This is a genomic window from Novosphingobium sp. PASSN1 (genome assembly GCF_002278815.1).
In genome coordinates this window covers 1-115,343 of the sequence record NZ_NKIS01000008.1, presented here as the reverse complement: position 1 = coordinate 115,343, position 115,343 = coordinate 1, and the positions used below count along the sequence as shown (strand labels likewise).

Genomic DNA, 115,343 nt, shown 5'->3' with positions numbered 1-115,343 from the left:
CCCCTCGGTTCGTTTGCCGCCAAGCCCTTGCGAAGGCTGGATCAGGAAATGTCCCTATCACACGATGGTAAAGATTCGAAGTCGATATGGGCGCGACTGGATCAGCACGCCTGCATCATTGGGCCATCGGCGCGGCGCAGGGACGCAGCGGCACGGTCATCAGGGCATCGAACTGGCGCACCAGCGCAGCCTGCACGGTATAGGCGCGGGCGGCTTCGGCCTGATAAGCGCGGGCTTCTGCGGCGATGGCATTGAGGACTGCGGTGTCGCGGCCAAGCTGGCCCCGGTCGTAGGTCTGCTGGAGTTGGCGCAAGTAGGCGATAGCGGCCTCGTTGTTGCGCGTGGCGACTTCGACCGCCGGGCGATAGGTATTGTTGTGGAACAAGTTGCGCGCATCATTGCTGCAGAACGAGCCGGGCAAGGCAACATCGGGCACCGGCAGCAGCAGCGGCCGGGCGGACGCATAGTTTGCGCCCGGATTGGCGGCTGAATTGGCAACTGGCGCGGGGGCATAAGCAGGCTGGATTTGGGCGGGCTGGCTCAGGCCGGGCGCGGTGGCGGCCAGCGGCTGGACTGGTTGCACCGGCGTGACGAGCGGAGCGGCATCAGGCGCGGGCGCGACGGCGGTGCCTTGCGCGGCAGGGTCGCCTGAGCTGCGCAGCTGCGCGAGCAGGCGGGCGAGCGGCGAGGGGGCTGCTTCGGCCAGGGCAGGCTGCTGGAGGTTGGCCGGGGCTGAGGTCGGTGCGGCAGATGGTGCGCTGGCGACAGCCGCCGGGATCGGTGCGAGCGGCGCGGCGGATTGCGGCAGGGTGAGCACGGCAGGCACCGAGATCGGGGCGGGGGCTGCAATGGGTTCTGGCGCAGGCGCTGCGGCAGGCTGAACGGCTGCGGCGCGCTGGATCGCGGCGATCCGGGCGCGGGCCAGCCCGCTGAACGTGCCATCGGGATAGCGCGCGAGATAGGCTTCGTAGCTGGCGGGATCCTCGCTGCCGGTGACCGATTGCCAGAACGTGAGTTCGAAGGCTGAGCCGACTCCGTTGGGTGCGGCGGCCTGCGCTGCGCCAGCGGCTGTCTGCGCGGCGGCGGGCGGCGCGGCCAAGGCGGCCAGCGCCGCAAGCAGGACGGGCGTGGCAGCAAGGCCAAGGCGTTTCATGCGCATCGTGTGCTCCTCATGCTGCTGGCAGCCTGATTGATCGGTTCCCTGTGCGGCAGTTTCACCTGCGAGTGGTGGACGAGTGCCAAAGGCTTGCGGTTAACTCCAAACTCACCGTGTTTTGTGAGGGGGGCGGGTCAGTTCTCCGCCGCACAGGCCATTTCATCGAGTTTGGGGCGGGCGATCAGCGTTTCGGCGACTTGCGCGAGGAGGCGCACGTCGGGCACTTTGGCCAGCTCGCCCGCGACCTGATCGAGGGTCTGGCACGTGGCGAAGCTGGTTGCGCCGCCGCCGTAGCTGTTGCCCAGGATCGTGGCATAGCGATCGAAGCCGCCACTGTGCGGATCGATCCCGTCGCCGCCAAGGAAATGGCGCAGGCGCGTGGCGGCCTGGCCGAACGGGGCCTGATGCGCCGTGACCATGCCTTCATAGGTGCCGCGCATATCATAGCCGATGCGATTGCAGCGCAGCGACACCACCATCATCATCGTTTCGAACTGGTGGATGCGCGCAGCGGTGGCGGTCTGGCGATCGATGCAGGCGGCCTGTGCGGGCGCGGCCATAACGAGGCTGAAAAGGGCGAGCGTTGCGATGGCGCGGGAGAGGCGGCGGCTCATTGGCTGGCTCCACATGTGGTGACGGGTGCGGTCATGATGTCTTCGAACTGGCCGGACAGCTCTTCCTGAATGGAGCCGGCGGCGTTGGCGGTGCGCGCAAAATCCTTGGCTTCGGCGGCGATGGCGGCCTGCGCGCGGGTATCGCCGCTCAGCTGGTAGTTGTCGTAGAGCGTGCGCAGCTTGCGCACATAAGCGGCGGCAACTTCGCCGTTGTGGCGGGCGATGGCCATGGCGGGCTGATAGATCCCTTCCATGAAAGCTCCGCGCTGCTGCGGTGAGCAGAAGCCCTGCGGCACCGCGACTTCGGGCATCGACATCAGGCGCGGGCGGGTGGGCATCGCCATTTCCTCGGCGAGGCCATACTGGCTGCCGGGGGTTTCCTGCGAAGTGACGAGCTGGCCCAGCATGATCCCGAGCGGCGAGATCTGGCGGCCGACATCGGGCATTTCGACCGAGACGGCGGCGGTGGAGACGACCGCGCGCATGAAGCGGGCGTTGCCGGATGGGACGGCTGAGCGGCGGCGGCGCGGCGGGACATACGTGGCGGCGGCATAGAGCGCGCGGGGGGGCGCTGATGCTGCCGGGGCCGCAGCGTAGACCGGTGCAGGCGGGAGGATAGGTGTGGTCTGGGCGGCGACGGCAGCTTCGAGTGCGGCGGCAGAAGGCAGGCTGACCGGAGCCGCGCCGAGGGTGGCCAGCAGGGTGGGCGCGGCGAGCGGGGCTAGGGGCGCGGGGGTCGGAGGTGGAGCTTCTGAGGCACGCTCTGCGCTCAGCGAGGCGAGCAGCTTTGCGCTGCCAACGGGCATGGCCGCGCCGTTGCCGAGGAGTTCACTCGGGGCTTCCTGGGGCGCTACCGGCGCTGCGTCCTGAGCGGGGGCGGCGGCGAATGTGAGCACCGGCGGCGCGGTCGGCGCGGGCGGTGCATGAAGCTCGGCGGGGGCGGCTGGCACGGCTGCAACAGCCGCTTCTGCGGCTTCGGCAGCAGCTTTGGCGGCGCGGACCGCGCGCAACACGCTTGTGGCATCTGGTGCGGCTTCTTGCGCGCTGGCTAATGGTGCCGCGATGCCGCAGGCGGCGCTGCATGCGCCGAGCAGCGCGGCTTTCGCCAGCAATGCCTTGAACATTCGGTTTCGCGCCACGTTGCTGCTCCCGTTTCGCCTGGGTTGCAGCCGCTTCGTGGGGGGAAGCGGCCATGGCGGACGGTATGGCCGAGCAAGGTGGAAATCGGTTCAAGCAGCGGCTGCGTATCTATCCCTACACATCGCGCATAATTGACTGAATTATGACGAAAATCAGGCTCCGGGATGGTAAAAGTCATAGACCGCCTGCGCGACGGCGCCGCTGACCCCGGGCGCGCGCTGGAGGTCTTCCAGACTGGCGGCGCGGACTTTGCCGGCAGTGCCGAAATGCAGCAGCAGCGCGCGTTTGCGGGCCGGGCCGATGCCGGGCACTTCATCGAGCGGGCTGGCGGTGATCGCGCGGCTGCGCTTGGCGCGGTGCGCGCCGATGGCGAAGCGGTGGACCTCGTCGCGCAGGCGCTGGAGGTGGAACAGCACGGGCGAGTTCACGGGCAGCATCTTCTCGCGCCCATCCATGAAGTGGAACACCTCGCGCCCCTCGCGCCCATGGTGCGGGCCTTTGGCGATGCCGATGAGGGTGACGTCCTCGATGCCCATGGCCTCCAGCGTCTCACGCGCGGCGGAGAGCTGGCCCTTGCCGCCGTCGATCAGCACCAAATCAGGCCACATGCCCGCCTCGCGGTCCGGATCCTCGTCCTGTGCTTTGGCGAAGCGGCGCTGGAACACTTCGCGCATCATGCCGAAATCGTCGTTGGTCTGCGCGGTCTTGATGTTCCACTTGCGGTACTGGCCGGTCATGAAGCCCTCCGGACCCGCCACAATCATCGCGCCCAAGGCATGCGCGCCCTGAACATGGGAGTTGTCGTAGACTTCGACGCGGCTCGGCGTTTCGCCGAGTTCCAGAAACTCCGCCATTTCGCGCCAGGTCCGCGCCTTGGTGCCGCTTTCGGCCATGCGGCGTTCCAGCGCCTCGACCGCATTGCGCTGGGCTTGTTCCATCAGGCGGCGGCGATCCCCGCGCTGGGGGACCGACACTTCGACCTTGCCGCCCGCCGCGCCGTGCAGCGCTTCGGCGAGGAGGTCGGCTTCGGGGAGTTCCCGGTCGACGAGGATCAGGCGCGGCGGGGGGACTTCCTCGTAGAACTGGGCGAGGAAGCTGGTCATCACTTCGTGCTCCTCCAGCCCTTCGGTATGGCCGGGGAAGAAGGCGCGGTGGCCCCAGTTCTGCCCGCCGCGGATGAAGAAGGCCTGGATGCTGATCTGGCCGCCCTTGTTGGCCATTGCGAACACGTCCGCATCGCCAACGCCTTCGGCGTTCACCGCCTGGCTGCCCTGAATGAACGTGGCGGCGCGCAGCCGATCCCGCAGCATCGCCGCGCGCTCGTAATCGAGCGCTTCGGCGGCCTCGGTCATCTGCGCTTCGATTTCCTTTTGCACCGCGCCCGATTTGCCGCCGAGGAAGTCCTTCGCCTGCCGCACGAGTTCGGCGTAGTCGCCCTCGCTGATGCGATCGACGCAAGGGGCCGAGCAGCGCTTGATCTGGTAGAGCAGGCAGGGCCGATCCCGGCGCGACATGAAGCCATCGTTGCAACTGCGCAGGAGGAACAGCTTCTGCAGCGCGTTGATCGTGGTGTTGACAGAACCGGCACTGGCGAAGGGGCCGTAATAGTTGCCTTTGGCACGGCGCGCACCGCGATGCTTGGAGATGCGCGGGAAGGCGTGATCGCCGCGCAAGAGGATGAATGGGAACGATTTATCATCGCGCAGCAGCACGTTGTAGGGCGGGCGGTAGCGCTTGATCAGCTGCGCTTCGAGCAGCAGCGCCTCGGCTTCCGAATTGGTCGTGACGATGGTCATCGAGCGCGTCTGGCTGACCATGCGCTTGAGGCGCTGGGGCAGGCGATCGACCTGGGTGTAGTTCGCCACGCGGTTTTTCAGCGCGCGCGCCTTGCCGACATAGAGCACATCGCCGCGCGCATCGTGCATGCGGTAGACGCCGGGCTTGGGCTTCAACGTGGCGACGACTTCGCGGATGGCGGCGACCCCGCGCTCGATATCCGGCTGTTCGGCTCCGCGAACGGTGTAGGTCGCCTTGTCTTCGTTAAAGCGCTCCGAAGCCTGCGGGAGGAGAGGTTCGGGCACTTGCGGGCCGGAATGCGTATCGGACGCAGGAGGGGTGTCGCGGCGGGCCATGGCGCGTTCGAGATAGTCGCCCTGTGGCGGTTTGGGGAGGGGCAGCGGGCAGATATCCCCGCGCAGCGGACGGCCTCTAGGGGAATCCTGCTAGGGGCTTGGCGAGTGCCGGTTAACTGGTGCTGGCGCATGGCTGCGCGTGATGAGCAACATATCCGCCCTCCCAGTGTTTCCCGGGCAGCAACTGACTGGACGCCGGGCGATGCCGCGCGTCCGTCTATGCATTCCGGCCAAAGTGCAGATGCTGCATGGGTTGGAGAATACCTTGCTCGACGATCTTTCGCAGACGGGGGCACGCGTGACGCTGGCGGGGCGGCTGCCCGGCGCGGGCGCGGGCGTGGTGGTGAAGGCTGCGGGTCTGGACGTGTTCGGCAACGTGGTGTGGGCGAAAGGTGCCCGCTTTGGCATCGTGTTCGAAGAGCCGCTGCCGCTGCACGACGTTGTCAACGTCCGCCATCTTGCCGATGCCTATGCCGAGCATGAGGCCGAGCAGATGCGGCGCAATGCGCGCATGTTCGTGCAGGGCGGTCCCCGACTGCGCCGGCCCGGCTGAGTATCAGACCGGCTGACGGTCAGAACTGCTTGCGCAGTTCGATGGAAAATACGCGGCCTTCGGGATTGAGGTAGCCGCGCTGGTAGCGCAGCGGGGTCGCACCGGTCTGGTCGGTCACTTTCTGCACCCCGTCGAGCAAGTTGTTGACCCCGAACGCGAGCCGCGTGCCCTTGAAGAACGGCGCGCGCTGGGTGAGCTTGGCCATGCGGCCGAGATCGACGAAGCCGCGCACGTTGAACGTGGCAAGATCACCGAACCGGAGCGTGCTCGCGCCCGGCAGGCCGGAGCCATCGACGCGGGTTCCTGCGGCATATGTCCCGGACAGGCGCAGGCCGAAGCCGCGATAGAACCCGCCGCCCTCCAGCGTGGCGCTGCGCCGCGCGATGCCTGCGCCTGAAAGCGCATCGCCATCAAGCAGATCGAGCACGCGGCCGCCCGGGACAAGGCGCGCGGTTTCGTCCAGCTCCTGTGTAAAGGCGAGGCTGAGGTTCCAGTGCCCGCGACCATCGGCGCTGGGGCCGCGCCCGCGTCCACCCCCGCTGCCGCCTGCCCCACTGCCAGCTGCGCCATTTGGCCTGCCGCCACCGCGCATGCCCGCAAAGGCACCGCGCCGCGCAGCCGGATCGGGCTTGCCGAAAGCGCCGCCGAAATTGAGGCTGGCGCGCAGGCGCGAACCGGTGGTTTCGGCAAAGGTCACCGCGCGCTGGTCCACGCTCACGATGCGGCCCGCGTTATCGCGCGTGACCCGGCCGGGAAAGGCCGCTTCGACATCGGGGGTGAGCAGCGGAAAGGCGTTCGTGGTATCCAGCGAGCGGTTGCGGAAATATTCGACGAGCAAGCCGGTTTCCTTGCCGATGGGCAGATCCCAGTTGGCGGAGAGCTTGATATCGCGCTGGCGTTCCTTTTTGAGCGCCGGGTTGCCGCCGGTGATGACGGCGGCGAGCACACTTTCCCCCCGCGTGAAATCATAGAGCGCGACGCCGGTGGTGACGGTGGCCGGCGCGCCGAGATCGGCAAGGCCCGGTGCCTTTTCACTGGCGATATAGTTGGCGGCAAAGGTCAGCTTGGGCGTGACGCCCCAGGTGATGCCCGCACCCCACGCAGAGAGGCTGCCGAAATCGGAGACGTTGTGCGCCTCGGCGTTGAGGTTGAGCGAAATATCGCCGAGCGCAGCGCCGAAGCCTTCGCGGCGGCTGGTGATGGGCAGATCGAGGCTGAGCCCGGCCTGCGCATCGCCGCGCCGCAGGCGGGCAGGGGCGGCAAGCTGGCGCGAATCTTCCGAACGCAGGGCGGACCAGGCGAACCCGGCCTTCACCGTCAGCGCGGCCTGCCCGCCCGGCAGGCGTAGCGGGGAGCCGGTGAAAGTGGCAAGCGTGGTCGCGCTATCAGACCTGCTGCGCGCGATCCCGGCGGGAAGCGGCAGGATCGCGGCGGCAGGCAGGGCGGCGGTGGGAGACAGCGCGCCCTGATCGACCAGCGTTTGCAGCCCGGCAAGGTCTGCGCGCGAATCGATCGTGGTGGTGGTGGAGACACGGCTGCCGTCTGCCGTCCACGCGAGCTGCCATGCGCCGAGCGGGAGATTGAGCGTGGCCCCGCCAGAGACGGTATCGGCGACGGTGCGGCTGGCGAGCGGTGCGGGGAGCAAGGTGGTGCGCTGGGTCAGGCTGCCGTCGGGACCGGTGAAGATAACGCTGTTGAGGCCGTTGAGGCTGTGGTTGTCATTGCGCTGGACCAGGCCATTGAGCGCGATCGACGCGCCGGTGCCGAGTGACTTGGCCCAGGTGCCGTTGAGCACCGCGCTGCGCGCATCGGCCAGCAGCGTGCGAAAATCGCCTTGCTTTGGATCAGTGGAGATCGTGGCCACGCCAGCGGTTGCAGGCTGGATGATCCCGCGCTCCGCCTCGGTCAGCGGCGAGCGGCGTTCCAGCGTGCCGGTGAGGTTGAGGCGGCTGCCCTTTTCGATGCGGGTGAGGGTCATCTCCTCGCTGAGATTGGTGAAGCCGCCTGCGCCGGGCAGTTCTGCTTCGGTTTCCGTGCCAAAGCTGCGGAAGCTGTCCTTGAGGATGAAGTTGACCACGCGTTGATCGGGCCGGAAGCCGTATTTGAGAGCGACTTCTTCTGGCAGGACTTCGACGCGGCGGATGGCCTCGGGCGGGATCGAGCGGATTTCGCGGAAGCTGGCGATGCGAAGGCCGTTGAGCAGGACCGACGGCGCGCCCCCGCCGCGCCCGCGCCCGGTGCCCGTTTGCGGGGCGAGCGCGGCGAGCAGCGATTGCAGCGAACCTGCGCCATAGGCGGCGATGTCTTCCTCGCCCAGCGTGACGATGGGCGGGACGGCGGTTTCAACCTGCCCCCGCACGCGCGTGGCCACGACGACGATATCGCCATCGGGATCGGGATCGGGTTCGGGATCACCGGCTGAAGCCGACGTATCAGGCAGGATGGGGGCCTCCGCCCCGGATGCAGCGAACGCTGGCAATGGCAGCAGTGCAAGCGCCGCAGCCGCAGCGCGATATGGCAGGACCATCGCTCAGTATCCCATCGGCGGGCCGGGCGGGAACGCTCGGCGCAAGGTTTCTGCCCCCGGTTTTTTCCTAGGGCGGGCCATTGCCGCGCGACAATGACCCTTTCGTATCATTTTGTCGCAGCGCAGCAATTGGCTTCCCACTTTCCTTTTTGCGCCGAGGCGGCTATGCGCCCCCGCGAAAGGGCGCTGGACGCGCCAGCAATGCGTGCCCGGCACGCGCAGCGAAAAGGCAGACGACCCCGCCTATGGCGAAAGAAGAACTCCTCGAAATGCGCGGCCAGGTGGTCGAGCTGTTGCCCAACGCGATGTTCCGCGTGAAGCTCGAGAACGACCACGAGATCCTTGGCCACACCGCTGGCAAGATGCGCAAGAACCGCATCCGCGTGCTGGTGGGCGACGAGGTTCTGGTCGAGCTGACGCCGTATGACCTGACCAAGGGCCGCATCACCTACCGCTTCATGCCCGGTCGTTCAGGGCCCGGCCAGTCCTGAAGCCCGGCTCAGATGGGGGCAGCCTGATGCACGGCGATCAGGCAGCGCCCGCGCTGGTTCTGGCTTCTGCCAGTCCGCGCCGCCGCGAACTGCTGGCGCGGCTGGGGATTGCATCCCCGCAGGTCATCGCCACCGATATCGACGAAAGCCCGGTGCGCGCCGAATTGCCGCGCGCACATGCCGTGCGGCTGGCCGCTGCCAAGGCGCGGGCGGCAGCGGAACTTGCGCCCGGCGCGCTGATCCTTGCGGGCGATACCGTGGTCGGCGTGGGGCGGCGCATCCTGCCCAAGGCAGAGGATGAAGCGACCGCACGGCGCTGCCTTGCGCTGCTTTCGGGTCGCCGCCACCGCGTGTTCTCCGCCATCGCCGTGCTCTCCCCCGATGGCACGCTGCGTGAGGCGCTGAGCGAGACGATCGTGCGGTTCAAGCTGCTCGAACCAGCGGAGATCGAGGCGTACATTGCCGGGGGCGAATGGCACGGCAAGGCGGGCGGCTATGCCATCCAGGGCAGCGCCGAAGGTTTTTGCGCCTGGCTGGCGGGGAGCCATTCGGGCGTTGTCGGCTTGCCGCTGTTCGAAACGCGGCGCTTGCTGCGCGCGGCGGGGCTGGCGATTGCCTGAGTGGCTGGTCGAGCAGGGAATCGGCGAAGAGCGCGCGGTCCTTATCGATCAAGGCGAGATCGCGGCCGCGCGGGTGATATGGGACGAGCCGTGGCGCGCGGGCGCAGTGGCCGAAGCGCGGCTTCTTTCCCGCATTCCCGGCACGCGCCGCGCCGCGGTGCGCCTGCCCGATGGCAGCGAGGCGCTGGGCGAGGGCTTCGATCCGGGCCTGACCGAAGGGCGCGCGGTTATGGTGCGCATAACGCGCGCCGCGATTGCCGAGAAGGGCCGCGCCAAGCTGCCGCAAGTGCGCCCTGCCGCGCCCGGGGAGGCCCCGCGCGCCGCGCCTGCGCTGCTGGAAGAACTCGCCGCCGGGCCGTACCCGGTGCGGCAGGTGCCAGTGCCGGGCCGCGCCTTTGCCGATGTCGGGTGGGATGATCTGGTGGCCGAGGCGCTGACGGGCGAGGTGGCGTTCGCAGGCGGGAATCTGATCGTCAGCCCCACACCGGCGATGACCCTGATCGATATCGATGGACCGCCGCCGCTGCCCGCGCTGGCGCTGGCGGCAGTGCCCGCGATTGCCGCTGCGCTGATGCGCCTGGATGTGGGCGGATCGGTGGGGATCGATTTCCCCTCGCTGCCGGAAAAGGTGCAGCGCCGCGCAGTGGACGAGGCGCTGGCGGCTGCGTTGGCCGATGCCGGCTGGCAGGGCGAGCGGACGGGGATGAACGGCTTCGGGTTCGTGCAACTCGTCTCCCGGCTGGAGCGGCCCTCGCTGGCGGCGCGGTTTGCGCGCGCGCCTGCGGCCGCAGCCGCGCGCCGCCTGCTGCGGACGGCCGAGCGCGTGGCCGAGCCCGGTGCGCTGCTGCTGACGGCGCACCCCGCCGTGCGCCGCGCCATGCGGACGGAGTGGGAGGCCGAACTTGCGCGCCGCACCGGCCGGGTGCTGCGCTGGCAGGAAGACGCAGGGCTTGCGCTTTCCGCCGCTTTTGCGCAGGCGATTGCGGCATGACCATGCCCGCAACGCCTATTCGCCGCTGCCCGATCTGCCGCAAGCCGCGCGTGGCAGAGCACGCGCCGTTCTGCTCCACCCGCTGCCGCGACCGCGATCTCGTCAACTGGCTGGAGGAGGGCTACACCCTGCCCGGCCCGGCGCATGATCCCGAAGGCGATCCGGATGGCGCGATTTAGTCATGTAGGGGCTGGACAAGGGGCCAAGCCTTCGCCATAGGCGCGCTTCCAACGCGCGGAAGAGCCTTGACGGCCCGCCGTGACGGCAATGCCCGGGTAGCTCAGTTGGTAGAGCACGTGACTGAAAATCACGGTGTCGGCGGTTCGACTCCGTCCCCGGGCACCATTGTCCCCTTCCCAAGCTTCCACATGGCTCCGTAAGCATCCACGAAATGGCGGAATTCCGCCATTTTTCTGCGGCCCAGTTCCGTGTTCAGCCGGGGGCATCCGGTTGCAGCCGGGAGCTTTATTGATAGACTTGATGGTATCAGCCCCAAACCAACAGGCCGGTACCATCATGCCCCTCACTTTCACAGCAATTAACGCAGCAAAACCAAAAGCTAAGCCCTATAAACTGACCGACGAACGCGGCCTTTACCTGATGATTATGCCCACGGGTGGCCGCCTGTGGCGAATGAATTATCGCTATGATAATAAACAGAAAACACTCTCGTTCGGAAAATTTCCCGATCTGTCTCTCGCAAAGGCCCGCGAGGTCCGTGATATCGCCCGCGAAGCACTCGCGCTTGGGCTGGATCCGGCAGAGGAACGGAAGGCGAGAGAGCGCGAAGCCAGAGCCAAACGATCCGAGACTTTAAAGATCATCAGCGAAGAATGGCTGGATCGCCTGACGCTTGAAGGCCGGGCTACCAAAACGCTGGCCAAGCTGCGCTGGATGGTCGACATCGCAATTCCTGTGCTGGGTGATCGGCCTATCGCAGACATAACTGTACCTGAGCTGCTGCACGTTCTGAGATCGGTCGAGGCACGAGGCCGTTACGAAACTGCGACTCGCCTGAGGAGCACATTCGGGACCATCTTCCGCTACGCTATCGCAACCGGGCGAGCGCAGCGGGATATCTCCGCTGACTTGCGCGGGGCGTTGATCACCCCAAAGGTAAAGCACCGTGCAGCCATACTCGAGCCTGCGGCGCTCGGCGGACTACTGCGCGCGATTGACGCCTATGACGGGCAGCCGACCGTCAGAATAGCGTTGCAACTGGCACCGCACCTTTTTGTGCGTCCGGGTGAGCTGCGTATGGCAGAGTGGACCGAGTTCGATCTCGCTGCGCGCCTTTGGGTGATACCAGCGGCAAAGACCAAAATGCGGCGCCCCCACAAGGTCTATCTGACCGACGAGGTTCTCGCTCTGCTGAAGAAGTTGCAAAGCATTTCGGGGGACGGCCACTACCTCTTTCCGAGTGTACGGACCCCTAAGCGACCCATCACTGACAATACTCTGAACGCCGCACTGCGCCGCCTTGGTTACTCCTCCGAAGAAATGACTGCGCATGGCTTTAGAGCGACCGCCAGCACCCTCCTCAATGAATCGCGCAAATGGCATCCGGATGCGATCGAACGCCAATTGGCGCATGTCGATGGCAACAAGATCCGCCGAGCATACGCGCGTGGCGAGCACTGGGACGAACGCATAAAAATGATGCAGTACTGGTCGCGATACCTCGTCGGGCTCAAGAAGAAGAGCACCGCAAGTGGATGAGGCTGTGGATTTGCAGGTGTGCGCAACCGCCTAGGCGTGGTAGCTAGTTGCGACCTGATCTGCGCGGCGAATCCTGGGACAAAAGCCGCCGTTCCTTGCTTCCCGATTGGATGACGGCTTTCGGCAAGAGCAGACGCTCCAACCATGCACGGACGGCAACGTGGACTAGCTGAAGTTGGGCCGATTGCGGACTGGAAGGCGGATTGAATTCGCAGCAGTGCTTTAGGACTTGCGGGTCTTATCCCCGCAGGCTGCGAGCCTCCTCGATCAACTGCGCTCGGATGCGCCGCTTGTCGATTTTGCCGTACTGCGTCAGCGGCAGCTCTGAAACAAGGTGCACGGTCTTGGGTACCTTGTAGGCCGATACCCGGCTGCGCGACGAGCTTACGCTGATCGTCGCCAACCGCGACAAGGTTGAACTGGGCATTGGCCGCAATTCCGGTGACAAGACTTCGGCCTTGGAGGTCACCGAGCGGCTTGGTGCTGCCGCCGCTAAAGGGCAGTCGGCCGGAAAAGTGCCAGCGCCCGAGCCAAAGGGAAGAGAGCCGCCCGAGCTTGAGCGCGCGATCACAAAGGTGGTGCCGTTTGAGATGGGGATTTGACGGTGATCTGCGGATCAGCACTTTCGCGCCGAGCAAACTTACCTATCGACTAAAGTCCGGCAAGAAGCGTTTGGCTTCGCATTGACGACCGGCAGTGCTACAAGCAGTCCGTTCGTCGCCATAAAGCACCATCTGGACGCAAATTGGAATCGAACCGGGTATAAATTGTAGTCTGATGGTATTTTTGATGAATTTCGATACCATCAAGATCAGAACTAAAGACAATTTTTCAATACTTTGAATCCTAATGGTGACTCCGTCCCCGACCATCGCCTTATCCGCCAAATCTTGAAAAAACCGCAGAAATCCGCCATATTCTATGTCGGCTTGAACGCTGACGGTTGCCTTTGAACGCCACTAAGCGGGCGATTCCGGGGGCCACTATGGGGGCCACTTTGAAACTGGCGATAGGCGTGGCCCCCAATGACACCGACAGACACCGCGATCCGCAACGCGAAGCCCCAAGCAAAGCCCTACAAGCTGGCCGACGAGAAGGGCCTGTTCTTGCTGGTGCAGCCGTCCGGCGGAAAGCTTTGGCGATTCAAATTCCGCGTCGATGGCCGCGACGAGAGCGGCCAGCCCAAGCGCGTCGAGAAGAAGGTGGCTTTCGGGGCTTATCCCGACGTCAACCTGAAGGACGCACGGCGACTGCGCGATGAAGCGCGCACAACGCTGGTGGCCGAGCGAGCAACGTTGGTTCGGACCATCGGGCAACACCATTGGCCTGCGCGTGCCCAGAGCGTGATTGCGCCGGCCACGATGGCGCACGCGCAACCCTCCCCCGCAGCTCGCGCAACCGCTGCCGCAGCGCGCCGTCATCCGGCCGTGTCGGCTCGTAACGGATCACCCTGCGGCTCACACCAACCAATGCACACGCCCGACGCTCGCTCACCCCGTGATGCTCCCGGGCATGGGCGACGGCTTCCCGCTTGGCGCCGGGCGTTACCATTTTTTTGATGCCGGATCCTTCAGCAAGGCATTGTCGAGCATCGCCTCGGCCAAGAGCTTCTTCAGCCGGGAGTTCTCCTCCTCGAGCGTTCGCAACCACCGGGCCTCGGATACCTCCAGCCCGCCGAACTTCGACTTCCACTTGTAGAACGTCGCCGAGCTGATCCCGTGGCGGCGGCAAACCTCCACCGTCGGCATGCCGCCCTCCTGCTCCTTCAAGATCGCTATGATCTGCTCTTCGTTGAACCTGCTTCGCTTCATATCGTCCGACTCCTTGGCGTCGGACTCTACCTAAATACGGTCACAATTCAGGGGAGCACATCGACAAGCACAGCGCGGCCAGGACCAGAAGACCGGCCGAACTGCGACGTCGCAGGAAAAAACACGCAAGGAATGCATCTTATCGATAGTTAAAAGCGGGCCTGACAGTTGTAATCAATAGTTATGCTTATCTTGCTTGCATCGTCCCCCGTGTCCCATTTGGAAACACCCCAGCTGGCGACTCTTCAAGAATATGCAGCCAATCGCACGATTGCTTGAGAGCCCCAGCGTCGACCGGTTGTGTGTGATGCTCACACGCGCGGCGATCGAATCGCCGAGAATCTGCGGCATACGGGCTACTCGGCATGCAGTCCGAGACCCTCGCTCACGCGGGATGCGGGTATGGCTTGAGATGATCCCGGGCAAGAGGCGTGGCCTGCGGGTTTCCCATACCCCCCAAATGAAGGGGGTCCGCTCTTAGATTACCGATTAGTCACGAAAGGGCAAAGTGCTGTCCAAGCGGGGTTCTCCGTTCGGCGCAATGGCGCGTTCGGTGAGCGTGGCCGTGATGAACGAATCGGCAAAATCGGGGGAAAGAAATGACTACCAATATCTGGGGTTCGGACGCACAGGCGCCGCTCATTCTTGCGTCGGGCCTCCCCCCCGCTGGTCAGGCCTTGTTCGATGCGGCAGACAGCGGCGGCGCTCAAGTCGGCGTGGTCACCTACAAGAGCGGACTGGCCTCGGTCTCGTTCTTCGATCACATGGGCGTGCCGACGGCTGCCCGTCCGACCGCGGTGCTGGCGACGGGCGGAGCGGCGCTGTCCGAAGTGGCGATCACGGCTTCGGGTATCCTCGGCTATGGTGCGGGCTGGATCGAAGCCGGCACGAACGTCATCAAGGCGCAGTATTTCGGCGCGGCCGGAGCCTATGGCACGCCGCTCACCCTGGGAACGGGCCACGGGCTCGACATGGCGGGCTATGCGATCAACGATGCAGCGGGCAAGAAGCCTGCCGTTGATGGTTTCGTGGCAACGTGGATCGGCACGGACGGCAACGCCTATTTCCAGCGCGCCGGCGTACATCTGAACAGCAAGGTTGATTCCATCGGCAATCTCGCGGCGGGCGGCCTCGATGGGATTCCGGCAACCAGGCCGATCGGTGCCACGGCTGGCCCGAACACCGATACGGATGTTGCGATCAAGCTCACCACCACTGGTCTTGCCGCGGAAACCTCGGTCTCTGTCACGCATAGCGGCGAAATCATCCTCGCCTGGACCGAGCACGGCCAGACGGGCGACGCGCTGAGCTTCAAGGTCCTGAACGTCGATGGGACGGAGAATTTCACGGCAACCTTGCCGACGACCCTGCCTGCCGGTGCCCATGTCGATACGGCGTGGCTTGCAGGCGGTGGCTTCGTCATCTCGTGGAACACGGCGGATTCCATTCAAGGCATCGTGTTCAACACGCTTGGCGGCGCAGTCCCGGGCTTCGGCGCGGTGTTCACCTCGACCGGCACGACGACGCTGCAGAGCTTTGCGCCCGGCACCTTCCATGGCGATTTCTCGCTGGGCAACATGATCGACACGATCGGTGGCTTCACGCTGTCATTCACCGATGGCTCTTCGCTCAAGGAGCAGAGCTTCAACAGTCTTGGCGGCTTGCTCGATCCCGCGCAGACCCAGCCTGTCGTGCTGGGTACGGTCGATCCGGCTTCCTCGCTCGCGTCTGCCGCCTTGGCCGGGGACCGGGTGATGGTGCTGTCCGAGGCGATTGGCGGCACGGTCGAGGCCACGATTGTCGATCCGCGCGCCCAGCCGATCGGCACGGCGATCGTGCTCAACGGCCCTGGTCTCACGATCGACGGGCTCGACACCCGGCCCGACGTACTGGTTGGCACCATTGGCAACGACACGATCAATGGCGGCGCGGGCAACGACATCATGGCCGGCGCGCTGGGCCATGACCGGATCATTGCCGGCGTCGGCAACGACACGATCGACGGCGGCGGTGGGACCGATACGCTCGTCCTGTCCGGGCAGCAGTCTGACTACACCATCGTGAACCTTGGCGGCACGCTGTTCCAGATAACCGATCATCGCACGATCGCGAACAACGACGGCGTTGATATCGTGAGCAACGTCGAGGCGTTCGAGTTCTCGGGGCCGACGATTTTCGCTCCGAAGGTGACGGTTGCCGCTGCGTCATTTGGCGGCCTCATGAGCAACATCAACCCCACGGCCTGGGGTCTTAGCAACGCCGACATCGATGCGCTGCCTTCAACCACCCGTACCCCCGATGTCGATGGTTTCATCGTCAACGACGGGGCCAATCGGCCCGGTGTGCAGACTGCGCCGGTCGTCTCTGACAGCATCGGCGAATTCGTCTCGATCCTGTGGGAAGACCATTCCGGTGGCGGCTCGACCATCCGCGGCAACTTCTATGATGTTGAGGGCACGCCCGACAAGATCACCCCGCTGCCCGGCACTTTCGCTATCGGTGACGGCGTTGGCTATGAATTCAACGCCCGCGTCGCGTCGGGCGCAGCCAACTCGGGCTGGGGCGTGGTCTATTCGGAAAAGGTCAATGCGACCACCGAAACGCTCAAGACCAACTTCTTCGGCCTGAACCTGACCGGCAACGAGCAGGCGGTTGATGCCAGCGGCCTGCACCAGCATTCTGCGTCGGTTTTCGGGTCTTATCTCGACCACCGCCTGAACCCGGCGACGGGTCAGATCGACGGCCCTGCGATCATCCTGCCGGCCGGCATGAACGATGGCTACAACGTGGTCTATGTCGAGGGCGGTCAGGTCGGCGACACTTATGGTGCGATCCGCCTGCAGCGCTTCGAAGTGAACCTCGATGCCTTGGGCCAGCCCGGTGCGGCGCGCGCTGCCGGGCTCGACGGTCTGGCCGGTGTCGGCAGCGATTCCGCTGTTACGCTGGCGGCATCCGGCCGTGATCCCGCGATCACCGGGCTGCACACGTTCGAGACGATTGCGGTCTGGATCCAGAAGGATGCCAATGGGGTCGAGCATGTCGTCGGCACGGCGCTGGACGATCTGGCCCAGCCTATCGCCATCGACCTGAGCAACATTTCCGGCACCGATGTGATCGCCGCAGGATCGAAGGTGATGATCGCACAGGCGCAGGCAGTGAACGCGGCGGTGGTCTGGGTTGCCGATGTCGGCACCAATGGCAACCACGTCTATGAACTGCACGCCACCATGCTGTCTTCGCCCGGTGCGGGCCTCGATGGGCAGGGCTTTGCGCTGGTGAAGCCGGCTGCCTCGTTCAACCTGATGACCCTGCCTGCGGGCGTGGACCTCGCCTCGATCCAGGTTTCCGGCATCAGCGGTGAAGGCAGTGCCGATATCGTCGTGCAGTGGGATGGCAGCACGGCAGGCGACAATAATGTTTACGCCCGCCATTTCGGCACCATTCTCGATCCGGCCACCGGCGTCGCGCTGGCCATCGGGCCGGTCGGCAACACGATCCAGGTCAATGCCAACAGCCAGGGCGATCAATCGCACAATGGCGTGGCGGGTCTGCTCGGCGACCGTTTCATCTCGGTCTGGCAGGACAGCAACGCGGCCGTAACCGGCGGCAATGGTACCGATATCGTCGCGCAGATCTATGATACCCGCGCACCGGGGCAGCGCATCGTCGGTGATTTCGTGGCGCCGAACGGCCGGGTTCAGCCGCGGCCCGATATCCTGATCGGCACGAATGGCAACGACTTCATCAAGGGCGATATCAGCGACACCGACGGTCGCCCCGACTGGATCTTCGCCGGCATGGGCGATGACACGATGCAGGGCGGCCCGAGCGATATCGTCGGAGCCGTTCGCAGCGAGATCCTGGACGGCGGCCTCGGCGTTGATACCTCGGTCTACACCGGCAATTTCGCCGATTACGAGGTCACGGCGATTTTCGACAACGTTCGGGGTGCCGGCTTCCAGATCACCGATCTGCGCCCGACCCAGGATGCCAACAACAACCCGCTGCAGAACGACGGGACGGACCTTGTCTACAACGTCGAGAAGCTCGCCTTTGCGGATCAGGTCATCGATGTCGCGGCTGACATCTACAACCCGCCCCTGCCGCTCCCGCAGGCCGGGTGGAATGGCACCCCCAACGCCTGGTCGCTGACCGACGAGACGCAGTACAAGCTGCAGACGCTCGCCACCGGCGTTGCTGCGCAGAGCCAGATCGCGGTGACCAACCTGCAGGACGATTCGGCGATGGTCTGGATCGAAGGGACGGCAGGCGCGCCTGCCCATTCGGTAATGGCCGCGCGGTATCTGGTGACCGGCTTGATCGACCCGCTTTGGCAGGGACCGGGCGCTGCCGCTGCCGGACCGATCGAAATGACCGACGGACATTTCGCGACCAACGCCGTGACGAACCCGGTCGTGGCGAGCGCGGGCCTGCTTGGCGTGCTTGCGGCATGGGAATCCACCACGGTGGGCGGCCAGTCCAGCATTCACATGCGCCTTGGCACTGGCAACAGCGCCACGCCGTTCAATGCGGGCGGCGGTTTCCCGGCCTACGGCTTCGTTGGCGCCGAACTCGTGGTGCCCGGCTCGGCAGGTGGGCAGTCACCCGCAATCCACGGGTATGAGATCGTCAACGCGGCGAATGATACAGTCGAAGTCGGCTTCCATGTCGCGTTCGTCGATGCCACCGGCCATGTCCGTCTGGGCCGCTACGAAATCCCGGTGTTCGATATCGATCCGCTGACGGGAGCCTTGGGTGAGCCGACGCTGCCAGCCAACTTCGGCATCGGTGCACAAACGCAGCCGATCCTGATCGGCGCGGACGGTCTGCGCGATCACGATCCGGTCACCAGCGCCTTGATCGATGATCCGGCCGGTGCGATCACGCTCGAACAGGGCACTACGCCTTCACTCACTTCGCTGCACAATGGCGAGCTGGTGGTGGGCTATATCAACGCCACCGGGCACTATGCCGTCACGCGTTTCGATGTGGTCCATACGGCCGAAAGCCGCGATGCGACGACCTTTGTTTCAGACAAGATCACCTACGAGCCGGGGCCGACCGACACGCTGGGAGCGAACGTCCTCTGGGGGCAGGTGGTCAACCAGCTCAACGGTTCCTACGGTGCCTTCTGGACGGAATCCGATGGCGTGGGCGGCGTGGTCCTGAAGGGCGATGTCTACAGCGCTGGCGGTACGACTTGGCATCCGAGCGGTCCGCTTGTTCTGCAAGCTGGCCTTCCTGCCGGTGTCGACGTAACGGTCGTTTCGAGCGGACTTGATCCGAACCTCGTGGAAGACGGCTTCGTCGCGCTGTGGCAGACCGGTGGCCATATCTCGGGTCAGCGCTTCGACATGGCCGGCGCGAAGGTTGGTCAGGTCTTCCAGGTCGATGACCCGAACGGTGTGGCGCACGGCGGCCTTTCGGCGGCTGGCGTCGACAACGGCCTGATCATCATCGGCCACGAACTCGCCGCGAACAACGGCGATGTCGGCTACAGCTATCTCGACACGCGTCAGCCGGGCGCTTCAGTGCTTGGTACCGGGGCTCTGCGCAGCATCGCCGTCGGCACCGTTGGCGATGACGCGATGGATGGCCGCGATGGTAACGACCAGCTCTTCGGCGGACTGGGCAATGACGTCATCACGCTGGGCGGAGGTTCAGACCTTGGTGATGGCGGCGCGGGCAATGACATCATCCTGGGCGGGCCTGGTCAGGACCAGCTTCTTGGTGGCAGCGGCAACGATCTGCTGATCGTTGGAAGCAGCGGCCCGGCTGATCCGCTCAAGGACGCGGCGCTTCTGGCGGGCCTTACCGCCGCTGGCGTGGGCGCAGGCATCATCGCCAGCGAAACCGGGGCCGATATCGTCTCGGGCGGTCTTGGCGTCGATACCCTGTCGTTCCGTCAGGAAGCAGGTTCGGTGCGCGTGGATCTTGCCAGCGGGCTGGTCTATCGGCCGACCGCAGCCGGGGCCACGGTCAACTTCACCGACAATGGCACGACGGCGAGCTATGCGCTGACGGCGGCTATCGGCGAGATCGTGCCGGATGCAGCCGGCGTGCCGACTTTCCAGTTCACCTCGGATATCGAGCGCGTCGAAGGCGGCAAGGGGGCGGATGTTCTGCTCGGCACTGCCGGCAACAACGTGATCTACGGCGGCGGCGGCAACGATTTCATCGATGGCCGGGGCGGTACGCAGGATATCGGCGTGTTCGCCGGTGCCGCCTCGGGCTATACCGTGGCGCGTTCGCCGACGGGCATTTCGGTGACCCACACCATCCCGGCAACGGCAACCAGCCTTGCTCGGACCGAGACCGTTGCCCTCAACAATGTCGAGTTCGTGCAGTTCGGCGATCGCCGGATCGCAGCGGCCGATGTGCAGCCGGGCGCTGCTGTCTCCGCGGCCTCGCTGACCAACCGCAACCCGGGGCCGACGCTGACCAACGACACCGCGACCCTGGCCGAAGACACGGCGGTCAAGATCAACGTGACCGCCAACGACGCGGCAAACGAGTTCGCCCCGCAGGCTGTGTTCGTCACGGCGATCAATGGTCAGGCCGTCACGGCTGGTGGCCCGGCGGTTTCCGTCGCCAATGGCAGCGTGGCTCTGGGGCTTGATGGCCAACTGAGCTTCACCCCGGCGGCGAACTACTTCGGAACGACCAGCTTCACCTACTCGGCGCAAGATGGCGGCGGGGTGAGCGCAACGGCGACGGTGCAGCTGAACATCACGCCGGTGGCCGATACGCCGACCGCCGTGGCTGATACTTACGACGTGTTCCTGGGGCAGGCCACACAGCTCAACGTGCTGGCAAACGACATCAATCCGGATGCTCCGTTGACCACGCTCGGCATCGGTGCTCTGAACACCACGGGGCTCGCGGGTACGGCGACCAGCAACGGCAGTGCGATCACGTTCACCGGCAATGCGCTGGGAACAACCACACTGACTTATACAGCGACCAATGGCCTCGAGAGCACGCCGGTCACCGTAACGATCAGGGTTCTGGTCCAGAACAACACCCCAACACTTACAGGCGACCTCAACGCGACGGTCGTGGAAGGAGCGCGCGTCACCCTGACGGCTGCCGACATCGGCTACACCGACCTCGATGCAGCCGACATTCTGGTGATGACCGCATCCGGCGCGGTGAATGGCAAGCTGCAGGTCAATGGCGTCGACTCCAACAGCTTCACCATGTTCGATGTGACCGCAGGGCGCGTGTCGTTCGTGCACGATGGGTCTGAAACTCAGGCGGCCAGCTTCTCGCTGGTCGTGACGGACGGCAAAGTCGTGACTGCGCCGGTTACGGTCAACCTTGCCGTGACTGCGGTCAACGATGCCCCGGTCCTGACCGGTTCAGTGGCCACGGCAACCTATGTGGAGAATGCAGCCGCACTTGCCATCGCTCCGGCTCTGCTGATCACGGACGTGGACAGCACGAGGCTGACCGGTGCGACGGTGACGATCTCGGGAGCTCTTCCGGAAGATGTGCTGACCTTCACCGCGCGGGCGGGCATCACGGGGACCTACTCTGCCGGAACCTTGACGCTGAGCGGCTCGGCCACCCTTGCTGCCTATCAGGCTATCCTGCGCTCGGTTGCCTACAGCAACAGCTCGGACCGGCCCGATACCGCACCCCGGACGGTGACCTTCACGGTCAATGATGGTGGTGCGGTCAATCCGACGGCATCGGCGTCAACGACGATTGCGGTCCAGTCGGTCAACGATCTGGCGACCGGAACCATTGCGATTGGTTCCGCCGCCGCGGCAGGTGCGGGCGTGATCCTCACCGCCACTGGCACCCTGCAGGATGTCGACCTCGTCAACCCGGCGGTGGTGCCGACGTATGTCTGGCAATCCAGCGCCACCTTGGCCGGGGTTTACACCAATGTGGCCGCCAGCGCGACGGCAGTCCTGACGGCGACGACCGCTACCGTGACTCCCGCTGCGATAACCTACTACCAGACCCGCGCGACCTACACCGATCCCTTCGGCGTCAATACGGTCACTTCGGTGGATCGGGCGGTCGTGGGCACGGCGGCCGCCAACACCATCTCGACGGCAGGGGTGAAGTTCCTCTCGGCGCTGGGTGGCAATGACACCATCACCTATGCTGCGGGATCGCTGGCCGGACTGATCATCGATGGCGGGGCGGGGACCGACACGGTCAACATCGCTGCAGGCAATGCCACATTCGGCCCGGCTGGCAATCCCACGCTGGTCGGTGTCGAAGCGGTCAGCGCCGCGGCCTTGCTCACCGCGATTGACCTGAACCTGTCCAGCCAGACCGAGGCGCTGACGATCACCGGCGGCGCCGGTAACGATACGATCCGGGGCGGTAGCGGCGTGGATGCGATCAATGGTGGCGGCGGCAATGATCTGATCATTGCGGCCAACGGCGATGGCAATGACACCGTCAACGGCGGTGCCGGTGTCGATACGCTCGACTACTCGGCCAGCACGGGAACGCTGACCATCAATCTGGCGCTCGCCACCGGCCAGGTCACCGGCACCCTGACCGGGACCGATACCGTCACGGCGGTTGAAAACTTTGTCGCGACGGCAGCGGACAATGCCATCACCGGCGATGCGGCAGCCAACCGTCTTGATGGCTTTACCGGGAATGACACCATCCGAGGCGGCGCTGGCAACGATGTGCTGTTGGGCGGACTCGGCAACGACTCTCTCTTCGGCAATGCCGGAACCGACACGCTCACCGGCGGTGCCGGCGCGGACCGGTTTGTCTTCGATGCGGCTGTTACGGCCAGCGTGGATACGATCACTGATTTCGAAGTCGGGACAGTGGGCGGCAGGGTCGATCAGATCGCGATCTCCCAGTCTGCCTTCCTGATCGGGGCCGGGACCGTTGCCACGGGGGCCTGGCTCTCGCTCACCGGAACCTTCACCACGGCCAACCAGAGGATCTCCTACAATCCGACGACGGGATCGCTCGATTACGACAGCAACGGCAGCGCCGGCGGCGGCACCCGCTTCCAGATCGGCATTGTCGACATCAATAACAGCACCACACAGCATCCGACGCTGGCCTTGGATCATTTCATCCTGATCTGACGGCAGGATGAAAACAGACGCCTGCGCAGGCTTCCGCTGGCGCAGGCGTCTGACTTGTCGGTTGGGGTGTGCCGATCGCCTGCGGGCCAGCGCGGCTGGCCTGTTAATCATGCAGAATGCCGGACTTTAGCTGCCAATCTGGCACCAAAGTCAATTATTAACTATTCAAATTAATTCCATTTTTCGTCCGATGATGCGAATAAAATCTCGTGAACAATTGATCTGTTTCAATAATTATTAAAATAATGATCAATAATACCGTCGCCGTAAGTTAAAATAAGATTGAAAATTAGACGAGGTTGGCCGTGGCAAACTTTCTGAATTTGAGCATCAACGATATCAACTTCATAAAGTTGCAGCTCAATTTGCCGGGCAATGTTCCCCTGACTCCGGTAGACAACACTGGCATCAGAGATGTTCAGGGTGTTGGGAACAACGTTTTCAATCCCACCTGGGGTAGCGCGGACCAACTGTTTCCGCGCCTTACCCTGGCGAGTTACGTCGATGCGATGGGCACGTTCAGCTTTGCGCAGAACGGCTCGATCATCATCACGCCCGCCACCATCGACGCGCCGGTTTCCTACGCCACGCGCGGCATCAACCTGGTCGATGCCGCTCCGCGCATCATCAGCAATCTTGTTTCGAGCCAGAGCGGGCTGACGCCGCTGCAGATCCAGGACAATCCGTTCAATCCGAACGGCGCGCGCGTTTCGCCCGTCACCGGCTCGATCAATCCGCTTCCGGCCAGCGGATTCATGACGCTGTTCGGCCAGTTCTTCGACCACGGCCTCGATCTGGTTCACAAAGGCGCCGATGGCATGGTGCTTGTGCCGCTCATGCCGGATGATCCGCTCTACAGCACCGCGCCCGGTGCCTTCAATTTCATGGTCGTCTCCCGCACCAACACGGCAAATGGCGAGAGCACGAACACCATCTCGCCGTACATCGACCTCAGCCAATCATACGGCTCTGCTCCCAGCCACACCGTTTTCCTGCGCGAATACGATGCAGGCGGGCAGGTGACCGGGCGGTTGCTCAGCGGCGGCGGCGATGCCGTCAGCCCGCTCAGCGGTACTTTGGACGGCATGGCGACATGGTTTGACGTCAAGGCGAATGCTGGTCGTATCGGCATCACGCTGCATGACATTGACGTCAACGACATTCCCAAGGTTCGGATGAACGCAGACGGGAGCACCTTCTTCGACGCCAGCGGCAAGGCGTGGCTTGTTGCCCATGATGCATCGGGCGTGACCTACTTCGTCCAGAATACGCACATCGCTTCAAACACGACCATCCTGCAACTGGACCAGGAGACTGGCACCACGATCCAGATGACGGCGGCCGGCACCGCAGACTATGCTGCGGTGCGGTCCGGTCTGACGCTCGACACGATCGGGCATGCCTTTCTGGACGATATGGCGCACGGCATCGCGCCGAAACTGTCCGGTCCTTCCGGTCCGGGTAACGTCGATCAGTTCGGTGATCTGCTGCATGCCGCCATCACGATCTACAACCAGGATGGTTCGATCAAGTTCCAGGGTTTCAAGGACGATCTGCTCGATCACCACTTTGTTGCCGGTGACGGGCGCGCGAACGAGAACATCGGTCTGACGGCCATCCATGATGTGTTTCATGCGGAGCACAACAACACCCTTGCCGATATCAAGGCCATGATCCTTGGCGGAACCGATAGCCATGGCACCACCTGGACCGCCCGAGCCGATGCGGCCCAGTGGACCAGCGAGCAGTTCTTCCAGGCAGCCAAGCTCGTCACCGAAATGGAATACCAGCATCTGGTGTTCGGCGAATTCGTCCGGAAGCTCAGCCCCAACGTCAATGCCTTTGCCGGATATGACGTCACCATAGATCCGGCCATCACGGCCGAGTTTGCGCACGCCGTTTATCGCTTCGGGCACTCGATGCTGACCGAAACCGTCGACATGACGGCATTCGGCGCAAACGGGATCTCGACCGGGCAAGACGCCGACATGCAGCTGTTCGATGCCTTCCTCAATCCGACAGCCTACAACACGGCGACCGGCGGGAAGATCGCGATCGGCATGTCGAACCAGGTGAGCAACGGGATCGACGAGTGGGTTACGGGTGCGCTTCGCAACAATCTCGTAGGCCTTCCCCTGGATCTTGCCGCCATCAACATCGTGCGCGGCCGCGATACGGGCATCCCGTCGTTGAACGAGACGCGCGCCCAGCTGTTTGCGCAGACCGGCATGTCCACGCTGAAGCCTTACCAGAGCTGGGATGAATTCGGGATGAGCCTGCTCCACCCGGAATCGCTCAAGAACTTCATCATGGCCTATTCGCGCGATGCCCTGCTCAGCGGCTTCCAGGGCCATGATCTGGCCTATTGGAATGCGCTGCAGGTATCGACCGCGCCGGCTGACCTTGCAGCCTATGCCGCCGCCTTGAGAGCTGCGGCAGACTTGGCCATGAACGATGCGGCCTTCATGACCGGCGGCGACAACGGCTACGACCGGGTGGACTTGTGGCTTGGCGGTCTGGCCGAAGAAAAGGTTGCCGGCGGCATGCTGGGTTCGACCTTCGACTTCATCTTCGCGCACCAGATGATCGAACTGCAGGCAGGCGACCGCTTCTACTATCTCGATCGGCTTGCCGGAACCAACCTGCTCGGCCAGATCGAAGGGCAGCTGTTTTCCGATATCGTGATGCGCAACACGGGCGTGCAGCATCTCTATTCCGACATCTTTTCGGTGCCGGACGCGAATGTGGAAATCAGCGCCACGAGCACGACCTTTGCCACCGCCTCGGCCTTGCGCAGCGCGAATGCACCCGGTTGGTACCTGGGCACCTTCTACGGCAACATGGGCAACTACACCGATGCCCGCGGCGTTGTGAACCCGAACGGTGTCGGCAATGCCAGCGAGATGATCGGCGGCACTGACAACGCCGAAAAGATCAACGGTCTGGGCGGGAACGACACCATCTGGGGGGATGGCGGCAACGATACGCTGGAGGGCGGGAACGGAAACGATTTTCTGCACGGCGGTGCCGGGGCGGACAGCCTTGCCGACACCCAGGGTGATGACCTCATGTGGGGTGATGGCGGCAACGATGTCGTCAATGGTGGCACGGGCGTCGACCAGGTTTTCGGCGGCGGCGGGGACGATACCCTCTACGGCGGTCAGGGCGCGGACATTGTCGACGGCGATGATGGCAACGACACCATCTTCGGCGACAGCGGCGTCATTGCAAATGGTTCGATGGACCCGAATGGCGGCTCCGATGTCATCGCGGGCGGCGGCGGCAACGACCAGATCTTTGGTGGCGGCGGCGCTGATGTCATCGACGGGGGCGATGGCGACGACATTGTCGAGGGCGGCAGCGGCAACGACAGCCTGATCGGCTGGGACGGCAACGACACTTTCATCATGGATGAAGGCGATACGGGCTTCAACAATACCATCGATGGCGGGCTCGGCATCGACACGGTGGACTATTCCGCGAGCAAGGGCGGGGGGACTGCCCCCAACGGGCGCGTGCGCGGCATCAATATCAACCTCAGCAACGCCGGCGCGGCGGTGCTCCCGGCAGGTGTTGCTGCGCCGGACAGTTTTCTTGCGGTCGAGAAGGCCATCGGCTCCGCGTTCGATGATCTCATGGTCGGAGGTACCGCACAGGTTACCGATCAGGCTGGCGCGCTTGTTTTTCGCACCGATCCGGTTACCGGCTTGCCCTTGCCGCAGCTTGATGCGCTTGGCGCTCCGGTCACCGACCCGGTCACCGGACAGCTGGTTTTCCAGACCATTCCGATCGATTTCACCATCGATGGCGGGGCGGGCAATGATGTCATCGCTGGCGGTCAGGGCAATGACACCCTGATCGGCGGCGCAGACAGCGATATCGTATCCTATGCCGCCGCAACCGGCCCGGTTGCGATCAATCTGTCCGTCGCGGCCGCACAGGCCACGGGCGCGGGTAGCGATACGCTGAGCGGTTTCGAGGGCATCATCGGGTCCGCATTCGCCGACACCCTGACCGGCAGCGCGGCGAACGACATCATCGATGGCGGCGCCAGTCTTGCCAACGACACGCTGACCGGCGGCGCGGGCATCGATACCGTCTCTTTTGGCAGCGCCGGCGCGGGCGTTACGGTCAATCTCGGCACTACTGGTGCCCAGAACACCGCAGGCGCGGGCACGGATACCATCACGCAGTTTGAGAACATCGTCGGTTCGGCTTTCAACGATACCTTGACCGGTGATGCCAATGCCAACGTCATCGAAGGCGGCCTCGGCAATGATGCCATCAACGGCGGCGCGGGGACCGATACGGCCAGCTATGAAGGCGCCAGTGCCGCCGTTACTGTCAATCTCGGCCTGACAACCGCGCAAAACACGATCAGTGCCGGGTCCGATACCCTTGCTGCGATCGAAAACCTCACAGGTTCGGGCTTTGCTGACACGCTGACCGGGAGCGCCGCCAACAATGTGATCGACGGCGGTTTCGGCAATGACGTGATCCTGGCGGGTTCGGGCAATGATACGGTGATCGGCGGTGCCGGAAATGACACGATCGACGGCGGAGCGGGCACTGACATCGCGGCCTTTACCGGCAACCGCGCGGACTACAGCATCGTCACGGCGCGCACTGGCACGCGGACCAGTATCATCATCACCGGCAAGGATGGTGTCGATACCCTGACCGGCGTGGAGCAGTTGCAGTTCGCCGATGGCCTGTTGGCCGTGCCCACGGTCCTCACCACGGGCAATGACACTTATACCGGAACGGCCAGCAATGATCTGGTTCAGGGCCTTGCCGGCGATGATATCCTCAATGGTGCGGCGGGCAATGATCTGCTCGATGGCGGCTTGGGTATCGATACGCTTAACGGTGATGCCGGGGACGATACCCTGATCGGGGGAGGTGGCAACGATCTGCTGAACGGCGGTGTCGGCCTGGATACAGCCGAGTTCGGTGCTTCTCGCGCCAACTACGTGATCTTCACCAACCAGACCACCGGTGTCACCACCGTGACGGACCTGCGCAGCGGCGGCGATGGGGTGGATGTCCTCAACAGCGTCGAAACGCTGCGCTTTTCCGATCAGAACGTGGTTCTGCCAACCTACCTGACGGCCGGGAATGACATCTACACCGGGACCGCCGCCGACGAGACCATCTTCGGGCTCGACGGCAGCGACACGATCAACGGCGCGGCCGGGGTCGATACCCTTTATGGCGGCCTTGGCAACGATACGCTCGATGGCGGTGCCGGAATTGACTTGCTCGTGGGCGGGCAGGGCAATGATATCTACACCGTCGACGCTGCGGGAGACGTCGTCACCGAACTTGCAGGCGAAGGTACCGATCTGGTGCAGGCGTCGGTCAGCTATACGCTCTTGTCCAACGTCGAGAACCTGACACTGACCGGTGCGGCAGCGGCGGATGGAACCGGCAATGCGCTGGCTAACACGCTGACCGGTAACAGCGCCAACAACGTTCTGAATGGCGGCGCGGGCAACGATCGGATTGTCGGCGGCCTGGGTATCGATACCGCAGTGTTCAGCGGCAACGCTGCCAGCTATGCGGTGAGTGTCGATCTGGTCAACAACGCGGTCGTCGTCACGGGCAGTGACGGGACCGATGCCCTCGTCGGGGTCGAGCAGCTTCAGTTCGCCGATCAGCTCATGGCTGCGCCGGTGATCCTGACCACGGGCAACGATACCTATTCCGGCACGCTCAATGGTGACATCATCTTTGGTCTGGCGGGCAACGACACCATCAATGGCCTCGCCGGAAATGATATCCTCGATGGCGGCGACGGTGCCAACTTGTTGAACGGTGGCGACGGTGATGACACCTTGATCGCGGGCAGCGGCAACGATGTGCTAACTGGCGGCATCGGGGTGGATACCGTTTCCTACGCTTCGGCAACCGTTGCGGTAACGGTGAACCTGGCGACGACCACGCAGCAGAACACCGGCGGAGGTGGCCGTGACACGATTACCGGTGCCGAGAATGTCATCGGTTCGGCGTTTAACGATTCGCTGACGGGGACTGCTGCAAACAACACGCTTTCCGGGGCGGCTGGTTCCGACACCCTGAATGGCGCGGCTGGAAATGATACGCTTGCGGGCGGTCTGGGCAACGACACGCTGACTGGCGGTGTCGGTAAGGATACCATCGTGTTTGATACGGCGCTCGGCACGACCAACCGCGATACGATCTCGGGGTTTGTGACGATCGACGACACGATCCAGCTCGATGATGCGGTATTCAACGCGGTGGGCAGTGTCGGCAATCTGAGCGTAGGCGCGTTCAATTTCGGGAGCGCTGCTACGGAAGCCGACGATCGGATTATCTACAATGCGGCCAACGGGGCCCTGTCGTATGATGCCGACGGTGTGGGCGGCGCAGCCGCGATCCAGATCGCCACGATCACGGGCCTGACCGGTACGCTGAGTGCAGCAGATTTCGTCGTCATCTAGAGCTTTTTCCGGCCAATCAACGTGGGCCAGATTGGTCGGATCAAGCTCCAGAGCAGCGTTGCTGCGAGGGGATCCTCACGCTGTATTTCAGCCAATTCGATGCGAAATGCCGGAGGTCCTGCGACTGGTGCTCTCCAGCTGGCCGGATTCTGATTAATTGTCAAATATATCCAATGGCTTAAATTTGACTTTGGCACTTAAGTAAGGTGCTAACGGGCGTTTTGGATCCCGCCCTTAAATCTCTTCAGCATCATTATCGCAGCCTTTCTTGTCAAAGCAAGGCAGGGCCTGCGTCAAGGGTGCATCGGGCTATGAAAAATATAAAGTCGAATCACTTTTTGAATGGGGAATTCGCTTCTGAAGAAATTTATGAAGCAGAGGGTGTATCTGCGTTATCTAAATATAGAGACGTAAACAATATTGGACCTTTTTTCTCCCACGAGAGTCTTTTGTCGAATATTTCATTGCCATCTATTGTAACTGATTGCAACAGAATTTATTATGGTGCAAATCAGGTCGTAAAAGATTTTAATGATATTTTTAATGTTGTTGAAAATAAGGTTGTTTTTAAGAACCGAAAATTAAGAGAGAGATTTTTTGATTTCTCAAAAAGGGTTTTTGAAATAAATCCTAAAATATTTAATCTCCGAGAGACATTTTCGATTTTTGACTATGGGCTGTTCAAGTTCGCTGTAAGTTTAAAGTCGGTCAATGATATGTATGATCGTAGCAAGATCATCATTTCAATACTTAATTTTGACAGTGATCGTGTCATTGATCATGCCATTTTTGGAGAGCTGTTTGGGTTGACTCCCGCCGAAAATCGGCTTGCGGCGATGTTGGTAAATGGCAAGTCGGTCATAGAATGCGCCGAAGAACTGGGCGTCAGAATATCCACGGTCCGCGAGCAGCTAAGCAACATCTTTGCCAAGACCAGAACATCGCGGCAGCCAGAACTGGTTTCAATGCTAAGTAAGCTTGATCTGCTCGTTTGAAGGCGGAGTGCTTACTGCCTGGTTCGCAGGCGGGGTATGGGGTGCGCGCTGAGTTGAAGAAAGCACGTGGTGCGGGAATGCATCCGGTTGCTGGCTTCCTTGGCGCGCATGTCGTTTGTGCTGACTGAACCCTGCCTTCTGTCTTGGCAGGGGGCAAGTGCGCGCCGCGCAGGGCTCAGTTCGTCGGCGCGATCAGATTTCGATCGAAAACTTGAAGCAGCCTGAAACTTTGCCAAGCCGCACGGCGTCGGCTGTCGTATTGACGCCAAGCCGGCGGAAGCAGTTTATCCGGTGCACTTCGACAGTGCGGTGGCTGAGGTTTAGCGCTTCGGCAATCTGGCGGCTGGTCTTTCCGATCATCACCCCGCCAAGCACTTCCCTCTCGCGGGGTGAGAGAGCCTCAACGCGCTCGCGTGCGGATGTGCCTTCTTTTTCAGCCGAGCCGAAACTCGACAGGCCTGTTCTGGCCGTCAGCAAGGCATCTGAAAGATCGTGCTGCTGCCAGGGCCAGTCCATCAATTCATTCACGCCCCGCCTGACCAGTTCGGCCGCCCGTTTTGCTTTCAGGCTATCGGAATAGACCACGCAGGAGATGGGGCGCTGGTTACGCCAATCGAGCACGCGGTCCACCACGTCTCCATCGTCGTTTATCATCGCGATCACTGCGCGCCCATACGCCTCCGGAAACCGATCAGTCGGATCCAGCGGCAGGGCCGGATATCCCATTGCGCTGAGCTGGCTGGTCACCAGGCTGCGGCGTCCCGCGAGGGAATCAATGACCCAGATTTCCATCCCGACCTGCGCCATTCTTATGATAATCCGACATCGCCCCGACGGAGCACCTCAATCACCTTTCCGTTTGGTAACCTTGGTGCCGTCCAACATGAACATTTGGTCACGTTTGGCTGCGCGGGCCGCGATCGCAAAAAGCAATCGGCGCAGTTTTGCGCGGAAAGCCCCTCATTCGTTGCCATTTTGGCTTGGATTTATCGGTGGCTGCTTCCCTTTGGTGAGGGGGGGGCGGGCTGGGCGGTGGCTAGCGTTGACACGGATTTTAATGGATGGTGGCAAATAACTGCGGTTAACTGAAATTAAGTGAAAAATTTTTCGGCAGAAAATGAATCAAAATTGCAAAAAAATATAAATTATATTTAATAATATACATGTAAAATCCACGACATGTATGAATCAATTCTGAAAATTTATCGACAATGTCGATCAATGGAGTGGGTTAATTCGGAATTTTTGCACGAATATAATTGAAAATTAGATATTATTTCAGTCAGTTTCGCAAGTCAATGCATTTGGCTGGGTCAGCGCGTCGGTGCCGGTAGTTTCGGAATGGGACATCGGATCGGCTGCCGCTGTGAGGGCGCCCTTCATTTGGGGGGTGTTCGGTGAGGCCGTGTGCCGCAGATCAAGATGGCAAGGCAGCAACAATACGAAACAAACCGGCCGAGTCTGCCTGCTCTGCCCTTGCCGCAAGCTGTTGCTGCAAGGTGGGGTAGTCATCGGCAGGGTGGGGCGGTTAAGTCGTGTTTGTCGCGAATAAAGAGATAAAAAATTTCCCAAATGGGTAAATATGCGAATCTAAAAATCAAGATTTATGCAGTTAATTGGGTGGTAATGAGCAATTTCTGAAGGGGATATGTCCAGGAATTTTCTTGGAGTATCGTAAATTTTGTAGTTTTGTTCGATCATCTGAAAAATTAGCATTTCTAAATTATGTGAATTTGAAATGCTTTCATCCTTTAATGCGGGGATTGAGATTGTGAAAAGGCGTAGTTTTCTAAAAGCTGGTGCACTGGGTGCGGCCACAGCCACGGCCGCGGCCTTGCCTGTCAGCCAGCTCTCGGCGGCAACAACGTCGAACTATTTTGCGCTGACGATCGCACCGGCGAATGCCCAGATGATCGATGGCGTCATGGTTTACGTTCTCGCGTATTTCCGCGATTCAACGCTCGCCAGCGCCGAGCTGCGGGTGCGTGAAGGGCAGGTCATCACGATCGACGTCATCAACAATGACGTGGCGCCGCATGGCTTCGACATCCCCGGGATCCCCGGCGCGACGATCCCGCAGATTGCGGCCGGCGCCACCGCCAGGGTTTCGTTCGTGGCTCCTCCGGCGGGCAGCTTCCTTTATGTCGATCCCTACAAGGCGCCGCTCAACCGGATCCTTGGCCTCCACGGTCCGTTCATTGTCGAGCCGGCCAACGGGCTCACCACTACCGGTTCGCCGACCCCCTTTTCGCAGGCGAAGCTGACGCCGCAGGTTGCGGCCGTGTTCAACGCGCTGGGCGGTGGCAGCCCGCGCTTCCCGGGCAACAAGTGGGATCCCGTCGATCCGACGCGTGAGAAGCTCTGGCTGTTTTCGCAGACCGATCCGCTGGTCAATGCTGCCGTTGCCGCGAAGCAGACGGTCGATCCGGCCAAAGTCGTTTCAACGTTCCTGCCGCGCTACTTCACGATCAACGGCCTGTCGGGCTTTGATACGGCGGTCCATGGCACGCATGCGAGCCCGCAGGCCGAGCGCATCATGGCATCAGGCCGGCAGGGCCAGCCCACGCTGGTGCGGACGATGAACGCCGGGCTGGCGACCCATTCGGTCCACATCCACGGCAATCACTGCATGATCCTCACGGACAGCGACGCTACCGGGGTCCACCACCTTGAGAGCAACGTCTACGAGCGTGACGTCTGGATGCTCAAGCCGATGCACCGCATCGACGTCCTGCTGCCGTTCGAGCGTCCGCCAGACATTCCGAAGGCGGCTTGGCCGATGAAGGAAGAGCCGTGGCCGCTGCGCTACGTCATGCATTGCCACTGCGAAATGTCGCAGACGGCAGGCGGGGGCAACTACCCGATGGGCGCTGTCACCCACTGGGAAATGACCGGCCCGCTCTGAGGCTTCGTTCAATAGGAATTCAACATGGCTGTAGATCTGAGCGGAACCGCGTTTACCGTGCCGCTGACCTATGACACATTCGGCTGCAAAGTGTATTCAGCTGGTCCGGCCACGCCGGACAAGCTGACGCCGGACGTGGTGATCAATATCCAAGGCGTTGTCGGCAAGACGCTGACGACCCCTGATGGTAAGAAGATTGATACCTGGGGTTTCACTGATCCGACCGGGAAAGTCGCAACGCCGACGTACCTTGGCCCCACGATCCGGGTGAAGCAGGGGCAGCTTGTCCACACGATCCTAAAGACCGCCAAGGGGCCGCATACGATCCATCACCACGGGATCGAGCCGACCACCGCCAACGACGGCGTCGGCCACGTCTCATTCGAGGTGAATGGTCAGTACACCTATCAGTGGCAGCCGCAGCACGCGGGCACGTTCTTCTACCACTGCCACCGCAACACCGTGTTCCATTTCGAAATGGGGCTGATGGGTCTGCTGATCGTCGATCCGCCCGAAGGGCCGGGCAAGCTTTATCAGAACGGCCCGGCCTACGACGTCGAGAAGCTCTGGGTGCTCGACGACATGGATCCGCGCTGGCACGCGATCGGTTCGCACGACGCGGGCCTGTGCGGTCAGGATGTCGGGTTCAACCGCTTCGAGCCCAAGTACTTCCTGATGACAGGCGTGTTCAGCAACAAGACGCTGACCGATCCGACCACCTCGATCACGGCCCCGCTCGGCAAGAAGATCCTCATCCGCATGCTGAACGGCAGCTATTCGGTACTGCGGGTCACGCTTCCGGTCGATGCGACGTGTTCGGGTATGGACGGGCACGGCCTTGGCAAGGAGCCTTGGTGTCAGCCTTATGTGATTCCGGCCAACACGCCCTTCGAAGTCTGCACTGCCCAGCGTTTTGACCTGATCCTTGCGCCGACAAAGAAGGGTGTCTTCACGGCCAAGGTGGAGTTCCTGCACTGGATCACCGGTCAGGTTCAGAACAACGGCGCAGGCGTCATCCAGACAAGGATCACCGTGACATGAGACATTCAGCTATCTTTGTGTCTGACTCTTATGCTGTTTCGGCGGATTACCGCGCGAAACTGGCCAAGGCAGACACGGTCTATGGCCATACTGCGGTCCATCCGGACGAGCTGGGCGGCCACTTTGATTTTGCCGACTGGCGCGGAAACAAGATCAGCAAGGCGAATTTCCTGGGTCGCTGGACGTTCCTCTATTTCGGATACGCCCGCTGCCACGGGTCCTGCCAGGCGGCAGCGCCCGAGCTTGCCGAAGCGGCACGCACCTTGCGTGATCGCGGCTTCGCTGCAAAGGCCGCGTTTGTCGATATCGAGGCCCCGATGCTTGGCGGGATCCAGCGGATCGATCTCGACGATTACGAGATGAACCACGGTAGCAACTGGTCCAAGCGTTATGCCATGGGCTGGATGGCGCTGCGGCATGGCATCGACATCGAAGTGCTGTCGGGAAGCCGCCTGCAACTCTCGCAGGCGACGGCCGCTTATCATGTCATGCGTGAACATGTGCCGCCGCGTAAGTCTGAAGATGGGATGAGCATCAACCACAGCTCGTCGATCTATCTGATCGGTCCGGATACGCTGGTGGCCGGGTATGGCTATCACGACATGGGTGCCGACGCGATGGTCGAGATGGTCGAGACGCTGAGCAAGGCTGAGCGCAATCCGATCGATCTGACGGCGATCAAGCGTCGGTATATCACAGGCATCTGCGGCGAGTGATCCGCTGAGGATTTGCTGCGGCAACGATGTACAATCCGGACCGGTGATGACCGGTCCATCACATTCAGGCCCAAGGTTGCCCGACAAGGCGCAACCTTGGGCCTTGTTGTGTTTTCGGCGCCGTTCATCCCGACCATCCGCTTGATCGAGGAAGCTTGGCCCCGTGACTAGAGCACTTTCCGACCAATCTGGCTCACTGCGACGGAGCCGATTTTGGCCGAGTGCAAGGAGAGAGGAGGGAGCAATGCTGAAGCATTGTGACCGACGATCGACGCGGCAATCGGCCAAAAGGGGCCCGCCCCGGAGGGGTTGCCGCAGGAAGCCCCTCGGACAGCGTCACCTTGCTTGGACGGGCTACCAGCCCGCCCGGCGCAAGGTTCCTTGCCGAGAGGCTTCCTGCGGCAATCGCGGTGAACCAGATTGGTCGGAAAGTGCTCTCGCGTGCCAAAAAGAGACTTGTCCTCGCGATTGTTCGGCAATTTTCGGGATCTTACCCCCCATGTGAAGGGTGTGTCTGGCCAAACGCAGCACTATCCGATGGTCGTTTAAGTGGCTTGAAATATTTAGTTTTTATTAACCAACATAAAAGAGCGAATGTGTTCGGGTCCGGATTTCGCTTTTAATGGAGTGTCCGAATGTCTGATATTCACAAATTCATCATCGATGGCGATACGATCAACTGGTTCGAGCAGGATGACAATGGCACGTTTGTGCCAGAAGACCTCAAGCTCAACCAGGCACTATCGTTTGATCAGGCAACGGGCGATGTCACGCTGACGTCCACGTATGCGAATTATATCCGCGTTCAGGTCTTCCACCAGACGGCCAGCGCCATCGACGATGCGTCGCTCTACAACAAGCCGGAAACCAGCTTCACCACGCTCGACGGCACGCCGATCACTGGCGGTTCGGGCGGCGGAAGCGGCGGCGGTCACGGCGGCGATGATGGCAGCCTCGACATCCCGGAACTACACCAGCACGGCGGCGCAGATGATCTGGATGATGACGGCAGCGATGACGACAGCGTTGATGGCAGCGGTGGCGATGATGCCGTGAGCGGCGGTTTCGGCGACGACGCGATCCGCGGCGGCGGCGGCAACGACGACCTGTCGGGCGACAACGGCGACGATGCGTTGTCCGGCGATCTTGGCGACGACACGCTGTCGGGCGGATCGGGCTTCGATAACATTCATGGTGGCAGCGGCCACGATGATATCAGCGGCGATGACAACGACGACAGGCTCTCGGGCGACGATGGCGATGACAGCGTGCGGGGCGGCACTGGCAACGATGATGCATCGGGCGGCGTCGGCGATGACAGTGTCAGCGGCGGTATCGGCGACGATAGCGTCAGGGGCGACGACGGCTCGGACACGGTTTCGGGCGACGACGGCTCGGACACGGTTTCGGGCGACGACGGCATGGATATCGTTTCGGGCGGCGCTGGCGATGACAGCGTGAGCGGCGGTCTCGGTGATGACAGCGTCAACGGCGACGACGGCAAGGACAAGGTCTCGGGCGGCGACGGCATCGACGATGTTTCGGGCGGCACTGGCGATGACACCGTGAGCGGCGGCACTGGCGATGACAGCGTCAAGGGTGATGATGGCAATGACACGGTGTCCGGCGGCGCGGGTGATGATACCATTTCCGGTGGCGCGGGCAGGGACCAGTTGATCGGCGGCCTTGGCAGCGATCATTTCGTGTTCGTGGATGGCGATCTTGCAAGTGCGCCCGGCGGCGTCGACCGCATTCGTGATTTTCACCATGATCAGGCGGACGTGATCGACCTCTCGGGGATCGACGCGAACACCGGCGCTGGCGGTGATCAGGGCTTCTCCTTCATCGGGACCGATGCCTTCAGCAACACGGCGGGGGAACTGCGTCTCTCGGTCGGCACCACGGCCATGCTGCTCTCTGGCGACACCAATGGCGACGGCGCGGCCGATTTTGCGATCCGGATCGACGGGACCACCCCGATCGAGCTGGCTGACCTCGTGCTCTGATTCCCTTAACGCACTAAGGCAATGGCGGCTCCGGTGCCTCGGCGGCACCGGAGCCGCTGCTGCTTCATGCGGGCGGCTTAAGTGTCTTGTAGCAAGTCAGTTAAACCGTGCGCCGCTATCCCCGAACACGCGCTGGGCGGCTTTCCCGGGCAAACCGGGACCGGCTGCCTCGATCCAGCGAATGACCATGAACGAATCTGCCGACCTCGTGTTCAGTTCTCCCGCGAGGTGTCAGGCATGGGCGGCTCCAGTTCCCCCTCGGCATAGGAGCCGCCCTCACCCCCCACTGGATTGCAAGCGTGAACGGATCTCTGACCGCCCAGGCCAGCGGCCATTGTCTGTCCGGCTGGGAGAACCCGGATGCCGGTGATCGGCAACTGCCCTCGCGCCTCGCCCACTTAAGTACCGGGTAGCGGATCAGTTAAACCACGATCGCGTAAGTCCGAACTCGCGCTTGGCGGCAAACCGGTTTCGCGCGGACGTTTCAGTATGTGGCTTGTTCGGCGTCCCCACAGGTCAGCCTGGGCCAAGTCAATGGCTCATGTCTTTAAGAAATAGGGATATTATCGTGCTTCGTCGGAATCTTTATTGCATCTTCCCGGCCGTGGTCGCGGCGTTGGCTGCCCTGCCGGCGAAAGCCCAGGCCGCCATCGATCCGGAAGGCTCCGGGGTCATCATCGGTGCAGTCAACTGGCTGCAAGGCACGCTGATGGGCACAGTGGCAACGGTGTCCGCGGTCATCGCGGTGGCGGCAGTCGGCTTCATGATGCTGACCGGCCGCATCAACTGGCGTCACGGGGCCGTGGTCGTGCTGGGCTGCTTCATCCTGTTCGGTGCGGCCAGCATCGTCGCGGGTATCCGCAGCGCTTCTGGCGGCTAGGGCGCACCTGCTGTGGCACTTCCCCTTGATCGATCCACTGTCTTCGTGGCGCTCACGCGTCCGCAGATGTTTGCCGGCGTCACGTACAACTTCTTCATCGTGAACGGCATTCTTGCAGCCGAGTTGTTCCTCGTCTTCAAGAGTTTCTGGGCGATCGGCGGGGCGTTGATCGCGCATCTCGTCGGGGCCGCGCTGTGTTTGCGCGAACCGCGTTTCTTTGATCTCTGGATCGCTCGGGTCAGTCGCTGTCCGCGGGTGAAGAACTATGGGCTGTGGGGATGCAATTCATACAGGCCCTGAGCCGAGACGCGCGGGTCGTTGCCCGTGAGACACCCGCCGGTGCGCACCTGCCCTATGCACGCCATGTCGATGATGTGACCATCGAAACGCGTGATGGCATGCTCATGCAGACCATTCGCCTGGGCGGTCTCATGTTCGAGACGGCGGACACCGAGGAATTGAACTACCGCGCGGAATTGCGCGATGCGATGCTTCGCGCAATCGGTACCTCGCGCTTCGCGATCTATCATCACATTGTCCGCCGCAAGGCCGACGCAATGCTTGATGCAGAATTTCCGGACACATTCTCGGGCGCGATCGACAAGCGCTGGCGCGAGCGGCTGGCCGGCCGGCAAATGTACGTCAACGAGCTGTTTCTGACGATTGTTCGCCGACCGATGCAGGGCCGGGGCGGCTTGATCGACCGCGCGCTCGGACTGGTGTCACGCACCGCCAACGACAGGAAAGCTGCTTTCGCATCGGAAAAGCGCTCGCTCGATGCGGCGACCGAAGCGTTGGTCGCCTCTCTCGGCAATTATTCGCCACGCGTCCTGACGGTCTACGATACGCCGCATGGCACCCGCTCGGAACCGCTCGAGTTCCTTTCATGTCTTTACAACGCCGACATGCGCCCGGTCGCCCTCCCGCATGGTGACCTTGGCCATCACCTCCCTTTCCGCCGCGTCAGCTTTGGCCATGAAGCGTTCGAACTGGCTCCTTCGGGCGGCCTGCAGCGCAAGTTTGGTGCCGTAATTTCGATCAAGGACTATCCGGGCCAGACCTTGCCGGGCATGTTCGACGAACTCTATCGCATGCCCTTCGAGATGGTTGTCAGCCAGTCGTTCGCCTTTGTCGAACGCGGCGAAGCGCTGGGCCGGATGAACTTGGCCCTGCGCCGCATGAAATCGACCGAGGACGAGGCCTTGTCGCTGCGCGATGAATTGTCGCGGGCCAAGGACGACGTCGCTGCGGCGCGAGCGGGCTACGGCGAGCACCATACCACGATCACGATCAAGGCGGAGAGCCTCGACGCGCTCGATGCGCAGGTCGCCGAAGTGACGGCAGTGCTGGCGGACCTGGGTATTGTGGCGGTCCGGGAGGATATTGGCCTGGAACCCGCCTTTTGGGCGCAGTTTCCCGGAAACTTCAAATACATCGCGCGGCGTGCGTTGATCTCCACGCGCAATTTTTCCGGCTTTGCCAGCCTCCACAATTTTCCGGTGGGCTTGCCGCAGGGCAATCATTGGGGACCCGCGGTGACCCTGTTGGAAACGACAGCGGCAGGGCCGTACTTCTTCAATTTCCACAACAACGACCTCGGCAATTTCACGGTGATCGGGCCTTCTGGCTCGGGCAAGACGGTCGTCCTCAATTTCCTGCTCGCGCAGGCGCGCAAATTTTCGCCGCGGATCATCTTCTTCGACAAGGATCGCGGTGCCGAGCTGTTTATCCGCGCCGTTGGCGGCCAGTACGACCGGCTTCGTCCCGATGCGTCATCGGGGCTCAACCCGCTGCAGCTGGACGATACGCCGGGTAATCGCCTCTTCCTCATCGAATGGCTCACGCTGCTCGCGGGAGGCGTGGATGCAAACGAAGCCGAATTGATCAGGGATGCGGTAAGCGCCAATTTCGCGCAGGTGCGCGAGCACCGCAGGCTGTGCTTTCTGGTCGAATTGTTTCGCGGACATGCCAGGCCCCAGGTCGGGGATCTCTATGCGCGCATGCGACCGTGGTGGGGGGAAGGCGAACGGGCCTGGCTCTTCGACAACGCCGTCGATCTCACCGACCTGTCCGCCGAAACCGTTGGCTTTGATATGACCGCGATCCTCGACGATCCTGCCGCGCGGACCCCGGCGCTGCTGTACTTCTTCCACCGCGTGGAAGAGCGCCTTGACGGCACCCCGGCGATCATCGTGGTCGATGAAGGCTGGAAAGCCCTCGATGATGATGTCTTCGTTCGCCGCATCAAGGATTGGGAAAAGACGATCCGCAAACGCAACGGCATCGTCGGCTTTGCCACGCAAAGCGCGCAGGATGCCCTCGAGAGCCGCATCGCCAGTGCCATCGTCGAGCAGGCTGCCACACAGATATTCATGATCAACCCGAAGGCGCGCGAGGAAGACTATGTCGGTGGCTTCGGGCTTACACAGCATGAATACGAACTTATTCGCAGCCTGCCCGACAGTTCGCACTGCTTCCTGATCAAGCATGGCAACGACAGCGTCGTCGCGAGGCTGAACCTCTCGGGTGAGAAGGACATTCTCACCATCCTCTCCGGCCGCGAGGCCAGTGTCCGCATCTTCGACGAGCTGGCCGAGGAGCTGGGGACCGCACCGGAGGCGTGGATGGCGCCGCTGCTGGCGAAGGTATGAGCATGGCCTGCCCATCGGTCTCGACAGGCAAAGGCTTCCTCGCGGGTGCCTTGCAGCACATCGATTGCCAGGCACAGGCGATCGGCCAGTATGGCTATGGTGCACTGGCAGACCCGGCGTCGATGGTTTCGCTGGCCCTGACCGGGCTGCTGACTGTGTTCGTGGCCATCTACGGTCTGCGCCTGACCTATGGCCATGCGTCTGCCGGGCGTGATCTGATCGGAGATATCGTCCGCGTTGCGATTGTTCTGACACTGGCCACAAGTTGGCCTGCCTGGCGTGTGATCGGCTACGATGTGGTCATTCACGGCCCCCAGGAAATCACCGATGTCATCAGCCACGCGGCCAGGCTTCCGGGATCGAGCGGGGACTTGTCGAGCCGCCTGCAGCGAGTCGATGATGCGATGGCGGCGCTCAATGAAAAAGGCGCTGGCAGACCCGGTGTTGCCAATGGCGACTGGTTCCAGCTCGGATTTGCGCGGGTGGCATTCCTCATGGGGACTCTGGGGCCGCTCGGACTGGTGCGGTTTGCGGCCGGCTTCCTGCTGGCCATCGCGCCCCTCGTTGCGGGGACGCTGCTGTTCGGGGTGACGCGCTCCGTCTTTGCCGGCTGGGCGAAGGGACTGGCATCCACTTTTCTTGCGGCGGTGGCGCTGTCGCTGGTCCTGTCTGCCGAACTGGCGATGCTCGAACCGTGGCTGCGCGAGGTGATCAGGCTGCGGATCGCAAACGAGCAGACACTGAATGCGCCGATCGAAGTTCTGATCATGACCCTTGCTTTCGCGCTGATCGCGTTCGGCATGATCGTGCTGGCCGCGCGGATCGGATTTCATGCTCCGACCTGGATCCCTGCGCTTGCAGTTCGGGCTGGCGACGACCGTGCCGCCGTGCCGGCAGGGCAGGGCCAGCCAGCGGCTTCTGCGCCCCCGGTTCAGCAACCCGATCGTACGCGGGATCTCGCGGCATCGGTTGGCAACTCGATCCGGCGGCAGGAACGGATTTCACAGCGCGCGGGCCATGCGCCCCGGATCGTCTCCCCTGCCGAGGCCGGAGTCGGCGCATCTTCCGGACGAGCCGAACTCGCGCTCGCATCGGACGCGCTGGGCAGCAGCTTTCGCCGCACCAGTCTACGAGTTTCCTCTGCGGGCGCGCGCAGGGATATAGCGGGATGAACGAGATGAGTGAGAGTCCTCGAGCCGATTATTATCGTGATGCCGAAAGCTGGTCGGTTGACCGCGAACGCGCCAGCGCGTCTGCCCGCAGGGTCGCGTGGCTGGTCGCCGGTGTTGCTGCGTGTGTCGCGCTGTTCGAAGCGATTGCGCTGATCGTGCTGCTGCCGCTCAAGACGGTCGTTCCCTATACGCTGCTGGTCGACAAGCAGACGGGCTTTGTCCAGGAACTCAAGCCGCTCGATGGTCAGGTCGTGACGCCCGATCAGGCCTTGATCAAGTCGTTCCTGGCCCAATACGTGCTGGCCCGCGAAGGCTTCGATATCGATTCCCTTCAGGAAAACTATCGCAAGGTCGCGCTGTGGTCCGGCGGCGATGCGCGTCGGCATTACATTTCCGGCATCCAGGCGTCCAATCCGCTCAGCCCGCTCGCCACATTGCCGCGCCGGGCCTTGCTCGAAGCCGAAATCCGCAGCATTTCCCTGATCAACAATGGGACCGCGATGATCCGCTTCGCCGTCGTGCGGACCGATCCCGGCGCGCAGCGACAGGAGGCCCAGAACTGGGTTTCCTTCGTCAAGTTCCGCTTCTCGGGCGAAGCCATGAGCGCGGCCGACCGCATGGTGAACCCGCTGGGCTTCCAGGTCATGAGCTACCGCCGCGATGCAGAGACCCTTCCGGTTGCAGCAGCGCCTGCCGCCGCGGCCGCCCCTGCGCCCATCGCTAGCGGTATCGTGCCATGAGGTATCTTGCGGCCCTGCTGCTAGCGGCAACCCCGGCATTTGCCGGGGAACTGCCAGCCATCGATCGTGAGGACAGGCGCTTTCAGGCCGTCGGCTATCTGGTGGGCGAACGCTTCAGCCTGCCCACGGCCGATCAGATCGTCCAGACGGTCCTGTTCGAATCCGGCGAACGGATAGAGTCTGTGAAGGTCAGCGATCCCGGCGCTTATGCCATCAGCATCCTCGATTCCGGCGAAGCCCTGACCGTGCAGCCGAAGGTGCTGGCGGCTACGACCATGCTGAGCGTGCGAACCACCCGGCACAGCTATGAATTCGATCTCGCTCCGGCGCAGGATCAGGAGGTGCCGCTTGTCGTGAGGGTTTCCTCCAGCGCCAGCGATGCCGGTGCAGACCAGAACCTCGGGCAGGCTGCGCGCAATCAGGGGGCTTATCGCATGTCGGGCGACACTTCGGTGCGGCCGTCCTCGATCTCCGACGATGGGGTCCGGACCTTCATCGCCTTTGGCGAGGATCAGGCGATCCCCGCCGTCTTCGCCATTGGCCCGTCGGGCAAGGAGGAGATGGTCGATGGGTACATACGCGGCGGCGTCTACACCCTCGACCGCGTCTACAACGATCTCGTCTTCCGGATCGACGAGGATGCGGCAAAGGCGCGGCGCGTGATCAAGCGAGAAGGCAGATGACCGGCTTTGAACCCGATAGCGGTGCAGAGGCCTTCCCGCGTCCCCAGGTGGCCGTCGCACGGAAAAGTCGTGCGCCGTTGATCTTTGGCATGGTTCTGGCGGCTTCGGCGACCGGCCTGTTTTCCGCGCTTGAGGCGAGGCGGACAGATCTGTCCAGCCCGGCGATTGCCGTGCCATCGGACGGCGCTGGCAGCAGGCTTTCGTCTCCGCCTGCCTTGGCGATTCCGCAAGGGTACGCTGCCGATCTTGGCTTCGGTGATGGGAGAGCGCTAGCGCAGCCGGACGGCCTTTCGGATTCCGAGATTGCCCTGCTGCGCAGGGCGGGCCCGGACGTGCAACCAATGTCAGGAAACTATGGGATGGCGCGCGACAATGCGCCCTATCCCTATCCCCCGCCGCCGCCCGCTCAGGTCATCCAGGCCACGCCGACAGTCCTGCTGCGCCCGCAAGCTCCTCCGGTGTATCAGCCGCAGGCCGAGCCCGATCCCGATCGCGCCGTGGCGAGCCGGTTTGCCAATTCCTCATCGACCGTACCGAAGGGGACCGTAATTCACGCGGTGCTGGAAACGGCCTTCGATTCCACCCGCGCCGGCTTTGCCCGGGCCATTATCTCGCGTGACGTCAGGAGTTTTGACGGTGGCCGGATCCTGGTGCCCAAGGGCAGCAAGCTGCTCGGCGAGTATCAGGCGGATCTCAATCACGGTCAGGATCGTGCCTTGATCCAGTGGCACAGGCTGATGCTGCCCGACGGAGTGCTGATCGATGTCGACTCTCCGTCGGTGGACGCGCTTGGCCGGGCCGGGGTCAAGGGCAAGGTCAATTCGCATTTCTTCTCGCGCTTCGGTGGGGCGATCCTTCAGTCGGTGCTCGACGTCGGCGTGCAGGTTGCGACCCGCAAGGCCGCCGGAGACACGTTCATTGTGGGCCTGCCGATCAGCAACCAGGAAAAAATCGCGCCGCAGACAGACGTCAAACCGACCCTCACGATCAGGCAGGGCAGCAGCGTTGCCGTGCTCGTCGCACGCGATCTCGATTTCACGAATGTCCTGCCATGAACGCGCATTCTCAGAACATCTATCTCGGGAGCTATCTTGCGCCCTTGATCCCATATCTGGACCGCGCCGATATCACGGATATCTTCGTCAACCAGCCCGGTGAGCTATGGTTTGAAACGACCGGGGGCGAAATCGAACGTCGCGAGGTGCCGGCACTGACCAGCATCGTGCTTGATCGCCTTGCCCGCCAGATCGCCGCAAACAGCGCGCAAGGGATAAGCCGGGAGCATCCGCTCTTGGCAGCAAACCTGCCGGATGGATCGCGCGTTCAGATTGTCCTGCCGCCAGCGACCCGGGGCCACATTGCCTTTGCGATCCGAAAACATGTCGCGGTAGGCATGAGCCTGGCCGAATTTGCGCAGGCAGGAGCCTTCAGTGCGACCTCGTTCGGGCGCTCGGATGAGCCGCTTTCCGGCAGGCGCAATGCCGCTCTTGATGCGCATGTGGGTGATGTTGGTGCGCTGCTGAGAACCGCGGTCCAGCAACGCAAGAACATCTTGATTTCGGGCGGGACTTCGAGCGGGAAGACAACGCTGCTGAATGCCTTGCTGCGTGAAATTCCAAGCAGGGAGCGGCTCATCCTGATTGAGGATACCCCGGAGTTGCAGCTCCATCACGGCAATGCAGTTGGCCTCGTTGCTGCTCGAAGCGCGCTGGGCGAAGCCGATATCGGTGTCGAGGACTTGCTGATCGCATCGCTGCGGATGCGGCCCGACCGCATCATCCTGGGCGAACTGCGAGGGCAGGAGGTGACGACCTTTCTGCGGGCGGTGAATACCGGCCACCCCGGTTCCTTGAGCACCATCCATGCCGATTCACCCGAGCGGGCGATTGATCAGATGGCCCTTCTGATACTTCAATCGGGAGAAAATATGACTTGGGATAATGCGATTAGCTACGTAAAATCTTCAATTGACGTGGTTATTCAAATGACGAGAAGTGAATTTGGCCGTCAAGCCGCAAGGATAATTTTGATTTAGGTTCCAGTTTATTTTTATTAAATTTCAAATATATTTTACTTATAAATATATGATATTTAAATCGGATTTTTTTGCTATCAATTTGAGCGGATCAATCTATTATTTTGTGATGTTTTTAATTGATATTAATTAATTATAGTGTAATTAAGTTCTAAACAATTTCGTTCAATTGAAATTAGATGTTGTGCATAATGTGAAAAATAAAAGGGTGATAAATTGCCTGTCGAATTTGCGATTTGTTCAAGAACATTGCCAAGCAAAACGCGGTCTGCGAATGAGATCCTATCGCCAAAGGCCTCATCCAGCGCCAAGACATAGGCAGGCCACATTTTTGCGCGCATTGACGTGACCCCCAGCTTTCCTCCAGCCGGGATTAGAGCCGAGCCATTTTTTGAGGGTCCCCCGGTTTCGTGTCCAGGTATCGTGTGAGCCTCCGGCCTTCATCTGCCGGGGTTAACCCCGGCAGATGAAGCAAATTAGGCTGGCGTAAGCCAGCCTAGGGACGTGTGAGGACGGCACTCGTTATAGTCCCGTCGCCACGCGTCGATCTTGCTCCTGGCGTCGGCGAGAGACAAGAACCAATGGGTGTTCTGGCATTCGTCGCTGAACCGGCCATTGAACGATTCCACAAATGCGCTGTCTGTCGGCTTACCAGGCCGCGAGAAGTCCAGCGCAACCCCGTTTTCGTAGGCCCAGCGATCCAGCGCCTTCGAGATGAACTCAGGGCGATTGTCCACGCGTATGGCACGCGGGGCACCACGGATCGATGCGATCCGGTCCATGGCCTCGACGACCTGTTCCCCCTTGATGCCTTGGTCGACATCGATGGCTAGGGCCTCTCGGGTGTATGCGTTGACAACGGTCAGAGCACGCAAGCGCCGACCATCGAACAAGGCATCCGAGACGAAGTCCATCGACCACATCTCGTTAGGGGCCAGCGCTGCCGGCTGCCGATCCCGCCGAGCCGTACTGACATGCCGGCGCGGCCGTTTGTGCCGCAAACTCAAGCCGTCTTCCCGGTAAAGCCGGTAAACCCGTTTGTGGTTCACGACCCAGCCTTCACGGCGAAGCAGGATGTAAATCCTGAAGTAGCCGTATCGCATCCGGGTCTGCGCGATGTCCCGGATGCGCATGATCAGAGGCGTCTGATCGGCTCGAACCGACCGATATCTTACACTCCGTCGATCAAAGGTCAGCACCGCGCAACTGCGCCGTTCGCTGACCGCATGGCTCGACTGACCATACCGGACGATCTCGCGCTGCCGAGCAGGCCTCAGACTTTTTTTGACAGCACGTCCTGCAGAATGTGCTTGTCCAGGCTGAGGTCTGCCACCAGCTGCTTGAGCTTCCGGTTCTCGTCCTCAAGCTGCTTCAGCCGGCGTAGCTCGCCCACGCCAAGCCCGCCATACAGCTTCTTCCAGCGGTTAAACGTCTGCTCGGAAATCCCCATCCGGCGGATAACTTCCGCAACCGGCGTGCCCGTCTCTGCCTGCTTCAATGCGTAGGCGATCTGCTCTTCGGTCTATCGACTCTTCTTCACGGCATGCTCCTTCAGCACGAGGATCACATTACCGGAAAGCACTCATTCAAGCCGGAGGAAGAAATCGGGGGGACGTCAGCAATAGGCGAGCGTATCGACAGCGGTGCCGTCCGCTGAGCTCGCCCACTCGCCTCTTCTAGCGAAGGCATCGAATACTTACCGGGTAACCTGCATTGGCTTCATGCCCGCGTTCTTCGTGCTGGAGCAGGCTGAAGGTTTGCGCTATCCTCAAGTTTGTCGGGGGATAGGGGACGATCTTGGCGGCATTGGCATGCGATGATCATCCGCTGGTGCGGTCCGCACTGGCATTGGTGCTGGAGGATATTGTCAGCGGGCCAGTGCTCACCGCACAGGACTATGCCGGAGCATGGGCCCATGCCGAGGCGCGGGACGATATCGAAATCGCGGTGGTCGATCTGCATATGCCTGGCATTGGCGGGCTCGAGGGCCTCGCTGGCTTGCGCGAGCGCGCGCCCTATACCCGGATCGTGGTGCTGACCGGATCGGACAGCGACGACGATCTGCTGGCCGTGCTGGCGCTGGGCGTCGAAGGGTTTGTGCCCAAGTCGGTGGAACCCGGCGTGGTCGAGGCAGCGATCCGGCTGGTCATGGCCGGTGGGCGCTATCTGCCTGCACGGGTGGCCGAGCTGGCTGCACAGAGCCCTGCTGCAGCCCCGGCCAGCGCCCCGCGCGCCGCAACCGCACCGCCGATCGAGGCACCGCTCGGGCGGCTCAGCAGCCGCCAGCGCGATGTGCTGGACCAGATGGCACGCGGCCGGGCGAACAAGGAAATCGCGCAGTTGCTCGGGCTTTCCCCTGCCACGGTAAAAACGCACGTTGCGCATATCATCGCGGTGGTGGGCGCCAGCAACCGCACCGAAGCGGCGACCCGCGCGCGCGAACTGGGACTGGTCTAGCGCCTGTGCTGCCCGCGTGGGCCTCTTGCCTCTAGCCCCCGGTGTTCGCCCAGACCGCGCGGAGGCCGCCGATGTTCATGGCGAAGTATTCGCCCGGCACCGATTCAAAGCCCCAGCTGCTGAAATTGGTGAAGGCAGAGACGCTGACTTCGAAGAAGATCATCGACCAATCGGCAGCATAGGCCGCCGGAATTCCGACGAGCTCGGTCAGCGCGCGGGCGGCGAAGCGGGTCGCCCACTGTGCGCTCCCCTTGCCGGGCACGCCCGTAGCGGGCCGGTGCAGGTAGGTGAACGAGCAGCCCGCGTAGGCCGGCATTCTCAGCAGCTTGGCCTGAAGCGCCGGCGGGGCAGCGGCGAAATCCGCCGGGCATGTCGGGGTGGCCGGTCCTGTCGGGCCTGACGGGGTGGCAGCCACGGCATTGACCGCGCGCATGAACTCGGTGCGCTGCGCGGCAGTGGCCATCGGCGCATCGAGGCCGAACGCAAGCAGCGCCGTGTATTTCGCCGAGGACAGGCCGCGCAGGCCCGCATTCGAGCGGCGCGCCATGAATACGCCGCCCTTGCGCGCATGGAGATCGATGATCCGGCCCCCATCGAGGACAGCGATGGTCTCGATCGCGGGCTGGCCATTGAGGCGCACTGTGGCTGCGCGGAAAATGCCGGTCTCGCCGCGCGCCATGGCCCCGGCGATGGCATTGCCGGGCACGGCGCGGTTGGCGGTGGCGGGGAGCGCAGCCGCTTGTGCCGGGGTAACCACCGTCATCGGCCGGGGCGCGGCGGCATCGGCGCCGGAGCCGATCGCGGAGGTGAGGACAAGCGCGGCAGCAGCGGCAAGCGTGAAAGGAACGTGCGGCTTCATGGTGTGGGCTCCTTCGTGTGAAATCAGGGACGGCTCGACGTGCCGAGTTGCGGAGGAACGATCGGTGCAGGGGGCGAGCGAGCGGGCAGCGTGAACAGCACCGTTTGCGCGTAAGGCGCGGCGAAAACCCCCGCTCCCTGCGCCTGCGGGGCGATCGACAAGGCAAAGCGTGCACCGACGCAGCCGGCAATTTCAGTCGCTGTCAGCGTGAGAGTGCCGACCGGGGCGGTCACAGTTGCCGTGCCGCTGGCAGCGGTGAAGCAGGTGTCCGGTGCACCTAGGCTGATCGGTTGGATGCGCCAGGCAATGGCCTCTCCTCCCGCGCGCAGGGCAGCGAGGAAATCGAACCGGACATCGATCCGCGAAGTGAGGCGGGCACCGCTGAAGGGTAGGCCCTGAATGGTGCGGATGCCGTTGCGGGGATCCGAACGCAGCACCAGCGAAAGGCGGCCGGTACCCGGCACGGGGCTGCTCAGCGTGATCGTGCGCTCGCCGACGAAGGTCGCGGCGGTCTCGCGCGTCATTGTGATGACCTGGACTTGCGCATCGGGCAAAGGCAGCGGCGCCGGGCCGATCAAGCCGCTGGTCGTGCCGGTATAGCGCGGCGGCAGCACGGTGCGGTTGAAGCCGGGGTAACGATAGTCCGCGCCACCCTGGAAGCCGCCGACATCGCCGCGTGCCGCGGTGCCGGTGACTTCGAAGATGGCGGGGCGGACAAGGCAGGCCAGTTCATTGGCGCCGCGTGCGCGGGGCAGAACCAGCGTAAGCGTGGGCCGGGCGACCGAATTGCCGCCACTGAACGCGGCGCTGCCGCCGAAATCATCGATGCATTCACCAATACCGGAGGGATAGTCCGGCGTGCGGGTGAGCGCTGTGGTGCCGGAACTGCCGAAGGATGTGGCACCGCCGCCGCCTGGGGGGCAATTGACCGGCCCGCAGCCGGTGCCCCCGTTCGTGATGATCAGCAGACTTGCCGGGGCTGACCCGCCGCTGCCGGTTCCGGCGGGAGCCGAGGCGCGACGCATGGTGGCATCGCTCCAAGTATCGCCGCTGATCGAGGCGTTGACGATGCGCAACGGGAAGGTTTCCGCGCCGATGGCAAGGCTGCCGCTCGCGGCGGGCACGCTCGGCTGCGTCACGATCCGAAGGACCACCGAACCGATTGCGCCGCAGCCGCGCACGGCATTTTCAGGGCCCGAAATCTTGCGCGAGATGGTGGCGGTGAGGCCGGGCAGTCCAGTTGCCGCGACCGACGGGCTGAGATCGATGCCTTGCCCATAGATCTCGATCTCGTTCGAGAAGCCCGCCGGAACTTCGAACGGGCGACTATCTGTGGCGCGCAGATCGGGATTGCGGGTGTGCGGCCCCGCGCATTGCCCGCCTGGCGGGACAGCGGCACCGTTGGCTGTTTCCCAGCGAGCCAGCGCCGGGGTGCTGAACGCGGTTGTGCAAAGCAGGGCGGTGCATGCGAGGACAGCAAGCGGGGAATGGTTCATGGCGATGCTCCCGTGAAAGGCAGAGAGGGAAGGCTGGCGGGTTACGTGGCTACTCCGGTGGGCGCTGCGGCCGGCGGCGCGATCAGGTGAGCGGCAAGGATGCGAAAGAGGGGCATGGCTAGTTCCTTGTCGTCAGTGTCCGCCAGGGCCGAGGAGATCACCGAGCATGCGTTCGTCGATCTTGCCCGGATCAGGCCATGACAGCGGGGAATCCCCCGGAGCCATGCGGGTAAACAGGCGCATGTGCGAAAGCCGCGCGGAGGCATCGACCCCGTTCGAGCTGGGATCGATGACCTGCGTCCACAGCTTGACAAGCCGCTCCACCGCCTCGGCCCGCGCCCAGGGGCGGCCGGGCAGCGCCGCCGGGCGCGCCGGTGTGACGAGGATCAGCACTGAATCGCGGTGCGAGGTCTTGGCGCGCTCGTTGAACAGCGATCCCGCCAGCGGCAGGTCGCCGAGCACGGGGGTCTTGGAGAAGGTCGCATCGTCGACGCTTTCGGAGAGGCCCGACAGCACGAGCGTCTCCCCGAAGCGGATTTCGGCGGTAGCCGCCACGCGCTGGCGGAAGGTGGTGAGCGCTTCGTTGAAGGTCCCGGCGGCATCGGACGTGAGGAACGAGCGCCCGGTCTCGATACGGACGCGTGCGCCTTCCGGCGTGATCTCGATGGGCGTGACCTTCAGTTCGATGCCGATGTCGATCTGTTCGAGCTGGGCTGCGTTGACCCCGTTCACCGCGACCTTGAGCGTGCGGCCGACGAAGAACTCGCTGATCTCGCCGCGATAAGCCGTCAGGCTGGGGCGGGCGACGACCTGGTAGTACTGGCCGCCGCGATTGAACAAGTTGATGTTGTAGGTGAGCTGCGGGATCGAGATCGTCTCGGTGATCACCCGCTGGTTGTTGTCGGTGCGGATCTCGCCGGTGAAGATATTGCGCGTGTCGCTGCGCGCGGTGCCGTATTGCAGGCGCAAGCCGTCGAGCAGGTTCATGCCGATGCGTTCGCGCGACGAATTCTGCGCCAGCACGATGGCGACATCGACCGAGATTTGCGAGGGCGCGGGCTCAGCAGATGGTTCCGCCATGGCCGGGGCCTGATCGACCGCGGTGGTCTGTATCAGTTGCTGCATCCGGGGCGAGACTTGGGCAGCGCTGGCGGGATCGAGTGCGGCCAGCGCAGCAAGTGCCTGCGCGCCCCGTCCTGCCTCGCCCGCCCCGGCTTCGGCTAGTGCGGCAAGGCGCAGGGCGGCGGCCTTGCCTGCGGGATCGGAGGCAAGTTCGGCGGCACGGGCGGCGGCAGCGGCGGCGAGCGGCGCATCGCCGCTGCGATAGGCAGAAGTGGCGAGCGCGAGAATGGCCTCGGGATGATCGGGCCTAACCATCACGGCTTGGGCGAAGCGCCGCGTCGCTTCGCCGAAGCGCCCGCGATCGAACGCCGCACGCCCGGCCAGCGCGGCGGCCCAGAAACTGCTCGGTTCTGCCTTGAGCGCGAGATCATATCCGGCAAGCGCCAGTTCGGTCGCTTCGGGATCGGTGCTGCCAGCGCGCTGGTAGGCGAGCGCGAGCAGCGTCTGGCTTGCAGGATCGCGCGGCGCACGGGCAGTGAGTTCGGAGAAGGCGGCAATCGCCGGGCGAAGTTCGCCAGCGGCGAGCGCGGCAAGGCCGCGGCTGCGCAAGGTCGGCTCATCGAGCGGGGCGACCGGCGGGGGCACGGCCTCGACCCGCGCACCCGCTGCGCCGCAGCTGCCAAGCAGCATGGCGCAGCCGATCATGAAGGGGAAGCGGCGGTTCATGTTCGCGCGCCTTCCGTCCGGACGCAGACATCGGCACTGCGCGTGCTGTCGACGCGGTAAATCGCGCGCGGATCGGCGCACATGGTGGGGAGGAACCCCGGTGCGCGCGGCTGTCCCCGGTTGTCCAGCGGCGCACCGCAAACATCCCGGCCGGGCTGGACGATCAGGCGATCATGGCTCGGTTCTGAGCAGATCGGAGCCACCAACAGCGCGGCGACGAGGGTGAGGTGGTGCATGGCAGCGGTTCCCGGCTGATCATGTGCGGTTGGCATTCGCGTGATACGGTCCAGCCCGCGCTTGATCCGGACTTGAGGTGAAGCTGCCTGTGCGGCGCGCGCATGGCTTCGCCCAAATGGCCTAGCCGCATGGGCGAGCCAGATGAGCGCTTGGCAAGAAGCGAGCCGCCCGCAATGATCGCGCTGGTGAGCAGCTCCAACGATTCTGCCGAACATGTACGTGTCCGCGCGGCGGAGTCGCGGATCGAGTTCGCTGTCGCCGGCGCCTTTACGATTCTGATCGCCGGAACGCTGGCCTATGTTCACCTGCTGCTTGCCGACATCATGCCGCCTGCGCGGCTGTGGACCTGGACCGGCCTGTTCATTGCCGCGATCGTGGCAATGGTGCTGGTGCCGCTGGCGGTGCTGGTTCGCCGACCGGACGACGCCGAGATCATGGCGATCTGGTCGCCGGCGGGCAAAGTGGTCGCGATCCTGTTCGATGTGGCGGTCGCGGCAAGCGTCTGGCTGCTGTTGCCCTATGCCTCGGAGCCGCTGCGGCTGCTGATGGTGGTGTTCTATGCCGCCTGCGTTTCGGGACAGGTTATCTCGACCGCGGAATCGCTCGGCACGATCACGTTTGGTGTGGTCTCGATCTTCGGCTCGGCGGCGTTCTTCTTCATGATGGCACCCGGACCCTATTCGGCGGGGCTCGCCGTATTTCTTGTCGCGTTCGGGGCGCTGATGATCGGGGTCGCGGCGACGCTCAAGGTCGCGATCCGGTCGGCGATTGCGGCGCGCCTCTCGGCAGAGGCGATTTCAGGCGATCTTGCCGCTGCGCTCGCCGCAGCGACGGAAGCGCGGCAGGCCAAGACGCGCTTCATTGCGGCGGCAACACACGATCTGCGCCAGCCGCTCCAGGCGGCAGCGCTGTTTTTCAACCGCATTGCCGCGCGCCAGTCTGCCACGGGCGATGCCACGGTGGTCAACGCTCGGCTCGCCTTTGCCGAAGCAGCGGCGCTGCTCGACCAGTTGCTCGAGCACTTGCGGCTCGACGGCGGCATGATCCGGCCCGAGGTGCGGTCCACGCCGCTTGATACGATCATCCCGCGCGTCTGCACCGAAGTGGCCGAGATCGCCGCAGTGAGCGAGTTCCGCATCGCGCAGGCGAGCAGCAGCCTGGTGGTTTCTGCCGATCCGGCGCTTCTCATGCGCATCATTCGCAACCTTCTCCACAATGCGATGCGCCATTCGCGTGGCAGCCGCATCCTGGTGGGGGGACGGCGGCGGGGCGGGCAGGTGCGCATCTATGTTGTGGACGATGGCCGGGGGGTATCGAACGCGATGGCTGCGACCCTGTTCGAGGAAGTGAAGCCGGACAGCGCAGATCCGGTCGGCCAGAGCGGCGTGGGGCTCGGCCTGCCCTCTTCACGACGCATGGCCGAGCTCATGGGAGGCAGCGTGGGGCTCGATCCAGCCTGGCGGCACGGCGCTGCGTTCTATTGCGAGCTGCCGTTGGTGCAGACTGACAGCTCCGATCAGCCCCACATCAGCAGTTAAAGCAATTCCTGAAGTACCTGAGAACACCGCTCACGAGCTTTGTCCAAGTTGCCAATTCGAGTTGGCTCCATTCGGCGCTAAAAAGGTACTGGCTAAGCGTTGATTGGGAGCGAACCTGGTCTGCATTGCAGCCGGGTGGTATTTTGGATGGAGATCGATACCATCAAAATTTTATTTATATATTTCAAGTATTAATTTGCAATTTATGACTCCGTCCCCGGCATCATTGCCTTATTCGCCAAGCCCTACAAGCTGGCTGACGAAGAGAGCCTGTTTCTGCTGAAGCAGCCATCCGAGGGCAAGCTCTGACGCTTGAAGTTCCTCGTCGATGGTCGTGATGAAGCGGGCCAGCCCCAGCGGGTTGAGAAGAAAGTGGCGTTCGGAGCCTAAGTGTCGGCCGCGAAAGCTCCATACGTCCCCTTGAGGAACAGGAGCGGGCCGGCGGCACGTTCCACTGCCAGAGCCTCGACCAAGCCTAGCACGATGGTGTGGTCTCCGGCGTCGATCTCGTCGGCGATGGCGCATTCGATATGCGCCACCACACCGCCCAGCAGCGGTATCCCGCGCCGCGAAAGCCGGTATGGAATGCCTTCGAATTTGTCGCCCCCGCGCGCAGCAAAGCGGCGGCACAGATCGATCTGGTCATCCGCCAGCACATTGACGCAGAAATAGCCGCTGCCGCGCAGGCGGGGCCAGCTGCTGGATGAACGATCCGGAAAGAACGCCACAAGCGGCGGATCGAGCGAAACCGATGTGAAGCTGCCAACCACCAGTCCCGCAGCCGTGCCATCCTCGTCCGCACCCGTGATCACGCAGACCCCGGTCGGGTAATGGCCAAGGACCGACCGGAAGTGCCCCGGTTCGATCACGGTCTGGATGTCGGTTTCGGTCATGTCGCTCGCCTTTTTGCGATCATGTCAACGCCTCCCCGAAGTGACGCCTAGGAAACCAGCTGCATGGGTGTTTCGATCAGATTGCGCAGCGCCGCCATGAATTGCGCTGCAATCGCGCCGTCGATAACGCGGTGATCAAAGCTGGCGGTTGCCGCCATGATGGTCGCCAGCGCGATCTCGCTGCCGACCTTCCAAGGCTGCTCGATGCCGGCGCCGACACCGAGGATCAAGGCTTGCGGCGGGTTGATCACGGGGATCATCTCGTCGATCCCGAACATGCCGAGGTTCGAGATCGAGGCCGTCCCGCCCTGATAGTCCGCAGGCATCAGCTTCCCGGCGCGAGCCTTTGCTGCCAGGTCCTTGCTCTGCCGCGCAATTGCAGAGAGCGACAAGGCGCCTGCGTCACGGATGACGGGGGTGACCAATCCGCCCTCGATGGCAACCGCCATCGCAATGTCCACGCGCGAGAAGCGATGCAGATGCTCCCCGCCGAACTGGACGTTGGTATCCGGAACCAGTTCCATCGCGCGGGCCATGGCCTTGATCAGCAGGTCGTTCACCGACAGTTTGACGCCGTGATCCGAAAGGCTTGCATTGATATCCTGCCGCAGCTTCAGAAGCGCGTCGATGTTGCACCGCACTGTCAGGTAGAAATGCGGGATCGTCTGCTTCGATTGGGTGAGGCGGCGCGCAATGGTCTTGCGCATGCCCGGCAGTTTCATCGTCTCGACCGGAACATCTGCAGGAGGCGGCATAACGGGAGCAGGCCGCTCGAGGCTCGACTGGTCTGCCGGAGTGGCGGCAGGGGCACCTGAGATCGGCTTCAGGCCAAGGTCGGCCTTCACGATCTTCCCGCGCGGGCCAGTTCCTTTTATGCCGCTCAAGTCGAGCGTGGTCGCATCGGCGATACGACGCGCCAGCGGAGTTGCGTCTGCTGCGGACGGCGCGGCTGTGGCAGGAGTGGCCGTGGCTGGCTCTGCGGGCACTGCGACATCTGGTACCGCGCGCACCGCCATTGCTGGCGTGGCTTCGACCGTTTCTCGCTTGGGCTGCGGCGTTGGCGCGGCAACATCCGCTGCCTCTCCAAGCACGGCGATGACGGCACCAACCGCCACGTTCTCGCTCCCCTCGGGAACGCGGATTTCGGTGACGTGGCCTTCATCCGCCGCCTCGAATTCCATCGTCGCCTTGTCGGTCTCGATCTCGGCGAGGATGTCGCCCGGCTTGACGAGATCGCCCACGCTCACCAACCATTTGGCCAGGCTGCCGCTTTCCATCGTGGGGGAAAGCGCAGGCATTTTGAGCTCGAGTGCCACTTTCAGTCTCCCAAACGTCTTCGCGCCGCGGCATAGGGAGCCGCTGCTGCATGGTTAGATGATCGGTGATCCGCCAGTGCGGCGGCGCGGGCCCAGCCTCAGGATGTGCGGCACCGGAGTGCAGAACCCCGGATGCTCAGGGGCTCTGCACCTCGTTCACACCAGCGCCTGCGGGCAAGCAGGCTGCGGGAAATCGAACCTACCCGGCCACGCCTACTTCGTAGTCGATGTGGCTGATATGGCCGTTGAAGGACGCCGCCACTTCGCGCACGCGTTCGCGCATCGCGCGGCGTTCTGCCGATGCCAGCATGGTCTCGAGCGCCGCAAGATCGGCAAACTCGACGATGATCTGGCAATAGATTGCCGGCGGACCATCTTCGAGGCGGCGCGGCCAGAGCGCCCTTGCGCTGCTGACGCCCGGCAGCTTCCCGAGCGCCGGCACCAGTTCCGCATTGATCGCCTTATCGAACACCTCGGGTTCCACAGGTTCGCCAGTCCAGAAGGCAGAACGGATCCACATAGCTTCAACTCCAACTTGCACGGGCAAACCGCCCTTCGATCGCAGGCTATGCGGCGACGCGGTTTTCGATCGCGCCGATACCTTCGACCTCGCAGCGCACGACATCTCCGGGCTGGAGGAATACCTGCGGGTCCATCGCAACGCCGACGCCTTCCGGCGTACCCGTCGCGATGAGGTCGCCCGGCTCGAGCGTGAACGCGGTGGAGAGGTAGGAAATCTGCTCCCAGAGATTGGCGATCAGGTGGCGCGTGTTGCTGGACTGACGCTGCTCGCCGTTGACGAAGCACTTGATCTCGAGGGTATGGGGATCGGGGATTTCATCCCGCGTGACGATCCACGGACCGATCGGGCCGTGCGTATCGAACGATTTGCCCATCGTGAATGTCGGCGAATGGAACTGCCAGTCGCGCGCGGATACGTCGTTGGCAACGAAGTAGCCAAAGACGTGATTGTGCGCGTCTCCGGCAGACACCATCTTGGCGGCCTTGCCAATGACGAGGCCCAGTTCGACTTCATAATCGAGCTTCTCGGTCACGCCGGTCACGATTTCATCGAATGGGCCGGTCAGGCACGTGGTCTGCTTGTTGAACCAGACCTGATATTTCGACCGGGTGACGCCGAGCTTGTCCGCTTCCTCGAGGTGCTTCTGATAGTTCATGCCGATGGCGAGGTATTTGCCCGGCTTCTCGATGGGGCAGAGCAGCAGCGAACGGTCGAAAGGAACGAGCTGGCTGCGCCGTTCCAGCGCCGCATGGGCCGCGTCCAGCCCTTGCTGACCCGCCGCAATCAGCTCCAGCATGGTCGCAAAGGGCAAGCCCGAAGTGGTCAGGTCGATGATGAAATCGCCTTCCACTGCACCGATGTGGACCTCATTGCCGTTGTGGAAACGGATTAGCTTCATGCTGAAATACCTCTCTTGAAACGTCACTCGGGGGATGCGGCAAGACCATGATCAGGCCGGGCATGGCAGGCGATACGTGGGCAGGCGATGCGCAAACCGGCTGCGCATCACCGCTTCCTTGCCCGGTCAGACCAGCGCCGTGACATCGCCCTCGATGCCCAGCAGGGCCTTGCCATAGACTTCCGCGCTGATCGACGGAGAGATAACGGCATGGCGTCCAGCCGTTTCGCAATCGCGCCAGAGGCGTTGCATCAGGCTGCCTTCCGCAAACGAACCGGCACCATGGATCGAGATCAGCGTATCGATCGCTTCGCGGGCAAGGGTGACTGCCTTGCCGACGTCCATCCGCACGCGGGCGCGTTCGAGATAGGACAGCCAACGGCCTTCCGACGCCGCGTTGTCGATATCTTCGGCCGCGCGGTAGGCCACGAGGTGCGCCATATCGAGCAGCGAGGCCGCTTCCGCCAGGCCCAGCTGGAAGCTCGGCGAATCCATCTGGCGATCATAGAAGGAATACGAAACGCCTCGCGTCTTTGCCTTCTCGCGCACATATTCCATGGCGCGCGTGGCAAGCCCGAGCTGCGGGCCGACAAGGCCGAGGGCCGCCACAGGGATGAACGAGGAGCGATAGAGCTTCTCGTCGGCGAACGGTGTGGCCGTGCGCCCTTCGATCAGCGCTGGCACGCTGACGATACGGTGGCTGGGCACGAACACATCGTTGGCAACGATGGTGTTGCTGCCGGTGCCCTGCATCCCCACGACATACCAGGTATCCTCGATCGTCACGTCGCGCATCGGGAGAACCGCGAAGCCCTGATCGATCTGGTTGCCTTCGGCATCAACCACCGGCACGCCGACCAGCGCCCAATCGGAATGGAGGCAGCCGCTGGCCCAGGCCCACTTGCCGGTAACCCTCAGCCCGCCTTCGACCGCAACGCTGGTGGACGAAGGCGCGAACACGCCGGCGATGCGCGAATCGGGGTTCACGCCCCAGATGTCATCCTGCAGTTCCTTGCTGCCGAAGCCCGCAAACCACGAGCAGATGTTCATCAGCGTGGTCACCCAGGCGGTCGAGCCGCAGCCCATGCCCAGTTCGCGCGAAACGTCGAGGAAGGTGCGCATATCGGTCTCGAGCCCGCCATAGCGCTTGGGCACGGTGATCCGCATGAGGCCCGCCGCGCGGATCGCCTCGATGTTCTCCTCGACCACGCGGCGATCGGTCTGCGTCTGCTGCGCATTGCGATCGAGCAGCGGGCGCAGCGTGCTGGCCCGGCGCACCAGTTCCTTGCGCAGGGCCACCGGATCGAGGCCATCCAGATCGCTCACGTCGATATTGCCGCTCTGGATCGAGGGGGTGAGGAGGCGCAGCGGCGGCGGGGCGGCCGCCGTCACAGAGGACCCCTTGCGGGCATAAGGCATCGCGCTATCGGTCACGGTCTTGGGCTGTACGGTCGCCATGGTTTTCTCCTCTCAATTTCTGTTTCTTGCTGGAATTAGGCACGCTCGCAGACGTGTTCAGGCGTAGGCCCGGTAGACGTTCATGCGATTGGCAAAGCGCTTGCGCCATTCGCCGTAGGGTTCGAACCCTTCCTGCTCGCGGCTGAACTTTTCGGTCGCCGCGCGGATTTCCGCGTCGGTCATGGTGAAGTCGATCGGCACGAGGAACGGCTGGGGGAAGTACCAGTCGGTATCGACAAAGAACTCCAGATTGTTGCCCTCGGGATCGTGGGCATAGATCGACCACGCGATGCCGTGGTTCGCCGGGAAGATGCTGGCGACGTTCTCGGCCAGGAAGATCTCATGGATCTTGCGCAGTTCCTCGAGCGAGCTGACCTTGAACGAGATCTGGTTGATCACGCTGCCGAACTGGGGATTGTGCGGGTGGGCCGGGATGCCCTGCGGCTTGCCCGATGCCAGCACGACCTGGTGATGATCGTCCGGATCGCGCGAGAGAAAGATCAGGTCCATCCCTTCGACATGGCCGCGATCCGTGACGGTGAAATCGAGCACCCGAGTATAAAAATCACGCATAAATTCAATATCATGCACGGCAAAGCCGAAATGGCTGAACTTGAGATTGGGGTGGTGCTGCGTCTTGCCTTCGCTCGTCATCGTCACATCCTCTCGCATCGCGGGCTGCCTTTGGGCCTCGGATCATTCCGGCAGTTCGAATCTGCCTCATGCGTGATAGTATCGTCAGGATGACAGAAATGTCTATATGAAAATTTGGCGCCGTGCTGACCGTGCCTCGGCGGGGCAGGTGCATTGTCCCGAACACCCTCCTGCACTTTTCATATGGACGACATTGTCGGCATGACATATGTGTCACTTCGCAACTCCGCACGATAAGCGGTGGGCTCCGGGATGAGGCAGGCGCGAATCGGCATTCGCCTCTTTTTCGGAAAACGGATTTCGGGCCGGCGCATTGCGTCGGGGAGAGGGAGCACGGGATGAACTTCAGGACTTCATGGTATCTGCGCACGAGCGCGGCCGGTCTGGCACTTGGGCTCGCAGCCCCGGCGTGGGCGCAGCAAGAGACTCCGGCGCAGCCAAACGGCCAGCCGGCTGCCGAAACCGCAGGCATCGGCGACATCGTCGTGACCGCGCAGAAGCGTTCGGAATCGGTGCAGCGCATTCCGGTGACCGTGCAGGCACTGAGCGGCGAAACGCTTGCTCGCACCGGCTCGAAGGATCTGCTTCAGGCGGTCAAGTCGGTTCCCGGCGTCATCTTCAGCCGCGCGCCGGATGATGGCCTTGCACTGACCTTCCGCGGGCTCGGCACGATTGCCCGCTCGCAGGCCTTCGATCTGGCACAGGCCCTGTTCGTCGACGGCGTGTTCATGGGCAAAGGGCGGCTCTACACGACGTCGTTCTTCGACGTGAACCGGATGGAATTCATCAAAGGTACCCAGTCCACCCTGCTTGGCAAGAATGCCAGCCTCGGCGCGATCAGCGTGATCACCAAGCAGCCCGGCGACAGCTTCGCATTCGAAGGCCGCGCCGGTGCCGAAGTGGCCGATGGCGGCTATTCCCTCGATGCCGCAACCGATCTGCCGCTCTCGGACCAGACCTCGCTGCGCCTTGCAGGCCACTACAACGACCTCAATGGCTGGGTGCGCAACACCGCCAACAACCACAAGGGGCCGGAACAGCGCGATCTCGGGCTGCGCGGCATTCTGCGCAGCCGGTTGAGCGAAGACCTCACGGTAACCGGCTCTTATCAGTACGCCCGCAACGAACAGCGCGGCGCAAGCTATTCGATCATCAGCCCCACTCTGCCCGCCGAGTTCGGCTCAGGCGTGCTGGGCGGCGAGGTCAATCAGCGCATGACGGCGTCCCCCACCGGCGATACCTATCATGATACCAAGTCCCACGTGGGCAGCGTGAAGGCAGAACTCGCGCTTGGCGAACACACCCTCGTCGCGCAGAGTTCCTACGTTTCCTACAAGCTGCGCATGTTCGACGATTTCGACTTCAGCAAGGACGATACGGTCGATTTCATCCGGCGCGAAAAGTACCATCACTTTCAACAGGAAGTGCGGCTGCAATCGCCGGGCGGGCGGCCGCTCGAATACATGGCTGGCGTGTTTTACCTTTCCAGCCATTGGGAATCGATCGAAGACCAGAACTTCCGCGTTCCTGCCTTCCCGCCGCCGCCGAACCCCGTTTCGGGCCAGCTGTTCAACGGTACGTTCCGCAACAACTTCAACCAGGACACCAAGAACATCTCGGTGTTCGCTTCGGGTGCCTACAAGATCACGCCCGGCCTGCGCCTTGCTGGCGGTATCCGCTGGACGCACGAAAAGAAGGACGTGATCTTCGGCCGTATCGTCACCAGTGCGCCAACGATCTGGAACACGATCGCCAACCCTCCGTTCGATCCCACACCGCTGGCGCTCTCGAACAACTTCCTCGATGGCAACGTCAGCCTGCAATACGACGTCACGCCGGACGTGATGGCCTTTGCCTCGTTCGGGCACGGCAGCAAGTCGGGCGGTTTTGCCGAGACCAACACGATCGCCATCCCGCCGCCGCTGCTGGTGGGCGGCAAGGTGCCCGCGGCGCTCGTCCGCGCTGGCTCGCAGATCGATAACGAATATGCCAAGACCTACGAAGTCGGCATCAAGTCGACGCTGTTCAACCGGCGTCTGCGCTTCAACCTGACCGGCTTCTGGACCGACGTGGCCGGGTTCCAGGATACCGTGTTCACCGGCGGGCCGCTTGGCTTCATCACCGCCAACGGACCGGCGCGGAGCAAGGGCTTCGAAGTGGAATCGAACTTCCAGGTGACCCCGGAGTTCCAGTTCGGCGGCAGCTTTACTTATTCCGACGCGGTGGGCACGATCCAGCCCATCGATGCCGCCACCAGCGCACCGAAGGTGGATGCGCAGGGCGCGCCGGTCTATCAGGCGTTCCGGCGCACGCAGGCTCCGAAGGTCATTCTCAATCTCAATGCGAGCTACGAGCGCGACCTGAGCGACGCCCTCAGCATCCACGCCAATGCCGCCCTGCGGCATCGCAGTTCGATGTTCAATCAGCGCCAGGAGCAGTTCCTGTCACGGGAACTGACCACGGTTGACCTGTCGGCGGGCTTCTCGGGCCGCAATGACCGTTGGGGCATCGATCTTCTGGTCAAGAACGCGTTCGACAAGATCAGCGAGGACTTCGCGAGCCCGACGATCGATCCGCGCTTCGCTGCGTTCTATGGTGCCTACATGGCCAGCCCCACGCAGCACCGCACGATCATGGTCTCGGTCCACTTCAAGTACTGAGCCGCTGACCACCACACAAAAAAATCGCCGGCAGCCCTAAGCTGCCGGCGATTTTTTGTGTCCGCCTTCAAGTCCGGCGTCAGGTGGCGATCTTGCGCGCCGAAGGCTTCTTGCGCGGCGGTTTCACGGCGATCTCAGGATCAGCCTTTCCCCGCTCCCACCAGTTGGCCCGGGCGCCATGCGCGCTGAGGTATTGGTCGCCCCACGCCATGACCCGCGATACCTCGTCTTCGGCCACACCGAGCGAGCGCAGAACGAAGCGCACTGCCTCGTGGCAATAGAGTTCGATATCCTCGTCCGGACGGACCATCAGGCCGCGGATGCCGGTAAGGTTCATGCCCATGAGGAACTCTGCCGCCCATTGCACGTTGGCGATCCGGAAGTACCCGGCCTCGAGACCGGTCTTCATGTCCTGGCGGATATATTCGATCACCCGCGAATTGTGGATCGTCAGATCGGCGCGCAGAATGAACGAGGCCCACTCTGGGTCATGAACCGCCCGGCCGAGCACCAGAAAAGTGCCGACGCAGGCACGCTGGAGGGGATCGGTCAGCGTGTCGTAGATCGAGACGATGGCATCGGCCAATTCGTTCATCAGTTCGACGCCGACAGCCTCGATGACTTCCGGCGAGGAACTGAAATAGCGATAGAACGCGCCGCGAGAGATTTCCGCCGTCTGGATGATCTCGTCAATGGTCGGGATGACGGTGGGATTTGCCGAGCACACCTTCATCGTTGCGGCCATGATCCGCGCACGCATTGTCTCACGCCGACGGCGCGCCACTTCGATGCGATGATCGGGTTTCGCGTCTGGGATCGGTGTGGCCGGGCTCGCGCTGGTCATTCCGGCAGCCCTGTCTTGTAGCAAGTCATCCAATCGTCCTGTGCGTGTTCGGTCATCTTGCGGGAATGCCCTGTCCTGCCCGAATAATATGCATTTCGACGAAATGTCGATAGGAGTTCCTAGTCAACAATCCCAAATGTCAAAAGTGTCATTATGGGACGACGCGTGCAAATCATCCAGCCTGCCGCGCGGCAGATCCGGTTTTGCATTGTCGATCCGCCGTTTGGGTCAATGGGAGCTCCAGATCCCGCCCATGCCGCTCGTTCCAGCGAATACCTCGCCCACCGCTCGCAAGGCGCACTGCCGATCTGTGCATCGCGAGCGCGCGATCGGCAGCTTGCGCCATAGCAGGCGTCCGCGGTGGCTGATACGAGAGGGCGGGTGTGGGGCGCCAGGTGCCTAGGAGTAGCCTGCTCATCGGGTGCCGAAGCATGCTACTGGCGGCCATTCCCGATTGGGGCAGCCAGGTGACAAAAGCTTCTGTGTTCAGCCAGGCAGCGGCCGCAAGACTTCGAGCAGCCGGTCGATCTTTACTGTGGCAATGGTCGAGAACGTATCGGAAATGGCATAAGGCATCACGATGCGGCCGCCAAACTTCATCGCCCCGCAGGAATAGACCACGTTGGGCACATAGCCTTCGCGTTCGGACTTTGCGGGCTGCACCAGTGGCACCTCAGCCCGGCTGATCACGCGCGACGGGTCGTGCTTGTCGAGCAGCACCGCGCCGATCGAATAGCGGCGGATCGGCCCCACGCCGTGAGTGAACAGCAGCCAGCCCTCGTCGAGCTCGATCGGCGATCCGCAATTGCCGATCTGCACGAACTCCCATGGGTATTTCGGGCCAAGGATCGGCACCCCGTGGTTCCATTCGAGCAGATCGTCCGAATAGACCAGATGCAAGCTTTCATTGTCGTAGCGCGCGATCATCGCATAGCGCCCGCCAATCTTGCGCGGAAACAGCGCCATGCCCTTGTTGACCGCCGCCGCGCCCCTGAGCGGCATCAGCCGGAACGACTGGAAATCGCGGGTCTCGATCAGTTCGGAGCGGATCGCACGCCCGCTATAAGCGGTATAGGTCGCGTAATAAGTCGTCCGCCCTTGATCCTTGAACGCGACAAAGCGCGCGTCCTCGATGCCGTTGGCCTGTGCCTCGGTGATCGGGAAGATCACGCGCTGCGAGATATTGCTGCCTTCCGCAAAGGAAAGGTCGATCTTGTCCCCCACCCGGCGCGCGATGTGCGGCAGGCAGGCGAGCCGGACGGGCGGCTCGATGCTTATCTCGCCTTCGCCGCTGATCGTGCCGCGCCGGAATGTCAGCGACGAGATATGCCCTTCACCCACTGCGCGCAGCGAGAGGATGAAGCGCAAGCTGCCCGGCTCCACTCCGCTCTGGTCGGGGTGGGGCACGATGCTGGGGTTGAACAGCGCGGCGGCCTCGAAGCTGTATTCGTGCAGGAAGTACGCGCCGACAAGGCTGCGCTGGATCGGCGTGAAGGCGGCATGCCCGGCAAAGACCTGATCCATCTCGGCCGCGCGCTCCTCGAATATTTCCAGCAGGTTGCGCTGCGGATCGTCGAAGTTTTCGAGCACGCCGTCGAGCACGCTCTGCGCCTCGGTTTCGTCCATCGCCAGGACCCGGTCGACGATGTGGTTGGCGCGCGACGTATCGATCGGATTGTAGTCGCGCGGCTCGACCGAGGGGCGGAAGGCGCGGACGATGACGCGGGAGGGATCGGGCCGCAGGTAGTGGGGATGGCGGTTGAAGAATGGGCTCTGGTTCATGTCCCGCAACCGCTGCCGATGGCATGGGGCGGGTCGATCGGCACTTCGACTTTGCGCGCAACTGTGCGGGCCGGGATCTCCACTGCCGGTCTCTCGCCGAAGCGGTCCATGTCGGTCAGCGCCATCAGGTAGGACAGCAGCGATTCCGCCCCCCGGTTCTCGTTGGCGCGGTTGCGGTGAAGCCCGTCGCGGCAGCTGCCAGTGCCCGCATCGACCAGCGCGGTGCCCAGATCGTTCGCGCCGGAGAACCAGGCAAAGGCGCGCGCTGCCTCGGTCTGCCAGTACGGATCGCCATCGACCGTACTGGCGGCAAGGCAGGCGGCAACCGTGGCGCAGGCTTCCAGCGGCTGCTGGTCGAACTGCTGCGGCTCACGCGAGGCGAGGAGGAAGCCTTCCGATCCGACCGGCCGGAAATGGCCGCCCGGTGCGGTCTGGCGGGCGATGAGCCAGCGCAAGGGCGAAAGCCCCGCATCGGCGATGTGCGGCAGGCCCGCGTCGCGTCCGGTGACGATCAGTGCTTCGCACAGGCGCGCATTGTCATAGGTCAGACGGTTTTCGAACCACGTCCAGTCGTCGCGGCTGCAGGTCAGCAGCAGTTCCTGCAGCCGCTCGGCAAGGACAAGCCCGATATGGCTGGCCTTGCGGTCAAACGGTCGCCTTGCCGAGTAGCCGTGCAGGCCCAGCAGAGTGAAGGCCCATGCGCGCGGCGAGGTGAAACCCTCCACTGTCTCGAGCGCCCATGCAAACAGGTTGGCCGCCCATTGCGCCAGATCCGTGTCCGGGCTTTCGGCTGCGGTCATGCCCAGCGCCCACAAGGTGCGGCCATGGCTGTCTTCCGAACCGACCTCTTCCAGCCAGCGGCGGTCAAATCCCATGAAGTTGCGGAAGCGCCGACGATCCGGGTTCCAGCCATGCTGGATGAAGGCGGCAAACCGCAGCGGCTGGATGGTGGGCAGATCGGCCAGCCGCGCGCTGCCAAGCGCGTGCGTAAGCAGCAGCGCGCGCGCATTGTCGTCGATGCAATAGCCGTGCTGGCGATCCGGAATGCCGCCGACGGCGTGCTGGAGCAGGCCGGTATCGTCGCACATCGCGGCAAAGTGGGCGAGCGGCAACGCCCCCGGCTTCGGTTCCGTTTCTGCGCAGGCCGTCTGGAAGGCCGCGCGGTAGGCGAGCGCGGTCCTTGTCCAGGTGACGAGCCGGCCCGCCCGGCTGGCGGCGCGTCCCATCGCAAGGCGCGCCGCTTCGTCGGTGAGGAGGCTGGCCACCGCTGCACCGAGGCGGACGGGATCGCGGAAAGGAACCAGCACGCCCGACCCGTCGCCCAGCAGTTCGGCGGCGTGCCAGTAGGGCGTCGAGACCACTGGCCGGCCAAGGCCATGCGAATAGGCCAGCGTGCCCGAGGTCATCTGCGCCTCAAAGAGGTAGGGCGTCACATAGACATCGCACATCGCGATGTAGTCGAGCAGTTCCGGCTGATCGACGAAGCGGTTGATGAACACCACGTGGCCATCGAGGCCCAGCGCGTGGACGCGCGCGAGCAGGCTCTCGCGGTAGGCCTCGCCCTCGGCGCGCAGCAAGGCAGGGTGCGTCGCGCCCATCACCACATAGACCGCATCGGGCGCGGCCGCGAGCACCATGGGCATGGCCTCGATCATCACCTCGATGCCCTTGTTCGGGCTGAGCAGGCCGAAAGTGAGGATCACCTGCCGGTCGGCGAACCCGAGCCGATGCCTGGCATCCTGCGGGTCGGCCAGCGGCAGATCGGGAATGCCATGCGGAATGACCGCAATGCGCGCGGGATCGGCGCCGTAGCGTTCGATGAGGATAGTGCGGGCCCTGCGCGCCATGACGACAACCCGCGCCGAGGCGGCCAGCAGGGCCATCATCACCGCGTGCTGCGCCTCGCTCGGCTGGTCGAGCACGGTATGCAGCGTGGTCACGAGCGGAACGCGCAGCGCGGCGATCAGCCCGAGGAGATAGTTTCCCGCCTCGCCGCCGAAGATGCCGAACTCGTGCTGGAGCGAAACCACATCGAAGCCCGCCGCATTGATATACTCCGCCGCCGCGAGATAGGCGCCGGGCTCGTCCTGCGCGATTTCCAGCCGCACCGGCTCGGCATAGGCGCAGGCGGTGCCGTGATCGCGCATGGCCACGCTCGCGGTCTCGCCCGTTTCGTCCTGATGGCGCATGGCCAGCTCGAGATCGGTGGTGAACGTGGCGATGCCGCAGCGCCGGGGCAGGGCATTGCCGATGAACACGATACGCATCGCCTGTGCAGCGCTGGAAGACCAGGCCTGGCCTGCCGGAAGGAAGTCTGCGGCGGCCTGAGGCCTGATGAACGAGACAGTCTGATCGGCCACGATGGCGGTGTCCTTCTTGGGAGAGCGTGCGTCCAAGTGGCCGGTCGGCGGCGCGGCGTCTGCCCTCGGAAACTACGCTGACGGACCTTGGCCCCGCGCCGCGCGGCTGGCGCGGCGCAGCGGGGCGGCTTGGGTAGTTTCCGATCCTGTTGCCGATCCCGCGCAAGCCTAGGGTTGCCAGGCCCCATGTGGCGTCAGGTCGTTGCGGCCTGCTTTTGTCTTCCCGTCGTCTTTTGCTCGTCTCTGAAGGAAACCACCCGATGCGAATGGTCATTATGGGCCTCGTCGCCACAAGCCTCCTTGCCGGATGCGCTGGTTATGGCGGAACTGAAGCCATGAACTCGCAGTGGCGCAACTACGACTACGCCCGCCCCGATCCGAGCTACGGCGGCTACGAAGCCGAGCGCTATTACCGCGAGGATACCGCCCGCTATCGGGAACGGCGCATGAGCAACAACGAGCGGCTCTATCGCGGCAACGACGGGCGCTACTATTGCCGCCGGTCGGATGGGACCACCGGCCTCGTCGTCGGCGCGGTTGCGGGGGGCGTGCTCGGCAACGTGATTGCACCGGGCGGATCGAAAGTCCTTGGCACCGTGCTCGGCGGTGCCGTTGGCGGTGTCGCCGGCCGCCAGATCGACCGCAGCCGGACCGTGCGTTGCCGCTGAGCCGGCGCTCCGCCCCGCTTCATTCCGCGCATCAGGGAAGGATCTGTCCATTGCGCTGTGTCATCACTATCGCGGCACTCGCCGCCGCCACCCTGCCGCTTGCCCCGGCCGCCGCGCAGAGCATCCACGGCTATGCCGCCAGTGCAGCGCGGATCCATACCGGGCCGCTGCGCGAATATCCCGGTCTGCGCACGGTGCGCCGCGGGGCGATGATCGATGTCCATGGTTGCCTGCGAGACTGGAGCTGGTGTGATGTTACATCCGGCAGCGATCGCGGGTGGATCGCGGGCAACGCCCTGCGCGTGGTTCACAAGGGGCGGCGCCGCGCGATTGGTGCCGGGATGGGTGTCGGCGTCACCACGTTCTCGTTCGGCTCCTACTGGGACAATCACTACACGGGGCGGCGGTTCTACGGCGAACGCCAGCGCTGGCAGTCGCAATCTGACCGCGCCTATCGCCCCGCGTGGGGCGAGCGGGAGCAGCGCAAAGACAAGGACCTTCCCAGCAAGAGCCCCGAGATGGAGGAACTGCACCGCCTTTACGGAGAACGGGGCGAGCGCACCGGCGAACCGGTGATCCAGCAGTATATGGGGGCGCCCTATCGCTTTCCCGATCATGCCACCGCTGACGAGCAGTCCGATCACCTGCGCTTCGTGCCGGGCACTGAAACGGCGACCAGCAACCCACAGAACGCAGGAACCGCGCCAGCCCCTGATTGAGCCGTGGCCTCAGGGCCTCCTCACCACTGACCGCGTCATGGCCCGATCATGTCTTCCCTCCCGCACGATCGGGCCAAGACAAACGGGACCGTACCGGAACCTCAGCTGCGGCGAAGTTCCGGTACGGTCTTGCCGTACCAAACCGGTCCCGATCGACGGGGCTTCAGCAAGAGTATCGCCTCATGTCGCTTATCAATCTCATCATCGTTCTGATCGTGGTCGGGGTCCTGCTCTGGCTGATCAACACGTACCTGCCGATGGACGGCAAGATCAAATCCATCCTCAACGCGGTGGTCGTGATCGCGGTCGTGCTCTGGCTGCTCCAGGTGCTGGGCCTGCTGTCCTCGCTCAATGCCATCCGTATCGGCAACTGATCGCTGCCGCCGCGCTTTGCTGCGGAGGAGTCTAGTCAAACAGTATGAGGCCCATGCTCACGAAGTGTGTTAGGCGTACCTATCGAAAGAGGTATTCCATGACCCGCAGACTTCCGGCCTGGCCCCTCGGGCGCAGGAGGTTCCCCACCTCAACCGCGCGGTGGTAAGCCCACCACGCGAAACAAGTCCCACATCCCCGAGGAACGACGTCCCGCCAAGGCCGGTGCTGCCGATCATCGCGATCGGGGCTTCGGCGGGCGGGCTTGAGGCGATCTCGCGCTTGTTCGATGCGCTGCCGGGCACCACAGGCTGCGCGTTCATAGTCGTTCAGCACCTCGATCCGCAGCACGAAAGCCTCATGGCGCCGCTGTTGGGCGAGCATACCGCGATGCCCGTGGTCGAGGCCGTGCACGGTTGCCCGCTTGCGGCGAACCATGTCTATGTCATTCCTCCGGGGCGCTTTCTTTCGGTGCGTGCGGGCACCTTGCGGCTCTCCGCGCCTGAGGCGGGGCACGGCGCCCGGCTGCCGTTCGATTGGCTGCTCCGCTCGCTGGCAGCCTCCTGCGGGCGGCAAAGCGCGGCGGTGATCCTCTCGGGCACCGGCGGCGATGGCAGTCAGGGGCTTGCCGCGCTCCACGATGCCGGCGGCTTGATCCTCGCCCAGTCCATCAGCGAGGCTGAACATCCCGGCATGCCGCAGGCCGCGCTCGATACCGCGCTGGTTGATGCGGCCCTCCCGCTGGCGGATATGCCCGAGGCGATCCTCGCTTTTGCCGCGCGCGTCACGCTTCCGGGGTTTGCCGCAGTCCCGGCCACACCAGCCGGCAGCGCCGAAGGCTTCGCCGCCATTCTCGCCGCTCTCCGGCACACTACCGGGCAGGATTTCAGCCACTACAAGCCCGGCACGATCACCCGCCGCATCGCGCGTCGCATGGCGCTGCACGGCATGTCCGCGGGCGACATGCTCACTTATGCCGAACGACTGCGCGGTGATTCTGCCGAATGTGCCCTGCTGGCGAGCGAGCTGCTCATCAACGTCACCAGCTTCTTCCGCGATCCCAAGGTTTTCGAGACGCTGGAAACCGCAATCCTGCCCGAACTGCTTGACCGGCTGGTCGCGGGTCAGGCCCTGCGCATCTGGGTGGCGGGCTGCAGTACCGGCGAGGAGGCCTATTCGATCGCGATGGCCTGCCATGACGCGCTGGCCAAGGCGCGGCGCGACATCAAGTTGCAGATCTTCGCCTCGGATCTCGATCCCGATGCCATCGCAACGGCGCGCGAAGGGCTCTATCCGCATGATAGCGCCGCCATGATCCCGCCCGAGCGGCTGGCACGCTATTTCACCCAGGAAGAGACTGGCTACCGGGTTGTTCCCGCCTTGCGCGGGCATGTCGTGTTTTCGGTTCAGGATGTGCTGACCGACCCGCCGTTCTCGCGGCTTCACATGATTTCCTGCCGCAATCTGCTGATCTATCTCGATAGCGCTGCCCAGGCACGGGTGATCGCGCTGTTCCACTTTGCGCTGCGCGCAGCCGGCGTCCTGATGCTCGGTACGACCGAGACGATCGGCAAGCCCGATGGCCGGTTCGAGCCCATTGCGCGGGCCGATTGCTTCTACCGTCATGTCGCGCGGACACGGCCGGGAGAAGCGGGCTTCCCCTTCAGCTTCGATGGCAAGCTGCCTATCGTCACGGGTGCGGCGCGCGAAATGCCCGCCGCGCGGCGCGATTTCGGGGAAATCTGCGAGCGGGCGGTGCTGGCGAGCCACGCGCCCGCTGCCGTGCTGATCAACCGGCACAACGATTGCCTGTTCTCGATGGGGCCGACGCACCGGTTCCTCCAGATCATGCCCGGCTATCCCACGCAGGACCTGCTCGCGATGGCCTCGCCGGCGCTGCGCACCCGCCTGCGCCACGCGATCAACCGTACCAGTGCGGAAACGCCTTTCGTCGATGGCGGCCTTGCGCGGGTGATGATCGGCGGCGCGCAGGCGCATGTCCGCATCACGGTGGAACGCCTTGTCGAAGCGGAGGAGGAACTCCTGCTGGTCTGCTTTGCGCAGCAGCAGGCAGGCAGTCCTGTGGTGCCGGACAATCCCTCCCCGGAACAGGCCAGCCGGATCACCGAACTGGAGCGTGAACTTGCGGAAGCCGATGCCGAACTGCAAGCCTCTATCCGTGACCGCGAGGTGGCCATCCAGGAGCAGAAGGCGATCAACGAGGAAGCCTTGTCGATCAACGAGGAGTTCCAGTCCACCAACGAGGAACTGCTGACCTCGAAAGAAGAGCTGCAATCGCTCAATGAGGAACTCACCGCGCTCAACAGCCAGCTGCAGGAAACGCTCGATCGCCAGCGACTGGCTTCCGACGATCTCCAGAACGTGCTGTTCAGCACCAACGTCGGCACGATGTTTCTCGATGCGGCGCTGCGGATCCGCTTCTTCACCCCGGCGATCACTCCGCTCTACAATGTCATTGCCGGCGATATCGGCCGCCCGCTGGCCGATCTCAGGCTCATCGCCGAAGACCCCGAGCTGCTGGCCGATGCGCAGCGCGTGCTGGGCAATGAGGCAACGATCGAGCGCGAGGTCCGCGCGCCGGGCGACACCTGGTTCGTTCGCCGCATCTTCCCCTATCGTGCGCATGACAGCCGTATCGAAGGCGTGGTCATCACTTTCGCCGATATCACCGACCGCAAGCATGTCACCTCAGCGTTGGAGGAGGCCAAGCTGGAGGCCGAGCGCGCCAATGCGGCGAAATCGCGCTTCCTGGCCGCGGCCAGCCACGATCTGCGCCAGCCGCTGCAGGCGCTCGCCCTGCTCAAGGATTTCCTTGCGCCGAACGTGACCGGCGAACGTGCCGCCGAACTCATGGCGCGCTTCGACAAGACGCTCGGCGCGCTTTCGGGGATGCTCGATGTGCTGCTCAACATCAGCCAGATCGAGGCCGGTGCGGTGCAGCCAGAGCCAGTGGTCTTCCCCGTGGGCGAGATGCTGGAACGCCTGCACAGCGAGTTTCTGGCTGTCACCGAAGCGCGCGATCTCTCGCTGCGGTTCATGCCGAGCACGGCCTGGGTCGAAAGCGATCCGCGCCTGCTTGAGCAGATGGTCCGCAACCTCCTCGGCAATGCGGTCAAGTACACGCGCACCGGGCGAATCCTGATGGGCTGCAGGCGGCGCGGCCCAACCTTGCGCATCGAGGTGTGGGACACCGGCATCGGCATCGAGGCCTCGCAGCTCGAAAGCATCTTCGAAGAGTTCCACCAGGTCGATAACCCGGCGCGCGAAAGTGGGCTGGGCCTTGGTCTCGGGCTGTCGATCGTCCGGCGGCTGGGCCGGCTGCTGCGCCATCCCGTCAATGTACGCTCCGAGCCGGGACGCGGATCGGTCTTCGCGATCACAGTTCCCCTGCGCAAGGGTGTAACACACTTGCCTCCGCCGCCCCCGCGCGATCCGTCGCCCGAAACCGCGCCCAAACCCATCGCGCGCCCTTCGGCAATCATGGTCGTCGAGGACGATCCCGATCTGCTCGAGCTCGTCGCCCAGATGCTGCGCGATAATGGCCACATGGTAAGCTGCGCCCCTGATGCGGCCGAAGCGCTGCGCCTCATCGGGGCCGGGGCAATCCGTCCTGACATCCTGCTGACCGACTACAACCTGCCGGCGGGGCAGAGCGGCGTTGACCTGCTCATGGCGCTGAGGGTGCGGATGCAGCGTCCGCTGCCCGCCATCGTGCTCACCGGTGATATCTCCCACACCGCGAAGGCCGCAATTGCCGAGGCGGACTGCATCCATCTCAAGAAGCCGGTAAACCCCGCTGCGCTGCTGCGCGCAGTGGAATCGCTGTGTCCGCCGGCGCCGAACCCGGTCGTCGCCTTGCCGCCGGGCCACACCCCGCAAGTCGTGCCGGTGACGTATGTGATCGACGACGAACCGCATGTCTGCGAAGCGATCCGCAATCTGCTCACCGCGCATGGCCGCGAGGTGGAAGACTTCCTCAATGCCGAAGACTTTCTCGCGGCCTATCAAAAGGGCCGGCCGGGTTGCCTGCTGGTGGATGCACACCTGCCCGGGCTCAGTGGCATCGGCCTCCTCGGCAAGCTGCGCGCGAGCGGCGATCACCTGCCGGTGATCCTGATCACCGGGGACGAGGATATCGGCCTTGCGGTCGCGGCCATGCGCGCGGGGGCCTGCGATTTCATCACCAAGCCGGTGGGGCGCGATGCGCTGATGGACAGCATTGACCGCGCGACCGAGCAATCGCTGGGCACCACCATCGCCGATGTCGCGCAGGCCGAGGCGGCGATATGCTTCGCCGCGCTCACCGCCCGGCAAAAGCAGGTGATGGACATGGTCCTCGCCGGCCATCCCAGCAAGAACATCGCCGCCGATCTCGGCATCAGTCAGCGCACGGTCGAAAACCACCGCGCCGAGATCATGCACCGCATGGCCGTGCGCTCGCTGCTGGAACTGGCGCGCAAGGTGCTGATGGTCGAGACCTGAACGCGAAAATGGGGCCGGCAACGTGCCGGCCCCATATCATTTTGCCATTTGCAGCACTTGCGCTGCGCGTTCGATCAGAAGCCAGAGCCGGGGCCGTAGCTGATCTCGACGCGGCGGTTCTGCACTTCGCGCACTCCGTCGGCCGTGGGCACGCGCTGTTTGGTCTCGCCGTAAGCCTGGCTGGAAATCACCCCGGCAGAAATGCCATGCCCAGTGAGGTAGCTCTTGACCTCGCCGTCACGCCGTTCCGAAAGCCCCAGATTGTAGCGCGGCGCGCCCGAAGTGTCGGCATGGCCCGCGAGCATGATGCCGACATTCCCGCAGTTTCCGTAAGCCTGCACCGCGTTGTCCAGCACGCTGGCCGCCTCGGGCGAGATATCGGACCGGTCCCAATCGAAGAACACGATGAACGGACCCGGATTGCAGACCGCGGCAACCGGCGGTGGCGGCGGGGGCGGCGGCGGCGGTGGCAGCGGAGCCGGAGGAGGCGGGGGCGGCATGACGGCCTCGGGTTCCGGCTCTTCCGTCTTTCCGCCGAAATTGAACGTCAGCGTTGCGAGCAGCGCGTGCGAGCGCAGGCGCGCCGTCCGCGCGGTGCCATCGGCGGCGATGAACTCGTCCGCGCCGTCGGGGCGGAAATAGCGGTACTTCACACCCAGATCGACAGTGCGGCTGAGCGGTACGGTCACGCCGGCGATCGCTTGCCATGCAAAGCCGTGCGCGCGGTCATTCATCTTGACCGCAAAAGGCACGCTCTCGCTGAGCTTGGTGGTAGCATAGCCCACACCGGCCCCGGCATAGGCCTTGATCCCACCCCATTGGCCAAGGCCGATGAGCGCGTTGCCCATCGCCGCAACCGTGCTGGTCCGGCCAAACAGCCCGGCGCCACGGACGTAGGTGCCGTTGGGCAGGGGAGTGCCGAGCGGACGGGTCTGATCATTCAACAGCGAACGGGCATAGAAACCCTCTGCCTCGAGCCGGAAGTGCCCGAAATCATAGCCCAGCGCGCCGCCCGCTTCCCAGCCGGTCTTGAACCGGTTGGTGTGCTCGTAACCGGCGCCGCTGAAGACGTCCGAATGCTCCTGTTTGACCACACCGCCTTCAAGGGTGATGTAAGGGCCGGTTTCATTGGCGCGGGCTGTCACGCCCAGCGCACTCGAAGCCAGCAACAGGCTGACGATGATTTTCCTCATGAGATATCCGATCGTTATGGGTGGCATCGCACAATGCGGCCACGGGGTAAGAGGGAAGATTGAACAGGGCCGGTTCGCCCTGTCAGGGGTGCTCATGCTGCATGGCCACAGGCTCCCTCCGCAGCGCGAAAGGGAAGCCGGCGGTTGCATGCAACCGCCGGCTCTAAGTGAAATGCCGCGGGAGTGGGTGGGTCGCAGACCTTCCCGTTGCGACCAGGCCCCTGGGAAATGGGGGGGAAGGGGCCATCGCCGGCATCGCAATTGTCAGATAGGCCCCCGGCAGGACGCGGCACAGCCTCGGAAACTACCCATGCGCAGCGCCTGGGTACATTCCGAAGCCTGCGGCTCTGGGCCAATCAGCCTAGTCCGCTGCCTCGGGCCATGCATTTCGCAGGCCCCGGGCAGGAGTTCAGCCAATGGACAAGGACAGAATCGCCGGGTCGATCGAACAGGCCAAGGGCGTCATCAAGGAAGGCGTCGGCAAGGCTACCGGCAACACGAAGCTTGCCGTCGAGGGTGAGGCGGATCAGGTGGTCGGCAAAGTCCGGCAGGCGGCGGGCCGCATGAAGGACGCCGCGCGCGATGCGTTGAAGAAGTAGCCTGCGCCTTTCCAGACAAGAGCCCACTTTCCCGGCACGGACGGGCCGGAAAGTGAGGCCGGGTGCGCTGGATCGCGCATCCGGCCTCTTAGTGCCTGCCCTCCTCAGAAAAAGGCACGCAAGAACACCATGGATCTGAACCAACTGCTCAGCGCCCACCAGCGTGCCGTGATGGAGACTGGCCCGTCCAGAGGCCGCAGGGCGGATCGGAAGCAAGCTGCCGACGTTGCTCACTATGCGGATCGCATCCAGCGCATGCGCGATCACTATGCGTCCGATGATACCGGCGAGATCGAATCGTGGGAAAGCGAGGGTGGTTCGGTGCCGGAACCAGCGCTGATATTGCCGCCCGGCGTGACCATGACATTGCGGCCTGAGTACCGCGTCGGCCCATACGTCTACTCCGATCTGGCGCTCGCCCTGAGCGAGCTTGAGCGGCAGGCGAGGTAAACGGAGACGGTGAGAACTTTGCCAGTGGCAAGACTCCAGAGCAGGCCGATGGTGGTGTTTAGTGCATGATAGTGCCGGGATTTTGCCGATGCCCGAAGCGCCCCGGATGCAAGCGGAACTTGTGCAACACGATCTGGATGTGCGCATCCAATGGGCTGGATGCCCCTCCACCGATGCTTGGGCCGCACCAAAAAGCCGGCCCGCTGGTTGGCGGGCCGGCTTCGTGTTGCTTAGGATTTTCCCTCAGAAGCGGTAGCTGATGCTGCCGCCAAAGGTGCGGGGCCTGCCGGTGCGCATCGGGGATGAGCCCGCGCCAGGCCACCGGGCCACGCCTGCGCCCGGCGAAACCCGGCTGATGATGGTTCGCTTCCCGCCGGACACGATCTTCGCGGACCCGCGCTTCGACGGCGGCCAGTTCGGGGCCGAGGCCGCGCAGCACATTCCGGGGCTGATCGAGCAGTTCGAGCCCGAAGGGGGCGGTTCCCACACCACCGCCTCGATCGACTACGAGATCGTGCTCGATGGCGAGATCTGGCTTGAGCTCGACGACGGTGCGGAAAAGCATCTGAAGCAGGGCGATGTCGTCATTCAGGGCGGCACGCGCCATGCCTGGCGCAATCGCGGGGACCGGGATGCCACGATGGTGTTCGTGCTGGTTGGTGCTGCGCTTCCGTCAGAAACCTGAGCCAGCAAAACCGCTGCCTCGCGAGAGCAAAAGGAGAGGATCGCGATGATTCCGAAAAACTGCTGGTACGTCGCGGCGATGACCCGCGAAATCGCCCCCGGCGGCGTGCTTTAGCGCATGATCTGCCATGTGCCGATGGCGCTCTATCGAACGGCTGGCGGTCGATAACCTGCTCGACCTTACGCACACCGCGTTCGTTCATGCGGATACGTTCGACAATGCGGGCGTGCTGGAATCCGAACGGGTGGTGAAGGCCGTGGGCGAGGAGCGGCTGACCGATTTCTTCGCGTTCAAGAACGCGATGTCGCGCCCGCTGCGCGATGGCTATCTGCTCGACGAGACGGTGTCGCTGTTCGACAATTTCCTCGAAACCTACTGGCAGGCGCCGGGGATCATGATCCTCGTCCACGGCGCCGTGCCCGAGGGGAGGGAGCGCGAGGCGGAAGGGGCCATCGTGCTCAACACCAATATTCTCACGCCCGCTTCAGACAATACCTGCCACTATTTCTGGGCGCAGTCGGTCTATCGCAACCGCGGCGACGGGAAAGTGCGCGATATGTGGGACATGATGACGAAGGCAGCCTTCGCCGAGGATGAGGACGTGCTCGAGAGGCAGCAGGCGAACCTCGAAAGGTTCGGCAGTTCCTCGTTGGCCGATGATGTTTCGCTGGTGCTGCGGGCCGACAAGGGGATTGTCTTGGCGCGCCGCATTGTCGGTCGTATAGTGAAACGCGAAAGCGCCGCGCACGATGCTCAGGGGCCTGTACTCTGAGCAAGACCGCATGACCCGCGCTTTGAAAATGAGGTTCGTTTGACATCCGAGAACTCGACCGTCCTGCGATCCCATTTCCTTTCGGGGGGGGCGCTGGCAAACGACTGCTGCGCCGTTTGCGCGAAGACCTGATCAGTTGCGTTCTCAAGCCGGGTGACAAGTTGCGCTTCGAGGCCCTGCGCGGGCTTTACGGCGTTAGCTATTCCACCTTGCGCGAGGCGCTCTCGCGGCTTTCCTCCGAAGGTCTGGTGATCGCCGAAGGGCAGCGCGGGTTCTTCGCGGCCCCGATTTCCGAAGCAGACCTGCTCGATATCACCGACGCACGCGTGGTGCTCGAGCTTGAATGCGTCACCCGCGCCATGGAACGCGGCGATGCCAACTGGGAGGCTGCCATTATTTCGGCCTTCCACAAGCTCGACCGGCTCGAGGATTCGATGGGCGAGAAATTGCGCACGACGCCCGAGTGGGACCGCCTGCACATGGAGTTTCATGACGCGCTGGTTGGCGCGGCCGGTTCGCCAACCTTGAGCGAGCTGCGCCATCTCCTGTTCGAACGGGCGCGGCGGTATCGCCGGATTTCGGCGCTGGTGCGCAAGGAGCCGCGCCGCAAATCGGGCGAGCATCGCGTGATGATGGAAGCCGTGCTCAGCCGCGACATCGACGTCGCGCGCGATCTGATGGAGCGGCATATCCGCGAAGTGGCGCAAAACGTGCTGCGCAACGGGCTGAATGTGGCGCTCGCCGAAGTTCAGGCCTGACCTGATCTGCGCGAGGGGTGCGAAGGACGGCAAAGCAGGTGTGCCTTGCGCCCAACTCAACCGTGTTCAGCTGTATTTTCGATAATTTCGAAAGAAAAATTCCGTGGGCAATCGGGCGATAATGGCTTATTTTTAGACATTCTTCGCGCCTAGGCAAAAAATCCCGATCTAATTTTCGAAATAACCCAGTATTTTCGACTCAGGCATCGGCATGGGGTTTCGTGCGGCCGTGCACGGCCTTGCAGGTGGCCTGAACGGGCGGTGGCAAATCGCTTGCGCCATCGTCTGGGGGAGGGGAGTCGGAATGAGACTGGTCAGCTTCGACTTGCATGGCGAGCAGGCCTATGGCCGCGTCGTCGATGGCGAGGTGACCAGGCTTGACCCGCCTTGCCGGGGCGCCGGTTGATCTGAAATCCGCGCTGGCGACCAGCTGGCTGGCCGACCTGCCGGACGGCGGCCAGGCTGAAAGGTTTGCCCTTGCAGACCTCAGCTTGCTGCCGCCCGTGCCCAATCCCGGCAAGGTACTGTGCGTTGTCACCAATTTCCACGAGCCTGAGCGGGGTGCGAAGCCGGTGCCTGAATACCCGCTGGTGTTCACGCGCTTTGCCGACAGTTTTACCGGCCATGGCCAGCCGCTGACCAAGTCTCGGCTCACCGAAAAATACGACTACGAAGGTGAACTCGCGGTTATCATCGGCAGGCCGGGCTACCGGATCGGCCGCGAACAGGCGATGGATCACGTTGCGGGCTATACCTGCCTGAACGATGGCAGCATGCGCGACTGGCAGAAGCATTCCACGCAGTTTCCGCCAGGCAAGAACTTCTATCGCAGCGGCAGCATGGGGCCATGGCTCGTCACTGCCGACGAACTGCCCGATCTGGCAGCCATGCGCCTCGAAACGCGCGTGAACGGCGAGGTGCGGCAGGCCATCGGCATGGACCGGATGATTTTCGATATTGCGTGGCTCATTGCCTACTTCTCGTCGTTCACGCCCCTCGCGCCGGGCGACATTATCGCGACCGGGACGCCATCGGGCTTTGGCTCATCGCGCGATCCGGCGCTCTTTCTGCAGGCTGGCGACGTGGTCGAGGTCGAGATCAGCGGCATCGGCGTGCTGCACAACATGGTCTGCGACGAAGCGGCAGGCAGCGCTTGCGGGCCAGCTTGAGCCTGCTTCGAAACAGCCCCGATCCTGAGGAGAACGACATTGCAAGAGGCGGTAACCTTTGATTCGGACGGACTGACGCTTTCGGGGGTCATCCATGTGCCCGATGCCTATTGCGGCGAGCCATTGCCGGCGTTCATCGTGTGCCACGGTTTTGTTGGCTCGAAGGATGAAAGCCACGCCCAGATCCAGGCCGAGATGATGGAATCGTTCGGCTATGTCGCGCTCCGCTTTGATTTTCGCAGCTGCGGCGAAAGCGAAGGCGAACGCGGGCAAGTGCGGTGCTTCGATCAGGTTGCCGATGCCAAGAACGCCTTGAGCGGGCTGGCCAAGCGCCCCGAGGTAAACCCCGAGCGGATCGGCATTACCGGGCACAGCTTCGGCGCGGCGGTTTCGGTTTACACGGCGGGCGTTGATTCCCGCGTGGCGTGCTGCCTTTCCAGCTGCGGCTGGGGCAACGGCGAGCGCAAGTTCCGCGGGCAACACCCCACCGAAGCCTCGTGGAACAAGTTCATGGGCATCCTCGAGGACGGGCGGCGGCACAAGCAGGCGACGGGCGAAAGCCTGTGGATGTCACGGTTCGATGCCGTTCCGATCCCGGAAGCGCTGCGCAAGAACCTTTCGCCCAAGGCCATTATGGAGATTCCCACGGAGACGGCGTGGTCGATGATGAACTTCCGCGCCGATGACGTGGTCGCCAATATCGCGCCGCGCCCGCTGCTGCTGTTCCACACTGCGAACGACACCATCACGCCGACCATCGAATCCGTGCGGATGTTCGAGAAGGCCGGGCATCCGACCGAGCTGATGCTGATCGACACGACCGCGCATTTTCCGCTTGCGCCCGCCGATGCGCCGCGCACCAAGGCGATGATGAAGGGCTGGCTCGACAAGTTCTTCCCCTCGCCGCTGGGCCAGTAGAAGATTGCTGAGGAGCACGGCATGGCATTGATCGGGCATCTTGAGCTTCAGCAGTACGCGCAGGCGCTGCTCCGTGCGGGCGGGTTTGGCGCGGCGCAGGCTGGTGAAATGGCGGACCTGCTGGTCTGGGCAAACCTGCGCGGGATCGATTCCCACGGGGTGCTGCGCATTCCGCGCTATGTCGAGATGCTGGAACTCGGCCTGTTGAAAGCGGATGCGGCGATCACCGAGGTTCACCGCAAGGGCGCCATCGTCGTGCTCGATGCAGGCAAGGCACCGGGGGCTTCGGCGATGAACCGCGCGGTTGGCGAAGCTGCGGCGCTGGCGGACGTGCTCGGTCTGGGCTGGTGCGGTGTGCGCGATACGTCGCACGCCGGGGCCATCGGCTATTTCGTTCGCCAGCTGGCCGAGCAGGGCAAGATCGGCATCGCGATGACCGCGTCCAAGCCGCTGATGAGCTATCATGGGGCCAAGGGTGAGGCGCTCTCGTCCAATCCGCTGGCCATCGGGGTGCCTTGTGCGGATGGCGAGCCGATCATCCTCGATATGTCGACAGCGGCGGTCGCGCTGGGCAAGATCATGGCGGCCAAGGATGCGGGGCGCGCGATCCCCACAGGATGGGCGGTCGATGCGAACGGCGCGGATACACAGGATCCTCAGGCAGCGGCGGTGCTGCTGCCGATGGCCGGGGCGAAAGGCAGCGGCCTCTCGCTGATGATCGAGGTGCTTTGCAGTCTGCTGGTGCGCAACGCCAATATCGCGCCTGCGCTGACCGGAGCCAAGGGCGGCGGCTTCAACGGCATGGTCCTTGCGGTCGATCCGGCGGCTTTCGGTGCGCCCGAGGCGCTTTCGCAAAGCGTTGTCGAACTGGCGCGCGCCATCCACGGGCTTGAGCCTGCGCCGGGCTTCGATGCGGTAGTGCTGCCGGGGGAACGCGGCGCGCGGACCGAGGTAGTCCGTTCGGCGGAAGGCATTCCGCTCCCTGCGGGAACCGCAAAGCGCTTGGCGGAGCTGGCCAGCCGGCTTGGGATCACCGTGCCTGCGGCACTGGCATAGCTTTCGCAACGAACCGGACACGGACGGAAGGATCGGGATAATCAAGGCACGCGCGGCACTCGCACACCTCGGGATTTTCGTCTGGAATCTCTCGGCGATGGAGCGGTTCTATTCCGATGTGTTCGGTCTTGTGGTGACCGATCGCGGCGTCGGTGCGGTCTTCCGCAACGATGTGGGGTTCATGACCGGCAGCGCCGATCAGCACCACCAGCTCGTGCTGGCATCGGGCCGGCAACCGGATGCCCCCAGCACGGTGATGCAGATATCGTTCAAGGTTAGCGATCTGGCAGACCTGCGCGACTTGCGGGACAAGGCGCTGGCTGCTGGTGCCAGCGATGCCATCGGGCTGAACCATGGCAACGCGTGGTCGGTCTATTTCAACGACCCGGAAGGCAATCGCATCGAGATCTACCTCGGTTTCAGCGAACAGGCGAAGGAAACCTTCGATCGCTATCCCTTTGGCGGCCTGTGCGAATACATGGTCGCCCCTGCCAATGGCTGCGTGAAGCTGCCGGACAACGTCACCTGCCAGCAGGCGACGCGGCTCGGCTATACCGGCACCGGCTATTCCGCGCTGCGCAAGGGCGGCGCGGGGCCGGATGTGGTCACGCTGATCAACGGCGCAACGGGCACGCTGGGGCTGCCCACGGTGCTGTGTGCGCTGGCGCTGGGGACGACCAAGATCCTCGCGGTGGCCCGCAACAAGGCGCTGCTGGAGGAACTGCGGCAACTCGCCCCCGGGCGAATCTTCACCCATTCGACCGACGATGGACCGGTCCGCCCTTGGGCTATCGATCAGACCGAAGGCGACGGGGTCGATCTGGCGGTCGATTGCGTCGGGCCGGGCGGCACGGCGGCACGGCGGCACAGATGCTCGACGTGATGCGCACGCTGCGCCGCACGGGCCGGATCGTCAATGTGGGCGCGGTGGCAGAGCGGGTGCCGATCAATGCCCACAAGATGATGGACTGGAACCAGTCGTTCATCGGTTCGGTCTGGTTCACCACCGTGGAGGGGATGCAACTGGCCGAGATGATCCGCGCCGGGACGCTCGATTTCGGCCTGTTCCGGCAGGAAGGCTTGCCGCTGGACCGCATCAACGAAGTGCTGGCCGGGATCGTGAACCGGCACGGCGGGTTTTCGAACTTCAGCGTGATCCCGACGCCTGAATGAAGCTGACACTGCACCGTGACGATTTACACCAACCCGTGAGGCGAACTTGACCGAGCACCGCACAGCCATCGCGCTGGAACTGGAAGACCGGCGCTTTGCCGCGATGGAGGCGAACGACGTCGCCGAACTCGAAGCCTTGCTGGCCGATGACCTGCACTACACCCACGCCGACGGCATGGTGGAAGACAAGGCGGAAGTGATCCGCCGCATCGCCAGCGGCGAACGCGTCTATCGCCGGCTGCGGATGATCGCGCGCACGGTTTCAGAGCAGCCGGGCTTTGTCGCGGTGTTCGGGCAGGTGGAGATGGAATTCTCGCGCGCGGCGGGCCTGCTCGTCACGCAGCTGGATTATACCGCGATCTACCGCGACCACGATCCCCGGCTGTTTGCGTGGCAGGCGACCAAGACTTACGCGCCCTGACGGCGCGGCATCACTCCATCTCGCCCAGCACCGGGGACGGCTTCGCCTCGGCCAGCGGAGACCGCGAGAAACGGATGGGAAGGCGCACGCCGGGGATCACCTGCCCATCGGCGCGCGCCATTTCCAGCGCCAGTCCGCGGTGGCGCACTTGCGGATCGGCAAACGCCTGATCGACCGAATTGATCGGCCCGGCCGGAACCCCGCGCGCTTCCAGCACTGCAAGGAGATCGTCGCGCTTCCACAGGCGGGTGGCCGCTTCCAGAGCTTCCGTCAAGGCGACCCGGTCGGCCAGTCTGCCGGCATTCGTGCTCCATTGCGGCTGGGCTTCGATGCCGATGCCTGCGCAGAGCCGCGCAAACTGGCCGTCATTGCCCACCGCGATGATGAGCCAGCCATCGGCTGCCGGAAAGACAGCGTAGGGCACGACATTGGGATGCGCGTTGCCCATGCGCGTCGGCGTGTTGCCGGAGACGAGGTAGTTCATCGCCTGATTGGCGAGAACGCCGGTCATCACATCGAGCAGGGCCATGTCGATATGCTGGCCTTGGCCGGATCGTTCGCGTTCCGCCAGCGCGGCCTGAATGGCTATGGTCGCATAAAGGCCGGTCATGATGTCGGCGAAGGCCACGCCGATCTTCTGCGGCTGGCCCTGCGGATCGCCGGTCAGGTCCATGACTCCGCTCAGGCCCTGCACGATGAAATCATACCCCGGGCGCGGCGCATAAGGGCCATCCTGCCCGAAGCCGGTGATCGAGCATTAGACCAGCCGGGGATTGACCTGCGCGAGGCTGGCGTAATCGAGGCCGAACTTCGCCATCCCGCCCAGCTTGAAGTTCTCGATCACCACATCGGCTTCGGCGGCAAGGCTGAAGGCGCGGGCCTTGTCAGCAGGATCGCCAAGATCGAGCACCAGCGAGCGCTTGCCCCGGTTGGTCGCGTGATAATAGGCCGCGTCGTGGCTGCCATCTGCGTTCTCGACAAACGGCGGCCCCCACGTGCGCGTATCATCGCCCGCGGCGCTTTCGATCTTCACGACCTCCGCCCCAAGATCCGCGAGGATCTGGCCAGCCCACGGGCCTGCCAGAACGCGCGCGAACTCGATGACCTTGAGGCCGTGGAGCGGGGCAGTGGCGGCCTGCTCCATCAGAACGCGGGAATGCCGGTGATCGCCCGCCCCAGAATCAGCGCGTGGACATCGTGCGCGCCTTCGTAGGTGTTGACCGTCTCGAGGTTCACCATGTGGCGGATCACCTGATATTCTTCCGAAATGCCGTTGCCTCCGTGCATGTCGCGCGCCATCCGGGCGATATCGAGTGCCTTGCCCACATTGGTGCGCTTGACCATCGAGATCATGTCCGGGACGACACGGTGCTCGTCCATCAGGCGGCCAACGCGCAGCGATGCCTGCAGGCCGAAGGCGATGTCGGTCATCATGTCGGCCAGCTTCTTCTGGTAAAGCTGCGTCGCGGCCAGCGGACGGCCGAACTGCTTGCGGTCCATCCCGTATTGCCGGGCAGCGGCAAGGCAGAACTCGGCAGCGCCCATCGCGCCCCACGAAATGCCGTAGCGCGCGCGGTTGAGGCATTCGAACGGGCCTTTCAGCCCTTCGACCTCAGGCAGCAGCGCATCTGGCCCGACGCGCACTTCGTCCATCAGGATCATCCCGGTGGTGGAGGCGCGGAGCGAAATCTTGCCCTCGATCTTGGGCGCGGCAAGGCCCTTCATGCCCTTTTCGAGCACGAAGCCACGGATGCGCCCGCCATGCGCTTCGCTCTTGGCCCAGACCACGAAGACATCCGCGAACGGCGCGTTGCTGATCCAGGTCTTGGCGCCGTACAGCACGAAGCCATCGCCGTCCGCCCGCGCGACGGTGCGCATCGAGCCAGGGTCGGAGCCGGCGTCCGGCTCGGTCAGGCCAAAGCAGCCGATTAGCGTGCCTGCGGCGAGGCCGGGCAGATAGCGCATCCGCTGGGCTTCCGAACCGAACGCATGGATCGGGTGCATGACAAGGCTGGACTGGACCGACGCCATCGAGCGATACCCGGAATCCACGCGCTCGATCTCACGCGCGACGAGGCCGTAGGCGACATAGCTGGCGCCCGAGCCGCCATACTGTTCGGGCAAGGTCATGCCGAGCAATCCGGCGCGGCCCATCAGCGGAAACAGCTCGGGCGCGGCCGTCTCGTTGCGAAACGCCTCGATCACGCGCGGCTGCAGTTCGCTTTGCGCAAAGCCGTGCGCGGCATCGCGGATCATCCGCTCATCGTCCGTCAACTGGCCGTCTAGATCGAAGGGGTCTTCCCAATTGAAATGCGCCGCGCTGCTCACAACCGTGTCTCCTTTGCGCAGAAGGATTGCGCTTCCTACGCTATCTCGACAATGCTCATTTCTGTTCGTTGTTATCGCGATGGAGAATAGCAGGTGATCGATATCGAGGGGCTGGCGGCCTTTCTCGCCATTGCGGACGCGCAAGGCTTCTCGCGCGCGGCAGACAAGCTGGGCGTTGCGCAGTCCGTTGTCAGCAAGCGGCTCAAGCGGCTGGAAGATCAGCTGGGCGCGGACCTGATGGACCGCACGGTCCGCAACCGGGTGAAGCTGACCCGCATGGGCGAAAGCTATCTGCCCACGGCCCGGGCGGCGATGGTGCAATTGCAGCAGGCGGAGCGGGTGGGCCGCAACCTTGCGCGCGGGACGGCCGGGCCGCTGCGCATCGGCGCGATCTTTTCGGCTGCGATGACCGGCGTGCTTGGCGCGGTCCTCTCGGCGCTTGCGCGGGATCTGCCGGATGTGACGGTGGACCTGCAGATGATGGAGACGCCCGAACAACTCGCCGCGCTGGGTGAGGGGCGGCTGGATATCGGGCTGGTCCGCCCCCGGCTGGCCTTTCCGTCCGTCTGCAAGGCGCTGCGCGTTCACCGCGAGCCTCTGGTTGTGGGAATGCCGGCCGATCACCCGCTCGCTGCCTTTGCCGCGCTCTCGCCGGAAGCCTTGCAGGGCCAGCGCTTCATCATCCCGCAATTCCGGGAGAAGGTGGGGCTGGCGGAGAACCTGGAACGCCTGTGCGCCGCCGGTGGCTTCATGGCGGGCGAGATCGTGCGGACAGCCGATTTCGTCACAGCCGCGGCGCTGGCTGCTTCTGGCCACGGCATCGTGCTGGCGCCAGCCTCACTGCGGAACATCGGGCTCGCCAACATCGCCTTCCGCGACATCGCCGGGTTCGACGACCGGATCGAGACGGTGCTGCTCTATCGCGACGACGCTCCGGCGCGTGCAGTCGAGTCCATCCTGCGCGCCGATCTGCCGATGCGGGAGGGGTGGCAGATTTGATGGGAGATGACGGGATTCAGATAAGTTCGTAAATAATGAACTGGCGTAGAGTTCGCGTTTGAAGGCGGAAATAAGCCTAAAAAATGTGGGAATTTCGGGGAAATTAATCTCGTCCGTCCTGTCCTGCAGAGGGGGGCGGAGAACTTGCGAAAATATTGGCAGGCGAAGGCCGAGCGTCTCCTATGCGCGGGGCCAGGCGAATCGAGCTGGGAAGGGCAGGGAAAGGCGGGCTGCGCAGACAGCTCGGGAGGATGAACGATGACCATTCCGCGCTTTGACGTCGATCTGATTGCACCGGAGATCGTGGCGGAACCGTTCGAAGCCTACCGCCTGCTGCGCGACATTGGCCCTGTTTGCGAAATGCCCCGTTATGGCCTCTACGCGATGGGCCGCCATGCGGACGTGAAAGCCGCGCTGGGCAATTGGGAAGTCTTCAGTTCGGCGGACGGCGTTGCGCTCAATGATATCTGCAACGGCTTCATGGCGGGAACCCCGATCGGATCGGACCCGCCGAACCATACCCGTTTTCGTGACCTGCTGGCTCGGCCGCTCGCACCGAGGCGGCTGGTCGAGATGCGCGGCCGCCTTGCCGAACTGGCCAGCGAACGTGTCCGCGAAGTGGTGGGCTCTGGCCCGATCGATGCGATGGAACTGCTCGCCCGCCACCTTCCGCTGCGGGTGATTTCCGAACTGGTCGGTCTTCCGGAGGAAGGGCGCCAGCGCATGCTCGGATGGGCGAATGCGGGCTTCAACTCGATGGGCGCGGCTGCCGTCCCCGATACCGGGCAAGCCCTTGCGACAATGGGGGAAATGATCGCCTTCATCAGTGATCCCGAACTGCCCGCCCGCATGCGCGAGGGCAGCTGGGCCGCCGAGCTTTGGGCGGCGGTCGCGTGCGGCGAGCTCACCGCGCCCGAGGCGCAGGCCATCCTGCAAGGCTACGTCACGCCTTCGCTCGATACGACGATCTACACGCTGGGCACGATCTTGTGGCTGCTGGCCGGCAACCCCAATCAATGGGCGCTGCTGAAGGCCAATCCCACCTTGATCACGCGCTGCATCAACGAAGCCTTGCGGATCGAAGGGCCTGCCCGCGGCTTTTCGCGGGTAACGCGCAGGGACCATGCCATCGGCGACTGCACGCTGCCTGCCGGTTCCCGCGTGATGACCGTGCTGCCCGCCGCCAACCGCGATGAACGGCGCTATGCCGATCCAGACCGTTTCGACATCACCCGCGATGCGTCCGATCACTTGGGCTTCGGCAGCGGCATTCACCGCTGCGTCGGCGCGAATATCGCGATGCTCGAGTTGACGGTGATGCTGGAGGCCATCGTCCGCGAGGTTGATGCCATCGAGCTGATCGGCGCGGTCCGGGCAAACAGCATGATGCTGCGGGGATTTGAGCGGCTGGATCTGCGGCTGATCGGGAACTGAGAGTCGGGGCGTTAGCTCGCTCCGCTTGCCTGTTCCGGGCGGCATCGGCGGTTTGCTTCGCTGAGCGGCTAATTCCTGCGCTGGCAGCCTTTTGGCTGCATTCGTCCTCCACCTATGACGGCCGATACCGAGCGATGAGTCCGCTCGGCACAGAGGTCGGCACGGGCCTGAGGGAGCATGATCATGGCGAGCGTTCGCGACGAGGTTGGGGTCTACGAATATAGCGGCGGCATCGTCGGGCCCGGCATCACACCGGCGGCCACCGTGCGCAATGGCGGCGTGATCCGCACCGGCACACCGCCCGGCTGCTGGGGGCCGATGATCACCCCGAAGTTTCAGGGCGGACACGAGGTCACCCGGCCCGTCCTCGTCGAAGGCGCTGAAGTCGGCGATGCGATTGCCATTCGCCTGCGCAAGGTTCGCGTCACGTCGCTGGCGACCTCGTCAGGCGTTATGGAGTTCGTCGATGGCCGCTATGTCGGCGATCCGTTCGTGGCCAAGCTGTGCCCCGCTTGCGGCACGACCGCGCCTTCCAGCCATGTCGAGGGCATTGGCGATGATGCGGTGCATTGCGACAGCTGCGGCGCAGAGGTGAGCGCGTTCCGCTTCAGCAATGGCTACGTGATCGTCCTCGACCGGGAGAACCAGGTCTCGCTGACCGTGAACAAGGAGGTCGCCGAGGCGCTGGCGCAGGACGCGAAAGTCAACGCCGCCCTGCCGGAGGCATCAGGCCAGCATTCGATCCTCTCGCTCGCCCGCGCCGACATTGCCGGTCTTGCTGCCCGTATGCGGCCCTTCCTTGGCAACATCGGCACATCGCCCTCGCGCGATCTGCCGGATTCGCACAATGCCGGGGACTTCGGCACGTTCCTGCTCGATGCGCCGCATGGCTACAGCTTCACGCAGGAGGAACTCGACCGGCACAAGACCGACGGCCACATGGACACGAACAGCGTCCGCGAAGGCGCGATCCTGATCTGCCCCGTCAAGATTCCCGGCGGCGGGATCTACATGGGCGACATGCACGCCCAGCAGGGCAACGGGGAGATCGCCGGGCATGCCACGGATGTCGCCGGGGAAGTCGAACTGCAAGTCGAGGTGATCAAGGGCCTCGCGCTTGATGGCCCGATGCTGCTGCAGAACCTTGATGATGTCCCGTTCCTCGCCCGTCCGCTCGATGCCGCCGAGCGGGAGGCCGTGATCGCGCTGGGTGCGAAATACGGCCAGAACGAGATCGAGGACAATGCGCCGATCACCTTCATCGGATCGGGTGCGACCCTCAACGATGCGACCAAGAACGGCCTCGACCGCGCAGCGCGGATCACGGGCATTCCCTATGACGAAGTGCTGAACCGCGCGACCATCGCGGGGTCCATCGAGATCAGCCGCCTGCCCGGCGTGGTGCGGGTCACCTTCATGTGCCCCAAGCCGATCCTCGCCCGGCTCGGCATCCTCCATCTCGTCGAGGAACAGTATGGCTGAGCGCAATTGTGCGCTTCCCGTGCAGGGCGGTGCAGTCGCGGGATAGCGGCGCGGCGGCCTGCGGGGTTAGCGCATTGACGCGGGATTGCTGACGGAGGGCATGTCCTCCGCGCAGCGCCAGTCCAAACCATCAGCGCGCCCGGTTTGCCCCAAGGGTGACAGGCGCAGGAGAGCGAGCATGGCAACAGAGGCACTTCAGATCGACAAGGCACCCGGCCGCTGGGCGCGCAAGTACCCCGAGCTTGGGCAGGAGCCGCTGCCGGTCGCGCCCTACATCGACCCGGCGTACTACGAGAAGGAGAAAGAGAAGATCTTCAAGAAGCAGTGGCTTTACGTCGCGCTGGAACGGGAAGTTCCCGAGGTCGGCTCATACAAGGTCCGCCGGTTGGACCTTGCCGATACCTCGGTGATCATCATCCGCGGCAAGGACAAGGTCATCCGCGCGTTCCACAATGCCTGCTCGCACCGCGGCAACACCGTGGTGACCGAGACGGGGCAGGAAACCTATGGGCGCAACCGCGCCGGGGTGGTCACCTGCCGGTTCCACGGCTGGGTCTACAACGCGCAGGGCGAACTGGTGAACGTCCCGCAGGAAGAGCGGTTCTACAGCTGCTTCGACAAGGCGGAGAACGGCCTGACGCAAGTGCACTGCGAGACGTGGGCCGGGTTTGTCTTCGTCAACGTCGATCCCGGCCCGGTCCAGTCGCTCAAGGACTTCCTCGGTGGCTACGCCGATCACTTCGGCGGCTTCGATTTCGCCGCCTGCGATCACGGCTTCACCTATCACACGACGCTCAACTGCAACTGGAAGGTCGCCTCGGACGCCTTTGCCGAGGCCTATCATGTCGACACCATCCACGCCGGATCGTTCCCCAATGTGTTCGAGGGGCCGATCGAGGATGTGCAGCTGTTCGGCCCGCACCGCACCTGCTCGGTCCGCCTCCAGATCGACAACCTGCCGCGTACCCCGGTCGGTGATCTGGCGAACGCGCGATCACGCGGATCGCTGGCCGTGCAGAGCGGCGCCACGAGCCTGCCGCCTACGCTGAACCCGAACCGCGAGCCGGACTGGGCGTTCGAGCTGAGCGTGCTGTTTCCCAGCGTGCTGCTGCACGTGTCCGAAGGGATCTGGTTCACCCACCAGTTCTGGCCGATCGCGCACGACAAGACGCTGTGGGAGGGCAAATACTACCTCAAGAAGCCGCGCACCTATAGCGAGCTGTGGGGTTTCGAGCGGTCGATGGTGCTCCAGCGCAATGCCTGGCTCGAGGATACCGCGACGATGGAAGACACCTATCGCGCGATGCTTTCGGGCGCGAAGACGGTCCAGCACCTGCAGGATGAAGAGATCCTGATCCGCCACAACTGCAAGGTTGTGGACGATTACATCAACGCCTGAAGGACCCTGAGCATGACCCAGCCAATGACCGTCCCTGCGGGCTTCGAGGCCCTGATCCTCTTCGCCCGCTGGAACCTTGCCACCGCCGACGAACGCACCCGCGCGCGCCGCGAAGCCGGCGAGACGGACCTACAGGCCCTTTATGGCGGCGTGCTGCCGCACATGGAGGCGATCCTCGATGCCTGCGACGCATACCCGCTCGGCGAACTGCCGGAATCGCATCAGGGCATCTTCAACATCGCGCTCTCGCTGGCCGAAGTGGCGCCGCACATCGAGTTCTACCGGGGCAGTGTGGGCGTGCCCTATGCCTTCGAGGAGCAGCGTTTCATCGCGGTGCATGGCCGCGACCAGACCTGGCAGGCGCTCCCGCCCAACGGACCGCGCTGATCGTGCCTGCCGAGTTCGAACTGCGGCTGCGGCGAGTCGAGGCCTGCGAGGCGATCCGCAAGCTGATCGCGACGTATGCCGTGGGTGCGGACCGCAAGAACGATCCCGCCGTCCTCGGGCCGCTGTTCCATCCGGACGCCGAATGGCATCTTTACGGGGTTGCGCATCTGGTGGGCCGCGACGCGATTGCTGCGGGCTTGTCGGAGCTGGCGCAAGGCTTCGTGACCTGGTCGCTGCACTACATGGTCTCGCCGCTGATCGAGCTCGGGCCGGATGCGACGACGGCGAACTGCCGGTGGTATCTGTGGGAGCTTGCGACCATGAAGCAGGACGACGGCAGCGCGCACGATACCTGGTATGGCGGCTGGTATGACAGCGAACTGAGCGAGCGGGGCGGCGTCTGGCGGTTCGACCACGTGCGGCTCGATCCGCGCATTGCCAGTCCGGCCGCAGCACCGTGGACCGGCAAAGTGCCGATGGCCTGAGCGGCCCGGCAACCTACCCCATTTCAAGGAGATTTTCGTGCTGACACTGTGCCGGGCCAGCGATGTGCCTGCCGACGAACCGTTGCAAGTGGTGCTGGACGATGGCCATGCGCTGGCAGTCTATCGCTGGAACGATGGCTTCTACTGCACGGACGATCTGTGCAGCCACGGCGAGGCTTCGCTGGCGGAGGGCTATGTGGAGAACGGCCAGATCTTCTGCCCGTTCCACATGGGATCATTCTGCATCAGCACGGGCGAACCGCGCGCAGCGCCATGCTCGGTGCCGATCCGCGCTTACAAGGTCACCGAACAGGACGGCGAGCTGCGCATCGAGCGCTGAGGCGCATCAGCCCAGAAAGGCGAGGACCGCCTCGGCAAAGGCTTCCGGCTGTTCGACATTGGACAAGTGGCTGGCATCGAGCGACACGAGCATGGAGCCGGTGATTGCGCGGTGCAGCAAGGCCGCATGTTCGGGCGGGGTAGCCGGATCTTGCAGGCCGCTGATCACGAGCGTGGGCCGGTCTATCAGCGAAATGATCGGGCGCAGGTCCATGTCGCGGATCGCGGCGCAGCACCCGGCATATCCGGCGGGATCGATGGTCAGCAGGTTTGCGAGCACTTCGGCTGTTGCCGGGCTGCTGGCAAACGCGGGGGTGAACCAGCGCGCGACCACGGCATCGGCAATCGCCGCAAGCCCTTCGCGGCGCACGCGGTCCATCCGCTCCTGCCAGCCAGTGGGCGGGCCCATGTAGGCCGAGGTATTGGCGAGCATGAGCCGCCGCACCCGCTCGGGCGCGAAAACGCCGAGCCATTGCCCGGTCATGCCGCCCAGCGAGAGCCCGCAGAAATCCACCTGATCGAGCCCGAGCGCATCGAGCAGGTTCACCACGTCGCGCCCCAGACGGTCGAGCCCGTAGTCCCCCGGCGTGACAGCGGACTGGCCGTGCCCCCGCGTATCGTAGCGCAGGACGCGATAGCGGGCGGCGAACGCAGCGACTTGGGGCTGCCACATGGCGCGGCTGGTGCCGAGCGAATTGGACAGCATCAGGACGGGGCGATCTTCCGGCCCTTCGAGGGTCCAGGCGATGGCTGCGCCGTCATTCATCGTCGCAAGGCCGCTGCTTTGAGTCATTGTCGTACCTTCTGAAAGTTGGTTCAACCAGCCACGCCGGTCAAATCGAGCGGGGCGCTGGTGCGCTCCCGCAGGGTTTGCGCTGAAACGCCGGGGGCGAGTTCTAGCACCTTCAACCGGTCCGCGCCGCGCGTGCAGGCCAGCACCGCAAGATCGGTGATGATCAGATCCACCACGGCGCGCCCGGTGAGGGGCAGCGAGCATTCAGTGACGATCTTGGGCGCGCCGTCCTTGCTGCAATGGTCCATGATCACGACCACCCGCTTGACCCCGGCGACAAGGTCCATCGCGCCGCCCATGCCCTTCACCATCTTGCCGGGAATGGTCCAGTTGGCGATGTCGCCGCGCGCGCTCACTTCCATCGCGCCGAGCACGGCCACGTCAATATGCCCGCCCCGGATCATCGCGAAGCTGGCGGAGGAGGAGAAGAAGCTCGACGAGGGCAGCTGAGTGATCGTCTGCTTGCCCGCGTTGATGAGATCGGGATCGACTTCATCGTCGAAGGGGAACGGCCCCATCCCGAGCATGCCGTTTTCCGATTGCAGCGTCACGTGGACGCCCGGCGGAATGTGATTGGCGACGAGCGTGGGGATGCCGATGCCGAGATTGACATAGGCGCCGTCGTGCAGTTCGCGCGCCGCCCGGGCGGCCATCTGATCGCGTGTCCAGGGCATCAGGCAGGCTCCCGCTGGCGCACGGTGCGCTGTTCGATCCGCTTTTCGTTGATCGTGCTGAGCACGACCCGGTCGACATAGATGCCCGGCGTGTGGACATAGTCCGGATCGATCGCGCCTTCGGGGACGATTTCCTCGACCTCCGCCACGGTCACCTTGCCCGCCGTTGCCATGTCCGGATTGAAATTGCGCGCGGTCTTGCGGAACAGCAGGTTGCCTGCCGTATCTGCCTTCCACGCCTTCACGATGGCAAGGTCCGCCCTGAGCCAGGTTTCCCGCACGTATTCCTCGCCTTCGAACATCTCGGTCGGCTTGCCCTCGGCAACAACCGTGCCGACGCCGGTGCGGGTGTAGAATGCCGCGATCCCCGCGCCGCCCGCCCTGATCCGCTCGGCCAGCGTGCCTTGCGGGTTCAGTTCGAGTTCGAGATCGCCCGAAAGGTATTGCGCTTCGAACAACTTGTTCTCACCCACGTAGGAACTGATCATCTTGCGGATCTGGCGGGATTGCAGCAGCATCCACAGCCCGAAGCCTTCGGCCCCGGCATTGTTGGATATCACCGTAAGGCCGCTGACCCCGCTGGCGCGGATCTCCGGGATCAGGCTCTCGGGATTTCCCGAAAGCCCGAAGCCGCCCGACATGATCGTCATGCCATCGAACAGCAGCCCATCGAGCGCCGCTGCCGGAGAAGCAAAGACCTTGCTCACGCGGCCGCCCGTGGCCGCTGCGAGAAGCCCTGTTCGTCAGATGACCGTGCCTTCTGCATGCGGAAATCGAAGGCGATGTGCGCGCGGTCGCCAGTCCGCTCGGGCACCGGCAGCAGCCCTTCGCGCGTGCCGAACGCGAAGTCGTCGCGCGCGTGCGGATCGTCGCCGAAATTGATCTGGGTGGTCAGCGTGCGATAGCCCGGCGCTTCGAGGAAGAAGTGGACATGGGCCGGGCGGTTCCCGTGCCGACCGAGCGCATGCATGAGCTGTTCGGTCGCGCCGCCCGGGGGGCAGGCGTAGCCGCGCGGCATCTTGGAGCGGAACGCGTAGCGGCCATCGGCACCGAGCTTGATCCGGCGGCGGTTGTTGAACGGCGATTGCGCGCCGGTCGGGTCGAAGTGCGAGTAGAAGCCCTGCGAGTTGGCGTGCCAGACATGCAGCACCGCATCCTTGACGGGTTCGCCGTCCGGCCCGGTGACGGTGCCCGACATTGTCAGGGTCTCCGTATCATCGGGATCCTGCGTCAGGTTCACATCGTTGGTGCGGGTCAGGTCGCCATCGACGAGCGGGGCGCCCGCCACATAGAGCGGCCCTTCGATCGTGCGCGGCGTGCCGCCGCTGACCCCGGCCTCGGCGTCCTTGGCGTCCATGTGCAGATCGAGGAAGTGCTCGATCCCGATCCCCGGAGCGATCAGCCCGAATTCCTGCGCGCCGTTCTGGAGGAAGGAGAGCCCCGCCCAGAACTCGCTTTCGGAAATGTCGTGCTTCTCGATGGTGACGGCGAGCGCTTCGAGCAGATCGCGCAGGATCGCCTTCAGCCGCGCGTTGCCGCCTGCCTGATCCAGCCCGGCGGCGCGGTCGAACAGGGCCTGCACGGCCGGTGATTTCACGATATCGGTCATGGCATCCTCCTCGTAGCCGGTCAGTCGGCGGAAATGGCGGAAGGATGACGGCACAGGGCGGTCACCTCGGTGGTCATGTAGGGGAACAGCGGGAGGCCGATCATGAGGTCGTGAAGCTCGGCCGCATCGGCGACATCGAACACGCTGACGTTCGCATACTGCCCGGCAATCCGCCACAGATGCCGCCACTTGCCGCTGCGCTGCAAATCCTCGGCCCTCGCCTTCTCGATGGCTTTGAGGGCGTCAAACTTCGCAGGATCGAGCTCGTGGGGCACGTGCACGTCCATTCTTACCATGAAAAGCATCAGGCATTCTCCTGTCGGCCGGGCGTGCTGACCGTTCTGGACGGCGCATCGCGGCGGAAGTGGTTGATCTTGTCGAGATCGAGCGCGAGCCCCAGCCCCGGCGCAGCGGGAACGGTGAGTGCGAAATCGCGGTATTCGAGCGGTTCGGCCAGAATGTCCTCGGTCTGGAGCAGCGGTCCGAACAGTTCCGTGCCCCAGCGGAGCGAGGGAAGGGTGGCGAACAAGTGCGCCGAGGCGGCAGTGCCGATGCTGCCCTCCAGCATCGTGCCGCCATAGATGCCGATCTGCCCGGCCTCGCCAATCGCCGCCACATCGCGCGCGGCGAACAGACCGCCGGCCTGCGCGGGTTTGACCGAGAAGGCATGACAGGCTCCGGACTTGACGTAGTCGATAGCATCGAGGGGGCCACGCAAGGCTTCGTCGGCCATGATCGCAATGGGCGAAAGCCGCGTCAGGTGCGCCATCCCCGCACGGTCGGCGCGGGGCAGGGGCTGTTCGATCAAGTCTGCGCCCGCGTCGGCCAGCATGGCAGCCCCGCGCAGCGCGGTCACCACGTCCCAGGCCTGATTGATATCCACGCGCACGGAGGCTTCGTCGCCCAGCGCGCGCTTGATCGCGGCGACATGCGCCACATCCTGCCGCAGATCGCGCTTGCCGATCTTGAGCTTGAAGATGTTGTGCCGCCGGCTGGCGATCATGGCCTCGGCTTCGGCGATGTCCTTGGCGGTATCACCACTGGCCAGCGTCCACAGCACCGGGATCCGTTCGCGGTGGCGCCCACCCAGCAGTGTGGAGAGCGGCACGCCAAGCCGCTGCCCCTGGATATCCAGCAGCGCAGTTTCCACCGCGTTCTTCGCGAAGTGATTGCCGACGACCGTGCTGCGGATCGGCGTAAGCTGTGCCGCCGGATCGATCAGTGGCTGGCCGATCAGCAGGGGAGCCATGTACTGATCGATGGTCAGCTTGATCGCTTCCGGGCTCTCATCGCCATAGGCCAGCCCGCCGATGGTCGTGCCTTCGCCAAGGCCGATCACGCCATCGCTGGTGTAAATGCGCACCAGCGTCATGCTCTGGCGGCTGATCGAGGTCATTGCCAGAACATGGGGGCGAATTGTCGGTACATCGACAATCCAGGTATCGATATGGGTGATCTTGACTGTCATGACAGGATGGTCTTTGAAGCTGAAAGGGCATGAAAACAGGCGGATTTGTGCTGATTGGCCGGGGATGGCCCCGATGATCGGCCAGACCTTGAGGGTATGATATGGATCTCAGACGCCTCAGGTACTTCGTCGCGGTGGCGCGGGAACGGAACTTCACGCGCGCGGCGCAGAGCCTCAACATGGCGCAGCCGCCGCTCAGCCGGCAGATCCGCCTGCTTGAGGACGAAGTCGGGGCTGAGCTGGTCGACCGGTCTTGCCGCCCCTTGAAGCTCACCGAAGCGGGCCGTCTGCTGCACGAACAGGCGGTGCAGGTGCTGGCCGGGATGGAGCAGATCCAGTCGATGGTCGGCCGCCTGTCTGATCAAGGGGTGCGCCGGTTCGTGATCGGGTTCGTCGGCTCGACGCTGTATGGCCTGCTGCCGCAGGTTATCCGGCGCTTCCGCGAAGAATCGACCAGTGCGGACGTTTCGCTGCTGGAATGCTCTTCGGTCGAACAGATCACCGCGCTCAAGGAAGGGCGGATCGATGTGGGGTTCGGCCGCCTGCGCGTGGAAGACCCGGCGGTTCGCCGCATCGTGCTGGCTGATGAACCGCTGGTTGCGGCGGTTCCGGCAGATCACCCGCTGGTATCGGTGGGCCGCGCCGTGCACTTGTCCGAATTGCTGGTCGAACCGCTGATCGTCTATCCCAGACCGGCGCGGCCGAGCTATGCCGATCAGGTGCTGGGGGCCATCCATGATCTGGGCCTCAGCGCCGCCAAGGTCATCGAAGTGCGCGAATTGCAGACTGCCATCGGGCTGGTCGCCGCTTATGCCGGGTTTGCCGTTGTCCCGGAATCGGTGCAGCGCCTGCGCCGCGACGATATCCGCTATCTGCCGCTGGCGGACCGCGGTGCCCGTTCGCCGATCATGATGGTGCACCGCTCGGGCGATGTGACGCCCGAACTGGCGACGCTGATCCGGATCAGCTGCGAAATCCATGCGAGTGCTGCCCACGGTCATGGCTAGGCGAAAGCCCTGAGGGACATGGAGGCGTCGCTGACCAGCGCCCGGTCAAGGCTCGCGCGGGTTCCGATCAGCTTGCGGGCGGCCATGAACTCGCGGGAGTTGTTGACGCAGTCGACCGCGATCATCCGGCCTTCGCGCAGGTAGATGATCGAGAACGGGCCTTGCTCGAGATCGCCGCGCACCACAAAGTCGTCCGCATCGCGCGCGATCCCGGCCGATTGCAGCCGCAGGTCATACTGTTCGGACCAGAATGTCGGCACGTCCTGATAGACCCGTGTTTCGCCCATGATCGTGAGCGCGGCCACGGCTGCGGAATCCTGCGCGTGCTGCACGGATTCGAGGCGCCACATGCCGCCCGCGAAATCGTTGGGATGGCGCGCGCAATCGCCGATCGCGAGGACGCGGGGGGCCGAGCTGCGGAACTGGGCGTCCACCACGACGCCGCCGTGGCAGGCAATCCCGGCCGCTTCGGCAAGCGCCGTCTCGGCATCGATCCCGATCCCGACTACGACCGCGTCCGCCGCGATCTCGGTGCCATCATCCAGCACCACCGCCTCTACGCGGCCACGGCCCGCAAGCTCCGATACCGCATGGCCGAGGTGGAAGGTCACGCCATGGCGGCGATGCACGCCTTCGAAGAAGCGGGATACGGGCACGGAAGTCACCCGCGAGAGGACTCGCTCCTGCGCTTCGATTACCGTGACGGTCTTGCCCAAACTCCGCGCGGATGCGGCCACTTCAAGCCCGACATAGCCGCCCCCGATCACTGCGACGGTCTGCGCGGTGGCGAGGTGTTCGCGCAGGCGCTCCATATCGGCGTGACCCCGCAAGACATGGCAGCCCGGTAGATCGGCACCGGGACAGGTGAGCGCGCGCGCCCTGCCGCCCGTGGCGAGGACGCACCAGTCGAAGCTGACGGTCCGGCCATCGGACAGGGCCGCCTTGCGCTCCGGCGGGTTCAGGGTGGCAACCGCGACGCCGCTGACAAGGTCGATCCTCGCCTCGGCCCAGAAGCCGCCGGGGCGCAGCAGGGGCGCTTCTGCCTGCGCCGGATCGAGCAGGCAGAACTTCGACAGCGGCGGACGCTCGTACGGCGGGCGCGCCTCGTCATTCACCAGCATGATCGCACCGGCATAGCCCGCCTGGCGCAACTGCACCGCAACGGCCGCGCCCGCGTGCCCTGCGCCGACCACGAGCACGCCGGTTGTCATGGACTTGCGCATGGTTGTTCTCATGTTCCTTCGGTGCATTCTGTCAGGCAAGGCCGCGAAGGCCGCGCCATACCCTCTCCGTCACCCTGTGGTGCTGCCCCAAGCTGCGCGCTGGGGCCGCGCGGGGCTATCCCGAAGGCGCAAGGGCTGGCCGCTGACTGCGGAAATGGGCGAAGCTTGCAGGCAGGCTGTCGCGCAGGTGCAGGGGGTGCTGCGCATCATACTTTTTTGATCTGGTATGATGCTGTATTCAGTATTGGACGTGATCGCGCGCCCGGATCACCATTCCGCCGCTTGACAAGCGGGCCAATCCGGAGCCCGGCCTGATCATAGGCAGAATGATCCAGAGGGCCTGAGCCGCTTTCGGACAAATATGGGGAGCCGGGCCTATGTTACCTGCACTCGCACCAAGCCGCTGGGATGGCAGCGGGATGCCGCTGGCGAGTTTTCCGCGTCTGGTTTCGCACGACATCGACCAGGTGCATCACCATATGAGCGAGATGTTCTGCCCGCACGACTTGCGCGTCGAGGGGGGCAGGCCGCCGATTGCCTTCCGTCATCATCATGCGTCGCTGCGCTCTGTTTCTTTCAATGCCACAGACTATGGCAATCCCTATGGGCGCGTGATTGTCGACATTCCGCCGATGGATCACCTCTATCTCGTCCAGTTCTCGCTCGTCGGCGCGGTACAGATCACGCAAGGCAAGCGGACGTTCGCGCTGGAGCCGGGGCACATGTGCGTGCTCAATCCCGGAGAGCGGGTGCAGCAGGTCTTTGGCGAGGGCTACAAGCATTTCACGGTGAAGCTTTCGAAGAGCGGGATCGAAGCGGCACTTTCGCAGGAGCTTGGGTTCAAGGCGGCTGACCTCAGGTTCTGCCACACGCCTGTCTCGCTGGCGGGCGCTGCGGTGAGCTTTGCGCAACTGGTGCGCACGATCTGCGACGATCTCGACCGGGGATCATCGGCCTTCAGCCATACCCGCGTGGTTGGTTCGGTCGAGCAGGCGCTGCAACGGTTGCTGCTGGCCGCCGTGCCGCACAACCATTCCGAACTCTTCGACACCCCGGCTGCCGCACCGGCGCCTTACTATGTGCGCCGGGTCGAGGAGTTCATCCGCCACCATGCCGCCGATCCGATCACGCTTGACGAGATGATTGCGGTATCGGGCGTGTCGGCGCGTTCGCTGCACACGGGCTTTCGCCGGTTCCGCGGGACGACGCCGATGGCATACCTCAAGAACTGCCGCCTTTCGCTCGCGCATCGCCAGTTGCAGGAGGCTGCGGAAACCGGCCTCACGGTGACCGAAGTGGCGCTCTCGTGCGGGTTCACTCACCTGTCGAAGTTCGCGCGTGATTATACCGAGCGTTTCGGCCAGCGCCCTTCGGAGACGCTGAAGCGCATCGGCTTCCACTGAGCCGTCCTTCTGATCGGGCAGCAGGCCCGGATCATTGCCCGGCATGAACAACAAGGGGGCAGTCGCAAGGCTGCCCCCTTTGTCGTGACGCCGCCCTGCACGGCTCATCTCCAGCCATATGCCGTCCATAGCCACGTTCGCGGCGCTCACGTGTCCTACCCGGCGTTCAGAGGCTAGCCGCTTTGCAGGCAGGCAAGGCATCACACTGACACAATCGGGCTTGGGGTCCGGGCTGGCTGGTACACCATCACCGCTGGTTCGTTTCGCTCCGGCCCGACGCAATCAGACAACGCAATCAGACGACGAAATCAGACAAGGACGGGGAGTTTATCATGCAAGAAGTGTCGGTGATATCCGGGGGGATGCCGGTCAACCAGATCCGTGCGGGAGCGACCAAGCGCTGCGGGCCGTTCCTTGGTGCATCGCTTTTCGCCGTGCTGGTCGGCACGGGCACCGCGCACGCGCAGGCTGCCGATACGCCCCAGCAGGCGCAAGCCGCCGATAGCACCGGGGTGGAAGAAATCACCGTGACCGCACGCCGGCGCGCGGAATCGCTGCAGGATACCCCGATCGCCATTTCCGCCGTCACCGGTGAGGGGCTGCAGGCACGCGGCATCGACAACGTCACCCAAATCGGCGACTTCACCCCGAACGTGAAGTTCAACAGCTCGGTCCCGGTTTCCGCGAGCAACGCCACCGCCGCCATCTTCATCCGCGGCATCGGCCAGAACGATTACCAGCTCTCGGCCGATCCCGGTGTCGGGCTCTACCTCGATGGCGTCTACATCTCGCGCGGTGTGGGCAACGTACTGGATGTGCTCAACATCGAGCGCATCGAAGTCCTGCGCGGGCCGCAGGGCACGCTGTTCGGCCGCAACACCATCGGCGGCGCGGTGAGCGTGGTGACCAAGAAGCCGGGCCATGATCTTGCCGGTACGATGGAAGCCACGACCGGCAGCTTCGGCCGCATCCAGGTCAAGGGCAATATCGACGTGCCTCTTGCCGAAGGCGTCTACTCCAGCTTTGCGGGCTTCGTGCACAAGCGCAACGGCTACGTGAAGGGCGTGATCCCGGGCGCGCCGGATCTGGGCGATACCGACAATCTGGCGGGCCGGTTCGCGCTCAGGTTTGAGCCCAGCAGCGACTTCACGCTCGACCTTGCGGTGGACGGTTCGCGCACCCGCGAAAACTCGGCGCCCAACGTGGCTATCGCGATCAACGAGAACGCACCGGCGGCCCAGTACTGGAATGCGGCCTATTCGGGCGCAGCGGCGGTCTGCACCGATACCACCAACCCGGCGCGGCTGACCAACACGTCGTGCTTCAACAGCCAGTGGGCGCTGGCCCCCTACCAGCATGGCGGCACGTTCACGACGATTTCGAGCGTGTTCAACAAGTTCAATCCCAAGCCTTATCAATCGGCTTCGGACGTCAACATCTGGGGCGCTTCGGGCACCGCCGAGTGGAAGATTGCCCCCAACGTCTCGATCAAGTCGATCACCGCCTACCGCAAGGTGACGGGCTTCTGGACGCGCGATTCTGATCACAGCCCGGCCTCGATCATCCAGACTAACAGCGACTGGAAGCAGGACCAGTTCTCGCAGGAAGTCCAGGTTCTGGGCGATCTGCTCGACAAGAAGCTCAACTGGGTGGTTGGCGGCTACTATGCCAGCGAGAGCGGCAACCATCGCGATCTGGTCCAGATCGTCGATGCCGTGTTCCTCAGCGGTGCGGCGCTGAAGGGCAAGAGCCTCGCGTTCTTCGGGCAGGCTACCTACGAAATCGTGCCAAACCTCAACCTGACCGGCGGCATCCGCTGGACGCAGGACGAGAAGACCTTCAGCAACGAGAACCAGTTCGTGGTCGAGGCGGGCTTCCTGACCGGCGCACCGCTCAATCCTGACGGGTCCGGGCTCAAGGACGGCGATCCGCTGATGGGGCCGCTGGGGCGGACGTCCTCGATCAAGGACAAGGCCTGGACGCCGATGGCGAGCCTGTCCTACCGGTTCAGCCCGGAGCTTCTGACGTACGTGTCCTATTCCAAGGGCTTCAAGGGTGGCGGCTTCACCCAGCGCGTGTTCCCGCCGTTCGCGTTCATCCCCTCGTTCCGGCCGGAGACCAGCGAAACCTACGAGTTCGGCTTCAAGAGCGACCTGCTGGATCGCAAGCTGCGCTTGAACGGTGCCGTGTTCCTTAACAATTACAAGAACCTGCAGATCACGGTCAACGATCCCAAGTTGGGCTTCGCCCCGATCATCCAGAACGCGGCCGAAGCGCGCATTCAGGGTTTCGAACTGGAGTTTCAGGCAAGGCCGGTGGATGGGCTGCGGATCGAGGGCGGTCTCGGTTTTCTGGATGCCAAGTATCGCAATGTCGATATCCGCGCGCTCAACGCCGGTGTGACGACGGCGACCAAGCTCCAGAATGCCCCGCGCTGGACGATGAGCGCAGCGGTTTCGTACAACATCCAGGCAGGTAGCATCGGCAGCTTCCAGCCGCGCGTCGACTGGTCGTACCGCACGCGGGTCTACAACGACGCGGTGAACACGCGGCTGCTGATTCAGGACGGCTACCACCTCGTCAACGCTTCGATCGCCTACACCGATCCGACGGAGAAGTGGGGGGCAACGCTCGGCGTCAAGAACCTGACCAAGGAAGTCTACCTCGGCTCTGGCTATGCCGACTCCTTCGGCGGGATCACCGAGGGCGTCTATGGCCGTCCGCGCGAATGGTATCTCTCGGCGCGGTTCTCGTTCTGAAGAATGCCGGGCTGACCAGTGCCGGGGTGGCCCTGCGCCACCCCGGCAGTGACAGGAAGAAAAGCGATGGACATGGCCAATCTCGAACAGCGCCTGCGCCAGCTTGAAGCGCTGCGCGCCATTGACGAGCTGATTGCGGACCTTGGCCGCGCTTTCGACGCTGGCCCATCGGCGGAAGCGCTGCACCCCTTGTTCACTGCAGACAGCCGGTTCGTGATCGACCAGTACGGCAGCTTCGAGGGCAATGAGGCCATTGCCGCCGGGGTTGCCGGCAATGCCGATGCCGGTTTCCGCTGGACGCTCCATTTTCTCGTCTCGCCCAAAGTTTCCCTGGCCGAAGATCAGACGGCGGGAACGGCCGACTTCTATCTGTGGGAGACGGCCACAGCGGCCAGCGGCAAGGCCTATTGGATCGGTGGTAAGTACCGGGCGCAAGTCAGGCTCGACGCGGGCCGCTGGCGCTTTGCTTATCTCGAACTCGAGGCAGACCTGATCTCGCACTACCCGGACGGCTGGCAGCCGAAACCGGCACAACTTTCGGACGCCTGAGCTCCGTCCCCATTCCTGATACCTAGGAGACAGCACATGAACGATCTTTCCGGAGCAACGCTGCGTCCGGGCGCGGAGAAATTCGCCCATCTCGGCCGTTCGATCGACCAGATCAGAGCGGAGCTGGGTGTCGGCCCGGTGGCGATCGATGCCATTCGCGATCCCGAAATCTATGCGCAGGAGCGGGAGAAGGTGTTCGGCCGCGCCTGGCTCAAGGTGGCGACGGACTGGGAAATTCCGGACCGGGGCGATTACAAGGTCAAGGAAATGCCGGTTGCCGATACCTCGGTGCTGATCGTGCGCGGCAAGGACGGCAAGGTCCGGGCGTTCCACAATGTCTGCACCCACCGGGGCAACAAGGTCGTGCCGACCAGCGGCTTCGAGAGCTTCGGCAAGGCGCGGGCCAATGTGCTGTCGTGCCGGTTCCACGGCTGGGTGTTCAACACCGATGGCCCGCTGCGCGCGGTTCCGCTGGAGAGCGGCTTTGGCGAGCTCGACAAGGCCTGTCTCGGCCTGCGCGAGATTGCCTGCGATGTCTGGGAAGGGTTCATCTTCATCAACTTCGCGGACCAGCCGGAGCAGAGCCTGGCCGACTATCTGGGGGATTTCGGCACCTTGTTCGGCGGCTTCCCCTACCATGAGGCGACGACCGCGTTCCGCTATTCGACGGTGCTGGAGTGCAACTGGAAGGTTGCGCTCTACGCCTTCTCGGAAGGCTATCACGTTCCCACCATCCACGCCGGTTCGCTGCCCGGTTTTACCGGCATCGAGCACGCCGATTTCAAGCTGGTGGGGCCGCACGCGTCCTCCACGATCTACGGAGGCGGGATGGATGCCGCCGCCTCGACGGCCCAGTTCGCCGGGGTGCTGCACGCCGATCGCGAACACGGCCCGCGCCCCGAACTCGTACCGCCGGGGATCAATCCCACCGGGCGCAGCGATTTTCAGTTCGAACTGCCGAACATCTTTCCCAACTTCCTGATCCATCTGGCGGCGGGCTGCGGCTATCCCGGCATGGCCTATTTCACCCACCAGTTCTGGCCGCTCGATCATGGCCGCACCTTGTGGGAGGGGATCAACTACTTCAGGCCAGCCCGCAATGCGGCCGAGCGGATCGCGCAGATCCACGTCAATGCGCTGCACCGCAACGCCTGGCTGGAGGATACCGGCACGATGGAGGATACCTTCCTCGGCATTCGCTCCGGTGCCATCGATACCATGCACCTGATGGATCAGGAATTCATGATCCGCCACGCCGCGCGCACGCTCGACCAGTATCTCGCGCGCTGAGGAGAACACCGATGACCACGACACTTGCGCTGCCCGCTGCGTTTGCCGATCTCGCTCCCTTCGCGCAGCAGTGGGGGCGGGCCACGGAGATGGATCGCAGCCGGATCCGCTGGGGTGCGAGCGCGGCAGATTTCGCCAGCCTCTATGCGGCTGTGATGCCGCGCCTCTCCGATATTCTGAAGGCGCTGGCCGAATGCCCGCTGGACGGCATGGACGAGGCGCAGACCAATCTGTTCAACCTCGCCGCCGCCTTTGCCGAAGCGGCGCCGCACCATGAACTCTATGGTGGCAGCGCCGATGTGCCGTTCAGCTTTGCCGCGCCGCGGTTTCAGCCCGGCCACGGCGATGTGCCATCAGCCGCCACCCTGCTTCGCTAGGAACACGGCAGGGGCTGAAGGCCTGCCGGGCGAACGTTGGCAGCGGCAGTTAGATCGAGCGCAGGATCCCGTCTGCCGCGCCGACGGGGCGATCCGCTTCGACCCGCTCCGAATAGCGATCAACCAACTGGTCGCCATGCGGCCTGAGCAGGACGGTCAGCCGCACCAGTTCCTCGCACACATCGACGATGCGGTCGTAATAGGATGAGGGCTTCATGCGGCCATCAGCATCGAACTCCTCGTAGGCCTTGGCGACGCTCGACTGGTTGGGGATCGTGAACATCCGCATCCAGCGGCCAAGGATGCGCAGGGTGTTGACCGAATTGAACGACTGCGATCCCGCGCTGACCTGCATCACCGCAAGCGTCCGGCCCTGGGTGGGGCGCATGCCCTTGAAGGCGAGCGGCAGGTGATCGATCTGGGTTTTCATGATCCCGGTGATCTGGCCATGCCGCTCGGGGCTGCACCAGACCTGCCCCTCAGACCAGAGCGAGTGTTCGCGCAGTTCGTGGACGGCCGGGTGGTCGTCGCCCGCGATCTGGTCGGGGAGCGGCAGATCGAACGGATCGAAGATGCGCGTTTCGCAGCCGAAGAACTGGAGCAGCCGGGCGGCCTCCTCGACCACCAGCCGCGAGTAGGACCGTTCGCGCAGGCTGCCATAGAGCAGCAGGATGCGCGGCGGCGGATCGCATGCGCCTAGGCCGAGAGCGGGCCGCAGATGGACGTAGGCGGGTTTGAGCGCCGGAAGGTGTGCGGGTTCGGACAGGGGCCGCAGGCGGGGGTAGGGCGTGCCGGTCATTGTGCAGGTTCTTCCGGTGCGAAAATCGCGCCGCCTGCGACAGCAGCGGCAAGCGCGCCCGCCAGTTGCGCGGCGATGAAAGCAGGCGCGTCGCTGGGAGCAATGCCTGCGAAGGTATCCGACAAGGTGCGCGCCAGCGTGATCGCGGGATTGGCGAAGCTGGTCGACGAGGTGAACCAATAGGCCGCCACGATGTAGAGCGCGACGCTGGCGGGAACGGCCTGCGGACGGTGGCGGATGGTGCCGAGAATGACGAAGACGAGGCCGAAGGAGGCGATGAACTCGCTCGTCCATTGACCGGGCCCGGTGCGCACTTTGCCTGAAAGTTGCAGGATCGGCTCGGCAAACATGAGATGCGCGGCCCATACTCCGGGAATGCCGCCCGCCAGTTGCCCGGCGATCAGCCGCAGCGCCGCGCTGGTCGAAAGGTCGCCGCGCAGGCGGACAACCAGAGTAACCGCTGGATTGAAGTGCGCGCCCGAGAGCGGCCCCAGCATCGTGATCAGCACGAAGAGCATCGCGCCGGTGGCGGCGGTGTTGCCGAGCAGGGCGACCGCCATGTTTCCGCCAGCAAGCCGCTCGGCCATGATGCCCGAGCCGATCACCGTGCAGAACAGGAAGAAACTGCCGATCGCCTCGGCCCAGACATCGCGGTTCATGCCGCGCCGTCCATCTGACCGATCACCGAGAGGAAATCGGCCAGTTGCCGGGGGTTCATGCCTTCGAAACGGGTGGCGAGCAGCGTGCGGACCCGCAGCTCGAGCGCCTGCCAGGTGGCCTCGAACGCCGCGTCGACGTCCGCCTCGGTGCCCTCTGCGTCCGCCGGATCGGGAAGGCCCCAATGCCCTTTGACGGGCGCGCCGATAAACACCGGGCAGCTTTCCTGCGCGGCGTTGTCGCACACGGTGATGGCGATATCGATGCGCGGGGCACCGGGCGCGGTGAAGGTGTTCCAACTCTTCGACGCGAACGGGGCGGTGTCGATCCCGCGCCGTTCGAGCAGTCTGAGCGCGCCGGGATGGGGCACGCCTTTGGGCTTGCTGCCCGCGCTGTAGGCACGCAGCCTGCCCTCTCCGCGCACCGCGAGGATGGCTTCACCGAGGATCGAACGCGCGGAATTGCCGGTGCACAGCACCAGCACGCCGGGGAGACTTTCAGGCATTGATGATGGCTTCCTCTTCGCAGCCGCAATTGAGGGCAATGTCCGCCAGCGGCGCGCAGATATCGGATGAACCGGCGCAGCAGTCTTCCATCAGGAACTGCAGCAGCGCGGTCATTTCGCCGTAGCGGACGGTGTAGATGATCGATTTCCCCGCCCGGCGGCTTTCGACCAGCCCGGCGTGGCTCAGGATGGTGAGATTGGCGGACAGCGTGTTGGGCAGTGTGCCAAGCGCGCGGGCCAGCACGCCCGCCGCCATGCCGTCCTTGCCCGCCTTCACCAGCAGGCGGAAAGCCGCAAGGCGGCCTTCATGCGCCAGCGCGGAGAGGGCGGAGACGGCGGCTTTCGATTCCATATTTCATGGATATTGGAAATGATCGTCCGTGGCAAGCATGTGCGCGCGGCTTGCGCCGATCAGGGGTGGCCGCTGATCTGTTCCCAATCGAGCGCGAAGCGGAGCAGATATTTTCGCAGGCGGTCGGCATCGTTGGTGCTCGCGCGGCGTGTGCGCGAAGCGGCGAACAGCCGCCGGCCTGCTTCCGAGAGCGAGCGGCTACTGCGGCACTCCGCCACGACATGGGCCAGCTGAACCCGGTCGAACGGATCGATTGCGGCAAGGGTTTCGGCATCCAGCAGGCCGGTGAGCGCGTCAGCCGCGTTCGGGCCGCTGCTCCACAGCCGGTGGAGCCGGGCAATCTCGGTGGTCACGACCGCGCTGTCGATCCGGCCCTTGGGGGAGAACGTTGCCATACGCGTCACGCTGGCGGCGAGGTCGCGGAAATTGGCGGGCCAGCGCGCGGCAGGGCTCATCGCGAAGGCAAGAAAGCGTTCGCGCGCTTCCTTGTTGAACGTCACCCGCTCGCCCTCGCGCTCGGCATGGCGGTCGAGTTCGTATTCGAGGTTCGGGGCAATATCCTCGCGCCGGTCGGCGAGGCCGGGCAGCGCGAACGTCCACAGGTTCAGCCGGGCGAACAAGTCTTCGCGGAAGGTGCCCTCGGCCACGCATTGCGCCAGTTCGCGGTTGGTCCCGGCGATCAGCTGGAAATCGCTGTGCGTTTCGCGGTCCGCGCCAACGGGGAGGAACCGCTTGTCTTCGATGGCGCGCAGGATCATCGCTTGCTCGTCGAGCCCGAGTTCGCCGATCTCGTCGAGGAAGAGCATGCCGCCATCGGCCGTGCGCAAGAGGCCGGGGCGGTCTGCCGCCGCGCCGGTGAAGGCGCCCTTGCGGTGCCCGAACAGCGCCGACATCGCGCTATCGCCGCGCAAGGTTGCGCAGTTCACTTCGACAAGCTGGCCGCTGATCTGCCGCTTGAGCTTCTTGAGTTCGAAGATGCGGCGGGCGAGTTGGCTCTTGCCCGCGCCGGTCGGCCCCATCAGCAGGATCGGCGCGCGCGTGCGGCTGGCGACTTGTTCGATCTCGTCGATCATCGCGTTGAAGGCGGGATTGCGCGTCTCGATACCCGATTTGAGGAACGAGGTGCTCTCGGCGCTTTCGCTGGCGAAGCGCGTGGCGATGCTGTCGTAGCGCGAGAGATCAAGGTCGATCACGCTCCAGCTGCCCACCGCATCAGGCCCGCCGCGCCGGGGCTGGGTCTGGAGCAGGCGGCCGGGCAGGTAGTGCGCCTCGGTCAGCAGGAACAGGCAGATCTGCGCGACATGGGTGCCGGTGGTGATGTGGACGAGGATGTCTTCGAGATCGGGATCCAGCGCCTGCGCGCGCGCGAAATCGAGCAGCTTGCCGTAGACTTCCTCGAAATCCCACGCGTCGGCAAAATCGATCACATGAAGCTCGACCTCGGTTTCGGGCGAAACGGAGCCGATATCCTCGCGCACCAGATCGGCGAGGCGGCGGTGCATCGTGCCGTGGATCAGCAGGAACCGGTCTACGCGCAAATCCTCGTGCATGCACAGGCCGACGGAAGGCCGCCACTTCATCCAGCGCGAAGGGCCGAACTTGGCGGCATCGAGGGTCGAGCCGAGGAATCCGATGACGGTGGTGGGCTTCATGCGCTGAATATATATCAGTTTATATCATCATATCAATTTTTCGGGAGGCGAAGCTTCGCCTTTCCAGTGATCGTGTCTGCTTGATTCGGAAATAGTGTTTATTTTTCAGATATATCTGGGAATTCGGCAGGCAAAGCCCGGCAACTGGCACACCCTCTGCAAAGGTATATGTGCCGGGTCGGTCGAACAGCTCGGCACCAGCGGAACCAAGAGGCGGCCGGAATGGGTCGGCCGCCTCGAAGGTCCGGCGGCAGCGCGCCGCGGGGCAGAAACACCTCGCCAGCTCGCGTTGCCGCGATCAGAATGAACAGCAGGAGGCCGCCATGGCCGAGACGACGTTTGAATTTCAGCATGTGCCCGGCGGTGTGCCGATCAAGATGTGGACGCGCGGTGTGCCCGTGGAAGACGAGGCGCGCGCCCAGCTGGCGCGGGCGGCGGCCATGCCGTTCGTGTTCCGGCACGTGGCGGCGATGCCCGATGTCCATGTCGGCATCGGCGCGACCGTGGGTTCGGTGATCCCGACCAAGGGCGCAGTGATACCGGCGGCGGTGGGTGTGGACATCGGTTGCGGCATGATGGCCGCGCGCACTTCGCTGATGGCGCATGACTTGCCAGACAGTCTTGAAGGCGTCCGCTCTGCGATCGAGCAGGCGGTGCCGCACGGGCGCAGCGTGGGGCGCGGAAAGCGGGATCACGGATCGTGGGGTTCGCCCCTGCCCGCGATTGTCGAGGCCTGGGCCACGCTGGCGGTGCGCTTCGCGCGGCTGTGCGACAAGCACCCGCGGCTGAAGAACACCAACAACCTGACGCATCTCGGCACGCTGGGGACGGGCAATCACTTCATCGAGCTGTGCCTCGATACGGCGGGGCAGGTGTGGGTCATGCTCCACTCCGGCTCGCGCGGGGTGGGCAATGCGATCGGCACGTTCTTCATCGAACTGGCCAAGCAGGACATGCGCAAGTGGCATATCAACCTGCCGGACCAGGACCTCGCCTACTTCCCGGAAGGGACCGACCATTTCGACGACTACGTGGAAGCGGTCGGCTGGGCGCAGGACTTTGCCGCGCTGAACCGCCGCCTGATGATGACCCATGTCATCGCTGCGCTGCGGGGGGTGATCGCGAAGCCGTTCGAGGCCGAACTCGAAGCGGTGAACTGCCATCACAACTACGTGTCGCGGGAGAACCACTTCGGCGAAAACGTGCTCGTTACCCGCAAGGGGGCGGTGCGCGCGGCCAAGGGCGTGCTGGGGATCATCCCGGGTTCGATGGGGGCGAAAAGCTTCATCGTGCGCGGGCTGGGCAACCCGGAAAGCTTCGACAGCTGCAGCCACGGCGCGGGCCGCGTGATGTCGCGCACCGCGGCCAAGAAGCTGGTGAGCCTCGACGAGCATATCGCCGATACCGCCGGTGTCGAATGCCGCAAGGACGCAGGCGTGATCGATGAAACGCCCAAGGCTTACAAGCCGATTGAAAAGGTGATGGCCGCGCAGGCCGATCTGGTGGAGATCGTCCACACGCTGAAGCAGGTGGTCTGCGTGAAGGGGTAAGGCCTCTTTGCGCAGGCCATCGGCCTTGTTTGAATGAATGGACTCATGATCACCATCGATGGATCGCAAGGCGAAGGCGGCGGACAGATGGTGCGCAATTCCTGCGCGCTTTCGCTCGTGACCGGCGAGCCCTTCCGCATCACCCAGATCCGCGCGAAGCGTTCGAAGCCGGGGCTGATGCGCCAGCATGTCACGGCGGTGGAGGCCGCCTGCGTCATTTCCGGCGCGGAATGCAGCGGGCTGGCGGTGGGCGCATCCGACCTCACGTTCCGGCCCGGCCGCGTCATGCCCGGCGAATATCACTTCGCGGTGGGGACCGCCGGTTCGACTGGTCTCGTGCTGCAGACGGTGCTGATGCCGCTCCTGCTGGCAGGCGGGCCATCACGCCTCGTGCTGGAAGGCGGCACGCACAACATGCTCGCCCCGCCATTCGAATTCATTGCGCGCACGTTCCTGCCCATCATCAACCGGATGGGGCCGCAAGTGACAGCGCGGCTCGTGCGCCACGGGTTCTATCCGCGCGGTGGCGGGCGGATAGAAGTGGACATCGTGCCTGCCCCGCTTGGACCGCTGGCGTGCACCGCGCGCGGCGAGCAGCTCGGCGTTTCCGCGCGGGCGGTGTTCGCCGGTCTGCCGGGCGAGATTGCCGAGCGAATGCTCGCGCGGGTGCGGCGTGAGCTTGGGGATTGGCCGGATGCAGCCTTTGCCCTGCACCAGGTTCCCGCCGATGAAGGCCCCGGCATCATTCTGCTGCTTGAGGCGCGCCATGCACACGTGACCGAAGTGGTGAGCGGCTTTGGCCAGCTGGGCGTGCCCGCCGAACGACTGGCCAAGACTGCGGCGGCGCGGATGCAGGGGTATGTCCAGGCGGCGGCCTTTGCCGGCCCTTATCTTGCTGATCAGCTGGTGCTGCCCTTCGTGCTGGCAGGTGGGGGGGCGTTCACCACAGTGAAGCCAAGCCAGCACCTGCTGACCGCAATCGACATCGCGCGCTGCTTCACGGGACGCAGCATCGCCATCGCGCGGCAGGACGGGGGCGAGCATCTGTTCACCGTCGGCTGAAGGCGGAGCGACGGAAACCGGGGGCGAATATCCGGCCCGGCGCGGTCAGGTTCGCAGGCCGATGGTGCGCAGGGCATCGCCGCGCGTGCGCACTTCCAGCTTGCGGTAGATCGATTTGACATGGTTCCCCACGGTGTGCGGCGAAATGCCGAGATCGCGGGCGGATTCCTTGTAGCTGCGCCCGGCCGCGAAGGCTCTCAGCAAGTCCATTTCGCGCGGGGTCAGCCCCGTGTCTGCCGGCGGCAGCGGGGCAGGGGCGGCCTGCGCCGGATTGCGCAGCAGATCGAGCAGATAGACCGCTGCGGCCGGGCTGACCGGCGCGCCGCCATCGAGCGTGATCGCGATGCCATCGAGGATCTGCGCAGGCGTGCTGTCTTTCAGCAGATAACCGTCTGCCCCTGCAGAGAGCGCGCGCACCACCGTATCGCGATCACCGAATGCGCTGATGATCAGGGCCTTGGCATCGCAGCCCGCCTTGATTTCGGGGACGAGGTCATAGCCGCTGCCATCGGGCAGGCCGATATCCATCAGGAACAGATCGGGGCGAAGCGCGATCAGGGCGCGGCCGGTGGCGATATCGGGGGCGACGCCGACCACGTCATGGCCCTCGCTCGCGGACAGGATGCGCATGAAATACTGGCGCACCACCGGGTCGTCCTCGATGATCGCGATGCGCGTGGGCGGGGTTTCAGCCTTGTCTGCCATGCGCGCGGCCTAACACGAGCGCGGCCGCCGCCGCCATGCCATGATATGGCAGGCGGGGTTGGCCATCAGGCAGGTTGTGCCACCCTGCCGTGCAGTTCGAGGCTGATCTCGGTTCCCCGTCCCGGAACCGGATCGACCGCAAGGCCAGCGCCGATCGCTTGTGCGCGGCGGGCCATGTTGACCATGCCGCGCCCGGCCCCGGCCTCGGCGTTGCCGCTTCCGTTATCGGCCACGCGGATCACGATGGCCGCACCTGCGGGCTGGGTGATCGCTATGCTCAGCGCCGTCGCGCCGGAATGCTTGAGCGCATTGGTCACCGCTTCCTGCAGGATGCGGAACAGCTGCAACACATCGCGCGGGCCATAATCGGGGAAGGGCAGGGCTTCGTCCTGCTGCCAATCGAACACGAGCCCGGCAGCGGCCACGCGCGGCTGCATTCTGGCGCGGAACGTGGCGAGCGCGGATTCGAGCGATTCTCCGACCGAATCCATCGAATCGACCATCAGCCGCATCTCGTCGATCACCGCCTGCAGCCCTTCGGCGACGGTCGCAGGCTCTGCCTCTCCCAACCGGGCCGAGAGCAGCATCGACATGAGCTGGCTGCCAAGGCCATCGTGAATGTCCTGCATGATCCGGCGGCGTTCGGCATCGTGCGCTTGCTGGCGCACGAGATCCTGTTCGCGCGCATGAGCCAGCGCCAGTTCCGCCTCGCGCTGGGCAACTTTGTCCTGCAGCAGCGTGTTGAGCGCCGCCTGCGATTGAAACAGGCGGAAGTTGCGGGCCAGGAAGGCTGTCAGCATCGCCAGCATCAGGAACGGCGCGGCATTGTTGAGATAGCCCTCACGCAGGCCCAGCTGCGGATACCAGCTGCCCAGCGCATCCAGCAACGTCGCGACCGCCAGCACGCTCATCAGCGCGCTTTCGAGCAGGCGATCTTCCGGCTCGCGCGCGAAATGCCACAGCAGCCGCGCCAGCGTGGCCAGGCTGAGGAGTGCCAGCACCCAGACCCACACCATGGCCGGGACATCGAAGGCGTCGGGCATGGGCGTGGCCAACAGCCGCCAGCCGATATAGCCCGCCGCCGCCGCATATCCGGCCAGCGCCAGCGGCATCAGCCAGCGCAGGGGTTGGCGCGTCCAGGCATCGATGAAGCACAGCAGCGCGGTGGGGATGAGCATGTTGATGGCAAAGAAGGCCAGCATCCGGCCCCAGCCACCGAACGGCGGATCGAGCACCACAGCATAAAGGTAGTTGGCGACGAAGGCCCCGCACAGTGCGCTGAGCCAGGCGGCAAAGCGCCAATCGTCCGAACGGAACACCATGACCGTTGCCAGAAGCCCGAGCAGGCCCAACAGCCCCGCGCCATATCGGGGAAAGTCGTTCAAGGCCCAGAGCCTGCGCGCCGAATGATCGCGCAGGGCGGTGTATTCGCCAAGGCGGGGCGGATAGATGTCGGTATAGGGATAGCCATCGCGCAGCGTGACATACGTCATGGTATTGTCACCGCGCTGGAGGAGGCCGGCCGGGATACGGGTCAGGAAGGTCTTCTGGCCGTGGAACGTGCCGCTGCCCGGCTCCATCCGGCCTTCCCCCACGAGCAGGCTGCCGTTCACGTAAAGCCGGTAGTTATCGACCTGCAGGCCCGAGATCAGGCCCAATCCCGCTGGCGGAATGTCTGCCATCCGGAAGGTGATGCGTACCGCAAACATCGCGGTATCGCAGCAATGCGTCCACGGCTGCGCGACATCTTCGAACCGGGCGCGGTTGGCGGCGGCAAGGGTGGGCTGCAAAAGGCGGGCGACTTGTGTTCGCACCTGTTCGGCCGAGGGCGGCGCCTCTCCGGGATTGGCGCGGAACAGCGGTTGTTCGATCAGCAGCCAGTAGACCGATTGGACCAGACATATCATTGCCACCAGCTGTGCCAGCTGGCGCCAGTTCACGCGCACGACCACCCGGTACTCCCCCGAACCTCTCCGCCCGGGAACTTAGCGGTGTGATGGTACGTTGCAACCGCAGCCCGATCCGAACCCGAGCGATCGGGACGCTGCAGTGCGCCCCGTCTGGTCCGGCGGCGGCGAGATGCCATGATATGGCGCCATGGTACATGGCATGTGCCGGGCGCCTGGTCCCCGGTAGCAGGGCCTTCGACAAACAGACCCGCGAATATCGCTGCGGCCTGCTGGAAAGAGGAGAACCCCGCGTTGAAGCTTCGTCTCGCCATTGGCCTCGGCAGCCTGCACCTTGGCCTGCTCTGCGCGCTCGTGCTGCCCACGGTCTCGACGCCGGTCGCCGCGCAGGGGCAGAATACGGCCGCAGTGAAGAAGCCCAGCGGCGGCGTGGCGTGCCCATCGGGCTGGCGGACGGTCGATGGCAACACCAGCATGTGCGAGCCGCACGAAAACAAGGCCCCGCTGATCTACGGCAAAAAGGACAAGGAGACCTGCGCTGCCGGATATCACGAGGTTTACAGCTTGTGGTGCTCAACGCGGCGGCCCTGAGGGACGTACCCCAATTCAAGGATGCGAACCCGCACGGCGTGAGCGCAAGTCACCCCTTGTGCCGTTGCCTAGCTGTTCGCCGACTTTACCGAAACTGGCTTCCCGCTTTTCTGCGACCCATTGTTGGGAAGTCACAACCTGCGGGTGTGCGCGCCGGTTCGGTGCCGCACACCCGCCTTTTTCGCAGCATCCGAAATGCAGGGCATCGCGTCTGCGATCGCCCTTGCCTTGCCGTGTGGTCTTTTTGGGCTTTTCTCGCCAGAAAAGGCGGATCAGGCATCCTTGGGGCTGAAGGGCGAATCGTGCAGCAAGGCTTGAGCGGGGATTCGCGCTCAATTTGTGCTCGATTCGCGCGCTTCGGCACGCCCAGGCGGAGCGTGACGCGTTCGAAGCCTTTTTTGGCACAGCCCGAAAACGCCCGTGGCGCCGGGCAAAACAGCGCGGCAACCCGCCGTTGGGGGGAAGATTTTGCAGAAAGGCGTTGACGCGGGTTTGGGTCACCCATATAGGCAGCTCCACCAGCAGGGAGCGGGCGCTTCAGTCCCTTTCTTCTGGTCGCCAACATAGACGGACACCAAGTCCCCCGGTAGGAAAATCGGGGAGTGCTGGTTGTCCGCCAAATTTGTTTGGTGGGTTCTTTGACATTGTTAGTTTAGATGAAGGGACATGTGGGCGACGGCGCCCGGTTCTGAGGGTCTTTGGGCCTCGGAAACCGGTAACCAAGTCGATGCCAAAGCATGTCCTTACGTAACCATACGTTTGACAAGTGCAGGTATCGGCTCCCGAAGTTAGGTATCGCGCGGTTGGCGGGTTTTTCCTGTGCCGTGAGATATTTTGACAAAACTTGAGAGTTTGATCCTGGCTCAGAACGAACGCTGGCGGCATGCCTAACACATGCAAGTCGAACGAGACCTTCGGGTCTAGTGGCGCACGGGTGCGTAACGCGTGGGAATCTGCCCTTTGCTTCGGAATAACAGTTAGAAATGACTGCTAATACCGGATGATGTCTTCGGACCAAAGATTTATCGGCAAAGGATGAGCCCGCGTAGGATTAGGTAGTTGGTGGGGTAAAGGCCTACCAAGCCGACGATCCTTAGCTGGTCTGAGAGGATGATCAGCCACACTGGGACTGAGACACGGCCCAGACTCCTACGGGAGGCAGCAGTGGGGAATATTGGACAATGGGCGAAAGCCTGATCCAGCAATGCCGCGTGAGTGAT

General features: G+C 63.8%; 93 protein-coding genes, 1 tRNA gene, 1 rRNA gene and 3 pseudogenes. 58 read left to right on the top strand and 40 right to left on the bottom strand.

What is annotated here, in order from left to right; translation table 11 throughout:
• Positions 1–115 precede the first annotated feature (115 nt).
• From CFE35_RS14405 to uvrC, 4 genes are all read right to left on the bottom strand, one after another.
• Positions 116–1,159, bottom strand: a complete 1,044-nt coding sequence (locus tag CFE35_RS14405) for a hypothetical protein (protein ID WP_292931473.1) — start codon at positions 1,157–1,159, stop codon at positions 116–118.
• A gap of 131 nt (positions 1,160–1,290) precedes the next feature.
• Positions 1,291–1,770: a hypothetical protein gene (locus CFE35_RS14400; RefSeq protein ID WP_292931471.1), complete on the bottom strand. Its 480-nt coding sequence runs from the start codon at positions 1,768–1,770 to the stop codon at positions 1,291–1,293.
• Positions 1,767–2,909, bottom strand: coding sequence for a hypothetical protein (locus tag CFE35_RS14395; RefSeq protein WP_292931470.1), 1,143 nt, complete (start codon positions 2,907–2,909; stop codon positions 1,767–1,769). The genes CFE35_RS14400 and CFE35_RS14395 overlap by 4 nt, the downstream gene beginning before the upstream one ends.
• Before the next feature lie 153 nt (positions 2,910–3,062).
• Entirely contained in the window at positions 3,063–5,042 is a 1,980-nt protein-coding gene (gene uvrC / locus CFE35_RS14390; RefSeq protein WP_292931469.1) for an excinuclease ABC subunit UvrC, read from the bottom strand.
• Positions 5,043–5,244: 202 nt separating this feature from the next.
• Between uvrC and CFE35_RS14385 the strand changes: the two genes are divergently transcribed.
• Positions 5,245–5,595, top strand: coding sequence for a PilZ domain-containing protein (locus tag CFE35_RS14385; protein WP_292931468.1), 351 nt, complete (start codon positions 5,245–5,247; stop codon positions 5,593–5,595).
• A gap of 19 nt (positions 5,596–5,614) precedes the next feature.
• Here the strand turns inward: CFE35_RS14385 and CFE35_RS14380 are convergent, their stop codons facing one another.
• Positions 5,615–8,122: a TonB-dependent receptor gene (locus CFE35_RS14380; protein WP_292931466.1), complete on the bottom strand. Its 2,508-nt coding sequence runs from the start codon at positions 8,120–8,122 to the stop codon at positions 5,615–5,617.
• 245 nt (positions 8,123–8,367) lie between these two features.
• On the opposite strand from CFE35_RS14380, the gene infA reads away from it, so the two are divergent.
• The 6 genes from infA (at position 8,368) to CFE35_RS14350 (ending at position 11,943) form a co-directional block, all read left to right on the top strand.
• Positions 8,368–8,613: a translation initiation factor IF-1 gene (gene infA, locus CFE35_RS14375; protein WP_292931464.1), complete on the top strand. Its 246-nt coding sequence runs from the start codon at positions 8,368–8,370 to the stop codon at positions 8,611–8,613.
• Between the two features lie 26 nt (positions 8,614–8,639).
• Positions 8,640–9,233 carry a nucleoside triphosphate pyrophosphatase gene (locus CFE35_RS14370; RefSeq protein ID WP_292931463.1) on the top strand — a complete coding sequence of 198 codons (594 nt, stop codon included), beginning with the start codon at positions 8,640–8,642 and terminating at the stop codon, positions 9,231–9,233.
• Positions 9,226–10,224, top strand: coding sequence for a ribonuclease (locus CFE35_RS14365; RefSeq protein ID WP_292931462.1), 999 nt, complete (start codon positions 9,226–9,228; stop codon positions 10,222–10,224). The genes CFE35_RS14370 and CFE35_RS14365 overlap by 8 nt, the downstream gene beginning before the upstream one ends.
• Positions 10,221–10,403 carry a DNA gyrase inhibitor YacG gene (gene yacG, locus CFE35_RS14360; protein ID WP_292931460.1) on the top strand — a complete coding sequence of 61 codons (183 nt, stop codon included), beginning with the start codon at positions 10,221–10,223 and terminating at the stop codon, positions 10,401–10,403. The genes CFE35_RS14365 and yacG overlap by 4 nt, the downstream gene beginning before the upstream one ends.
• A gap of 90 nt (positions 10,404–10,493) precedes the next feature.
• Positions 10,494–10,569, top strand: a tRNA-Phe gene (locus CFE35_RS14355).
• A gap of 171 nt (positions 10,570–10,740) precedes the next feature.
• Entirely contained in the window at positions 10,741–11,943 is a 1,203-nt protein-coding gene (locus CFE35_RS14350) for an integrase arm-type DNA-binding domain-containing protein (RefSeq protein WP_292931459.1), read from the top strand.
• 238 nt (positions 11,944–12,181) lie between these two features.
• Here the strand turns inward: CFE35_RS14350 and CFE35_RS14345 are convergent, their stop codons facing one another.
• Complete coding sequence (locus CFE35_RS14345; protein WP_292931458.1) at positions 12,182–12,412, bottom strand: hypothetical protein; 231 nt, start codon at positions 12,410–12,412, stop codon at positions 12,182–12,184.
• 556 nt (positions 12,413–12,968) lie between these two features.
• Here CFE35_RS14345 and CFE35_RS14340 point away from each other — a divergent pair.
• Positions 12,969–13,208, top strand: a pseudogene (locus CFE35_RS14340) (Arm DNA-binding domain-containing protein); the annotation flags it as partial.
• An 18-nt stretch (positions 13,209–13,226) separates the two neighbouring features.
• Here the strand turns inward: CFE35_RS14340 and CFE35_RS14335 are convergent.
• A pseudogene (locus CFE35_RS14335) lies at positions 13,227–13,754 on the bottom strand (transposase); the annotation flags it as partial.
• Between the two features lie 599 nt (positions 13,755–14,353).
• Here CFE35_RS14335 and CFE35_RS14330 point away from each other — a divergent pair.
• Positions 14,354–22,831 (top strand): cadherin-like domain-containing protein, encoded by an 8,478-nt coding sequence (locus CFE35_RS14330; protein WP_292931456.1) that lies wholly within the window; start codon positions 14,354–14,356, stop codon positions 22,829–22,831.
• Positions 22,832–23,058: 227 nt separating this feature from the next.
• Here CFE35_RS14330 and CFE35_RS14325 read toward each other — a convergent pair whose 3' ends face one another.
• On the bottom strand, positions 23,059–23,301 hold the full coding sequence (locus CFE35_RS14325) for a hypothetical protein (protein ID WP_292931723.1): 243 nt from the start codon (positions 23,299–23,301) through the stop codon (positions 23,059–23,061).
• A 39-nt stretch (positions 23,302–23,340) separates the two neighbouring features.
• Here CFE35_RS14325 and CFE35_RS14320 point away from each other — a divergent pair, with 39 nt between their 5' ends.
• A complete protein-coding gene (locus tag CFE35_RS14320) occupies positions 23,341–29,295 on the top strand; it encodes a peroxidase family protein (protein WP_366557154.1) in 5,955 nt (1,984 codons plus the stop codon).
• Between the two features lie 221 nt (positions 29,296–29,516).
• Positions 29,517–30,290: a helix-turn-helix transcriptional regulator gene (locus CFE35_RS14315; protein ID WP_292931454.1), complete on the top strand. Its 774-nt coding sequence runs from the start codon at positions 29,517–29,519 to the stop codon at positions 30,288–30,290.
• 192 nt (positions 30,291–30,482) lie between these two features.
• On the opposite strand, the gene CFE35_RS14310 is transcribed toward CFE35_RS14315, so the two are convergent.
• On the bottom strand, positions 30,483–31,097 hold the full coding sequence (locus CFE35_RS14310) for a LuxR C-terminal-related transcriptional regulator (RefSeq protein ID WP_292931452.1): 615 nt from the start codon (positions 31,095–31,097) through the stop codon (positions 30,483–30,485).
• 1,027 nt (positions 31,098–32,124) lie between these two features.
• Between CFE35_RS14310 and CFE35_RS14305 the strand changes: the two genes are divergently transcribed.
• The 12 genes from CFE35_RS14305 (at position 32,125) to virB11 (ending at position 45,119) form a co-directional block, all read left to right on the top strand.
• Positions 32,125–33,195 carry a multicopper oxidase domain-containing protein gene (locus CFE35_RS14305; RefSeq protein ID WP_292931450.1) on the top strand — a complete coding sequence of 357 codons (1,071 nt, stop codon included), beginning with the start codon at positions 32,125–32,127 and terminating at the stop codon, positions 33,193–33,195.
• 24 nt (positions 33,196–33,219) lie between these two features.
• Complete coding sequence (locus tag CFE35_RS14300) at positions 33,220–34,236, top strand: multicopper oxidase domain-containing protein (protein WP_292931448.1); 1,017 nt, start codon at positions 33,220–33,222, stop codon at positions 34,234–34,236.
• A complete protein-coding gene (locus CFE35_RS14295) occupies positions 34,233–34,952 on the top strand; it encodes an SCO family protein (protein WP_292931446.1) in 720 nt (239 codons plus the stop codon). The genes CFE35_RS14300 and CFE35_RS14295 overlap by 4 nt, the downstream gene beginning before the upstream one ends.
• Positions 34,953–35,587: 635 nt before the next feature.
• Positions 35,588–36,958 carry a calcium-binding protein gene (locus CFE35_RS14290; RefSeq protein WP_292931444.1) on the top strand — a complete coding sequence of 457 codons (1,371 nt, stop codon included), beginning with the start codon at positions 35,588–35,590 and terminating at the stop codon, positions 36,956–36,958.
• A gap of 568 nt (positions 36,959–37,526) precedes the next feature.
• Positions 37,527–37,838, top strand: a complete 312-nt coding sequence (locus CFE35_RS14285) for a TrbC/VirB2 family protein (RefSeq protein ID WP_292931442.1) — start codon at positions 37,527–37,529, stop codon at positions 37,836–37,838.
• Between the two features lie 66 nt (positions 37,839–37,904).
• Positions 37,905–38,138 (top strand): VirB3 family type IV secretion system protein, encoded by a 234-nt coding sequence (locus CFE35_RS14280; protein ID WP_292931712.1) that lies wholly within the window; start codon positions 37,905–37,907, stop codon positions 38,136–38,138.
• Positions 38,117–40,489 carry a VirB4 family type IV secretion/conjugal transfer ATPase gene (locus CFE35_RS14275; RefSeq protein WP_292931440.1) on the top strand — a complete coding sequence of 791 codons (2,373 nt, stop codon included), beginning with the start codon at positions 38,117–38,119 and terminating at the stop codon, positions 40,487–40,489. The genes CFE35_RS14280 and CFE35_RS14275 overlap by 22 nt, the downstream gene beginning before the upstream one ends.
• A 2-nt stretch (positions 40,490–40,491) precedes the next feature.
• Entirely contained in the window at positions 40,492–41,661 is a 1,170-nt protein-coding gene (locus CFE35_RS14270) for a type IV secretion system protein (protein ID WP_292931438.1), read from the top strand.
• Positions 41,658–42,401 carry a VirB8/TrbF family protein gene (locus tag CFE35_RS14265; RefSeq protein ID WP_292931436.1) on the top strand — a complete coding sequence of 248 codons (744 nt, stop codon included), beginning with the start codon at positions 41,658–41,660 and terminating at the stop codon, positions 42,399–42,401. The genes CFE35_RS14270 and CFE35_RS14265 overlap by 4 nt, the downstream gene beginning before the upstream one ends.
• A complete protein-coding gene (locus tag CFE35_RS14260; RefSeq protein ID WP_292931434.1) occupies positions 42,398–43,084 on the top strand; it encodes a TrbG/VirB9 family P-type conjugative transfer protein in 687 nt (228 codons plus the stop codon). Before CFE35_RS14265 ends, CFE35_RS14260 begins: the two co-directional genes overlap by 4 nt.
• Complete coding sequence (locus CFE35_RS14255; protein ID WP_292931432.1) at positions 43,081–44,139, top strand: TrbI/VirB10 family protein; 1,059 nt, start codon at positions 43,081–43,083, stop codon at positions 44,137–44,139. The genes CFE35_RS14260 and CFE35_RS14255 overlap by 4 nt, the downstream gene beginning before the upstream one ends.
• Positions 44,136–45,119, top strand: coding sequence for a P-type DNA transfer ATPase VirB11 (virB11, locus tag CFE35_RS14250; RefSeq protein ID WP_292931430.1), 984 nt, complete (start codon positions 44,136–44,138; stop codon positions 45,117–45,119). The genes CFE35_RS14255 and virB11 overlap by 4 nt, the downstream gene beginning before the upstream one ends.
• Before the next feature lie 476 nt (positions 45,120–45,595).
• Here virB11 and CFE35_RS14245 read toward each other — a convergent pair.
• Positions 45,596–46,629 (bottom strand): IS3 family transposase gene (locus CFE35_RS14245; RefSeq protein WP_292931710.1). Its coding sequence is split into 2 segments (ribosomal slippage): positions 45,596–46,407 and positions 46,407–46,629, totalling 1,035 coding nucleotides; the frame shifts between segments, so codons are not numbered across the junction.
• 287 nt (positions 46,630–46,916) lie between these two features.
• Between CFE35_RS14245 and CFE35_RS14240 the strand changes: the two genes are divergently transcribed.
• The gene (locus CFE35_RS14240) at positions 46,917–47,576 is read left to right on the top strand and encodes a response regulator transcription factor (protein ID WP_292931428.1); all 660 of its coding nucleotides are present in this window, start codon (positions 46,917–46,919) and stop codon (positions 47,574–47,576) included.
• Between the two features lie 31 nt (positions 47,577–47,607).
• On the opposite strand, the gene CFE35_RS14235 is transcribed toward CFE35_RS14240, so the two are convergent.
• The 4 genes from CFE35_RS14235 to CFE35_RS14220 form a co-directional block, all read right to left on the bottom strand.
• On the bottom strand, positions 47,608–48,435 hold the full coding sequence (locus tag CFE35_RS14235; protein ID WP_292931426.1) for a hypothetical protein: 828 nt from the start codon (positions 48,433–48,435) through the stop codon (positions 47,608–47,610).
• Between the two features lie 23 nt (positions 48,436–48,458).
• Complete coding sequence (locus CFE35_RS14230; RefSeq protein ID WP_292931424.1) at positions 48,459–49,931, bottom strand: hypothetical protein; 1,473 nt, start codon at positions 49,929–49,931, stop codon at positions 48,459–48,461.
• A gap of 132 nt (positions 49,932–50,063) precedes the next feature.
• The gene (locus tag CFE35_RS14225; protein ID WP_292931422.1) at positions 50,064–51,719 is read right to left on the bottom strand and encodes a hypothetical protein; all 1,656 of its coding nucleotides are present in this window, start codon (positions 51,717–51,719) and stop codon (positions 50,064–50,066) included.
• Positions 51,716–51,955: a hypothetical protein gene (locus tag CFE35_RS14220; RefSeq protein ID WP_292931420.1), complete on the bottom strand. Its 240-nt coding sequence runs from the start codon at positions 51,953–51,955 to the stop codon at positions 51,716–51,718. Before CFE35_RS14220 ends, CFE35_RS14225 begins: the two co-directional genes overlap by 4 nt.
• A gap of 186 nt (positions 51,956–52,141) precedes the next feature.
• On the opposite strand from CFE35_RS14220, the gene CFE35_RS14215 reads away from it, so the two are divergent.
• Entirely contained in the window at positions 52,142–53,494 is a 1,353-nt protein-coding gene (locus CFE35_RS14215) for a HAMP domain-containing sensor histidine kinase (protein WP_292931418.1), read from the top strand.
• Between the two features lie 386 nt (positions 53,495–53,880).
• On the opposite strand, the gene CFE35_RS14210 is transcribed toward CFE35_RS14215, so the two are convergent.
• The 6 genes from CFE35_RS14210 to CFE35_RS14185 form a co-directional block, all read right to left on the bottom strand.
• Complete coding sequence (locus tag CFE35_RS14210) at positions 53,881–54,387, bottom strand: flavin reductase family protein (protein ID WP_292931416.1); 507 nt, start codon at positions 54,385–54,387, stop codon at positions 53,881–53,883.
• A 47-nt stretch (positions 54,388–54,434) separates the two neighbouring features.
• Positions 54,435–55,703, bottom strand: a complete 1,269-nt coding sequence (locus CFE35_RS14205) for a dihydrolipoamide acetyltransferase family protein (protein ID WP_292931414.1) — start codon at positions 55,701–55,703, stop codon at positions 54,435–54,437.
• A gap of 199 nt (positions 55,704–55,902) precedes the next feature.
• Complete coding sequence (locus CFE35_RS14200; protein WP_292931412.1) at positions 55,903–56,223, bottom strand: hypothetical protein; 321 nt, start codon at positions 56,221–56,223, stop codon at positions 55,903–55,905.
• A 46-nt stretch (positions 56,224–56,269) separates the two neighbouring features.
• Positions 56,270–57,124, bottom strand: a complete 855-nt coding sequence (locus CFE35_RS14195) for a fumarylacetoacetate hydrolase family protein (RefSeq protein ID WP_292931410.1) — start codon at positions 57,122–57,124, stop codon at positions 56,270–56,272.
• A gap of 126 nt (positions 57,125–57,250) precedes the next feature.
• A complete protein-coding gene (locus CFE35_RS14190) occupies positions 57,251–58,582 on the bottom strand; it encodes an acyl-CoA dehydrogenase family protein (RefSeq protein ID WP_292931408.1) in 1,332 nt (443 codons plus the stop codon).
• A 57-nt stretch (positions 58,583–58,639) separates the two neighbouring features.
• Entirely contained in the window at positions 58,640–59,236 is a 597-nt protein-coding gene (locus CFE35_RS14185) for a VOC family protein (RefSeq protein WP_292931406.1), read from the bottom strand.
• Between the two features lie 338 nt (positions 59,237–59,574).
• Between CFE35_RS14185 and CFE35_RS14180 the strand changes: the two genes are divergently transcribed.
• Positions 59,575–61,896 (top strand): TonB-dependent receptor, encoded by a 2,322-nt coding sequence (locus CFE35_RS14180; RefSeq protein ID WP_292931404.1) that lies wholly within the window; start codon positions 59,575–59,577, stop codon positions 61,894–61,896.
• Between the two features lie 79 nt (positions 61,897–61,975).
• On the opposite strand, the gene CFE35_RS14175 is transcribed toward CFE35_RS14180, so the two are convergent.
• From CFE35_RS14175 to CFE35_RS14165, 3 genes are all read right to left on the bottom strand, one after another.
• Positions 61,976–62,740 carry a TetR/AcrR family transcriptional regulator gene (locus CFE35_RS14175; RefSeq protein WP_292931402.1) on the bottom strand — a complete coding sequence of 255 codons (765 nt, stop codon included), beginning with the start codon at positions 62,738–62,740 and terminating at the stop codon, positions 61,976–61,978.
• A 486-nt stretch (positions 62,741–63,226) separates the two neighbouring features.
• Entirely contained in the window at positions 63,227–64,522 is a 1,296-nt protein-coding gene (locus CFE35_RS14170; RefSeq protein WP_292931400.1) for a glycoside hydrolase family 130 protein, read from the bottom strand.
• On the bottom strand, positions 64,519–66,918 hold the full coding sequence (locus CFE35_RS14165) for a glycosyltransferase family 4 protein (protein ID WP_292931398.1): 2,400 nt from the start codon (positions 66,916–66,918) through the stop codon (positions 64,519–64,521). The genes CFE35_RS14170 and CFE35_RS14165 overlap by 4 nt, the downstream gene beginning before the upstream one ends.
• A gap of 224 nt (positions 66,919–67,142) precedes the next feature.
• On the opposite strand from CFE35_RS14165, the gene CFE35_RS14160 reads away from it, so the two are divergent.
• The 4 genes from CFE35_RS14160 to CFE35_RS14145 all read left to right on the top strand — a co-directional run bounded on the left by CFE35_RS14160 (position 67,143) and on the right by CFE35_RS14145 (position 73,144).
• Positions 67,143–67,550 (top strand): glycine zipper 2TM domain-containing protein, encoded by a 408-nt coding sequence (locus CFE35_RS14160; RefSeq protein WP_292931396.1) that lies wholly within the window; start codon positions 67,143–67,145, stop codon positions 67,548–67,550.
• A gap of 50 nt (positions 67,551–67,600) precedes the next feature.
• Positions 67,601–68,269 (top strand): hypothetical protein, encoded by a 669-nt coding sequence (locus tag CFE35_RS14155; protein ID WP_292931394.1) that lies wholly within the window; start codon positions 67,601–67,603, stop codon positions 68,267–68,269.
• Positions 68,270–68,451: 182 nt separating this feature from the next.
• Positions 68,452–68,643, top strand: a complete 192-nt coding sequence (locus CFE35_RS14150) for a Thivi_2564 family membrane protein (RefSeq protein WP_292931392.1) — start codon at positions 68,452–68,454, stop codon at positions 68,641–68,643.
• Positions 68,644–68,866: 223 nt separating this feature from the next.
• Complete coding sequence (locus tag CFE35_RS14145) at positions 68,867–73,144, top strand: chemotaxis protein CheB (RefSeq protein WP_292931390.1); 4,278 nt, start codon at positions 68,867–68,869, stop codon at positions 73,142–73,144.
• Between the two features lie 74 nt (positions 73,145–73,218).
• On the opposite strand, the gene CFE35_RS14140 is transcribed toward CFE35_RS14145, so the two are convergent.
• Complete coding sequence (locus CFE35_RS14140) at positions 73,219–74,337, bottom strand: OmpA family protein (RefSeq protein ID WP_292931388.1); 1,119 nt, start codon at positions 74,335–74,337, stop codon at positions 73,219–73,221.
• A 416-nt stretch (positions 74,338–74,753) separates the two neighbouring features.
• Between CFE35_RS14140 and CFE35_RS14135 the strand changes: the two genes are divergently transcribed.
• The 11 genes from CFE35_RS14135 (at position 74,754) to CFE35_RS14085 (ending at position 82,338) form a co-directional block, all read left to right on the top strand.
• Positions 74,754–74,936, top strand: a complete 183-nt coding sequence (locus CFE35_RS14135; protein WP_292931386.1) for a CsbD family protein — start codon at positions 74,754–74,756, stop codon at positions 74,934–74,936.
• Between the two features lie 255 nt (positions 74,937–75,191).
• Entirely contained in the window at positions 75,192–75,386 is a 195-nt protein-coding gene (locus CFE35_RS14130) for a hypothetical protein (protein WP_292931384.1), read from the top strand.
• A 259-nt stretch (positions 75,387–75,645) separates the two neighbouring features.
• Entirely contained in the window at positions 75,646–76,071 is a 426-nt protein-coding gene (locus CFE35_RS14125; protein WP_292931382.1) for a cupin domain-containing protein, read from the top strand.
• 127 nt (positions 76,072–76,198) lie between these two features.
• Positions 76,199–76,843 (top strand): hypothetical protein, encoded by a 645-nt coding sequence (locus CFE35_RS14120; RefSeq protein ID WP_292931380.1) that lies wholly within the window; start codon positions 76,199–76,201, stop codon positions 76,841–76,843.
• Between the two features lie 116 nt (positions 76,844–76,959).
• Positions 76,960–77,601, top strand: coding sequence for an FCD domain-containing protein (locus CFE35_RS14115; RefSeq protein WP_292931378.1), 642 nt, complete (start codon positions 76,960–76,962; stop codon positions 77,599–77,601).
• 377 nt (positions 77,602–77,978) lie between these two features.
• Positions 77,979–78,770: a fumarylacetoacetate hydrolase family protein gene (locus CFE35_RS14110; protein ID WP_292931376.1), complete on the top strand. Its 792-nt coding sequence runs from the start codon at positions 77,979–77,981 to the stop codon at positions 78,768–78,770.
• 39 nt (positions 78,771–78,809) lie between these two features.
• Positions 78,810–79,688 (top strand): alpha/beta fold hydrolase, encoded by an 879-nt coding sequence (locus CFE35_RS14105; protein WP_292931374.1) that lies wholly within the window; start codon positions 78,810–78,812, stop codon positions 79,686–79,688.
• Between the two features lie 21 nt (positions 79,689–79,709).
• Entirely contained in the window at positions 79,710–80,744 is a 1,035-nt protein-coding gene (locus CFE35_RS14100; RefSeq protein WP_292931373.1) for an Ldh family oxidoreductase, read from the top strand.
• A gap of 97 nt (positions 80,745–80,841) precedes the next feature.
• Positions 80,842–81,627, top strand: a complete 786-nt coding sequence (locus tag CFE35_RS14095; protein WP_292931372.1) for a VOC family protein — start codon at positions 80,842–80,844, stop codon at positions 81,625–81,627.
• The gene (locus CFE35_RS14090; protein WP_292931370.1) at positions 81,615–81,917 is read left to right on the top strand and encodes a hypothetical protein; all 303 of its coding nucleotides are present in this window, start codon (positions 81,615–81,617) and stop codon (positions 81,915–81,917) included. Before CFE35_RS14095 ends, CFE35_RS14090 begins: the two co-directional genes overlap by 13 nt.
• Before the next feature lie 46 nt (positions 81,918–81,963).
• On the top strand, positions 81,964–82,338 hold the full coding sequence (locus CFE35_RS14085) for a nuclear transport factor 2 family protein (protein ID WP_292931369.1): 375 nt from the start codon (positions 81,964–81,966) through the stop codon (positions 82,336–82,338).
• Positions 82,339–82,348: 10 nt separating this feature from the next.
• Here CFE35_RS14085 and CFE35_RS14080 read toward each other — a convergent pair.
• Positions 82,349–83,482 (bottom strand): annotated as a pseudogene (locus tag CFE35_RS14080) (CaiB/BaiF CoA-transferase family protein).
• Positions 83,482–84,666, bottom strand: coding sequence for an acyl-CoA dehydrogenase (locus tag CFE35_RS14075; protein ID WP_292931367.1), 1,185 nt, complete (start codon positions 84,664–84,666; stop codon positions 83,482–83,484). The pseudogene CFE35_RS14080 and the gene CFE35_RS14075 overlap by 1 nt, the downstream one beginning before the upstream one ends.
• A gap of 93 nt (positions 84,667–84,759) precedes the next feature.
• Between CFE35_RS14075 and CFE35_RS14070 the strand changes: the two genes are divergently transcribed.
• The 7 genes from CFE35_RS14070 (at position 84,760) to CFE35_RS14040 (ending at position 91,192) form a co-directional block, all read left to right on the top strand.
• Positions 84,760–85,665 carry a LysR family transcriptional regulator gene (locus CFE35_RS14070; RefSeq protein ID WP_292931365.1) on the top strand — a complete coding sequence of 302 codons (906 nt, stop codon included), beginning with the start codon at positions 84,760–84,762 and terminating at the stop codon, positions 85,663–85,665.
• A 258-nt stretch (positions 85,666–85,923) separates the two neighbouring features.
• A complete protein-coding gene (locus tag CFE35_RS14065; RefSeq protein WP_292931363.1) occupies positions 85,924–87,099 on the top strand; it encodes a cytochrome P450 in 1,176 nt (391 codons plus the stop codon).
• Between the two features lie 183 nt (positions 87,100–87,282).
• A complete protein-coding gene (locus tag CFE35_RS14060; protein ID WP_292931362.1) occupies positions 87,283–88,581 on the top strand; it encodes an acetamidase/formamidase family protein in 1,299 nt (432 codons plus the stop codon).
• Between the two features lie 178 nt (positions 88,582–88,759).
• The gene (locus CFE35_RS14055) at positions 88,760–89,980 is read left to right on the top strand and encodes an aromatic ring-hydroxylating dioxygenase subunit alpha (RefSeq protein WP_292931360.1); all 1,221 of its coding nucleotides are present in this window, start codon (positions 88,760–88,762) and stop codon (positions 89,978–89,980) included.
• Between the two features lie 12 nt (positions 89,981–89,992).
• Positions 89,993–90,367, top strand: coding sequence for a hypothetical protein (locus tag CFE35_RS14050; RefSeq protein ID WP_292931358.1), 375 nt, complete (start codon positions 89,993–89,995; stop codon positions 90,365–90,367).
• Positions 90,368–90,369: 2 nt separating this feature from the next.
• On the top strand, positions 90,370–90,852 hold the full coding sequence (locus CFE35_RS14045; RefSeq protein WP_292931356.1) for a nuclear transport factor 2 family protein: 483 nt from the start codon (positions 90,370–90,372) through the stop codon (positions 90,850–90,852).
• Positions 90,853–90,889: 37 nt separating this feature from the next.
• Positions 90,890–91,192, top strand: a complete 303-nt coding sequence (locus CFE35_RS14040) for a non-heme iron oxygenase ferredoxin subunit (protein ID WP_292931354.1) — start codon at positions 90,890–90,892, stop codon at positions 91,190–91,192.
• A gap of 6 nt (positions 91,193–91,198) precedes the next feature.
• Here CFE35_RS14040 and pcaD read toward each other — a convergent pair whose 3' ends face one another.
• The 6 genes from pcaD to CFE35_RS14010 are packed head-to-tail and all read right to left on the bottom strand — an operon-like array spanning position 91,199 to position 95,735.
• Positions 91,199–91,984 (bottom strand): 3-oxoadipate enol-lactonase, encoded by a 786-nt coding sequence (gene pcaD, locus CFE35_RS14035; protein WP_292931352.1) that lies wholly within the window; start codon positions 91,982–91,984, stop codon positions 91,199–91,201.
• 23 nt (positions 91,985–92,007) lie between these two features.
• On the bottom strand, positions 92,008–92,658 hold the full coding sequence (locus CFE35_RS14030; protein ID WP_292931350.1) for a 3-oxoacid CoA-transferase subunit B: 651 nt from the start codon (positions 92,656–92,658) through the stop codon (positions 92,008–92,010).
• Positions 92,658–93,365 (bottom strand): CoA transferase subunit A, encoded by a 708-nt coding sequence (locus CFE35_RS14025; protein ID WP_292931348.1) that lies wholly within the window; start codon positions 93,363–93,365, stop codon positions 92,658–92,660. The genes CFE35_RS14030 and CFE35_RS14025 overlap by 1 nt, the downstream gene beginning before the upstream one ends.
• Positions 93,362–94,267, bottom strand: a complete 906-nt coding sequence (locus CFE35_RS14020; protein WP_292931346.1) for a dioxygenase — start codon at positions 94,265–94,267, stop codon at positions 93,362–93,364. Before CFE35_RS14020 ends, CFE35_RS14025 begins: the two co-directional genes overlap by 4 nt.
• A 20-nt stretch (positions 94,268–94,287) precedes the next feature.
• Positions 94,288–94,572: a muconolactone Delta-isomerase gene (catC, locus tag CFE35_RS14015; protein ID WP_292931344.1), complete on the bottom strand. Its 285-nt coding sequence runs from the start codon at positions 94,570–94,572 to the stop codon at positions 94,288–94,290.
• The gene (locus tag CFE35_RS14010) at positions 94,572–95,735 is read right to left on the bottom strand and encodes a muconate/chloromuconate family cycloisomerase (protein WP_292931343.1); all 1,164 of its coding nucleotides are present in this window, start codon (positions 95,733–95,735) and stop codon (positions 94,572–94,574) included. The genes catC and CFE35_RS14010 overlap by 1 nt, the downstream gene beginning before the upstream one ends.
• A 101-nt stretch (positions 95,736–95,836) precedes the next feature.
• Here CFE35_RS14010 and CFE35_RS14005 point away from each other — a divergent pair, with 101 nt between their 5' ends.
• Positions 95,837–96,742 carry a LysR family transcriptional regulator gene (locus CFE35_RS14005; protein ID WP_292931342.1) on the top strand — a complete coding sequence of 302 codons (906 nt, stop codon included), beginning with the start codon at positions 95,837–95,839 and terminating at the stop codon, positions 96,740–96,742.
• On the opposite strand, the gene CFE35_RS14000 is transcribed toward CFE35_RS14005, so the two are convergent.
• Positions 96,739–97,965 carry an FAD-dependent oxidoreductase gene (locus CFE35_RS14000; protein ID WP_292931341.1) on the bottom strand — a complete coding sequence of 409 codons (1,227 nt, stop codon included), beginning with the start codon at positions 97,963–97,965 and terminating at the stop codon, positions 96,739–96,741. The genes CFE35_RS14005 and CFE35_RS14000 overlap by 4 nt on opposite strands.
• A 377-nt stretch (positions 97,966–98,342) precedes the next feature.
• Here CFE35_RS14000 and CFE35_RS13995 point away from each other — a divergent pair, with 377 nt between their 5' ends.
• The 5 genes from CFE35_RS13995 to CFE35_RS13975 all read left to right on the top strand — a co-directional run bounded on the left by CFE35_RS13995 (position 98,343) and on the right by CFE35_RS13975 (position 104,343).
• A complete protein-coding gene (locus tag CFE35_RS13995) occupies positions 98,343–99,368 on the top strand; it encodes an AraC family transcriptional regulator (protein ID WP_292931339.1) in 1,026 nt (341 codons plus the stop codon).
• A gap of 332 nt (positions 99,369–99,700) precedes the next feature.
• On the top strand, positions 99,701–102,127 hold the full coding sequence (locus CFE35_RS13990) for a TonB-dependent receptor (protein WP_292931337.1): 2,427 nt from the start codon (positions 99,701–99,703) through the stop codon (positions 102,125–102,127).
• 48 nt (positions 102,128–102,175) lie between these two features.
• On the top strand, positions 102,176–102,676 hold the full coding sequence (locus CFE35_RS13985; protein WP_292931335.1) for a nuclear transport factor 2 family protein: 501 nt from the start codon (positions 102,176–102,178) through the stop codon (positions 102,674–102,676).
• Positions 102,677–102,712: 36 nt separating this feature from the next.
• On the top strand, positions 102,713–103,966 hold the full coding sequence (locus tag CFE35_RS13980; protein WP_292931333.1) for an aromatic ring-hydroxylating dioxygenase subunit alpha: 1,254 nt from the start codon (positions 102,713–102,715) through the stop codon (positions 103,964–103,966).
• A gap of 11 nt (positions 103,967–103,977) precedes the next feature.
• The gene (locus CFE35_RS13975) at positions 103,978–104,343 is read left to right on the top strand and encodes a hypothetical protein (protein ID WP_292931331.1); all 366 of its coding nucleotides are present in this window, start codon (positions 103,978–103,980) and stop codon (positions 104,341–104,343) included.
• Positions 104,344–104,392: 49 nt separating this feature from the next.
• On the opposite strand, the gene arsH is transcribed toward CFE35_RS13975, so the two are convergent.
• The 5 genes from arsH to rtcR are packed head-to-tail and all read right to left on the bottom strand — an operon-like array spanning position 104,393 to position 108,308.
• Complete coding sequence (arsH, locus tag CFE35_RS13970; protein WP_292931329.1) at positions 104,393–105,142, bottom strand: arsenical resistance protein ArsH; 750 nt, start codon at positions 105,140–105,142, stop codon at positions 104,393–104,395.
• Positions 105,139–105,801 carry an MIP/aquaporin family protein gene (locus tag CFE35_RS13965; RefSeq protein WP_292931327.1) on the bottom strand — a complete coding sequence of 221 codons (663 nt, stop codon included), beginning with the start codon at positions 105,799–105,801 and terminating at the stop codon, positions 105,139–105,141. The genes arsH and CFE35_RS13965 overlap by 4 nt, the downstream gene beginning before the upstream one ends.
• The gene (locus tag CFE35_RS13960; protein WP_292931326.1) at positions 105,798–106,304 is read right to left on the bottom strand and encodes an arsenate reductase ArsC; all 507 of its coding nucleotides are present in this window, start codon (positions 106,302–106,304) and stop codon (positions 105,798–105,800) included. Before CFE35_RS13960 ends, CFE35_RS13965 begins: the two co-directional genes overlap by 4 nt.
• Entirely contained in the window at positions 106,297–106,656 is a 360-nt protein-coding gene (locus CFE35_RS13955) for a helix-turn-helix transcriptional regulator (protein ID WP_292931324.1), read from the bottom strand. The genes CFE35_RS13960 and CFE35_RS13955 overlap by 8 nt, the downstream gene beginning before the upstream one ends.
• Positions 106,657–106,715: 59 nt before the next feature.
• Complete coding sequence (gene rtcR, locus CFE35_RS13950) at positions 106,716–108,308, bottom strand: RNA repair transcriptional activator RtcR (RefSeq protein WP_292931322.1); 1,593 nt, start codon at positions 108,306–108,308, stop codon at positions 106,716–106,718.
• Positions 108,309–108,631: 323 nt separating this feature from the next.
• On the opposite strand from rtcR, the gene CFE35_RS13945 reads away from it, so the two are divergent.
• The gene (locus CFE35_RS13945; RefSeq protein WP_292931320.1) at positions 108,632–109,858 is read left to right on the top strand and encodes an RtcB family protein; all 1,227 of its coding nucleotides are present in this window, start codon (positions 108,632–108,634) and stop codon (positions 109,856–109,858) included.
• A 33-nt stretch (positions 109,859–109,891) separates the two neighbouring features.
• Positions 109,892–110,920, top strand: coding sequence for an RNA 3'-terminal phosphate cyclase (gene rtcA / locus CFE35_RS13940; RefSeq protein WP_292931319.1), 1,029 nt, complete (start codon positions 109,892–109,894; stop codon positions 110,918–110,920).
• 45 nt (positions 110,921–110,965) lie between these two features.
• Here the strand turns inward: rtcA and CFE35_RS13935 are convergent, their stop codons facing one another.
• Both CFE35_RS13935 and CFE35_RS13930 read right to left on the bottom strand, forming a co-directional pair.
• On the bottom strand, positions 110,966–111,625 hold the full coding sequence (locus CFE35_RS13935; RefSeq protein ID WP_292931317.1) for a response regulator transcription factor: 660 nt from the start codon (positions 111,623–111,625) through the stop codon (positions 110,966–110,968).
• 65 nt (positions 111,626–111,690) lie between these two features.
• Positions 111,691–113,565, bottom strand: a complete 1,875-nt coding sequence (locus CFE35_RS13930; protein ID WP_292931315.1) for an ATP-binding protein — start codon at positions 113,563–113,565, stop codon at positions 111,691–111,693.
• Between the two features lie 261 nt (positions 113,566–113,826).
• On the opposite strand from CFE35_RS13930, the gene CFE35_RS13925 reads away from it, so the two are divergent.
• Together CFE35_RS13925 and CFE35_RS13920 are read left to right on the top strand one after the other, a co-directional pair.
• Entirely contained in the window at positions 113,827–114,123 is a 297-nt protein-coding gene (locus tag CFE35_RS13925; protein WP_292931313.1) for a hypothetical protein, read from the top strand.
• An 840-nt stretch (positions 114,124–114,963) separates the two neighbouring features.
• A 16S ribosomal RNA gene (locus tag CFE35_RS13920) occupies positions 114,964–115,343 on the top strand; the annotation flags it as partial.

Bases quoted from the DNA above. Each gene is read 5' to 3' on its own strand.
- CFE35_RS14405 (WP_292931473.1), bottom strand. From the start codon at position 1,159: ATGCGCATGAAACGCCTTGGCCTTGCTGCCACGCCCGTCCTGCTTGCG.
- CFE35_RS14400 (WP_292931471.1), bottom strand. From the start codon at position 1,770: ATGAGCCGCCGCCTCTCCCGCGCCATCGCAACGCTCGCCCTTTTCAGC.
- uvrC (WP_292931469.1), bottom strand. From the start codon at position 5,042: ATGGCCCGCCGCGACACCCCTCCTGCGTCCGATACGCATTCCGGCCCG.
- CFE35_RS14385 (WP_292931468.1), top strand. From the start codon at position 5,245: ATGCCGCGCGTCCGTCTATGCATTCCGGCCAAAGTGCAGATGCTGCAT.
- CFE35_RS14380 (WP_292931466.1), bottom strand. From the start codon at position 8,122: ATGGTCCTGCCATATCGCGCTGCGGCTGCGGCGCTTGCACTGCTGCCA.
- infA (WP_292931464.1), top strand. From the start codon at position 8,368: ATGGCGAAAGAAGAACTCCTCGAAATGCGCGGCCAGGTGGTCGAGCTG.
- CFE35_RS14370 (WP_292931463.1), top strand. From the start codon at position 8,640: ATGCACGGCGATCAGGCAGCGCCCGCGCTGGTTCTGGCTTCTGCCAGT.
- yacG (WP_292931460.1), top strand. From the start codon at position 10,221: ATGACCATGCCCGCAACGCCTATTCGCCGCTGCCCGATCTGCCGCAAG.
- CFE35_RS14350 (WP_292931459.1), top strand. From the start codon at position 10,741: ATGCCCCTCACTTTCACAGCAATTAACGCAGCAAAACCAAAAGCTAAG.
- CFE35_RS14330 (WP_292931456.1), top strand. From the start codon at position 14,354: ATGACTACCAATATCTGGGGTTCGGACGCACAGGCGCCGCTCATTCTT.
- CFE35_RS14320 (WP_366557154.1), top strand. From the start codon at position 23,341: ATGGGCACGTTCAGCTTTGCGCAGAACGGCTCGATCATCATCACGCCC.
- CFE35_RS14310 (WP_292931452.1), bottom strand. From the start codon at position 31,097: ATGGCGCAGGTCGGGATGGAAATCTGGGTCATTGATTCCCTCGCGGGA.
- CFE35_RS14300 (WP_292931448.1), top strand. From the start codon at position 33,220: ATGGCTGTAGATCTGAGCGGAACCGCGTTTACCGTGCCGCTGACCTAT.
- CFE35_RS14295 (WP_292931446.1), top strand. From the start codon at position 34,233: ATGAGACATTCAGCTATCTTTGTGTCTGACTCTTATGCTGTTTCGGCG.
- CFE35_RS14290 (WP_292931444.1), top strand. From the start codon at position 35,588: ATGTCTGATATTCACAAATTCATCATCGATGGCGATACGATCAACTGG.
- CFE35_RS14280 (WP_292931712.1), top strand. From the start codon at position 37,905: ATGTTTGCCGGCGTCACGTACAACTTCTTCATCGTGAACGGCATTCTT.
- CFE35_RS14275 (WP_292931440.1), top strand. From the start codon at position 38,117: ATGCAATTCATACAGGCCCTGAGCCGAGACGCGCGGGTCGTTGCCCGT.
- CFE35_RS14270 (WP_292931438.1), top strand. From the start codon at position 40,492: ATGGCCTGCCCATCGGTCTCGACAGGCAAAGGCTTCCTCGCGGGTGCC.
- CFE35_RS14265 (WP_292931436.1), top strand. From the start codon at position 41,658: ATGAACGAGATGAGTGAGAGTCCTCGAGCCGATTATTATCGTGATGCC.
- CFE35_RS14260 (WP_292931434.1), top strand. From the start codon at position 42,398: ATGAGGTATCTTGCGGCCCTGCTGCTAGCGGCAACCCCGGCATTTGCC.
- CFE35_RS14255 (WP_292931432.1), top strand. From the start codon at position 43,081: ATGACCGGCTTTGAACCCGATAGCGGTGCAGAGGCCTTCCCGCGTCCC.
- virB11 (WP_292931430.1), top strand. From the start codon at position 44,136: ATGAACGCGCATTCTCAGAACATCTATCTCGGGAGCTATCTTGCGCCC.
- CFE35_RS14235 (WP_292931426.1), bottom strand. From the start codon at position 48,435: ATGAAGCCGCACGTTCCTTTCACGCTTGCCGCTGCTGCCGCGCTTGTC.
- CFE35_RS14230 (WP_292931424.1), bottom strand. From the start codon at position 49,931: ATGAACCATTCCCCGCTTGCTGTCCTCGCATGCACCGCCCTGCTTTGC.
- CFE35_RS14225 (WP_292931422.1), bottom strand. From the start codon at position 51,719: ATGAACCGCCGCTTCCCCTTCATGATCGGCTGCGCCATGCTGCTTGGC.
- CFE35_RS14220 (WP_292931420.1), bottom strand. From the start codon at position 51,955: ATGCACCACCTCACCCTCGTCGCCGCGCTGTTGGTGGCTCCGATCTGC.
- CFE35_RS14210 (WP_292931416.1), bottom strand. From the start codon at position 54,387: ATGACCGAAACCGACATCCAGACCGTGATCGAACCGGGGCACTTCCGG.
- CFE35_RS14200 (WP_292931412.1), bottom strand. From the start codon at position 56,223: ATGTGGATCCGTTCTGCCTTCTGGACTGGCGAACCTGTGGAACCCGAG.
- CFE35_RS14195 (WP_292931410.1), bottom strand. From the start codon at position 57,124: ATGAAGCTAATCCGTTTCCACAACGGCAATGAGGTCCACATCGGTGCA.
- CFE35_RS14190 (WP_292931408.1), bottom strand. From the start codon at position 58,582: ATGGCGACCGTACAGCCCAAGACCGTGACCGATAGCGCGATGCCTTAT.
- CFE35_RS14185 (WP_292931406.1), bottom strand. From the start codon at position 59,236: ATGACGAGCGAAGGCAAGACGCAGCACCACCCCAATCTCAAGTTCAGC.
- CFE35_RS14180 (WP_292931404.1), top strand. From the start codon at position 59,575: ATGAACTTCAGGACTTCATGGTATCTGCGCACGAGCGCGGCCGGTCTG.
- CFE35_RS14175 (WP_292931402.1), bottom strand. From the start codon at position 62,740: ATGACCAGCGCGAGCCCGGCCACACCGATCCCAGACGCGAAACCCGAT.
- CFE35_RS14170 (WP_292931400.1), bottom strand. From the start codon at position 64,522: ATGAACCAGAGCCCATTCTTCAACCGCCATCCCCACTACCTGCGGCCC.
- CFE35_RS14160 (WP_292931396.1), top strand. From the start codon at position 67,143: ATGCGAATGGTCATTATGGGCCTCGTCGCCACAAGCCTCCTTGCCGGA.
- CFE35_RS14150 (WP_292931392.1), top strand. From the start codon at position 68,452: ATGTCGCTTATCAATCTCATCATCGTTCTGATCGTGGTCGGGGTCCTG.
- CFE35_RS14140 (WP_292931388.1), bottom strand. From the start codon at position 74,337: ATGAGGAAAATCATCGTCAGCCTGTTGCTGGCTTCGAGTGCGCTGGGC.
- CFE35_RS14135 (WP_292931386.1), top strand. From the start codon at position 74,754: ATGGACAAGGACAGAATCGCCGGGTCGATCGAACAGGCCAAGGGCGTC.
- CFE35_RS14130 (WP_292931384.1), top strand. From the start codon at position 75,192: ATGCGCGATCACTATGCGTCCGATGATACCGGCGAGATCGAATCGTGG.
- CFE35_RS14125 (WP_292931382.1), top strand. From the start codon at position 75,646: ATGCTGCCGCCAAAGGTGCGGGGCCTGCCGGTGCGCATCGGGGATGAG.
- CFE35_RS14120 (WP_292931380.1), top strand. From the start codon at position 76,199: ATGTGCCGATGGCGCTCTATCGAACGGCTGGCGGTCGATAACCTGCTC.
- CFE35_RS14100 (WP_292931373.1), top strand. From the start codon at position 79,710: ATGGCATTGATCGGGCATCTTGAGCTTCAGCAGTACGCGCAGGCGCTG.
- CFE35_RS14095 (WP_292931372.1), top strand. From the start codon at position 80,842: ATGGAGCGGTTCTATTCCGATGTGTTCGGTCTTGTGGTGACCGATCGC.
- CFE35_RS14090 (WP_292931370.1), top strand. From the start codon at position 81,615: ATGCTCGACGTGATGCGCACGCTGCGCCGCACGGGCCGGATCGTCAAT.
- CFE35_RS14065 (WP_292931363.1), top strand. From the start codon at position 85,924: ATGACCATTCCGCGCTTTGACGTCGATCTGATTGCACCGGAGATCGTG.
- CFE35_RS14060 (WP_292931362.1), top strand. From the start codon at position 87,283: ATGGCGAGCGTTCGCGACGAGGTTGGGGTCTACGAATATAGCGGCGGC.
- CFE35_RS14055 (WP_292931360.1), top strand. From the start codon at position 88,760: ATGGCAACAGAGGCACTTCAGATCGACAAGGCACCCGGCCGCTGGGCG.
- CFE35_RS14050 (WP_292931358.1), top strand. From the start codon at position 89,993: ATGACCCAGCCAATGACCGTCCCTGCGGGCTTCGAGGCCCTGATCCTC.
- pcaD (WP_292931352.1), bottom strand. From the start codon at position 91,984: ATGACTCAAAGCAGCGGCCTTGCGACGATGAATGACGGCGCAGCCATC.
- CFE35_RS14030 (WP_292931350.1), bottom strand. From the start codon at position 92,658: ATGCCCTGGACACGCGATCAGATGGCCGCCCGGGCGGCGCGCGAACTG.
- CFE35_RS14020 (WP_292931346.1), bottom strand. From the start codon at position 94,267: ATGACCGATATCGTGAAATCACCGGCCGTGCAGGCCCTGTTCGACCGC.
- catC (WP_292931344.1), bottom strand. From the start codon at position 94,572: ATGCTTTTCATGGTAAGAATGGACGTGCACGTGCCCCACGAGCTCGAT.
- CFE35_RS14010 (WP_292931343.1), bottom strand. From the start codon at position 95,735: ATGACAGTCAAGATCACCCATATCGATACCTGGATTGTCGATGTACCG.
- CFE35_RS14005 (WP_292931342.1), top strand. From the start codon at position 95,837: ATGGATCTCAGACGCCTCAGGTACTTCGTCGCGGTGGCGCGGGAACGG.
- CFE35_RS14000 (WP_292931341.1), bottom strand. From the start codon at position 97,965: ATGCGCAAGTCCATGACAACCGGCGTGCTCGTGGTCGGCGCAGGGCAC.
- CFE35_RS13995 (WP_292931339.1), top strand. From the start codon at position 98,343: ATGTTACCTGCACTCGCACCAAGCCGCTGGGATGGCAGCGGGATGCCG.
- CFE35_RS13990 (WP_292931337.1), top strand. From the start codon at position 99,701: ATGCAAGAAGTGTCGGTGATATCCGGGGGGATGCCGGTCAACCAGATC.
- CFE35_RS13980 (WP_292931333.1), top strand. From the start codon at position 102,713: ATGAACGATCTTTCCGGAGCAACGCTGCGTCCGGGCGCGGAGAAATTC.
- CFE35_RS13975 (WP_292931331.1), top strand. From the start codon at position 103,978: ATGACCACGACACTTGCGCTGCCCGCTGCGTTTGCCGATCTCGCTCCC.
- arsH (WP_292931329.1), bottom strand. From the start codon at position 105,142: ATGACCGGCACGCCCTACCCCCGCCTGCGGCCCCTGTCCGAACCCGCA.
- CFE35_RS13965 (WP_292931327.1), bottom strand. From the start codon at position 105,801: ATGAACCGCGATGTCTGGGCCGAGGCGATCGGCAGTTTCTTCCTGTTC.
- CFE35_RS13960 (WP_292931326.1), bottom strand. From the start codon at position 106,304: ATGCCTGAAAGTCTCCCCGGCGTGCTGGTGCTGTGCACCGGCAATTCC.
- CFE35_RS13955 (WP_292931324.1), bottom strand. From the start codon at position 106,656: ATGGAATCGAAAGCCGCCGTCTCCGCCCTCTCCGCGCTGGCGCATGAA.
- rtcR (WP_292931322.1), bottom strand. From the start codon at position 108,308: ATGAAGCCCACCACCGTCATCGGATTCCTCGGCTCGACCCTCGATGCC.
- CFE35_RS13945 (WP_292931320.1), top strand. From the start codon at position 108,632: ATGGCCGAGACGACGTTTGAATTTCAGCATGTGCCCGGCGGTGTGCCG.
- rtcA (WP_292931319.1), top strand. From the start codon at position 109,892: ATGAATGGACTCATGATCACCATCGATGGATCGCAAGGCGAAGGCGGC.
- CFE35_RS13935 (WP_292931317.1), bottom strand. From the start codon at position 111,625: ATGGCAGACAAGGCTGAAACCCCGCCCACGCGCATCGCGATCATCGAG.